At 61.4% G+C, this 115,343-nt stretch carries 80 protein-coding genes (2 of these 80 running past the window's edge); 43 read left to right on the top strand and 37 right to left on the bottom strand.

Going from position 1 to position 115,343, the window contains the following annotated elements; genetic code table 11:
• Positions 1-226, top strand: partial view of an MFS transporter gene (locus tag VGL22_RS07550; protein ID WP_465266296.1) — the 3' portion only. Its footprint begins 908 nt before the window's first position; 226 of the gene's 1,134 nt are visible here — the last part of the coding sequence; its start codon lies beyond the left edge, outside the window; its stop codon occupies positions 224-226.
• Positions 227-279: 53 nt separating this feature from the next.
• Here VGL22_RS07550 and VGL22_RS07545 read toward each other — a convergent pair whose 3' ends face one another.
• A complete protein-coding gene (locus VGL22_RS07545) occupies positions 280-2,202 on the bottom strand; it encodes a CocE/NonD family hydrolase (protein WP_465266295.1) in 1,923 nt (640 codons plus the stop codon).
• 155 nt (positions 2,203-2,357) lie between these two features.
• Here VGL22_RS07545 and VGL22_RS07540 point away from each other — a divergent pair, with 155 nt between their 5' ends.
• A complete protein-coding gene (locus VGL22_RS07540) occupies positions 2,358-2,768 on the top strand; it encodes a GntR family transcriptional regulator (RefSeq protein WP_465266294.1) in 411 nt (136 codons plus the stop codon).
• The gene (locus VGL22_RS07535) at positions 2,765-3,793 is read left to right on the top strand and encodes a DUF5808 domain-containing protein (protein ID WP_465266293.1); all 1,029 of its coding nucleotides are present in this window, start codon (positions 2,765-2,767) and stop codon (positions 3,791-3,793) included. Before VGL22_RS07540 ends, VGL22_RS07535 begins: the two co-directional genes overlap by 4 nt.
• Positions 3,794-3,880: 87 nt before the next feature.
• Here the strand turns inward: VGL22_RS07535 and VGL22_RS07530 are convergent, their stop codons facing one another.
• Entirely contained in the window at positions 3,881-5,839 is a 1,959-nt protein-coding gene (locus VGL22_RS07530; protein WP_465266292.1) for a M61 family metallopeptidase, read from the bottom strand.
• Between the two features lie 199 nt (positions 5,840-6,038).
• Here VGL22_RS07530 and VGL22_RS07525 point away from each other — a divergent pair, with 199 nt between their 5' ends.
• Together VGL22_RS07525 and VGL22_RS07520 are read left to right on the top strand one after the other, a co-directional pair.
• On the top strand, positions 6,039-9,392 hold the full coding sequence (locus VGL22_RS07525) for a TonB-dependent receptor (protein WP_465266291.1): 3,354 nt from the start codon (positions 6,039-6,041) through the stop codon (positions 9,390-9,392).
• Between the two features lie 565 nt (positions 9,393-9,957).
• Positions 9,958-13,746, top strand: coding sequence for a TonB-dependent receptor (locus tag VGL22_RS07520; protein ID WP_465266290.1), 3,789 nt, complete (start codon positions 9,958-9,960; stop codon positions 13,744-13,746).
• Between the two features lie 36 nt (positions 13,747-13,782).
• On the opposite strand, the gene VGL22_RS07515 is transcribed toward VGL22_RS07520, so the two are convergent.
• The 5 genes from VGL22_RS07515 to VGL22_RS07495 all read right to left on the bottom strand — a co-directional run bounded on the left by VGL22_RS07515 (position 13,783) and on the right by VGL22_RS07495 (position 19,712).
• Positions 13,783-14,661 (bottom strand): flagellar motor protein MotB, encoded by an 879-nt coding sequence (locus tag VGL22_RS07515; protein WP_465266289.1) that lies wholly within the window; start codon positions 14,659-14,661, stop codon positions 13,783-13,785.
• Positions 14,662-14,707: 46 nt separating this feature from the next.
• Positions 14,708-15,589 carry a flagellar motor stator protein MotA gene (gene motA, locus VGL22_RS07510; protein WP_465266288.1) on the bottom strand — a complete coding sequence of 294 codons (882 nt, stop codon included), beginning with the start codon at positions 15,587-15,589 and terminating at the stop codon, positions 14,708-14,710.
• Entirely contained in the window at positions 15,574-16,464 is an 891-nt protein-coding gene (locus tag VGL22_RS07505; RefSeq protein ID WP_465266287.1) for a GGDEF domain-containing protein, read from the bottom strand. The genes motA and VGL22_RS07505 overlap by 16 nt, the downstream gene beginning before the upstream one ends.
• 62 nt (positions 16,465-16,526) lie before the next feature.
• On the bottom strand, positions 16,527-18,017 hold the full coding sequence (locus tag VGL22_RS07500) for a sensor histidine kinase (RefSeq protein WP_465266286.1): 1,491 nt from the start codon (positions 18,015-18,017) through the stop codon (positions 16,527-16,529).
• A gap of 45 nt (positions 18,018-18,062) precedes the next feature.
• Positions 18,063-19,712 carry an NAD(P)/FAD-dependent oxidoreductase gene (locus VGL22_RS07495; RefSeq protein ID WP_465266285.1) on the bottom strand — a complete coding sequence of 550 codons (1,650 nt, stop codon included), beginning with the start codon at positions 19,710-19,712 and terminating at the stop codon, positions 18,063-18,065.
• A 387-nt stretch (positions 19,713-20,099) separates the two neighbouring features.
• Here VGL22_RS07495 and VGL22_RS07490 point away from each other — a divergent pair, with 387 nt between their 5' ends.
• The 3 genes from VGL22_RS07490 (at position 20,100) to VGL22_RS07480 (ending at position 25,177) form a co-directional block, all read left to right on the top strand.
• Positions 20,100-20,777 carry a response regulator transcription factor gene (locus VGL22_RS07490; protein WP_465266284.1) on the top strand — a complete coding sequence of 226 codons (678 nt, stop codon included), beginning with the start codon at positions 20,100-20,102 and terminating at the stop codon, positions 20,775-20,777.
• Positions 20,778-21,088: 311 nt separating this feature from the next.
• Entirely contained in the window at positions 21,089-21,655 is a 567-nt protein-coding gene (locus VGL22_RS07485) for an outer membrane beta-barrel protein (RefSeq protein WP_465266283.1), read from the top strand.
• Positions 21,656-22,111: 456 nt separating this feature from the next.
• On the top strand, positions 22,112-25,177 hold the full coding sequence (locus VGL22_RS07480; RefSeq protein ID WP_465266282.1) for a TonB-dependent receptor: 3,066 nt from the start codon (positions 22,112-22,114) through the stop codon (positions 25,175-25,177).
• Positions 25,178-25,292: 115 nt separating this feature from the next.
• Here VGL22_RS07480 and pruA read toward each other — a convergent pair whose 3' ends face one another.
• Positions 25,293-26,912: an L-glutamate gamma-semialdehyde dehydrogenase gene (pruA, locus tag VGL22_RS07475; RefSeq protein ID WP_465266281.1), complete on the bottom strand. Its 1,620-nt coding sequence runs from the start codon at positions 26,910-26,912 to the stop codon at positions 25,293-25,295.
• An 87-nt stretch (positions 26,913-26,999) separates the two neighbouring features.
• A complete protein-coding gene (locus VGL22_RS07470) occupies positions 27,000-27,443 on the bottom strand; it encodes a hypothetical protein (protein ID WP_465266280.1) in 444 nt (147 codons plus the stop codon).
• A gap of 300 nt (positions 27,444-27,743) precedes the next feature.
• Here VGL22_RS07470 and VGL22_RS07465 point away from each other — a divergent pair, with 300 nt between their 5' ends.
• From VGL22_RS07465 to VGL22_RS07430, 8 genes are all read left to right on the top strand, one after another.
• On the top strand, positions 27,744-28,742 hold the full coding sequence (locus VGL22_RS07465; protein ID WP_465266279.1) for a polyprenyl synthetase family protein: 999 nt from the start codon (positions 27,744-27,746) through the stop codon (positions 28,740-28,742).
• Positions 28,739-29,848: an ABC transporter permease gene (locus VGL22_RS07460; protein WP_465266278.1), complete on the top strand. Its 1,110-nt coding sequence runs from the start codon at positions 28,739-28,741 to the stop codon at positions 29,846-29,848. The genes VGL22_RS07465 and VGL22_RS07460 overlap by 4 nt, the downstream gene beginning before the upstream one ends.
• Positions 29,845-30,540: an ABC transporter ATP-binding protein gene (locus tag VGL22_RS07455; protein ID WP_465266277.1), complete on the top strand. Its 696-nt coding sequence runs from the start codon at positions 29,845-29,847 to the stop codon at positions 30,538-30,540. Before VGL22_RS07460 ends, VGL22_RS07455 begins: the two co-directional genes overlap by 4 nt.
• Entirely contained in the window at positions 30,515-31,843 is a 1,329-nt protein-coding gene (locus VGL22_RS07450; RefSeq protein WP_465266276.1) for a hypothetical protein, read from the top strand. Before VGL22_RS07455 ends, VGL22_RS07450 begins: the two co-directional genes overlap by 26 nt.
• Positions 31,840-32,244 (top strand): hypothetical protein, encoded by a 405-nt coding sequence (locus VGL22_RS07445; RefSeq protein ID WP_465266275.1) that lies wholly within the window; start codon positions 31,840-31,842, stop codon positions 32,242-32,244. The genes VGL22_RS07450 and VGL22_RS07445 overlap by 4 nt, the downstream gene beginning before the upstream one ends.
• Positions 32,237-34,129 (top strand): cbb3-type cytochrome c oxidase subunit II, encoded by a 1,893-nt coding sequence (locus tag VGL22_RS07440; protein WP_465266274.1) that lies wholly within the window; start codon positions 32,237-32,239, stop codon positions 34,127-34,129. Before VGL22_RS07445 ends, VGL22_RS07440 begins: the two co-directional genes overlap by 8 nt.
• Positions 34,126-34,704, top strand: a complete 579-nt coding sequence (locus VGL22_RS07435) for a YceI family protein (protein ID WP_465266273.1) — start codon at positions 34,126-34,128, stop codon at positions 34,702-34,704. Before VGL22_RS07440 ends, VGL22_RS07435 begins: the two co-directional genes overlap by 4 nt.
• A 345-nt stretch (positions 34,705-35,049) precedes the next feature.
• The gene (locus VGL22_RS07430) at positions 35,050-37,212 is read left to right on the top strand and encodes a DUF3300 domain-containing protein (RefSeq protein ID WP_465266272.1); all 2,163 of its coding nucleotides are present in this window, start codon (positions 35,050-35,052) and stop codon (positions 37,210-37,212) included.
• On the opposite strand, the gene VGL22_RS07425 is transcribed toward VGL22_RS07430, so the two are convergent.
• Genes VGL22_RS07425 through VGL22_RS07415 form a run of 3 tightly spaced genes read right to left on the bottom strand, consistent with a single transcriptional unit; the run spans position 37,209 to position 42,222 of the window.
• Positions 37,209-38,141, bottom strand: a complete 933-nt coding sequence (locus tag VGL22_RS07425; RefSeq protein WP_465266271.1) for a PfkB family carbohydrate kinase — start codon at positions 38,139-38,141, stop codon at positions 37,209-37,211. The genes VGL22_RS07430 and VGL22_RS07425 overlap by 4 nt on opposite strands.
• Before the next feature lie 2 nt (positions 38,142-38,143).
• Positions 38,144-38,629: a DUF4265 domain-containing protein gene (locus VGL22_RS07420; protein WP_465266270.1), complete on the bottom strand. Its 486-nt coding sequence runs from the start codon at positions 38,627-38,629 to the stop codon at positions 38,144-38,146.
• A 17-nt stretch (positions 38,630-38,646) separates the two neighbouring features.
• Complete coding sequence (locus tag VGL22_RS07415; RefSeq protein WP_465266269.1) at positions 38,647-42,222, bottom strand: glycosyltransferase; 3,576 nt, start codon at positions 42,220-42,222, stop codon at positions 38,647-38,649.
• A gap of 179 nt (positions 42,223-42,401) precedes the next feature.
• On the opposite strand from VGL22_RS07415, the gene VGL22_RS07410 reads away from it, so the two are divergent.
• Positions 42,402-43,760, top strand: a complete 1,359-nt coding sequence (locus tag VGL22_RS07410; protein ID WP_465266268.1) for a glycosyltransferase family 39 protein — start codon at positions 42,402-42,404, stop codon at positions 43,758-43,760.
• A 17-nt stretch (positions 43,761-43,777) separates the two neighbouring features.
• Here the strand turns inward: VGL22_RS07410 and VGL22_RS07405 are convergent, their stop codons facing one another.
• Positions 43,778-44,461 carry a LolA family protein gene (locus tag VGL22_RS07405; RefSeq protein ID WP_465266267.1) on the bottom strand — a complete coding sequence of 228 codons (684 nt, stop codon included), beginning with the start codon at positions 44,459-44,461 and terminating at the stop codon, positions 43,778-43,780.
• 281 nt (positions 44,462-44,742) lie between these two features.
• Positions 44,743-47,454, bottom strand: coding sequence for a glycosyl hydrolase (locus tag VGL22_RS07400; protein WP_465266266.1), 2,712 nt, complete (start codon positions 47,452-47,454; stop codon positions 44,743-44,745).
• Positions 47,455-47,563: 109 nt separating this feature from the next.
• Here VGL22_RS07400 and VGL22_RS07395 point away from each other — a divergent pair, with 109 nt between their 5' ends.
• Positions 47,564-48,103 carry a YybH family protein gene (locus tag VGL22_RS07395; protein WP_465266265.1) on the top strand — a complete coding sequence of 180 codons (540 nt, stop codon included), beginning with the start codon at positions 47,564-47,566 and terminating at the stop codon, positions 48,101-48,103.
• A 268-nt stretch (positions 48,104-48,371) separates the two neighbouring features.
• Complete coding sequence (locus VGL22_RS07390) at positions 48,372-50,738, top strand: PAS domain S-box protein (RefSeq protein WP_465266264.1); 2,367 nt, start codon at positions 48,372-48,374, stop codon at positions 50,736-50,738.
• Positions 50,739-50,993: 255 nt separating this feature from the next.
• Here the strand turns inward: VGL22_RS07390 and VGL22_RS07385 are convergent, their stop codons facing one another.
• Both VGL22_RS07385 and VGL22_RS07380 read right to left on the bottom strand, forming a co-directional pair.
• Entirely contained in the window at positions 50,994-51,542 is a 549-nt protein-coding gene (locus VGL22_RS07385; protein ID WP_465266263.1) for a hypothetical protein, read from the bottom strand.
• Between the two features lie 271 nt (positions 51,543-51,813).
• Complete coding sequence (locus tag VGL22_RS07380) at positions 51,814-52,206, bottom strand: hypothetical protein (protein WP_465266262.1); 393 nt, start codon at positions 52,204-52,206, stop codon at positions 51,814-51,816.
• 468 nt (positions 52,207-52,674) lie between these two features.
• Here VGL22_RS07380 and murC point away from each other — a divergent pair, with 468 nt between their 5' ends.
• Together murC and VGL22_RS07370 are read left to right on the top strand one after the other, a co-directional pair.
• Complete coding sequence (murC, locus tag VGL22_RS07375) at positions 52,675-54,093, top strand: UDP-N-acetylmuramate--L-alanine ligase (protein ID WP_465266261.1); 1,419 nt, start codon at positions 52,675-52,677, stop codon at positions 54,091-54,093.
• Positions 54,094-54,308: 215 nt separating this feature from the next.
• On the top strand, positions 54,309-55,766 hold the full coding sequence (locus VGL22_RS07370) for a glycoside hydrolase family 30 protein (protein ID WP_465266260.1): 1,458 nt from the start codon (positions 54,309-54,311) through the stop codon (positions 55,764-55,766).
• A gap of 150 nt (positions 55,767-55,916) precedes the next feature.
• Here VGL22_RS07370 and VGL22_RS07365 read toward each other — a convergent pair whose 3' ends face one another.
• Positions 55,917-58,601 carry an Ig-like domain-containing protein gene (locus VGL22_RS07365; protein ID WP_465266259.1) on the bottom strand — a complete coding sequence of 895 codons (2,685 nt, stop codon included), beginning with the start codon at positions 58,599-58,601 and terminating at the stop codon, positions 55,917-55,919.
• A gap of 349 nt (positions 58,602-58,950) precedes the next feature.
• On the bottom strand, positions 58,951-60,024 hold the full coding sequence (locus VGL22_RS07360) for a cyanophycinase (RefSeq protein ID WP_465266258.1): 1,074 nt from the start codon (positions 60,022-60,024) through the stop codon (positions 58,951-58,953).
• A 281-nt stretch (positions 60,025-60,305) separates the two neighbouring features.
• On the opposite strand from VGL22_RS07360, the gene VGL22_RS07355 reads away from it, so the two are divergent.
• The 8 genes from VGL22_RS07355 to VGL22_RS07320 all read left to right on the top strand — a co-directional run bounded on the left by VGL22_RS07355 (position 60,306) and on the right by VGL22_RS07320 (position 69,982).
• Positions 60,306-61,517, top strand: coding sequence for a cell division protein FtsQ/DivIB (locus VGL22_RS07355; RefSeq protein WP_465266257.1), 1,212 nt, complete (start codon positions 60,306-60,308; stop codon positions 61,515-61,517).
• A gap of 7 nt (positions 61,518-61,524) precedes the next feature.
• Entirely contained in the window at positions 61,525-62,733 is a 1,209-nt protein-coding gene (gene ftsA / locus VGL22_RS07350; RefSeq protein WP_465266256.1) for a cell division protein FtsA, read from the top strand.
• Between the two features lie 147 nt (positions 62,734-62,880).
• A complete protein-coding gene (ftsZ, locus tag VGL22_RS07345) occupies positions 62,881-64,491 on the top strand; it encodes a cell division protein FtsZ (RefSeq protein WP_465266255.1) in 1,611 nt (536 codons plus the stop codon).
• A gap of 566 nt (positions 64,492-65,057) precedes the next feature.
• Positions 65,058-66,365 (top strand): penicillin-binding transpeptidase domain-containing protein, encoded by a 1,308-nt coding sequence (locus VGL22_RS07340; RefSeq protein WP_465266254.1) that lies wholly within the window; start codon positions 65,058-65,060, stop codon positions 66,363-66,365.
• Positions 66,366-66,628: 263 nt separating this feature from the next.
• Positions 66,629-67,642 carry a VTT domain-containing protein gene (locus VGL22_RS07335; protein ID WP_465266253.1) on the top strand — a complete coding sequence of 338 codons (1,014 nt, stop codon included), beginning with the start codon at positions 66,629-66,631 and terminating at the stop codon, positions 67,640-67,642.
• Between the two features lie 70 nt (positions 67,643-67,712).
• Complete coding sequence (locus tag VGL22_RS07330) at positions 67,713-68,630, top strand: polysaccharide deacetylase family protein (RefSeq protein WP_465266252.1); 918 nt, start codon at positions 67,713-67,715, stop codon at positions 68,628-68,630.
• A 113-nt stretch (positions 68,631-68,743) separates the two neighbouring features.
• Entirely contained in the window at positions 68,744-69,688 is a 945-nt protein-coding gene (locus VGL22_RS07325; RefSeq protein ID WP_465266251.1) for a hypothetical protein, read from the top strand.
• Complete coding sequence (locus VGL22_RS07320) at positions 69,689-69,982, top strand: GNAT family N-acetyltransferase (RefSeq protein WP_465266250.1); 294 nt, start codon at positions 69,689-69,691, stop codon at positions 69,980-69,982. It abuts the gene before it with no gap.
• Positions 69,983-70,215: 233 nt separating this feature from the next.
• On the opposite strand, the gene VGL22_RS07315 is transcribed toward VGL22_RS07320, so the two are convergent.
• The 8 genes from VGL22_RS07315 to ispD form a co-directional block, all read right to left on the bottom strand.
• Positions 70,216-70,524, bottom strand: coding sequence for a Rieske (2Fe-2S) protein (locus VGL22_RS07315; protein ID WP_465266249.1), 309 nt, complete (start codon positions 70,522-70,524; stop codon positions 70,216-70,218).
• Between the two features lie 54 nt (positions 70,525-70,578).
• Positions 70,579-72,312 carry a glutamine--tRNA ligase/YqeY domain fusion protein gene (locus tag VGL22_RS07310; RefSeq protein WP_465266248.1) on the bottom strand — a complete coding sequence of 578 codons (1,734 nt, stop codon included), beginning with the start codon at positions 72,310-72,312 and terminating at the stop codon, positions 70,579-70,581.
• Between the two features lie 141 nt (positions 72,313-72,453).
• Positions 72,454-72,699 carry a hypothetical protein gene (locus tag VGL22_RS07305; RefSeq protein ID WP_465266247.1) on the bottom strand — a complete coding sequence of 82 codons (246 nt, stop codon included), beginning with the start codon at positions 72,697-72,699 and terminating at the stop codon, positions 72,454-72,456.
• Positions 72,700-73,046: 347 nt separating this feature from the next.
• Positions 73,047-74,540, bottom strand: coding sequence for a glutamate--tRNA ligase (gltX, locus tag VGL22_RS07300; RefSeq protein ID WP_465266246.1), 1,494 nt, complete (start codon positions 74,538-74,540; stop codon positions 73,047-73,049).
• Positions 74,541-74,621: 81 nt separating this feature from the next.
• Positions 74,622-74,909, bottom strand: coding sequence for a hypothetical protein (locus tag VGL22_RS07295; RefSeq protein ID WP_465266245.1), 288 nt, complete (start codon positions 74,907-74,909; stop codon positions 74,622-74,624).
• A 191-nt stretch (positions 74,910-75,100) separates the two neighbouring features.
• Positions 75,101-75,409: a hypothetical protein gene (locus VGL22_RS07290; protein ID WP_465266244.1), complete on the bottom strand. Its 309-nt coding sequence runs from the start codon at positions 75,407-75,409 to the stop codon at positions 75,101-75,103.
• Positions 75,410-75,668: 259 nt separating this feature from the next.
• On the bottom strand, positions 75,669-76,286 hold the full coding sequence (gene ispF / locus VGL22_RS07285; protein ID WP_465266243.1) for a 2-C-methyl-D-erythritol 2,4-cyclodiphosphate synthase: 618 nt from the start codon (positions 76,284-76,286) through the stop codon (positions 75,669-75,671).
• A 105-nt stretch (positions 76,287-76,391) separates the two neighbouring features.
• The gene (gene ispD / locus VGL22_RS07280) at positions 76,392-77,108 is read right to left on the bottom strand and encodes a 2-C-methyl-D-erythritol 4-phosphate cytidylyltransferase (RefSeq protein WP_465266242.1); all 717 of its coding nucleotides are present in this window, start codon (positions 77,106-77,108) and stop codon (positions 76,392-76,394) included.
• A 586-nt stretch (positions 77,109-77,694) separates the two neighbouring features.
• Here ispD and tilS point away from each other — a divergent pair.
• The 5 genes from tilS (at position 77,695) to VGL22_RS07255 (ending at position 85,238) form a co-directional block, all read left to right on the top strand.
• Entirely contained in the window at positions 77,695-79,128 is a 1,434-nt protein-coding gene (gene tilS, locus VGL22_RS07275; RefSeq protein WP_465266241.1) for a tRNA lysidine(34) synthetase TilS, read from the top strand.
• 242 nt (positions 79,129-79,370) lie between these two features.
• Positions 79,371-81,287 (top strand): ATP-dependent zinc metalloprotease FtsH, encoded by a 1,917-nt coding sequence (gene ftsH, locus VGL22_RS07270; protein ID WP_465266240.1) that lies wholly within the window; start codon positions 79,371-79,373, stop codon positions 81,285-81,287.
• 337 nt (positions 81,288-81,624) lie between these two features.
• Positions 81,625-82,329, top strand: a complete 705-nt coding sequence (gene pyrH / locus VGL22_RS07265) for a UMP kinase (protein ID WP_465266239.1) — start codon at positions 81,625-81,627, stop codon at positions 82,327-82,329.
• A gap of 68 nt (positions 82,330-82,397) precedes the next feature.
• On the top strand, positions 82,398-83,579 hold the full coding sequence (locus VGL22_RS07260; RefSeq protein ID WP_465266238.1) for an acyltransferase family protein: 1,182 nt from the start codon (positions 82,398-82,400) through the stop codon (positions 83,577-83,579).
• A 237-nt stretch (positions 83,580-83,816) separates the two neighbouring features.
• Positions 83,817-85,238, top strand: a complete 1,422-nt coding sequence (locus VGL22_RS07255; protein WP_465266237.1) for a serine hydrolase domain-containing protein — start codon at positions 83,817-83,819, stop codon at positions 85,236-85,238.
• Positions 85,239-85,513: 275 nt separating this feature from the next.
• On the opposite strand, the gene VGL22_RS07250 is transcribed toward VGL22_RS07255, so the two are convergent.
• The 4 genes from VGL22_RS07250 to VGL22_RS07235 form a co-directional block, all read right to left on the bottom strand.
• Positions 85,514-85,969 carry a hypothetical protein gene (locus VGL22_RS07250; protein ID WP_465266236.1) on the bottom strand — a complete coding sequence of 152 codons (456 nt, stop codon included), beginning with the start codon at positions 85,967-85,969 and terminating at the stop codon, positions 85,514-85,516.
• Positions 85,970-86,050: 81 nt separating this feature from the next.
• Positions 86,051-87,340, bottom strand: coding sequence for a lactonase family protein (locus tag VGL22_RS07245; protein ID WP_465266235.1), 1,290 nt, complete (start codon positions 87,338-87,340; stop codon positions 86,051-86,053).
• 203 nt (positions 87,341-87,543) lie between these two features.
• Positions 87,544-88,785: a lactonase family protein gene (locus VGL22_RS07240; RefSeq protein ID WP_465266234.1), complete on the bottom strand. Its 1,242-nt coding sequence runs from the start codon at positions 88,783-88,785 to the stop codon at positions 87,544-87,546.
• Positions 88,786-88,939: 154 nt separating this feature from the next.
• Positions 88,940-90,310, bottom strand: a complete 1,371-nt coding sequence (locus VGL22_RS07235; RefSeq protein ID WP_465266233.1) for a lactonase family protein — start codon at positions 90,308-90,310, stop codon at positions 88,940-88,942.
• 358 nt (positions 90,311-90,668) lie between these two features.
• Here VGL22_RS07235 and VGL22_RS07230 point away from each other — a divergent pair, with 358 nt between their 5' ends.
• Positions 90,669-91,304, top strand: coding sequence for a YdeI/OmpD-associated family protein (locus VGL22_RS07230; protein ID WP_465266232.1), 636 nt, complete (start codon positions 90,669-90,671; stop codon positions 91,302-91,304).
• A 113-nt stretch (positions 91,305-91,417) separates the two neighbouring features.
• On the opposite strand, the gene VGL22_RS07225 is transcribed toward VGL22_RS07230, so the two are convergent.
• Complete coding sequence (locus VGL22_RS07225; protein WP_465266231.1) at positions 91,418-93,487, bottom strand: M13 family metallopeptidase; 2,070 nt, start codon at positions 93,485-93,487, stop codon at positions 91,418-91,420.
• Between the two features lie 134 nt (positions 93,488-93,621).
• Complete coding sequence (locus VGL22_RS07220) at positions 93,622-95,115, bottom strand: glycoside hydrolase family 140 protein (RefSeq protein ID WP_465266230.1); 1,494 nt, start codon at positions 95,113-95,115, stop codon at positions 93,622-93,624.
• Positions 95,116-95,215: 100 nt separating this feature from the next.
• Here VGL22_RS07220 and VGL22_RS07215 point away from each other — a divergent pair, with 100 nt between their 5' ends.
• Complete coding sequence (locus VGL22_RS07215; protein WP_465266229.1) at positions 95,216-96,532, top strand: metal-dependent hydrolase family protein; 1,317 nt, start codon at positions 95,216-95,218, stop codon at positions 96,530-96,532.
• An 81-nt stretch (positions 96,533-96,613) separates the two neighbouring features.
• On the opposite strand, the gene VGL22_RS07210 is transcribed toward VGL22_RS07215, so the two are convergent.
• Entirely contained in the window at positions 96,614-97,723 is a 1,110-nt protein-coding gene (locus VGL22_RS07210; protein ID WP_465266228.1) for a hypothetical protein, read from the bottom strand.
• 219 nt (positions 97,724-97,942) lie between these two features.
• Between VGL22_RS07210 and guaA the strand changes: the two genes are divergently transcribed.
• Complete coding sequence (gene guaA / locus VGL22_RS07205) at positions 97,943-99,493, top strand: glutamine-hydrolyzing GMP synthase (protein WP_465266300.1); 1,551 nt, start codon at positions 97,943-97,945, stop codon at positions 99,491-99,493.
• Positions 99,494-99,648: 155 nt separating this feature from the next.
• Here the strand turns inward: guaA and VGL22_RS07200 are convergent, their stop codons facing one another.
• From VGL22_RS07200 to VGL22_RS07185, 4 genes are all read right to left on the bottom strand, one after another.
• Entirely contained in the window at positions 99,649-100,224 is a 576-nt protein-coding gene (locus VGL22_RS07200) for a DUF421 domain-containing protein (RefSeq protein ID WP_465266227.1), read from the bottom strand.
• Between the two features lie 44 nt (positions 100,225-100,268).
• Positions 100,269-101,573, bottom strand: coding sequence for a POTRA domain-containing protein (locus tag VGL22_RS07195; RefSeq protein ID WP_465266226.1), 1,305 nt, complete (start codon positions 101,571-101,573; stop codon positions 100,269-100,271).
• 74 nt (positions 101,574-101,647) lie between these two features.
• Entirely contained in the window at positions 101,648-102,832 is a 1,185-nt protein-coding gene (locus VGL22_RS07190) for a hypothetical protein (RefSeq protein WP_465266225.1), read from the bottom strand.
• Between the two features lie 45 nt (positions 102,833-102,877).
• A complete protein-coding gene (locus VGL22_RS07185) occupies positions 102,878-104,623 on the bottom strand; it encodes a hypothetical protein (RefSeq protein ID WP_465266224.1) in 1,746 nt (581 codons plus the stop codon).
• Between the two features lie 243 nt (positions 104,624-104,866).
• Between VGL22_RS07185 and VGL22_RS07180 the strand changes: the two genes are divergently transcribed.
• The 6 genes from VGL22_RS07180 to VGL22_RS07155 form a co-directional block, all read left to right on the top strand.
• Positions 104,867-106,054, top strand: a complete 1,188-nt coding sequence (locus tag VGL22_RS07180) for a thiolase family protein (protein ID WP_465266223.1) — start codon at positions 104,867-104,869, stop codon at positions 106,052-106,054.
• Between the two features lie 889 nt (positions 106,055-106,943).
• On the top strand, positions 106,944-108,212 hold the full coding sequence (locus VGL22_RS07175; protein ID WP_465266222.1) for an efflux RND transporter periplasmic adaptor subunit: 1,269 nt from the start codon (positions 106,944-106,946) through the stop codon (positions 108,210-108,212).
• A 137-nt stretch (positions 108,213-108,349) separates the two neighbouring features.
• Positions 108,350-109,069 carry an ABC transporter ATP-binding protein gene (locus VGL22_RS07170; RefSeq protein WP_465266221.1) on the top strand — a complete coding sequence of 240 codons (720 nt, stop codon included), beginning with the start codon at positions 108,350-108,352 and terminating at the stop codon, positions 109,067-109,069.
• Between the two features lie 168 nt (positions 109,070-109,237).
• Positions 109,238-111,796, top strand: coding sequence for an ABC transporter permease (locus tag VGL22_RS07165; protein WP_465266220.1), 2,559 nt, complete (start codon positions 109,238-109,240; stop codon positions 111,794-111,796).
• A gap of 39 nt (positions 111,797-111,835) precedes the next feature.
• A complete protein-coding gene (locus tag VGL22_RS07160; protein ID WP_465266219.1) occupies positions 111,836-114,298 on the top strand; it encodes an ADOP family duplicated permease in 2,463 nt (820 codons plus the stop codon).
• A 124-nt stretch (positions 114,299-114,422) separates the two neighbouring features.
• Positions 114,423-115,343, top strand: the 5' portion of a protein-coding gene (locus VGL22_RS07155; protein ID WP_465266218.1) for an ABC transporter permease. It continues 1,647 nt past the right edge of the window; only the first 921 of its 2,568 coding nucleotides appear in the window; it begins with the start codon at positions 114,423-114,425; its stop codon lies beyond the right edge, outside the window.

The following is a 115,343-nucleotide window of genomic DNA, read 5'->3' as shown; positions in this document are numbered from 1 at the left end:
TCCGCTGATGCTGGCGCGCTTTTTTACCCGCGCGCGCAATGCGTCCGATTCGCGCTGGGTGCTTTCGATCTGCGGCTTCGGGGGATCGGTGCTGCCGTGGCTTACAGGATGGATCTCTGCCTCTTCCGGCAGCCTGCGCGTGGGTTTGGCGACCGTGCCTGCGGCGCTCGTGTCGATTCTGCTGTTGCTGCCTCTTACGCAAAGGCGAGGGAGAATCGCCTCGTGAATGCGAAGAGGGAAGCCATGGCTCCCCTCTTCGTGCCGGCCGATCGAAGATGCTTAAGATCTCGGCATCACCAGAACCTCGACGCCGCTGGCCGCGTCTTTCTGATGGAAAACCTGCTCCGTCGCTTTCTTGAAGTCCTCCGGCTTTGCGTGCGGAATATCCGTGAACGTCTGCGGATTGCGGTCCGTCAGCGGAAACCACGAGCTCTGCACCTGCACCATGATGCGATGCCCGCGGCGAAAGGTGTGGAACAGGTCTGGCATGGTGAAGTTGATGTCAGTCTGTTCGCCGGGGGTGAGCGGCTCGGGTTTGTCCCAGTGGTCCCGGAACTTGGCGCGGAACGGCTCGCCGCGCAGCAACTCCTGATATGCACCCATCTGCAGGGGAGGCGCATCGGTGACTCGCTTATTGGGGCGTCCTTCGTCGCTGTAGTCATCGGGATATACATCGATGAGTTTGACCACGAAGTCAGAGTCCGTCCCGCTGCTGGCAATCTTGAGCTTCGGTGAGATCGGCCCCGCAATGGTTACGTCTTCGGTGAGCGGATCCGTCTCATATACCAGCACGTCAGGGCGGTAGCTCGCGAAGCGCTGATCGTCGACCATATAGCGCTGCGGAACCGTGTCGGTTGTGTAGCCCACGAATGGCACCGGATGATTTGGATCGCTCACATACTCATCCTCGCCTCTCGCTTCGGCCGGAGGATCGAAGCTCAGCTTACCGCCCGCATGGAAGTAGAGCGTTCTTGCCGTGGCTTCTTTCGGCGGCCATTGCTCGAAGTGCCGCCACACATTGGTGCCAGTCTCGAAGACGACTGCCTTGGGCTGCGCACCCGCACTTCGGCCTTTGAGATAGTGCTCAAAGAAAGGGAACTGCACGTTGGCGCGGAAGTAGTCGCTGGTTTTGGCGTTGAATTGAATGTCGCCCAGGTGGCTGCCATCGTTGCGTGCCCAGCCGCCGTGCACCCAGGGGCCTTCGACCAGTGTGGCTGGGGTGTCTGGATTCATTTTGTGGATGGCGTTGAAAGTGCGGTAGGGCCCGCTCAGGTCCTCCGCGTCATACCAGCCGCCGACCACCAGCACGGCGCACTTCACATTCTTCATGTGGCGGGAAAGATCGCGCGCCTGCCAGTAGCTGTCGTAGGTGTTGTGATTCATCTGGTCGCTGAACAGCCAGTTCGATCCCCGCAGATACTGCGATTCGAGATTCGCGAGGTCACCCGTCTTGAGATAGAACTGGTAGCTATCAGGCGTGCCGAAGTCGAACGGCACGGTCTGCGCGGGCGGCGAGGGGTCTTTCTGTGGGCGGAATAAGACATAAAAGCCAAAGTTCGCCGAGAGCATGAACGCGCCGCCGTGGTACGCATCGTCGCCCATAAAGAGATCGGTCATAGGCGCCTGCGGGCTGGCTGCCAGCAGGGCCGGATGCGAGTCAATGATGGAGGCCGAGGTGTAGAAGCCCGGGTACGAAATGCCCCAGATGCCGACATTGCCATTGTTGCCGGAGACATTCTTGAGGAGGAATTCGATAGTGTCGTAGGTGTCGGAGGAGTCATCCACGTCCTGCGGCGCCTTTTTCTCGTCGATATGCGGACGCATCTCTACGAAGTCGCCTTCACTCATGTAGCGGCCGCGTACGTCTTGGTAAACAAAGATGTAGCCGGCCTTTTCGAACTCGTCCGAAGGACCCAGGTGCGCGGGGAACTTGTCCTCGCCATAGGGCGTGACGCTGTAGGGTGTGCGATCCATCAGAAACGGATAGGGGCCCTGATCGGCAGGGAAGGCTCCCATCTTCGGCACGTAGACGGCGGTAAACAGGCGCTTGCCGTCGCGCATGGGGATGCGGAACTCATATTTGGTGTAGTGCCCCTTGACGAAGTCATCTGTGGACGAGGCGGATTGCTGTGCATGCATTGCGGCAAGTGACAGGGAGACAAATGCGAAGGCGCCGACCCAGCGACGCAGGGCAGTGAACATTTGGCGTGCGACCTCTCTTGAGAGCAAGGGTACTGCACCGCGGCGCGTGGAGCGGGCGCGGTTGCGTCACCTCGAATCATCTTCGCAGCCTGGCTTGGCCAGCCCAAAATGTTATTGACTTCGCAATTTGTACATTGTATGTATACAAATAACAAATGAACGCCGAACACAAATCTGAGACGGACCCCACGCTTAAGATCGATCACAGTTCCACCGTGCCGGTCTACCGCCAAGTGGTCGATAATCTTCGCTCAATGCTGGTGGAGGGTGCGCTTAAGCCGGGGGATACGCTGCCGACGGTGCGCGAACTCGGCCTGGAACTGGGCGTACATTTCAATACCGTCGCGGAGGCGTATCGCCTCCTCGCTTCAGAGGGTTGGCTGGATCTGCGCCGCCGCCGCGGGGCAGTGGTGTTGGAGCGGGCCGCTCCTCGCCAGCAGCCCGAAGCGGAAGCCCGCTTCAATCGCAGCCTCCGCCAACTCATTGCCCAGGTACGCGCCGAAGGACTTTCGGTGCGCGCCATTACTCATGAACTCGAACGACTGACCCGGGAGCTTTCTATATGACGACCTCTATTTCACTGATCGGAGTTGTGGGCTCGGTGGCCGGACTGACGGCGGTTGCCGCCTTCAACTCCTGGACCTCGCGCATCAATCAGTTTTTCTTCTTCTCGCGCACGGTGGACGCGGAGTTCACTGCTGCCGCCGGTGCTCGCGCGATTACGCGCCGCTATCTTCGCGGCATTCAACTCGGGTTTGGGGCTGCGCTTGTCCTCTTCAGTGCTATGGTGCTGTTGACCCCGGCCTCCATCTACTCGAGTTTCATGACCGCGCTGCTGGCGCAGTGCGTTTGCGCGTGCGCCGCATTTGGCAAAGCGCATCGCGAGGCGGGCGAGGAACTTGCCGCGCGCGGTCCCATGCAGGCCGGCTCTCCGGGGCAGGGGACAGCCGTCGCGGTATCTTTGCTCAATCCCGGCGCCTTTACCGGCCCGCGCATGCTCATGTTGGCGCTGGCGCTGGTTGCGACCGCGCTGGCGTGGATTGTGCCGATGGCTATGACGGGCATGCGGTTCAATGCGTTTGGAGATGCACTCAGCGCGAATCACGCGGATTTCCTGAGCGGGCTTGGTCTGGGCATGATCGCCGGAAGCGTTCTGTTGTTTGTGCAACTGCGCTACTTCTCGCGACATCGCTCGCCGATGGCGAGGTTCACGGCCAGAGGGTGCGTTCTACTGGCGTGGCTGGCGGCTGTGAGCACCGCCCTCAGCACATTTTCGGTGCCATTCCACTATGTCATCACTAAGGAACTCCGGATGGCTCTGCTGGGCGTGGTCCTGGCTGTGGCTGTCGGCCGCATGGTGTACGGATGGACGCGAGCCAAGCTGTTTCCGCCGCCGGCCGTGGAACGCAACGGCGATCAGTTCTGGCGGTGGGGCTTGTTCTATTACAACCCCTCGGACCCCACGCTCTTTATTCAGCATCGCTCTGGCCCGGGCTACACGGTCAACTTCGCGAACCGTATGGCGTGGCCGTTGGCGGCGCTGGTGCTGGCTGACTTTGTCTTTCTGATGTTCATCCATCTGCACCGGTAATCGGTAGCATGGGATGCAATTGACACAAAGAGCAGAATGCCCGCGCCATCTTGATCGATGCGCGGGCATTCTGGTTCCGTCGCAAACTTACTTGGCAGAGTCCTCGTTCATCTTCTTCGCCTCGGGTGCTTTTTCCGGCGTGGTCAGCGGCTTGGTGATGTCATCGAGATAGGCGGGGGTCGCATCGGCGCGTTCCAGCACGGGATAGCGCTCGCCGTCGTGGTAATCGATCTCCGCGTTGGAAACGTAGGTGTCCGACTGCACAATCAACTTGATGGGCTCGCTGTTGCCTTTCGCGCCGCGGATCGCTTCCCGCAGCAACTCAGGCGAGAAGATCTGCCCATTGATAGCCATGATCTTCTGTCCCGGCGCCAGCCTCGCCTTGTCTGCCGGACCGTTCCAGCGCACATCGGCAATGGCGCCATCCGCGCTGATGCGGAGTCCGATGGAATACCAGCAGTCCACGCCGGCGCCGCGACGACCGCCGGCTGCCGCCATCATCTTTTCTGACGTGCTGGGTTGATCGTTATAGACCAACTTGTAGCCGCCACGCTCGATACCGGCTAGGTCTGCGCGTGGATTGATTCTGTCCACACGATCGTGCAGGAACGTTGCCCAGTCGTACTTCACCACCTGATTTAAATCGGCGACCAGTTCATCGAAGGTGTAGGTGACGATCTGCGGCCCGGTGTTACCGCCCTTGGCCAGAAAGATCTTCTGGAAATCGTCGAGCGACTTCTTGTTGTCTGTCATCTTGCGGATCAGGGTGTCGGCATCGAGCCAGAGGAGTTCGCCTTCCTGGTAGTAGTCCTGCCCGCGCCGCCAGTTTGACCAAGCAGGATTTCCGCCACGCAGCACGCTGGCGGCAATGGCCGTGTCTTCAGTGGAGCGCCATTCGCGCCCCGGCTTGGAATCGAGATTGGCAGCGCTCATTGCCAGCAGGTCGCGATACTGGGCCTGGGACTTCAGCCCCGAGCGCGCCGCCAGCACATTTCCCAGGTACTGCGTCATGCCCTCATACACCCACAGCAGCGTGCCCTGCTGCGGCGTGGCGAAGTCGGGCTGATACAAACCGACGGGCCTACGGTATTTGCCGTTCCATGAATGGGTGAACTCATGCGACAGAAGGTCGGCCTCGGCCAGTTGATGCGCATCATCGGCGAAGCCCTTTTCGCCCACGCCATTGTCCGAGGACTGGCCGTGCTCAAGGCCTTCTCCGCCGGCCACGTCGCTGAGCGTAAGCAGGAAGTGATAGACGTTGTAATGATGCGAGGCATACTCAGCGTCGGCTTCGCGCACCAGGTTGTTGATCTCCGCCAGCGTGTTGGGCCGCAGGTTCGAGTCCTCCGGCTGGTCTGAAACCACATCGATATAGTGTTTGGGCGAGATGGTGGGCGCCAGCGCGAACTCATGGAAGTACTGGCCCGTGATCACCGGGGAGTCCTCAAGCTGTTCCACATTGGTCACGGCGAACTTCGTGGTGCTCCCCGCTGCAGGCACGGGCCACGGAGAAGCACCCTCGGGCTGCAGCGCCGTCCCCACACCCCAGCCCTGCGGCACTTTCAGCGATGGCTGAATGGGGATGTCGCGCACCGGCACATGCGCTGGGTAGAGCAGCAGCTTTTCCCACTCCAGGACAGCCATCTTGTTGGTCAACCGCGCAGTCACTATGCAGTCAAGGTGGGCATGGAGGGTCGCCGCTCCCTGGGGAACAGTCACGTGGAACTCGTACAGGTCCACGTCATCGCGCCGCCACGCGATGGGCTTGCCGTCAATCGTGAAGACCACCCCCGTGATGTCGCTGACCGGCCCTGTCGGTCTGTGGTTGCCGGGGATCCAGCGCGGAGTGGTCAGGGTCAGCGGACCGGGTGTCACCGGCAGGTCCACTTCCGCGTGGTACATCTTGCGGGGTGCGTCGGTAAGATCTGCGACGACGTGAATGGGCGTTTTTTGCGCGGCGGCGGCGCAAGTTAGAGCGCCGCACACAAAAAAAGCACCAAATAGGGGGCGGAAGCGAGAAGTGTGCATGATGTCAGCGTAATGCATTCAGGAACCTGCGTGTCTGGGGTATTTTCACCATATCTTTATGTGGAACTTATTTGAAGTTGAGCCCCTAAAGGCTGACAATCTTCTTAGCAGCCCTGAAGTACAGCATAAGTGTGATCAACCTGGTTGAACGGGCCGCACGATTGAAAGTCACGTTGGACCCGCCCTGTTTGACCTGAAACATTCTGGAGACCGATAGATGCGATCTTATTCCTTGCCTCGCGCGACAGTCCTGCTGTGTGTCCTGGCGCTTTTCCTTCCCTTCCTGAACGTTCCCGCTCATGCCCAGACGGCGGGCGCCGGCACCATTTCCGGCACCATCACGGACGCGAGCCACGCCGCGGTGTCGGGCGCAACCGTCACGGTTACCAATACGGACACCGGGGCGGCGCACACCTTCACTACCAACGATCAGGGCATCTACGTGGCGCCCTTCCTGCAGCCGGGCCGTTATAAGGTAGATGCCGCTGCTGCCGGATTCGGAAAGGTGAATGCGACCAATCTGACGCTTCAGGTGGGCCAGACTCTGACCATCGATTTGAATCTTACGGTTCAATCGGCGAACACTACCGTTGAGGTCACCAGCGAGACTCCGCTGCTGGATACGCAGCGCACCGAAGTCTCCCAGGTCGTGGATCAGCAGATCATTCAAAATCTGCCGGTCAATGGCCGCAACTGGAGCGACTTCGTTTTGTTGACGCCCAACGTTGTGCCTGACGGGGGCAGCGGGCTGGTTAGCTTCCACGGCATCAGCGGTCTCTATAACCAGAACTACGTCGACGGCGCCAACAACAACCAGATGCTGTTCTCTGAAGCTCGCGGCCGTTCCTCAGGCGCTCCGTTTGTCTACAGCCTCGACGCCATCAAGGAATTCCAGGCAGAGGCGGCTACGTATTCGGCGGAATTTGGCCAGGCCGCCGGCGGACAGGTCAACGCCATCACCAAGAACGGCACCAACAATCTGCATGGCGACCTGTTCTATTATTTGCGCTATCCCAGCCTGAATGCGCTGGACCCGATCGCTAAGTATACCGCACTCAACAATCCCGCCAGTCCCGCCGCTCCCTTCCTTCTCACGCAGCCCACTCACCAGCAGCAGGAGTTCGGCGGCAGCGTGGGCGGACCCATCAAAAAAGACAAGCTCTTCTTCTTTGTCACGTCAGACAATTTCCGCCGCACGGGCAATGCTCTCTATTACGAGACCAACGTTGTGACCCAGACGCCCGCGGGCGTGTTTAACGACACGGCAACGATCTCGCCGACGCAGTGCCCGTCCACGATCAGCAGCGCGCAGTGTAAGTCGGCCATCGACTTTCTTCTCAGCCTGCAGAGCGCTCCCAAGCGATATGCCAAGGAGACGCTGATTTTCCCGCGCGTCGACTATCAATTGAACGAGAAGAACCTTATCTACGCAAACTTCAACTGGGCGGACTTCGACCAGACCTACGGCTACTCGCCCAACCCCACCTTTGCCAACAGTTCGGCCAGCACCAACGCGCCTACCAGCTACCATGAGCGTTTCGCCATTGCGCATTGGACCTCAACCCTGAGCAACACCGCCGTTAACGACCTGCGGTTCCAATGGGGCCGCGACCTTGAAACCGCCGGCGCTAATGCTCCCGGGCCCAGCATCAGCATGGGTGCCGAAACCTACGGCATGCCCAACGCCCTGCCGCGTACCGCGGAGCCGGACGAGCACCGGTACCAGATCACAGATGTCTTCGATAAGGTGATTGGCCGCCATACCGTCAAGTTCGGCGGAGACGTCAATCTCGTCCACGAAATCATGATCAATCTCTTCCAGGGCGGCGGAATTTATAGCTACAACTGCGGCAACGTTACCCAAAACTTCCAGTGCTGGTCTGCGGACGCGTTTGCGGGACAGGCTGGCGACACCGATCCCTTTGCGGGTTCGCATTACAGTTCGTTCACTCAGACTATCGACCAGATCAACCCCGCCAGCAAGGCCGGTGCGGACGATTTCTGGATGAAGATGTACGACGGCTTCGCGGAAGACACCTGGAAGGTGCGCCAGAACCTTACGCTCAATCTGGGCGTCCGATACGATTTCCAGCTGACCCCGGACCCGGAGATGCCCAACACCTCCACTGTGCTTGCTGCGAAGTACAACACCAAAATCAAAAACGTCGCTGACCGCGTGGAGCCCCGCATCGGCTTCTCCTGGAGCCCGTACCGGGACACCATTGTCCGCGGGGGCTACGGTATTTTTACAGGCCTGAATCAGGGCAGCACGTACTACGCCATGCGGGTAGAAAACGGCATTTACCAGATTAACTACAGCTTCAAGGGTTGCAACGCAACCTGCAATGCCGGCAATGCACCTGCGCTGCAGTTCCCCAACGTGCCTTATCAGCCGACCGGCCCCTCAATTGGCGGTGCGCTGCATCCAGACGGCGGAAACGCGCCTGCCGTGACCCCCCTTACGGTCTCGGGCAGTGGGGGTTTCCATGGCCTTTCCCCCGATTTCGTTCCGCCGGTGACGCATGAGTTCACCCTCGGGGTGGAGCAAGCGCTGCCCGGCAAGCTGTCGCTTTCCATCGGCTACGTGGGTTCGCGCGCCTTGCACCTCCCCGTATTCCTTGACGCCAACCTGGTCGGCCAGACCCCCCACGGCGTCCGCAGCTACAACGTGACCGACACCCTGGGTAATACCAGCCAATTGACCGTGCCCTACTACCTCGCCACGGACCGCATCGATCCTACGCTGACTTCGCTCAACACCGGCTTCAGCGTGGCGAATACCTGGTATCATTCCATGGCCGTCACCATTCGCCGCCCGTTTGACCACGGTCTCGAGGTTCTTCTCAATCACACCTGGTCCAAGGCGCTTGACGATGACCAGGTGCAAGGCGCCTTCGGTACCTTCTACGGCGGCAATCCCGTCCTAGATCCAAATAATCTTCACAACGAGTACGGCCGCTCCGATCTGGACGTCCGGAACCGCTTCGTCGGGACCGTTCTTTGGAAGCCGGAAATCATGAAGGATAATCCGTGGATGAAGCACGGCCTTGATGCTTTCACCTTCTCCGGCACGGCCACTGAGAGCACTGGATTCCCGATCGTCGCCAGCATGAACACGCCCGGTGCAGTACTTAGCGGCACCCCGGGCGCGGCTGACGGAAACATCTACGGCGGCGCCATCTCCTCGGGATCGGGCTTTGCCACCACCGGCCGTCCGCCGCAGATTCAGCGCAACAGCCTGCCGGGACCCGGACTCCGCAATATCGACTTCCGCGTCACGCGTGACATCCCTATCCACGAGAAGATCTATCTTCAGTTCATCGGTGAAGCATTCAACGTGCTCAACCACCAGATCATCTCCGGCGTGGCCACCACTTACTCCACCCTGAACTATGCGGGCAAGGGCGGCTGCCCGGCCACCGCCTCGGTTCCCGACGGTTCTCAGTTCGCGGGCTGCATCACCCCGTTCACAACCAACGTGCCCACCAGCGTCTTTGGTGCGGCCACCAGCACCAGCAGCGTGCTCTACGGACCGCGTCAGCTGCAGGTGTCTGGTAAGCTGTTTTTCTAAACTGCAAGCAGGTCGAAACCCAACGGCTGGCGCCCTTAGAGCGCCGGCCGTTGTATTTTGGCTCACCTGACAAGCCGCCCGCACATCCTCATGGCGTCCTTACGGCAAGGATGGTAAAAACTACCTAAACCCTGCGGATGGCTTCGGCTACGGCGGGGAATTTGCCTGTTCCAGGGGTATCGGAGGGTTAGGAGAGCAGGTGGAACTTCCAACCTGGCCCTGTTGTTTGCCCGCCGGTCTCAAGGATCTTTCCAAAAAAATCAATCCACTGCCACGGGCGGGGTTGACAGGCCTGTGGCACATTGTTGTTGAATTGCACGTAAACATCGGTCAAGATATTGGTTACACACCTTGACCAGCCCGTGCCGGTCGGGTTTCACAGCTCGCAATTTTTCTGTCATTCATAATGCAGTAGTGGGCTCTCATCACCTCGAGCGCGGTCGGTAACCAAGAACACAAGTAGATCAAGGCGAGACGGCGTCCCTCTTCTCCGCTTCGCATGCGACGAATATCTCATTGGCTGTGGCAGAAGCCTTGCTGCAGTCGCAGCTTTGGAGGAACAGACGTGAAAAGATCCCTATGGGGATGGGTGCTGCTTTGCATCCTCTCCACTGCTTCCCTTGTCTTCTCCCAGTCAGCGACAACGTCCTTGCGTGGCACGGTGAAAGATCCGTCTGGCGCGCTCGTGCCTGGGGCTGCGGTCACCATCACCAATAACGCCAACGGGCAATCATTGAGTACCAAGTCGGATGCGGCGGGTCAGTACATTTTTGCGCAGATCCCGCCCGCCAAGTACGCCATTAAGGCGACCGCCACAGGTTTCGGTGATCAGACCAAGACGGCTGAGTTGCTGGTAAACCAGCCTGCTACCATCGACTTCGCACTGACGGTTCAATCCGAAGCCGTGACGGTAGACGTTTCCGCCGCTGCTCAGACCCTTAACCTTTCCGACGCCTCGCTCGGCAACTCTGCCGACAACGCTACTATCCAAGGGTTGCCCTCCGAGACGCGTAACGTTCCCGATCTCCTGTCTCTGCAGCCGGGCGTTCTGTTTCTGCCGGCCTCGACTACGACCGCGAACGATCCCCGCAGCGGCGCCGTGAACGGTGCGCGTTCGGACCAAGGCAACGTAACCATCGATGGCATCGACGACAACGATCAGGTGAACGGCTATGCCTTCACTGGCGTGCTGCGCCAGACCCAGGACTCCATCGAGGAGTTCCGTGTCGTCACCGGTAACTCCAATGCCGACTCCGGCCGCTCCTCCGGCGCCCAGGTCAGCATGGTGACCAAATCGGGTACCAATAAGTTCCACGGCGCGGCATACGAATATCACCGCCCCACCTTCACAGTTGCCAACGACTGGCTCGTTAAGCAGTCTCAGATCGCGAACAGCGAACCAAACATTCCCGGCAAACTCATCCGCAACATCTTCGGCGCCGATTTGGGCGCCCCCATCGTCAAGGACAAGCTTTTCTTCTTTGGGAACTGGGAGGCCAGCCGCCAGCGCGAAAATGAGGCTGTCATCCGGACGGTTCCGACGGCCACCTACCAGATGGGGCAGATTCTGTTCCCCAACACGTCGGGAGGCACCACTACTCTGACTGCGGGAGAAATCGCCACCCTGGATGGGGGCTGCAAAGTGTGCAACACGGCTGACTATCCCAATCCCCCCGGTCCCAACCCCAATGCGTTGAATGTATTCAATTCCTTTCCGGCCGCCAATGGAACGGCTGCCGGCGACGGGGGCTACAACCTGGGCTCGTACGCTTTCTCGTCCCACCATCCCATCGATCTGAATACCTATCTTGCCAGAATCGACTGGGTTCCCAGCGACAAGCACCGCATTCTCCTGCGCGGCCAGTTGCAGAAAGACACGGAAGGACTTTCCGAGCAGTTGCCCGGCCAGGGACCCTCCAGCACCAATGTCAACAACAACAAAGGCATCATCGCTGGTGATACCTGGTCCATCAGCCCCACGCTGATCAACGATCTTCGCTATGGCTATATCCGCCAGGGAACCAGTGCAAGCGGAGTGGGAAAGGGCGATTACGTATCATTCCGTTTCATTGACAATCCCACCTCGCAGAGCCGGTCCACCATCAGCAGCGTTCCAGTGAACAACCTCGTCGACAATCTGAGCTGGACAAAAGGAACCCACTCTCTCCAGTTCGGCGTCAACTGGCGTCTCATTCACCAGAACCACTCCACCGACGCAAATTCCTACTCCAGCGCCAGCACCAATCCCTATTGGCTGGCCGGTGATCCGCCGTCACCCCTCGACGGAAAGGGCGACTCCACCGTATCCGGCAGCTTCTCGAACTCCTATCTGATCGCCTTTGCGAATATGGTAGGGACGGTGCCTCAGCGGACCGACCAAGTCAACTACAAGATCACCAGCGCCGCCGCCGGCTCGCTACTGCCCGACGGCACCGCTATCGATCGACACTTTAAAGCCAACGAATACGAGGGGTATGCGCAGGATTCCTGGCGTATGCGCCCCAATCTCACGCTCACGTTCGGGCTTCGCTACTCCTATCTCGAAACTCCCTGGGAGACGCGCGGGCAGGAAATTATTCCTACCGTCGATACCCACGCCTGGTACCTCCAGCGCGAGACGGCGGCCGAGCAGGGGCAGATTTATGAGCCGCCCATCAGCTTCACGCCCGCGGGCCCATACTACAACAAGAAGGGCTATTATCCACCGAACAAAAAGGATTTCGCTCCGCGCTTGGCGATCGCCTATGGTCCTGATTCCAAGACTTCGATTCGCGCCGGATTCGGAGTCTACTACGATCACTTCGGGCAGGCCCTGGTTAACGACGTCGACCAGCACGGCTCCTTCGGCCTAAGTTCCTCGCTCACCCACCCCGCAGGCGGTGTCTACCAGATTGAGGGCAACTGCGTCACTGGATGCAGCCACCCCGGTGCTCCCCGCTTCATCGACCGCAACACCCTGCCAAACACCGTGAACGGCGGCACTATCGACACCACCACCACGTTCCCCTACACCTATCCCCGGGGCGCATTCAGCATTCAATCTGGCCTCGACAGCCAGATCCACACTCCTTACTCAGAAACGTTCGATCTGTCGGTGCAGCGCGAGCTGCCGGGAGGCTTCACCATCGAGGGAGCCTATATCGGCCGCCTTGGCAAACGGCTTCTGCAAAGCCTCGATCTCGCTGAACCGGTCGACTACAAGGATCCCAAGGGCGGCGGCGATTACTTTGCAGCTGGTTCCTTGCTGTCGAAGTATGTCGACCAGAACGGCGGCGTGGGCGGATACGTCTACGATGACAACGGAAATGCTATCGGGAATCAGGTAGAAGTGAAGGCCATTCCCTACTTCGAGAATGTTTTCCCTTTCTTCAAGAACTATGCAGGCCTGAACGAATCGGCCACCCAGGCCATCTACAACCTGGAGTGGGCGCCCTACCGCCCCACCTGGGGAGCCACTACGTCCCTGTCTGACATCGACGCGCCCTTCCTGGGGTATTACAACTTCCCAGCCGACTGGCAGTCGCACTTCTGGCAGGACCAGTTCGCTACCCTCTACGTTTTGTCGAGTGTAGGCTCAAGCTATTACAACGCCGGTCAGTTCACGCTGCGGCACGCCATGAGCCACGGTCTGCAGATGGACTTTAATTACACCTACTCCCACTCCATGGATATGGGATCGGACACGGAACGCGCCACCCTTCGCAATGGTGGTACCTTCTCGTTCATCCTGAACACCTGGAAGCCCTATCTCAACCGTGCGGATTCTGATTTCGATACCCGACACCTGGTTACCGTCGACTGGCTTTACCAACTCCCGTTCGGCCGTGGCAAGGCTCTTGCCGGAAGCGCCAACGGCCTTGTCGATGCGTTTATCGGCGGATGGCAGTGGTCCGGGCTGAACCGCTGGAGCAGTGGCCTGCCGTTCACGTTCTACGAACCCGGCTTTACCACCGACTGGGAAATTGAGAGCTTCGGCGTTCAGACCGCGCCTATCAAGATGCGGAAGCACTTCGACAGCGGTGGGAACGTTCAATTCTTTGACAACCCCGACGCTATCAACAACGGCGTCGCTAACGGCACCCCGATGCGCCTTCCCTATCCTGGGGAAGCCGGCCAACGCAACAACTTCCGTGGCGATGGCTACTTCGATATCGACTCAGGTCTCGCCAAAGCCTGGAGGACAGGCGACTTCGGTTCCCTTCGCTTTGCCTGGGAAGTTTACAACGTGACTAACTCAGTGCGCTGGGACCCTGCCTATATCAATACGGGACTCACCGGCGGCAGCCTGGGTGTGGCAACCAGCGTTCTCACCCTACCCCGTCGTATGCAGTTCGCCCTGCGGTACGACTTCTAACCTCAACGCTGAAGGAAACCAGAGCGCCGGACGGGGTCACCCCTTTCCGGCGCTTTTCTTTTCCGCTTGTTTGCCCGCTCCGGCCACGCTCGCGCTAATGGGTTTCGAGGTCCCCTTCGCCGTAGAAATTTCAGCCGCCTTCACCGCTTCCGTCGCGGTTCCTTTGGTAGGCGCCAGAATTGGGACGGCTCCGCTCTCGTTCTTCACCAAAATCGAAATGCGCCGGTTGGAAGAATCGAATGGATTCGCTTTGACGCGCAGCATCTGGTCCGCATAGCCTCGCACCTGCGTCACCTGGTTGCCGCGCACGCCATCCTGCTGCAGCAGTCTACGTGCCGCATTGGCGCGATCCGCCGAGAGCTCCCAGTTACTGTAGCCGCCCTCACTCGAGTACGGAGCCGCATCCGTATGCCCCTCAATAAGTAGCCCGTTGGGCAATTTCTGCAACTCCCCCGCCAGCAACGCCACCAGTTGTTGTCCTGTGTCGCTCAATTGTGCGCTGCCGCTCTGATAAAAGGTCCCGTTCTTTCCTTCGAGCAGCTCGATCCGCAAGCCCTCCGCCGTGATCGTGATCTCGATCTGCTTGGATAACTTTTCCAGTTCTTTCTTTGCCCTGATCTCCTCTTCAAGCTTTTCCTTGAGAGCCTTCATCTTGTCTTCGGTCTTCAGCGTGGCCGCGACGCCGTTCCCGGCCATCGTTGTTCCGAGCAGGTTTGCGGTGCCTCTTGGGTCGTTGAAGTATCCTGCCACGGCCTTTTTGATCTTGTCACTGGAATTCATCAACCACAGCACGATGAACAGTGCCATCATGGCGGTGACGAAATCCGCATAAGCGACTTTCCACGCGCCACCGTGGTGGCCCCCGTGGTGTCCTTTCTTCTTGATCACGATGATGGGCTGCGCCTTCGTCGACATTCGTGCCTGCTCCTCTCCCGAGTCTGCTGAACTGACCTGAGGGGTCTCAAGCCGCGGCCGGTGTCTCCGCCACCTTCCCCTGGTCCTTGCAGTGCTTTTCCATTGCGTCAAAGGATGGCCGCACGTGCGCGGGAATGGCGCGCCGCCCCATTTCCACTGCGATCATGGGCGCCGACCCTTTCAAAAAGGACAGCAGCAGCACGCGGAGGACATGGAGATAGCTGTTATGTTCGTCCGCCGCTTTGGCCATGTTGGAGCTGAGCGGTCCCGCCACGCCATAGCACAGCAGGATCCCGAGGAACGTGCCGACAAGCGCAGCAGCTACTTTGTGACCGATCTCTTCAGGAGGACCGCCCAGCGCCCCCATGGTGATCACCACACCCAGCACCGCGGCCACAATGCCCAGGCCGGGCAGCGCGTCCGCCGTGGTTGACAGCGCCGCCACCGGCTGCGCCGCACCCTGATGATGCACCTCCATGTCGAGCTCCATCATCTGGTCCATGTCGAATGGTTCCACGCCCCCGGTGATTGCCATGCGCAGCGTGTCGCACACGAAATCGCGCGCGTGATGATCGGCAAGAAACGCCGGATAGTTCTTGAAGATCGAGCTCACCTCGGGCTTCTCCACGTCGTTCTCCACGCTGAGCAGGCCCTCTTTTCGCACCTTGTTCAGGAACTGGTACATCATCTTCAGCGTATTCAGATACTCTTGCTTGCTCAAGCCTTTACCCTTGATGACCCCCAGCACCCCGCCCAGAATGCCCTTCAGAATATGCAGAGGATTGGCAACCAGCAGCGTACCAATGGAGGCGCCGGCGATAATCAGCAACTCCGCCGGCTGAATCAGCACCCCTAGCTGCCCCTTCTCCATCAAAAAGCCGCCAATCACTGCGCCAAACACAACCAGAATGCCTATGATGGCGAACATGAACCCCTCCCCGGAGCTAGCGCTACGTGGTTTCCGCCTGCGTGTACGCTGGCCTCCATGGCCCTTTGCGCACGCTTCAGGAGCTCAGCCAGAGTGTCTCCCGCTTGTGTGATAGCCGTGCCCACACTCACGGTCAGGGAAAGCCGATCGCCCCACCAGCGGAAATCGGCAGTGCGGGCAATTCCTCCCAGAACTCGCGCACGATTGGCCAGCATCTCGCCACAGGGTTCGTGTGCCAGCACTAAAAACTCGCCGTCGCCCCAGCGGCCAATCTCATCACCACCGCGTAGATGATTCGCCAGCGTGCGCTCTACGCTTTCCAGCATCGCTTCACAAGCGCGGGCGCCATGCGACTTGCGCATGGCCTCGGCCTGGTCCACAGTGATCCAGAGAATCCCAAGGGGTGCCCCTTCTTCCTCGAACCGCTCGAACTCGGCGTCGAGATGTTCACGCAGCTCGGCCTGGCTCGCTCTTACTTCGGAGCCTTCGCTTGTTTCGCCGTGGGGCAGGGCATTGGCGTGCTCCGCCAGATGGAAGACCGTCGCAATCCCGATGCGCGCACCCAGCGGATCGCGCAGAATCACGCGGCGCGCAATTGTCGGTATATCGTGCCCCTGCTTGTGTTGCGCGTGCACTAGCCTGCCGCGCCCCAGCGTCGGTCCCTCACACGGCTGACTCCGCTCGAATACCCCGCATGAGCTCAGAGGCTGCAGCGCCTGTGGCAGTTCCCGCCCGATAATTCCCGCATTGGGATGTCCCGTAACGGTCTCCGCCGCACGGTTCCAGAACACCACGCGGCCGGCTTCGTCGAGCAAAGCCAGCCCTTCGGGATACACGTCGAGTGCGGCTTCCACCAGTTCCGCCCGATCTGCCATCGCAGCCTCCCCATTGCTTCATCGGCAGCGGAGACCGCAACTTCATTCAGACAGGATGGGGATTACGCCGTGGTTGCACAGTGTGTGGCGAGTTGGGCGGAGTTTCCGCCGCGCCGGGGAAGGCGCACAATGAAACGAGTATCGCCGGGCTTGGATTCCAGATCGATCCGCCCGTCAAATTTCTGGGTGACGATGCGATGGACGATCTCAAGGCCGAGTCCTGTGCCTGATCCCACCGGCTTAGTGGTGAAGAACGGCTCCCAAATGTGCGGCAGCACGTCTTCGGGAATGCCACTGCCGTGATCGCCGATGCACACCACCAGCCAGTCCGGTTCGGTCCACGTGGCAATCTCGATCTTGCCACTAGCCGGCGACGCATCCGCGGCGTTGTCGATAAGGTTTGTCCACACCTGCGCCAGCGCCGACCCGCGCGTTTCGATCAAAGAAGGTGACGCATCGAATCGCTTTTCCACCTTAATCTGCTTGATGCGCAGCTTGTGTCCCAGAATGGTCAGCGTGCTCTGCAGGCTGTCGTGAATGTCCAATTGGCGGCAAGGCGACTTCTCGTCGTAGGCGAACTTTTTCACCGCGCTCACCAGATCAGATACGCGGCCAAGGCTCTCTTCAATGGTGCATACCTGCGCCATGCTCGAAACCAGGCTGCCCAGCCAGTTCAGCGCATCGGAGAAAGCCTCCGGCTCAAAAAAGGCCTGCGAGCATTTGAGCTCCTCAGGATGAAAACCCATCTCGACCAGCGCCGGGCCGATGGTCCACGCATTCTCCACGCCTGCCGCTTCCAGCCACTGCGACAGCTCTTCCTCTGCATCGGCCTGGTCCACACTCGACAGGGCCGTGACGTGGCAGCTCTGGATGGCATGCCGCAGCAGCGACTGCATGCATTCGATCTGTTCCTGGGTCTTGGGCCGCTCACTCATTCTCAAGCCCAGCTCCTGGAGCCGTCGCAGGTTCTCGCGTAACTGTGCGGCGGAGCGCTTGGCGGCTGCGCCTGGATTATGCAACTCGTGCATCAGGCCGGCGGCCAGTGTGCCCAGCGTCACCAGCTTCTCACGATGTAGCGCCTCCACCTGGTAGGCCTGCATGCGTTCCGTCATGTGACGGACCGCCATTTTACGCACTTCAGGACAGCACGCCAGAAGGCTCCAGAACTGTTGCTCGGTGAAGCGCAACACCACGGAGTCATCAACGGCACGGATGTAAAAGCTGGAAATTTCCTTTCCATGCAGCAGCGGTGTCTCTCCGTAGCCCTCGCCTGGGATCGCGAAGCCCACCGGGGCGAGGGTTCCATCCTGCTCCGGGCGATCGGCGCGAAGCTTGCCCTCAAGCACCACGGAATAGAACAACGGCGATTGCCCTGGCTCGGTGATGGTGGCGCCCTGCGGCGCCGTCACCCGCTGTACTGTATGCATCCCGCAGGCGGAGAAATCTGACGCGGCAAACGGCGGAAACTGCTTCAGCAGCCCCGCGACTTGGTCGAAAGATACCTCTTCGATTCGCACCGGTTTCTTGCCTGCCCGTGTTTCGTTCGCCGGCATGTCGCTTTCCTGAGCCACGAAAACCCCTTGTTCCAGTTCCCGCTCTTAAAATCCGGCGAGGTACTGGTGAATGAACTGTACGGCAATTGATCCTTCGCCAACCGCCGAAGCCACTCGCTTCACCGATCCATAACGTACGTCCCCGGCCACAAACACGCCCGGAACGCTGGTCTCCAGCAGAAACGGATCCCGTTTCTCGCGCCACTCCGACGGCAGCTTGCCTTCCGAGCGCAGATCAGGACCCGCGAGAATAAATCCTTTCTCATCGCGTAGGACCGAAGGCGGCAACCAATCCGTGCGCGGCGCCGCTCCGATAAACACAAACAGCGACTCCGCTTTGACCTCTTCTTCGCCGTTCTGCCCGCGCAGCCGCAACCTCTCCAGATGTTCGTCGCCGAGGGCTTCAACCACCTGCGTGTTCGGCATCAACACAATATTCGATGTGCGACCGATCTCATCGATCAAATATTTCGACATGGTTGCCGCCAGGCCCGGTCCGCGAACCAGCATAATTACCTTGCGCGCGTATTTGGCGAAGTGCAGCGCGGCCTGTCCCGCGGAGTTGGCCCCCCCCACCAGATATACGTCCTGCTCCTTGCAGGTCGGAGCTTCCACCAAGGCCGCGCCATAATAGATTCCGCGCCCCGTAAGCTGCTCGCCGCCCGGCACATGCAGCTTGCGATACTGTACCCCCGGCGCCAGCAGCAGAACGTGGCTCGAAACCTGGCGCCCGTCCGCCATGCAGATAAACCGGTACTGCCCATCAATCTTCAGCCCCGTGGCACGCTGGGTAACAAACTCAGCCTCGAAGGCCTTGGCCTGCAGCAGCGCGCGGCGCCCCATTTCCGCGCCCGTGATGCCCTGCGGGAATCCCAGATAGTTTTTGATCATGGATGTGGTGCCGGCCTGGCCGCCCGGTGCTTCCGACTCGATCACCAGAGTCTTCAACCCTTCGCTGGCCCCGTAGACCGCCGCCGCCAGCCCCGCGGGACCGGCCCCCACTACAATCAAATCGTAGAAGTCCTCACTGGCCTGAACCCTCATGCCCACCCGGGCAGCCAACTCCCCCGGAGGAGGGTTTTTGAGCACTGCGCCATCGGGAAAAAGCACCAGCGGCAGCCCCTCGCCGTCCATCTTGCGGTCGTCGAGGAGCTTTCGACCTTCTTCGCCATCCACATCCAGCCAGCGGTACGGCACATGATTGCAGCTAAGGAATGTGCGCACCTCATGGTCGCGCGGCGACCAGCGATGGCCGAGCACCGTAAGTCCATCAAACCGGGGCCTGTAATCCCCCTTCCAACTCTCCAGCAGGTCGCTCAGCACCGGGTAGAGCTTCTCCTCGGGGGGATCCCACGGCTTGTTGAGGTAGTAGTGGATGCGCGCGCTGTTGATGGCTTGGATCGCAGCCTCGGTGTCGGCATAGGCGGTGAGCAGAACTCGACGTGCGTCGGGATAGAGGTCCCGCGAACGTTCCAGAAACTGCACTCCGGTCATGCCCGGCATGCGCTGATCGCTGATCAACAAGGCCACGGATTCATCGCGCGCCTTCACCTGCGCCAGTGTATCCAGCGCCGTCTGCCCTCCAGCCGCCCGCATGATTCGATAAGTGGACCCGTAGTGGCGACGCAGGTCCTGCACCACAGCCTCAAGCACGTTTACGTCGTCATCTACGGCCAACAGAATCGGTCTCGCCATGCTCCCAGTGTACGGGCCCGCGCAAGCCCCGATTTCCTTGCTTTGCCCCCTTTTCCACTTCTTATCCCTGCCGCTCAGCAGGTTCCGAATGCATTAACACGGTACGCCCCCTTTCGTGGGATTTTACCCTTGGCGAGGTCCGTGGCAGACTGTAAGCTCGTACACGAAATAAGACACTTAGCGGAACTCACATCAAATCGGGAACGTTTGTTTTCAAACGGACCCGACTCAGCTTGTTCCTCGTCGGCAGAAGAAAGTTTTAAAGGGGGCTGCCGATATAGTGCACGTAAAAGCTAGGTTTTCCAAAGCGGCGACGCAACACCGGTTGGCGGGCCAGCGTGCCCGGCATATCCGTATGCGAGGGGTGCGGCGGATGAGGCGTACAGGATGAAAAAGATTATTCTCGCGGATTGTCAGGCGATTTTTCGGGCGGGGACAGCTAAGGTGCTGGCTACAGACGACGACCTGCGGATCATAGCGCAGTGCGCAGATCTGGACCGGTTGCTCCATGCCGTGACCACATTTCCAGGCTCTATCGTGCTGTTTGCTGCCTCGCTGCGGCCAGACATGGTCCAACTCCGCCGCATGCTCGAGGCCGGCGGGAGCAAAGGCATCGTCATCGCTGAAAACTCTGAGGGAGCCCAGGTCTACCTTCAGCAGGGATTTCGCGGCGTCGTTTTCCGTAATGTGACCGGACAATCCCTCATCGAATGCGTGCGCCGCGTATCGAATGGCGACACTTGGATCCCTCCGCAGCTCGTGGTCGCGGAGAACATCGAGGAAGATGTCGTCGGAACCCGGGTCCGCGATCGCCTTACCCCCAAGGAGATGCGCATCGTGGCTCTCATCGTTCAGGGCTGCAAGAATCGGGAAATCGCCATCCGCCTGAAGACCACTGAGCAGGTAATCAAAAATTATCTGCGATCCATCTACGACAAGACCGGCGTCAGTGATCGCCTGGAACTAGCTCTGTTCACCATCCATCATCGCACCCTGGCCGCTGCAGCCGCCGAGGTTGGCAGCAAACTCGAAGCCGAAGAACAAGCTGCGGGCGCCGTCGCCTAAGACATCCTACTCCTCCCTAATCCGATCCTCTCGCCCCCCTCTCTCTGAGGGGCCAGCGTGTGGGTCGGACTCATCGGCCCGGACATCTCCCAGACAAACTCCATCCGTGGCTGGAGAACCTTCCCCATCTGTCGGCCGATGACGCCTGCCCTTGCACCATTAAAACTTTCTGAAACTGCGAGTGTTTTCGCCGCCCTGCTGAAAGCCGGCGACCACCACGCGGTACGCGATTCACCTCCGGGCCACACCGCATGGCCGCGAGGTACCACCCGGTTTTTGCCCTTATCACCAAGGGCTTTTGGAGAGTTCTGATGATGCTGAAACTGACACGCCGAGTGTTTCTCGCCCTGCTGTGCCTTGCGGCCGCCGCGCTTGCGCAGGGGCAGGAGAATCTTGCCGTGGTGCGGGGTTCCGTTTATGATCCGCACCACCGTGCGGTACCCGCCGCACGCGTGCACCTCACTGCAACGGGCACCGGAGTACAGTGTGACGTGGTCGCCTGCGTTCCGCAGATGGATTTGCGCCAGTGGAACGCCGACCGTTATGCCCAGGACAACCGGCGCGTCACCGCCAACACAACCCTCGACTACGGCGTGCGCTATGAGTACATGGCCTCTCTGGTCGACATCGAATACACCAACTCCAACCTCGATCTCTCCAGCAGCGCGCCCAGGTCTTCATCGGCGGTCAGAACGGCTACCCGAAGGGCCTTCTCTACGCGCCGCGCACCAACTTCTCGCGCGGAGTTCTTCAACGCCCTCAACCACACCAACCTCGTCACGCCGAACCGCTTCGTCAACACCTCAAGTTTCGCCACTATCCCTGAGGCTTCGACTCCAGGCCGCGAGATCCAGGTCAGCGCCCGCCTCTCCTTCTAACTTGCGACCAGGCTGAAATCCAGAATAGAGACAAATCAGGCGCTTCCGGTCCGGGCGTGCCTGACGCATTTTCCGCTCTCTCGCGACGCCGGTTCGGATAAGGAGCGTATAAAGGCCGCTCCCCCTTCTGCTGGCCGTACTTTCCTCGCTAAAATGCAGAATCCCACAGCGAAGGGGGGTCGGATATGAGATTTCATAGGACTGATTCTGGAATCGACTCGTTTGCCGCGCTGCGGCTGGATGAAACTCTATTAAGTCCCTTTAACTGGCACAGCCCCGCCATGTTGCGAATGGCAACCCGATTGCAGCGTAACTAGCAGAAGTACCGGTTTCCGCTTTCCCCTAGGCACGCTGTTTCCCCGGCGTTCGTTCTCAAGGGGCCCCCTTTTCCACAGGGAGAGCTCTTGTTCCCCACGCAGGAGACCACAACTCACCACCCACACGTTTGGAGAATGTATGACCACACGGGCACTTCGATTCACCTTGCTGTTCCTTTTAGCACTGACCGTAATCCCCGTGCATCTTCTGGCTCAGGCTACCGCCAGCGGTTCCGTGCAAGGAACCGTAACTGACTCTTCGGACGCCGTCGTGAACGGTGCACAAATCACCGTCACCAGCCTCTCTAATGGGTCCAAGCGTACTGTCAACACCAGTAACGCTGGCAGCTATCGTTTCGACTTGCTTGCTGCCGGGAAATACAAGCTGGAGATCTCTGCCAGCGGTTTCGCGACTGCCGTCTCTAACCTGGAGCTGATGGTCGGTCAGACCGTTACCACCAACGTTGCCTTGAAGCCCGGCGCCGCCTCGCAGACCGTGGAAGTCACCGCTGAAAACGCGCTGATCGACACCACCAAGACCAGCGTCAGTGCGGAGATCACGCCGACAGAAGTGCAGCAGCTTCCCATGGTGGGGCAGGACGCTGCCGATCTCGCCTACCTGGCGCCCGGCGTCAAGATCGCTGACTCCTATGATCCGACCAAGAATCGTTATGCCGTCCTCTCAGTGAATGGCTCCGGCGGACGCAACGTCAACGTCACCGTCAACGGCGTCGACAACAAGGACAACACCGTCGGTGGCATGGTCATGCAGCTTCCCCTCGAGGCCGTCGAGGAATACCACATCAGCACCCAGCGCTTCTCGGCGGAGAACGGGCGCTCCGAAGGCGCCGCCATTAACATCATCACCAAGCGCGGCGGTAACCAGTTCCACGGTTCGGTCACCGGCTTCTTCCGTGATACCGCATTGAACACGGATGAAACCGATCCCGACGGCCATGGCGGTACGACGAAGTCGCATCCCGACTACACCCGCCAGCAGTTCGGCGGTTCCGTCGGCGGCCCCATCAAGAAGGACAAGTTCTTCCTCTTCTTTGCCATCAACCGAGAGCGCGAACACCAGGCCCAGGCAGAAGACACAAGCTCGTACGAGCAACTTGTCGCCGCGCAGCCGTTTTTTGGCAGCATCGACAATCCCTCCGCTACCATCCCGCGTCCCTTCTTCGAGACCCGCTACAACGGGCGCGCCGACTGGATCTTCAACAGCAAACAGAGCGCATACCTAAGCTATTCCTCGCAAGCGAACAACAGCCTCAACGACCAGTCCGATGGCACCGGCGACCTGAACAACGGCAACTTTACTGTCAACCACCTGCAGATCGCCAACTTCACCGTGAACTCACTTCTCAACGACACCACTGTGAACACCTTTACTGCCGGCTTCCAGTATTGGAATAACCTGATCGACAGCAACATCAGCTCGCCGCTGGTCACGTTCCCCAACCCCGCTTCTTTCGGTACCAACACCAACGTTCCCCAGCAGTCCTTCCAGCGCAAGTGGCAGTTCAAGGACGACTTCTCCAAGGTGGTTGGCAAACACACCTTCAAGGGCGGGGTGGACTACATCTGGAATCCCGCCGAAGGTGGATTCTTCGAGTTCAGCTCCACCCTCGAAATCGACTTCTCCCAGAACCCCACCGACATCATCGCCGCCTATCCTGACTCCTTCTCCCACCCCGGCATCGTCTCGGGCATGGCCATCGCCAACGGCGACCCTTCGTTTATCGTCGCCACCAAGCAACTCGGCTTCTACGGGCAGGACGACTGGAAGGTCAACCGCAAGCTCATCCTCAGTCTCGGCCTCCGCTGGGACAAGGACTTCAATATGATCGGCGGCTCGGACATCGCCAAGAGCCGCACCTACCTCGATCTCAAGACCGTCAACAGCCCCATCACCGATCCCTACGTATCCAGCATCGCTAAGGATGACAACCTGGACTTCAGCCCCCGTGTCGGGTTTGCCTATGACCTGACCGGCAAGGGCAATCATGTGCTGCGCGGCGGCTATGGCCTCTACTACGGCAACGTCTTCCAGAACATCCCGCTCTTCATGGAGCAGATGGCCAACCCCACCGTCTTCCAGACCGTGCTCAGCCTCTCCAGCCCCTCTGATCCGGTGCCCGGAACTGGTTTGACCCTGGGCGAATGGCGCTATGGCGTAGACCCCATGCCCACCATCCCGGCTCCCTCCTCGGAATTGGCTCCCCGCAGTGTCGGCCGGCTCATAGATCCGCACTATCGCAATCCCGTCACTGAGGAGTTCAACGCCGGCTATACCTGGGCCATCAATCAGAACGCCGCCATCGAAGCCGAATACGTGCACGTCCTCGGCCTGCACATCAATCGCACCATAAACGTCGACCAGCGCATCCCGATCGGCAATGCCGCGGGCGATTGCTGTACCCGCCCCTTTGACGCGCCCTATGCTGCCTCCTCGATCTCCGATCGGCCGCCGGCCAGCGTCCGTGTCGAAGAAGCCATCGGCCGTGAACACTACGACGGATTCAACTTGAGCTTCAAAGATCAGATGTCGCAACGCTTCCAACTCACCGCCAACTACACCCTGGCGTGGGCCAACGCCTTCGGTGGCGGCAATGGCTTCCGCAACTATCCCAAGCTGGCAACGGCGCCGTTCGCGAGCTGGGAGTGGGGCCCTACGCCTAACGACGAGCGCCACCACATAACCGTCGCCGGCATCGTCGACTTGCCCAAGGGCTTTCAGTTTGCGCCAATTCTACAGTTCGGCACGGCTCGCCCCTACGACCTCACAAACGCCAACAACACCCTCAACACCGGTGGCGGTACGGCCATAGGCGTCGTCGTCCCTAAGTCCGACCTCAAAAACTACTTCGCTTACGCAGGAAACGAAGCCGGCGCACAGAACTGCTTTTACGGCCTCGGCCAGCCGGCTGATTGCACGCTGGTTCCCTATGACTCCATGCGCGGCAACGCGTTCTTCCAGCTCGATACCCGCTTGGCCAAGAGCTTCAAGTTCGGCGAGCGTGCCAACCTGCAGATCATCGCCCAGGCCTTCAACCTGACCAACCACGCCAACTATGGCAATAACTTCGGCCACAGCATCAGCTCGGCGTCCACCTTCGGTCACCCGGTAGGATTCATTGCACCCGCCTCGGTGATCGTTCCCCGCGCCACCTGGGGCGAACTCGGCGCCCGCTTCACGTTCTAACTGCAACCTCGCATCAACCAACAACAAAGGGCAGGCGCCATGCGCCTGCCCTTTGGGCGTGTGTCCTCGTCTTTGTTTCTGTCATTCCCGGAGGGAAACTACTTTTCAGGACCCCTCAGATACCAATCGGACTCGGCTGTCCCGTCACCTTTTCGGCCACGCTCTTGGCCTGTGTGAACAGGAAGAGATAATCCGGGCCGCCCGCCTTTGAGTCCGTACCGCTCATATTGAACCCACCGAATGGATGTGCCCCCACCATCGCCCCGGTGCACTTGCGGTTGAGGTAGAGATTGCCGACGTGGAACTTCCGCCGGGCGATCTCCAGCTTCGCGTGGTCGTCCGAGTAAATTGCGCCGGTCAACCCGTATTCGGTGTTGTTGGCCACCGCGAGGCCCTCTTCAAAGCTGTCCACCTTGATAATCGCCAGCACCGGCCCGAAGATCTCTTCCTGCGCGATGACCGCATTTGGCGCGATGTCCGCGAAAACTGTCGGCTCAATCAAATATCCGCCGTCCGCATTCTCCACCGCCTTTCCGCCGGCGACCAGACGTCCTTCGTTCTTGCCGGTCTCGATGTAGTTCAGAATCGACTCGTACGAGCCCTTGTTGACCACCGGCCCCATCGACGAATTTCCGGACGGATCGCCCACCGTCCACTGAGCTACTTTTTCGCGCACCCGCTCCACAAACATCTCGTACACGGGCGCTTCCACAATCGCTCGTGAACAAGCCGAGCACTTCTGCCCGCTGAATCCGAACGCCGCGCCCACTACGCCGTCCACCGCCGCGTCCAGATCCGCATCCGCGCAGACAAGAATCGAATCCTTGCCGCCCATCTCCAAAATCGTGCGCTTGATCCAGATTTGGCCCGGCTTGGCTCTAGCCGCGCGCTCGTGAATGTCCAGCCCAACAGCCTTCGATCCGGTGAACGCGACGAAGCGCGTCTTGGGATGCTCCACAATGGCGTTGCCGAACGTGGCGCCCGATCCCGGACAGAAGTTCACAACACCGCCCGGCATCCCCACCTCTTCCAATACTTCGAGAAACTTGGCGGCAATCGTCGGCGAATCCGACGACGGCTTCAGTACCACCGTATTGCCCGTCGCGATGGACGCCACCGTCATTCCCGCCATAATAGCGAACGGAAAGTTCCACGGCGGAATCACGGCGCCCACTCCCAGCGGAATATAGAGCAGCTGGTTCTTCTCGCCTGGATATTGAATGGGGGTCGTGGCCGCCGCCAGACGCAACGCTTCGCGAGCGTAGAACTCCAGAAAGTCGATGGTCTCTCCCACATCGGCATCGGCTTCAGCCCAGTTTTTGCCCACTTCGTAGGTCAGCCACGCGCAAAACTCAAACTTGCGGTGCCGGATAATCTCGGCCGCGTTCAGCAGCAGGGAAGTGCGTTCCTCTACGGTGGTCCGCGACCACGTTTCGAATGCCTTCAGTGCCGCCTGCATCGCCTGCTCAGCGTGCTCCGCTCCGGCCTTTTGATGGACACCCACCACCTGGGCCGGCCGAGCCGGATTAATCGATCGGATCTTCTCCGCAGTCTTGAAATGCTCGCCGCCGATCACCAGGTCATATTCGCGGCTCAGCATCCCGCCCACGTGGTCCAGCGCCTCGCGCATGGCGCGACTGTTCTCATGCGACTTAAAATCGGTAAACGGCTCATTGCGGAATTCGCCCTGGGGCGAACGCGGCTGAATTGCAGTAGGAAGCGTGACGGTAGCCATAGCGATTCGATTCTAGTCCAAGCCCCAAAGATGCGTCTCGGCATCCCTCACCGCCAGAATCTCGGTGAAACGTACTGCCGTCCCCCATCACGAACTTGAATACCGATACAACGCAACCAGAACCCCCACGATAATGACCCCGGCAACTTCCGTCACCAGGTTCATATCTACTTGAAATTCGCGGCCGCGCAGATGAAAGCGGGCCGGAGGAATCCCCCCTGGATCCGACAGCGTGCCCCCATAAATCCTCCGCGCGAACAAGGCCGCGAAAAATCCCACCATCGGCATTGCGGCCAAAAGCGCCGCCAGATAAAACCGCTCCGACGCAAAAGGCCCGCGCAGCAGCAGCACAATTTCAACCACCGCCAGCGCCACGGCGGTGCCCGTCTGCCAAACTACGTGAAAGCGCGCATGTCCCAGCCATTGCGGGTGCGTTGCATGGGTCCGGTTCAGATCCATGACCGCGGTTGCCAGTCCCTGGATGCCGCAAAAAACTGCCAGAAGCACTCGTGCAATCGAATGAAGACTCATGTGCCTGATTTGTCTGAGTGTACGCTCGTATCGCGCTGCACATCACCTTGACGCAAAGGACAATTTGATAGCGTGCTTGTCTTCTGGTTGTCAGATTCGCCGTCTAACGGAAGCGGCAACTAGATGGATAAACACTGCCCCAGAGCTGTAGGAATGAATGAATCGTCATGTTATAACATCGGTTGACACCCTTGAAGAATGACGAAATTGTAATCGCTTGCTGAGGGCTCGGCAGCTTACAAACATAGGTAAACAACGTCTCAATCACTACGACCAGCATCCCGCTTGCGGAGAAGAAAGATGCCTTTGCCCCGCAGGGTTATCGATATACGACACTGGAGAGAATCTATTCATACGGAAGTTATACCAGCGTGCAAGCCGGACTCCACCCTGGAGCGTTTGTCGGCTGCGTTTACTGACCGTCTGCCGATCTCGCCGGACCTTGAGCCCACGCTTCGCCGAGCCGTGCGCCATCTCTTGACATATACAGGGAGCATGGTGCGGCCACGCATCGTATACAGTCTCGCCGGTGCCTACGGAATTCACGACGAGGCCGCCACTGACCTGGCCATCGCGCTCGAGTACTTCCACACCGCATCGCTTGTGTTCGACGATTTGCCCTGCATGGACGACGCCAGCATGCGCCGCTGCGCCCCTTGCGTGCACATTGCTTTCGGCGAATCCAGTGCGATTCTCGCCGCGCTCGCCCTCATCAATCGTGCCTATGCGCTCGTGTGGCGCGCCATCGCCTCGTGCGCTGCGGAGTTTCGCGCGCCCGCACTCAATTATCTCGAGCGGCACCTCGGCACACACGGCCTGCTCAACGGGCAGAGTCTCGACCTGAACTACTCCAGGTTGCCGCATACTTTGCACTCCGCGGAGCGCGTCGCGCATGGCAAGACCGTTTCCCTGATTTCGCTCACTCTGGTGCTGCCGGCCATGGCCGGCGGTGCGACACCGCGCGAGTTGCACCTTCTGCACCGCATCAGCACGTTCTGGGGCCTGAGCTACCAGATTGTTGATGATCTCAAGGACGTGCTCGAAACATCTTCGACTTCAGGCAAAACCCCGGCTCGCGACCAGTCGCTGGACCGGCCAAACATGGTGCTCGCAATCGGCGTGGCCGCGGCCGTAAATCGCCTGCAGCGGCTCATAGGCGCCGGCGACCAGAGCCTGGAGATGCTTGTCAGGATTCGGCCCTCCTTGAGTTTCCTCAGCACGTTCCGGGGCACACTGGAGGATGAGTTGACACGCGTCTCTGAGGGAGCGGGCGCGATTCCCATCGACAGGCAAAGATGATATTTCTCCGCCTGATTGTGGTGAATCTCATGCGGCACCGCGTCCGCACGCTCATCAGCATCGCCGGCATAGCCTTCAGTGTTGCTGCCATGCTGACCGTCGTCACCGTCCTTGAGGGCGCCGTAGGCATGTTCTCCAGCATCCTTTCCAGCGGCTCGGAGATGATCGTCTTCGAGCGCAACGTCTCCGATCTGTTCTTCAGTGATGTGCCGCCCAACGCTCAGAAGGACATCGCGCAGTGGCCGATCGTAAGCCACGCTGACCCCGTGCTGTTTGGCGTTGTCTCCAGCGCCGATCACCCCATCATCACCTGCTTCGGAGTCACCTTGCAGGACTCGCGCATTCGCAACGCTTCCTGGGTGTCGGGAGGCGCCTCGCAGTTCGACAGCGGCGGCAATCCCGTTGTGCTCGGCGAACGCGCCGCCGATTTTCTGGGCGCCGCCACCGGCAAAGACGTACCCATCGGCCACGGCGTGTTTCACGTCATTGGCGTCGTCCGCACGCGCAACGGCTTTGAAGACGGTGGCGTATTCATGCCGCTCACGGCTGCGCAGAAGTTCTTCCACAAGGAAGGCTCCTCCGTCATCACCATCAAACTGCGCAACAAAGACGATGCCGCGTCATTCAAGGCGCAGGTCCATCAGCATTACCCCAGCCTGATTGCGCTTGAAGATGCCGAGTTCTCGCGCTCCTATTCGCAATTCAAGATACTCAAAGCGACAGCCTGGGCCGTGGGCGGATGTGGCTTGGCGCTCGGTGGCCTCGGCGTCGCCAACACCATGATCATGTCGGTCTTCACACGCATCCGCGAAATCGCTATCCTGCGCGTGAATGGATTTGCCAACCGGCAAATTGCCGCCACCATCTTCGGAGAGTCCGCCGTCGTCTCTGTAGCCGGTGCGCTTGCGGGGCTGGCGCTGGGCGCCACCGCGCTGTACGGCCTCAAAGCCGTACCCGCTCTGCACGGCTATGTCGACGTCACCATTCATCCTGTGCTGATGCTCGTGGTCGTCGCGCTCGCGCTGCTCACCGGTCTCGCCGGCGCGCTCTATCCAACTGCATACGCCATGCGGATCAAAGCGGTGGAGGCGCTGCGCTTCGAATGAACACGCTCACCTCATCCCCCGCAGACACGGCAATCATCCGCGCTACCGACATCTGGAAGAGCTACGATGAAGGCGCCATCGCCGTGCTTAATGGCGTCAACCTGGAAGCCCGCAAAGGCGAAGCCGTCGCCCTGTGCGGGCCTTCGGGATGCGGCAAGAGCACGCTGCTTCACCTCATCGGCGGCCTCGATCAACCCAACAGAGGATCGGTCTCGGTGAACGGCAGCCCGCTCGATCGCCGCCGCAATATGGTGCACTTCATGCGCCACGAAGTTGGCTTCATCTTCCAATTGCATAACCTGATTCCCGATCTCACCATGGAAGAGAACTGCCTGCTGCCTGCTGTTGCAGCGGGCACCGGCCGCGCCGCAGCAAGCAGCCGTTTGCGGGATCTCGCCGAGCGCACGGGCCTGCAATCCCGCCTCAAGCACCGGATACAGAAGCTCTCCGGTGGAGAACGCCAGCGCACCGCCATCTGCCGCGCGCTCATGAACCGCCCCGGCATTCTGCTCGCCGACGAGCCCACCGGCTCCTTGGATGAGAAGACCAGCGCTGTAGTCTTCAAGCTGCTGCTCGACCTGGCGCATACTGAAGGCGTCACCCTGTTGATGGCCACGCACGACCTTGGTCTCGCCGCCGCCTGCGATCGAAAGCTGGAGATGCACGATGGGCGAATTCGCGCAAACAGCTGAACCCGTTCGCTCCGCCGGCGTCATCGCGTCCGTGCAGCATGCGCTGGGATGGCTCGTCGCCGGCAATGCCCTGGGCGTCATGATCGCCATTCTCCTGCTGCTGCCGCAATTGAACCCATGGCTCGGCGAGTGGACCTACGGCCGCTGGATGATGGTCCACGTGAATACGGCACTTTTCGGCTGGTGCAGCGTGCCCATGCTGGCGCTGTTGTTCAAGGCCTACGGCGCGCACCGCGGCAGCCTTTCTACGTGGTGTCGCCCTGTCGTCTGGCTCTGGTCCGCCTCGCTGCTCGTCGGCTCGTACTCATGGCTGCAGGGTCACTCCAGCGGCAAGCTCTTCCTCGACTGGTCCGGTTACGCGCGCGTTTTCTTCCCATTGGCTCTTTTCGTCCTCTGGATCCTCCTCGTACTCGCATTCTTAAAGAACCGTAACGCGCAGCGGGGAAGCCGTGCCGCGTTGATCGCGCGCCTCGCCGGCCTGCTTGTCCTCCTGCCCGTGCCCTTCGTGCTCTACATGGTGTCCAGCCCCAACCTATATGCCGCGGTGAACCCCGAAACGGGCGGCCCCACCGGCGCCAGCCAGCTTGAATCCACCCTCGGCGTCGTCCTGATTCTGCTCGCTGTTCCTTTCGGCATCGCGCGCCGCTTGTCCGGTCTGCGATCCATTGCCGTGGTCGCGTGGAGCGTGTTTCTGCTCGAGTCCGCGCTCACCGTTTCCCTCGGCCGTGGCGATGTGGGCCATCACGCGCCCTCGCAATATCTCAGCCTGGCGAGCGTGCTGGTGTGGATCGCTCTGGTCCCTGCCTACTACCATTGCTTTGAATGGAATGTCGCCACGCGCCGCTGGCGCCGCGCCTTCCTCGCGTGGTGGGTCGGGCTGGTAGTCACCGGATGGATCATGTTTCTCGCCGGCGTGCTCGATCGAGTTAAATTCACGGATGCTCTAGTCGGACACTCCTTGCTTGCCGTCGCGGGATTCCTCAGCGCCTACGTGATCTTCGTTCTCGTCCAGATTCTCGGCGAGCACGATGCGTGGATTCTCAATCGAACCTGGTCGTTCTACGCCTGGAATCTCGGCGTGCTCGCCTACGTCGTGGTCATCATGTACGCGGGTTGGATTGAAGGAGCAGACCCGGCATTCACCATCGCGCCCGGAACCCCACGCAACGTTCTCTACATCCTTCGCCTGCTCACCGGGATCTCCATGCTGGCGGGCTCCGCTGAGTGGTTCATCGCTTCGCTGTCACTTAACTCCGCAGTATCTCCCGCAACAAACAACGTGCCCAGAGTGGAGGCCGCATGAACCGTTCGCTTCTGCTGATTTACCAATGGGCAACCGGGCTGTCTGACTCGCTCACTGGCATCCTGCTTTACGTAGCCCCTGCGTTCACACTCCGCATGATGGGCGTGCACGCGCCCGCGGATGCCATGCCGTACATCGGCTACATCGGCGCGTTCGTCTTAACGACGGGTCTGGCGTGCCTCTATGGCGCCTATCTGCTGCACGTGCGTGCCTGCCCTGAGCGCATCGAGACAGTATGGCTGCTCACCGCGTTTTCGCGTGCCGCCGTTGCGATTTATATTGCGCAGGCCATCACCGCTGGAACGCTCGAGAACGCATGGATCAGCGTGGCCCTGTTCGATGGCGCCTGTGTGCTGGTGCAGGCAATCGGCCTGAGCCGTAGATGGCTTAAACATGCGTGAAGACGGAGTAAAGTCCGGCTGGCGCGCGGTTGCGCTGATCACCGTCGTTTACGTGTACTTCCTCATCTTCGCGCAGTTCGCGTTTCTCGCGCGCCTCGCAGAGTGTGGCCTCGGCGGCGACGTGCTCAAGCTGATCATGGCCGCTATGGCTTGCGGTGGAATCCTGCTGAGCCTGCTCACCCCCCGCATGCAGGCTGCGCTAAACCCCGCGCTGCGTCTTCGCTTCGGATTGGCCCTGTCAGCAGCCGCCGCACTTCTCACGTTGGCTCCGCTCGTGCTGATCTCGGCCGTCATCATTGCGTTTTTCATAGGCGCCGGCCTGGGAATCACCACCGTCACCCTCGTCACGCACCTGCGCCTCTGGACCGGCGCGCGCAACGGCATTCTGTCAGTAGGTCTCGGCACCGGCCTCGCGTACTTCATCTGCAACATCCCCGCCGTGTTCACGGCGGCTCCCGTGGTCCAGGCGCTATTGGCTGCAGGCTTGTGCGCCATCGCCGTCGCGCTGCCGCTCGCGCCGTACAACGGCTCCGCCCCTCACCCCGACGCCCGTTCTTCCATTCCCTTCGCCATCGCCCTCACGTCCTTCACGGCCCTCATCTGGCTCGATTCGGCAGCGTTCTACATCATCCAGCACACCGCGGTTCTCAAGGCCGGCACTTGGCTCGGTAGCGCGCATCTCTGGACCAACGGCGGCCTGCACCTCCTTGCCGCGATCTCGGCAGCCATGCTGCTGCGACGCGGTCGCACCCTGGCTACATTGGCCCTCGCCTTCGCCGCGCTCGGCTTCGCCTGCCTGCTCCTCCTCCATCCGGCCCTCATACTAAGCGCATCTCTCTTTTACCCCATCGGTGTCTCGCTCTACTCCGTCGCGCTGGTGGCGTATACATCCTTTCTCACCTCTGCAGACTCAACCAATGACCGTGGTAGACAGGCCGGATGGATCTACGCCATCGCCGGCTGGATCGGTTCGGCGCTGGGCATTGGCATGGGGCAGAACCTCGGCCACGTTCCTCCGTCCTTCGTCGCCGCTGCGGGCGTGGTGGTGCTCGCGCCTGTCTGCCTCGCGCTAGTCCGACGGCGTCCGCGTGAAATCGCACTCGTAGTTGCGGCCGCTGCGGGGGCGCTCCTCGTCTATCGCATTCTCCCCGGCGACCAAGCCGCCACGGCGATTACTGCCGCTCAGCGCGGCCGCCAGATCTACATCTCCGAGGGCTGCATCAGTTGCCACTCCCAGTACGTGCGGCCCTATAGCCCCGACGTGCTGATGTGGGGACCCGTGGAGTCGACAGCGGAGATTCATGCCGAAAAACCGCCCCTCATCGGCAATCGCCGCCAAGGACCCGATCTCACTCAGGTGGGCCTGCGCCGCTCCCCGCTCTGGCTCAAGGCGCATCTCGTCAACCCAGCGGAGGTCAGCTTCCGCTCCCCCATGCCCGCCTTTGCATTCCTCTTTCGCGACGGCCGCGGCGATGACCTGGTCGCCTACCTCTCCAGCCTGCACGGGCCCGGCGAGCAGTGGCAGTTACAGAGGGAAGCCGCCTGGGTGCCTTCGTCATCGGCTTCGGCCAGCGCCGCGGACGGAGAGCGCGTGTACCAGCAGCACTGCGCCACCTGTCACGATGAAGACGGCCCAACCCGCCTCCACTGGTTGAACGACTGGCGCAAGCTTCCGCCAACGCTCCCAGAGCTGCGCACTTCCGCGGCAGGCCAGCCGCAGTCCAGACTGGCGCAGATCGCCAAATTCGGCATGCCCGGCACAGACATGCCCGGCCATGAATACCTCAGCGACGGCCACCTCGCCTCCGTCGCCCTCTGGCTCAAATCTTCCGCACCGCAGAACGTTTCTCAACCGCAGGCAATAACCACAGGAGACCACGAATGAGGATCATTGCTAGAACTGCCCTTTTGACGCTCCCGCTCTCGCTGGCTGCCTTCGGCTTCGCGCAACAGCAGACCTTCACCGTAAATCCCGGCTCCAGCAGCATCGGTTTCGCTCTCACCGGCACCGGTCACGAGGTGCACGGCACCTTTCACGTCACCAGCGGCACCATCGACTTCGATCGCAGCTCTTCCAAAATGACCGGCACCATCGTTGTCTCCGCCCTCAGCGGCGACAGCGGCGACAAAAGTCGCGACAAAAGCATGCACGACAAAGTTCTCGAAGCCGACCGCTTCTCCGACGTCGCATTCCAGCCGCGGAGTTTCACTGGCAACTTGGTTCCGACGGGCGACTCTAACATCCAGGTTTCTGGCGTCTTCACCCTGCACGGCTCCCCCCACGACATCACCGTTCCCATGCGGGTGCTTGCCGATGGGCAGAACCTCACCGCGAAGGGAAGCTTCATCGTGCCTTATGTGAAGTGGGGCCTGAAAGACCCCAGCATCTTTGTGCTCAAGGTGGCCAAAGAGGTGCACGTCGACCTGAACCTGGTCGGGACCGTCTCTCCCTCCAAGTGAGGACCAGCCGCAACCCTGCGCGGGGCCGCTCACCGACATCCGGCTGGGAGTTCTGTCCCGCCTGCTACTTGCGGGAACGACACACCGGGCGAAGCAGGAATCTCGGAACGTGGCGAACCCTGCCTGCTTACAGCTTCTGACGCTGCTCGAATCACCCCTGATGATTGCCGCCCCTGCCGCTTTTTCCAGGCCCCCCGCAACTTATCCCTTTGCTCGGGGTCTATGACCTCAATCCCAGTTCCGCCTCCGTAAGGCATCGGCACGCTGGCCGGAAAGATGGGAGATCCGCTGAGTCCAACGGCAACGGCCTGAACGGCAGGCTGCGTGGCCAATCTGTGAGGCGCAATGAACCATAAATTATTCCTGTCGTTTGCCTTGACCGCCGGCCTGCCGATTGTCGCCAGCCCTTCCCTCAACGCCCAGACACCAGTCTCTGAGCCCAGCACATCTGAGCCCAGTCAAATCCAGCCGCTCGACCCCCAGCTCTCCGGCCCGGCCCAGTTCAGCGACGCTCAGTCCAACACCCCGCAGGGCTACCTCGACCCCAACTTCACCTCCCACAGCTCCAAGCCGCACCCCGGTCAATCCGGCACTGCCGCCGCTGCTACCCCTGCTCCGATCCAGCCCAGTCAAACGCCACTGTGGTACAAAAACAACCCGCAGGCCTACGATCACGGCACAAGTAAACCGCGCCATCTGCACGCCCCTGCCAAACCGCTTGCGGTCTACGACGACTCCCAGCCGGTCGCGCAGCCAGCACCCCAGCAGCAGATCGCCCAGGAGGAAGCGCCGGAACAGGTGGAACCGCGGCAGCAGGATCCGCCCGCCTACGACGATCGGCCCACTCGGCAGGTCCAGCCCCTCCCCCGTTATTACGGCCAGCCCGATCAGCAGGCCTACGCACCCCAGCCCCAGCAGAACTACTCCCAGCCACAGGACTACGGCGATACTCAGGGCTACGGCGACCCTCAGGAGGAACCCCAGGACGACTACGGCCCCGCCGCCGGTGACGCCGGCCAAATGGCCCAACAGCCCCTCAGCGCCGAGCAGCTTGAGCAACTCGTAGCCCCGGTTGCCCTCTACCCTGACCAGCTCATCGCGCAGATCCTCACCGCCTCCACCTATCCCGCGCAGATTACCGCCGCCGACCAGTGGGTCCGTTCCATGAACGGTGCTGCGCCCGAACAGATTGCGCAGGGAGCCAGTGCGCAGACTGCCTGGGACCCCAGCATCAAGGCGCTCACCGCGTTTCCGCAGGTCCTCGCGATGCTCGACGGCAACCTGCAGTGGACCGCCGCCCTCGGCAACGCCTACTACAACCAGCCCCAGGACGTTCTTCAGACCATTCAGGTTCTCCGCCAGCGTGCCGAACAGGCCGGCAATCTGCAGTCCACGCCCCAGGCGCAGGTCGTCCAGGAGCCCAACTACATCCAGATCCAGCCCGCCAACCCTCAATACGTTTACCTTCCCAGCTACAATCCCTGGTACGCCTACGGAGCCCCCATCTCGCCCTACCCCTCCTTTGAATTCGGCAACTGGGGCCTCTACACCGGCAGTGGCATCGAGTGGGGCCTGGGCTTTGCGGTCGGTGCTTTCCTGCGCGTGCCCTTCGGCATAGCCGCCTGGGGCTGCGACTGGCTCGGAGGCGCTATCCTCTTCGACCACCACGGCTATTGGACTCACAGCCACGAAATGCATGATTGGGGGTACGCCCACGGCGGCCGACGCTGGGATGGCGGCTACGGCCGTGGCGGCTATGGCGGCCGCGGCTACGCCCACTATGGCAACTACAACCACCAGCCCATGAACATCCACGGCGGCGGCCCCGAAGCCCGCAGCGGCGCCCACTCGTTCTACGGCGGCCGCGGGCAGGAGCAGCGTTACGGGGGCGGAGGCTTCTCGCGTCCCCAGGCTCCCGGCCAACGAGCATTCGGCGGATCGCAACCTTTCCGGCCTTATGGTGGCCAGAATTTCGGAGGCCGTCCACCGGCAACAGGCGCCCCTCAGCGTTTTGGCGGTGGTTCGATGCCCTCCGTTCGTCCTCAGCCTTACGGAGGCCGTCCACCACAGGTTGCCCAGGGGCCGCGTCCGGGCAACTCCTTTCGCGGAGGCTATCCCCGCCCCGGCCAGGGCTATATGGGGCGCCCGGCCCAAATCACCCCTTACCGCTCCCCGCAACAGACCTATAGCCCGCGTGCCTTCGGTGGCGGGTCAGGCGGGTGGGGCGGCGGGCAGGCCTTCAGCCGTGCCCCTCAATCAGGCAGCCACTCCTTCTTCGGTGGTGGCGGCCATAGCGCACCCAGCTTCGGCGGCGGATCGCATTCGTTCGGAGGGGGCGGCAGCCACTCCATCTTTGGTGGCGGCGGTCATTCCTTCGGCGGCGGATCGCATTCGTTCAGCGGTGGCGGCGGAGGCCACTCCTTCGGTGGGGGCGGACATTCCTTCGGCGGTGGTGGCGGACACTCCGGCGGCGGCCACTCATCGGGCGGCGGCGGCCATCGCCGCTAGTGATCAGCAGGGCCGGCGTCACCTTCTCCGGCCCAATGCACTGTCCCCAGCCCCTCGCATGATTGCGTAGCGACCTGAGCCGCGCGCCGCAATGATTCCTCAAAGTCGTCGCTTTCGCCGAAGTAGAAGCAGAAGGCCCCGTGCAGCACATCGCCCGCGCCCAGCGTATCCACAGCCTTTACCGGCTCAATCGCAATCTCGAATTTCCGTCCGTGGTCCAGCCCTAAAATCGGCCGGGCGCCTCGCGTGATGGCCGCATGTGGCACCCCCTGTGCGGCAAACCAAGCCAGCGTAGCTTCGGGATCCGCCGCCTCGCCCGGTACTTTGAACCGCTCGCTGCAAATCGCCAGCGTCAACAGGGAAGCCAGATCGTGGGTTCCGGGCTTCCAGCTTCCGCCATCAAGACACAACACCGTCCCGCCCTCACGCAGCCTGCGCAGCAGCGGCAGAGTCTCTTTCAAATAGAACCCATCTGTCAGAGCGATCGCAGGCGCATCCCCCCAACCCGAATCCCACGCAGTCACCATTGCCGGTACAGCCTGCCCCACCGGCGGATTCACAATCGTCCGCGTCGCAGTGCTCGCATTCACCAGTACAGTTGTCAGCGGAGTTTCGTAGCCGCTCGGCGCCAGGTCCACCAGTTGGATGGCCGACCGATTCAACTCTGCGCGCACCAGGTCAGCCCACAGTCCTGCGCCCACGGTGCTCATCAGTGTGGATTTGCCGCCCAGCAGGGCGTGCGCAATTGCCGCGTTGCACGCCGGTCCACCCGGCGCCACCCGAAACGCCCGCGCAAACACCTTCGCGTCTTCCTGCGGCATCTCGTCGAGCCAGTAGAGAGCATCGACGGTGGTCCGTCCGGAGAACAGCAGACGTCCGCCACCAGCAGAACCGTCGCAACTTTCGGGTCCTTCTCGGTCACGCGCCATGGTCAATCCGCTCTGGAGTCTTCCGCTTCGCCATCGTCCAAGTCTGGAGGCTCTCCCGTCACTTCTTCGTAAGTCGGGTCCGCGTATTCCCAGATCACATCCTGCTGTGCTGTGAGGACTTTTGCCGTCTTGTCCAGGCTGCCGGAGGCAGGCAGGTCAATGCAGATCAATTTAGTGTTCATCCCTTCCCAGGTGCAGCCCATATCCACAATCTGATCCAGGACGTGCTTGCCTGGCTCACTCTTCGAAGTCAAGTCGAGGATCACTCGGACTGTACGATGGCCCGATTTCTCTACGACGCGCCTGAATTCGAGGGTCCCATCGGTAGGTTGAGCTTCAATGACGTCCTGCCAGGAAACACCATAGGCGTAAAAGGGGCTATTTTCGAGGCGATAGAGGTCGCTGCCGAGAGGGGTCGCCCATATTACTTCCACCTCGTCCGGTTCTTTGCCGCGCAATAAAACCTTGACCCTCTCTTCATCAGGCATTTGTCACACTCACTGGTTCACTGCATCTCCGTTAGCGCCTCAGTCTGTTTGCTCATCTTTGCCGTCCGCTCCAGCTTGTCCCAGTTGAACGGCTTCCCATCGATCGCCCGCTTCAAGGTTTTGAACAACACCACGCTGAACAATTGCCGGTAGCTGAATCGCTGCAGCCAGATATGGAACAGCAGCCATCCATCGCCCTTGTTCGCCGGGTGCCGCCGCTCCAGGCTGAACGCCAGCGCCGACGTGAAGAAGTCGATCACCACAAAAGCCAGGAAGTACACCAGTAGCTTCTGAAAGTTCGCCGCAGACACCGACTCCGGATGATAGTGGCGGTCCACAAAGTAGTGGATGATGCCATACACAAACATCAGATCGATAAACGGCGACACCAGCGGCAGCAGCATCTGAAAGATCAAAATATTCGGCAGCGCAAAGAAGCCCATCGCCTTGTTGCGCAGAAACGCCGTGCGATGCTTCCATACCGCCTGCAGCGTCCCAAAAGACCAGCGGAAGCGCTGCCGCATCAGCCCATTCGCATTGATTGGAGCCTCAGTAAACGCCAGCGCGCGGTCCTCATACACCACCTTGAGCCCGTGCTGCAGAAGGCTCATGGTGAGGTCGGCATCCTCCGCCACCGTATCGACCGGATAGCGGCCCGCTTGCTTGACAGCGGCCGTGCGCCACGCGCCGATCGCCCCCGGCACCACGGTCACAACATTGAACAGGTTAAGCGCGCGCCTCTCAAAGTTCTGGCTGGTGATGTACTCCAGGGCCTGCCACCGCGTCCAAAGATTCACGCGGTTGCCCACCTTGGCGTTGCCCGCCACCGCGCCAATCTCCCCATCCTCGAAGTGCGGGATCAGCTTCGAGATCGCGTCTGTCGCAATTAAGGTATCGGCATCAATGCCCACGTAGATCTCTTCATCCACATGGTCCAGCGCGTAATTCAGCGCAGCTGCCTTCCCGCCGTTTGCCTTTTCCAGCACCGTCACATGCCCGGCCTTGATCTCCGCCTCATACGCCTCGCGCGCCACGTCCGCAGTGCCGTCTTTCGACCCGTCATCAATCACAATGACGCGAATATTTTCGTAATCCGAATTCAGTACGGACCGGATCGTCCGCACGATCACCTTTTCTTCGTTATACGAGGGCACCAGCACCGCCACTCGAGGATTGAACCCCGGAGACGCTTGGCCATGTGGCCGCCGCAGCCGATCGATGATCGCCAGAATGCCCACCAGAACCAGCCGCGCGCTCATCAGAATGTCGCCGATAAAGAACACGAACACGATGAAGTTGAAAACGATGGCCAGCACGGAGAACGCCACCGCATCCGGCCACGCACGCACCTGCTGCCAGAAGGTCAACTGCGGCATGACCTCCGCCGTGGTCTTGCCCATCAGCGCGGACACCGGCACAATGTCGTAGCCGTGCGCGCGCAGCGTGTCGATCAGCACCGGCAGAGCCGCGATCGTAACCGACCGGTCCCCGCCTCCATCGTGCAACAGGATGATCGACCCGCGGAACTGCGGCTTGGTCTTCATCCGGTGGAGTTGATCCAGCACCGACTCGGCAATCTGCTGCGGCGTCTTGCGGATACGCTCGTCCCAGTCGTCGGTGTCGATCTTGTTTCCAACCACCGTCAGACCGCCCTGCTGGATGCGCACCACCGGCGCGGCCTGGTCGTCTGTGTCAGGTTCTTCGTCAATGTCATAGGGTGGCCGGAAATAAAGCGGCTGCACTCCGAGCTTCGACGCAAACAGCCGGTTCGTCAGGCTGATCTCGAAATCAAGCTGCCGCGGCGAAATTTCGCTGATGTCCGGATGCGAATAGGTATGATTGCCGATCTCGTGGCCTTCACGCGCCACCCGCTGCATGATCGCGATGTGCTGCTGCGCCTCCTCGCCGATCATCATGAACGTGGCTTTCGCGCCTTTGCCCTTCAGAATGTCCAGAATGCGCGGCGTCCACTTCGCATCGGGTCCGTCGTCAAAACTCAGCGCCACGCGGTTCTGGTGATAGCCATATTGCCGGATCGTGTACGTATTCGGGTACACATCCATGTGCTCGTCAATGATGAGCTTCTTGTGCGGATCGGGCTCATCCGTATCCACCTCTACCGTGCGCTTGCCTACCTTCGGCAGGCCGGTCACGCGGATGATGTCGCCATCGCCTTCGGTGTCCACGTCATGCCCCGGCTGAACTGTCCCCAGCGCTTGTAGCGACCCTGGGTTACTCGCCTTGTCCCACACGTTCCACAGCGAGGAGTCTTCCGATCCCAGCCGCCACAATGCGAACGTCTGGATGCCTAACTGCCGCGCCGCGCGCATTTCATTCAGCACCGTCACCGCGTCCAGAAACCACACCACATGTCGCTCGTGGCTGTCTTCGTCGATGTATTCGAAATGCGGATTCAGTGTGTCGTAATCGATGTTCAGGTCGGCGTCCGCATCGGATGCCCGCTGCCATACATCGCTGACGGACAGGTCCTCGGTATCCACCACCTCCGGCTTCGGCGCCTTGCCACTCACACGGCCGCGCTTATCCACGGGGGCATCAGGCATCGACATCGTCCAGTCGTACCCGTAGTTGCCGATTGCACAGATGATCTTGTCACGCGGAACCACCTTCAGCGTGCGCTCCAGGTTGGCGACGAACCAGTTCTGCGCGGCAATGGCGCCTGGCTGGCTCTCCACCTCGTGCTGGTCGTAATTCATCAGGATAATGCCGTCTGAATTTGCCGCCAGTTGCTGCAGGGTCTTGTCGCTCGTGCCCACCCCGGTGTTCACGTACAGTCTCAGGTTGCGCGCCCGGAACTGCGCGTAAATCTCTTGGATGAACTGGAGATAGGCGGGCATCCGGTCGTCATTCAGGTTTTCGAAATCCAGTGACAGCCCGCGATACACGGGCAGCGCGGTGAAGAACTGCAGGATCTGAGACTCAAGCGCGGCGCGCTTCGCATCATCAGCCAGCATGTCTCCCGTCGCCGGGTCCCACTTCTGCGTGTGCGGATTGAAATTGTTGAGGAGCGGAAAAACCTCCGTGTCGACCTTCGTCTCCTGGATGACGTGCTTGATTTTGTTCACGTCGTCCGGATCGTGCACCACGCTGCCGTCAATGATCTTGTATTCCTGCAGCGTGTTCTCGCCGCTCATCGCCAGCAGTGCCGGATCCTCGCTGTTCACGTGCAGCCACTTGGGAAACAGCAGATCGATCTGGTGCACGTGTTCCTTGAACGACGAGTAGCTGGTTGCGTCATCCGGCACATAAAAAGCCGCGCGCAGTCCCTCGCCCGTGTTCAGCGGAACGTCTGATGGCTTGCGATCGGTCTTGCGCCGCGCCTGCTGCGCTGGCCGCGCGTTCTTCAACAGCGGCGTGCGATCGCGCGGTCCGCGATACGACCGATAATCCAGCGCTTTATAGTTGTGCTTGGCCGTGGGAAGCAGCAACTCCGGCAGAGGCTGTCCGCGCAGGCTGTTGAACACGAATCCTGCCACAACCAATGTGGTCACTACAGCAATGGCGTCAAGTACGCGGCGAAGACGCTTCCATCGCTTGCGTTGCGGATCGTAAAAAATCTGTTTCTCGGGCATGGTCAGCCGGTCTTCTCACGTGCGCGAAAACCTCGTGAAGGGTCTACGCTATACAGTACGAATCGTATATGGAACCCGCCGCCCCCAGTCAATTAACAGCGCGTCGCACTCGACGCCTCGCACTGCCGCTCGTTTCGGCGATCTGCGCCCTGCTGGGCGGCGGAAGTCTCCGCCTTTGGATGCTTCATAAATTCTACGAGGTCAGCGACGACTCAAAGATCTATGGCGGCCTGGCAAAAAATCTCCTGCTCCACGCGCGCTACGCCGTGACCGACGGCAGCGGCGTCCTTCACGACACTCTCATTCGCCTGCCCGGATACCCGCTTTTCCTTGCCGCCTGCTTCCGCATCTTCGGCATGGAGAACTACTTCTCGGCAACCTGCGTACAGATCGCTGCCGACCTCGTCGCATGCATGCTGGTGGCTTGGCTCGCCTGGCGCTCGTCCCGCCGCATGGCTGCCTTCCAAGCAACGCTTTGGCTCGCGTGCCTCTGCCCGTTCACAGCCATCTACTCCGCCGAACCGCTCACCGAATCACTAACCATCTTGTGCATCGCGCTCACCATGTGGGCACTCACACGCTTTCAGGACTGGGGCACCTGGCTGTCGGCACTCGCGTTCACCTTCGCCGTCACCTTCGCGGCGCTCCTCCGGCCCGATGGCGCGCTAGTCGGCGTTGCCTTCGTGGTTCCCTTCGTGCGCGCCCTGCGCGCCCGCCTGCCCCCGCGCGAATGGCACTCCTTCCACGGCGCACCGCTGGATTACAGCATCATCCGCAAGGCAATCGTCTGCCTTCTCCTCGCGCTTGCGCCCTTCGCCGCGTGGACCGTCCGCAATGGGCTGAACTTCCACGTCTTTCAGCCCGTCGCTCCCCGCTATGCCACCGACCCCGGCGAGCCCACCTGGCCCGGCTTCCAGAGCTGGATGAAGACCTGGTGCCTCGACTTTACTTCAACATCGCAGATCTACTGGAACATGCCCGGCTCGCCTCTGGACATCAACCAGATGCCAGGTCGTGCATTCGATAACCCGGGGCAGCGCGAAGAAACCGCCCAACTCTTCTCCGACTACGCCGCCAATGGCGACGAGCTCTCCCTGGCCCTCGACGCACGCTTCGCTCAGCTCGCTGCCGACCGCATCGATATCAATCCCTTCCGCTATTACATCTGGCTTCCCCTTAGCCGCGTTGCTGACATGCTCTTCCGCCCTCGCATCGAGAACCTCCCCATCGACCTCGACTGGTGGGTCTATAGCCACCATTGGGCCGAGACCCGCTTCAGTTGGTTCTACGTCGTCCTCAACGCCTTCTACTTCATGCTCGCAGTCGTGGGCCTCTTTTACCGCCCCCGCCTCTGGCGCTGGATGCTGCTCTATTTCATCCTCCGTTGCGCCCTGCTTGGCACCATTGAAGCCCCTGAGGCCCGTTACACCATCGAGTTCTTCCCCATGATCTTTGTGCTCGCCGGCGTAACCATCTGCCGAATCGTCCCCGAAAAGGAAACGGCTGCGGATCAATTCGCAGCCGTCACCCATCATTGAATTTCGAACCCTGAACCCTATCTCTTCACATACTGCGTCTTCCCGTTCGTAGGGAACGTAAACGCATCGCCCGGCAGACCCTGGTTCACCTTGATATTTGTGTAGGTGCACGTCCTCGATTGACCCTGCCCCTCATCGAAATACTGCTTCAGGCTGATCCCCCGCGTCGTGTCCATCCACACAATCACCTTGGGCAGATTCTTGCGCACGCCGGGATCCTTGGCCACCAATTCAAGCTTGGCCGTCTTCACCCCCGCCACGGTCTCGTCGCCATCGTACTTCATGTCCCATTTGTCCTCGAGCTCCTTGCCGCTCGCGCCAAATCCCAGCTTGAACCAGCTCTCGTACTGGTTCGCCCTCGTCAGCGTCGTTACTTGGTTCAGCGCGCCACCTTCCCACAGCTTCATCTCGCCGCTCGAAAACATGTACGTCTTCGGCACCGGCTTTCCGTCCACCTGCTCGATATGCGCGGCCATCGAAAAGCTCTTGCCTTTGCGCTCGTAGTACACCGCTCCAGTCTGTACTTCCGTCTCCGGGATCGGATCGGTCATCACACTCTCGGCCTTGAACTCAGCGGTTGTTGTGCGGAAATTGGCTGCCGCCGCATCGAGCTTGCGCAGCACGGAATTCAGATCGTCGGCGTGCACCGCGGGCGCTCCCATCCATACCGCCGCCGCCAACACTACCAGAAACTTGGGCATAGCCTTCCCTTCAATTCGCTTTGAAGCATCTATCGTGTCCTGAGGATCAGAATTGGAGCGCCCTGGCATCACGCCAGGCATACTTGCTTCCGCTTCTTGGCACTCATCTTGATCGTTTAAACGCAAAACCAACGAGAAACTCTCGTACCCCGCTCGAAACCCCTGACTGGAGTCTCCCGCCAGGCTGCAGGCAAACGAGTCCAGAAAAGGACCTGATACCCGATTCTATCTGTGTTTGCCCTCGAAAGCCGCCCCCAAAGCAAGCACAACCGCCCGGAAAATCACGGAATCCGCATCAACCGCACCGGCCCCAGCATCCCTGACTTGACCGGCTTGACCCTGTCCTGATCCTGCGGCTCAAAGCGCGTTCCAAACTTTGCCCGCAACTGCGTCAGATCGCGCTTCGGCTGTCCCGCCAGTTCATTGATTGCCGTATTGAAAACATGGACCTCCAGCCGGTTGTCTCCCGGATGCACCAGCCCCGAAATATCCAGCCGGTAGGGCGGATGCCACAACGCCCCCACCCGCTTCCCATTCACATACACGATCGCCGCCTCCCTGATTGGAGGGTTCAGCAGCGCATGCGTTCCATCCGCCCCCTCTGGCCGGTCATCGGGTATCGCGTCACCGTTTCCAAAGTCGAGAAACAATCCGCGCCCACCGGTCCCCGAATACTGAAAGCTCCGTGAGTACACCGCCTCACCGGAAAAGAACCGGTGATCGGGCATCCTTTCCCAGGGAACCAGCGAATCGAGATTGCCGCGATTCACGTGCGGCCCCGCAAACTCAATATCCCATCCGCGGCTCAGGTCCTCCACCGCGACAGGCGGGGCTCCCACGCGCAGCAACCCTTCAGGCGTCGCCGGCCGCGAACTCGGGCTGAGCACAAAGACTCGCGACTCATAGGGCTCAAGGTGCAGCGCCATCCGTTGGGACTCATCGAGCACGACATCCTCACCCGCCGCACCATCGTCGGCACTCCAGCTCTGCACCCGCCGCTTGTCCGACCGGAAGCGCACCATCGCCTCCACCGGCTGATTGCTCGTGTTCGCCACAAAGTAGACATCGTGATCCGGCAACTTCCTGTGGATGAATCCCAGCCCGTCCGTCTTCCCGGTCGCATCCAGATCGGCGGCCAATGCCTGGTGAAGAGCGGCGGGCAGCGCGTCGACTGACGCAACCTGCCTTCCGCGGCACCCTCCGCCCGAGAAGATATGGCCGATCGCTTCTTCCACCTGCGGCGAGTCTTTCTGCTCCTTGAGCCCTGGGGCCAGCCACGGTGTTTCGCCCACTGCGATGATCTGGACCTCGCGACATTGCCCCTGCAGCAGCCGCGCCGTCGCCAGAGGAATCCGCTCCATCGGCGGCAGAATCAACACCGGATACGGCACCGTTCCTAGCTTCTCGATCGTGGCCGCATCGATAAAATCCACGTTGTACCCGGCGTCCAGCACCGCCGCCAGCAACTGCGGAGAAATCCGCTTCTCCATCTCGTCCGTGACCGATACGTGCCCCGGCGTGAACGCAGCCTGCGCATCGTCCTCCGGCAGCAGAATCGCCACGTCGTTCGCGGGCTTCCCCTGCTGCAGCAACCAGCTCACCCGCGTCAGGTAGCGCATCACGTCCGGCATCACCGGAAACCATGGATTGTGCTGATTGAAAACCGCCGCCGCATAGAACGAATACCCCGGCTCCCCTTCCGAAGGCGGCGAATACGGCCATCCATGCCCCACAAACTGGTTTACCCCCAGCAGAAACATCCGGTCCGCCTCTGCCTTCACATCCAGCGGAGTCGCCCGGAACGCCGGCGAGTGCAGCCACGTCCACGTCTCGGCAGACACCACGTTCCTCCCATAAAGATGCGCCGCCGAAGTCGCCCACCGCGTGTAAGAAAATTTCCGCCACTGCATTCCCTCGCCCTCGATCAACTGCGGCACATCCTGGTCGGCCAGCGTCACCGCGGGCTCCCCATACGTCTGCGAGCGGAACCGCGTGTGATGCTTCGCCGCAAACTCCGCCAGCGGCGCCAGGTAGTTCTCGCGGATCAACTCATCCAGCGTCCTGCCCCAGTCATGCCGCACGCTCGCCGCGTCCTCGGTTCCGCCCGCTACCAGCTCCGGCAGATGCGGAAGCAGATCGTATCCGCGCCGCTTCCTGAACTCCTCCGGCAGATTCGCCGTCCAGTCGGCCCCATACACCTCCAGCGAATCCGAGAACAGCGAGTACGGCGGCTGGTCTCCAAAAGCCGCCAGCAGCGGCTCGGCCACATCTTGCAAATGCTCCTCAATAGCCGGGCGGCTGAGGTGATCGAGCACATTCCCTTCCGCCCCAAACGCCGCTCTCTTCACCTGCTGGCCCGTATGGCTGGCGGCAAAAAACAGCGCCGTTCTTGGCCCCACTCCCGTCGGAACCTTTCCCGTGGCCGCATCGATCGGTCGAGCCGTCGCCGGATCGAACTTCCACCCTGCCCCCTTCACCACAAAGGCCGCAACCATCTCCTCTCCCGGTCCTAAGGGCGGAGCCACCACTCGGTTGCCGCTCACCGGCTCTGACGTGACCCGCAAACATCCCGCCGCCAGATCCAGCGTGGTCATCGGCCCTCCGTAAGGCCAACCGCTCCCCAGAGTGATGTCCACCCGCATTCCCAGTTCCCGCGCGGTCCGGTTCGCAAACCCCACCGCATCCAGAAACTCCGGCGACAAGTACTTCAAGTTGCGAATGTCCTTGGCCGCATCATCCACCGCCATCGGGTAGACGGGCTGAATCTCCACCCCGCCAATTCCTGCGCCCCGCATCGTCTCCAGCTCTTTGCGCAGCTCTGGTTTGGTCACCGCCGGCCCAAACCACCACCACCGCATCATCGGCCGTGCCTCATCCGGGGGATGCAGAAACCCCTCGCGCAACCGGTCCGCAGCTCCCTGCGCTCCCGCCCCCTTCGCCAGCCCGACGCAGATCACCAGCGAAACCCACAAAGTACGATTTATCCACCGCATAGCAATTGGCACAAAGTGTAGCTTCCCGCCCCGGCGTACCTTCCGTCCATAACTTGTTTACGATAGGTGAGAGATTCCAAGTGAGGGGCACAACGTGTACAGGAATACGATGAGAATCGTTGCCGTCATCGTGCTGGCGGCGGCAACTTTCGGTCCCCGGCTGGCGCGCGCGCAGATGTTCGAGCCCCAGGCTCCCTCCACCACGCCCAATCCGCTGGCCGACCCCACCATGAACTCCGGTAAGGCCCTGCTCTTCGACCTCGAAGACAAATTCGCCAAAGACGTCCTTGCCCGCGGCGGCGAAGGCTTTGCCTCCTGGTTCGCCGACGACGGCGTCGCCCTCGGCAACGGCGCCGCCCCCCTCGTCGGCAAAGTCGCCATTGAGCGCTCCGCCAACTGGGCGCCGAAAGATTACCAGCTCACCTGGACCCCCACCGACGGCCTCATGGGACCCTCCGGCGATATGGGCTACACCTGGGGCCACTTCGAAGGCCACAGCAAAGACGCTAACGGCAACCCCCTCACCACCACCGGCCGCTACATGACGGTCTGGCGCAGGCAGAAAGACGGCGCCTGGAAAGTGGTCCTCGACGGCGGCGCCAACGAGCCCGCCGCTGCCGGGGACTGCTGCAAGCTCCCCCCTGCCTGAGCCCCACCCCCCCTCGATTGGCCGCACAATCTCCGTGCCCCATCTTGTCGCTTTTGTCGTGGCGACAAGGTGGGAAACCACGAATCCCACTCCCTGGCGGCGAAGCCGCGGTTGGCCCACCGCAGGTGGCGGCAGTTGGTAACGAGGTTTCCAATTACCAGGGTTGTAGTGCATTTAGCGCACGGTGCCTCTTTTGTGTCAGAGTCAATCGCCTCTGATTCTCCGATACTGATGAGAACGCCCTTCGCGGCCGGAACTCGTGGGCAAAATGCAAGGTTTTCAGCACTCGGAGTACATCACACTGTCGCGGTCGGAATTCGACGTCTTCGACCGCAGCCCCGATCCCGCGCTCGATGAACTCACCGAGCTTGCGGCCGTGCTGAGTCTCGCCGACTACGCCTACATCGGCTGGATGGACTTCAGTCGCCTCTGGTTCAAATCTCATTTTGGATTCAATGCGCCCGAGCAGCCCCGCGTCTCCACCGGCTGTAACTGGGTGATCACCACCGGGCAGGCGCTGCTCGTCCTTGACGCTGCTGCGGATCGCCGCTTCCCTCCGGACGGCATTCAGGTGCCCGCCACCGCCAATTGCCGCTCCTATGCCGGCGTGCCGCTTATCAGCCCCGACCAGCAGATCATCGGCACCCTCGCCATCCTGGCACGCAGCCCCAGGCAGTTCAGCCACGAACACATCACGCTTCTCGACGTCCTGGCACGCCAGGTCATCACCCGGCTCGAGCTTTACAACCGCGTCCGCGCCCAGGAACACGCCCAACGTGCCCGCCAGCGCACTGAGCGCGCCCTGGCCGTCGAACGCTGCTTCGTCGCCGCCACCCTCGACTCCATCCCCGCTCTCGTTGCCGTACTCGACACCGCCGGCCGCATCGTGCGCTTCAATCAGCCCTGCGCACAACTCACCGGCTTGAGCATCGTCGACTCCGTGGGCCGCCCATTCGTTGAAGAAGTCCTCGAGCCCGAAGACCGCGACTGGGCCGCCGGCACCCTGCATCATGCCGCCTCTGGACAAGTCTCCGGCCCCCATGAAACCCTCTGGCGCATCTCCGGCGCGCTCACCCGCCGCGTCAGTTGGACCCTCCGCCCCCTCGAAGGCCCCAACGGCGAAATTCAGTACCTCATCGTCAGCGGTCAGGACATCACCGACCAGCGCGAAGCCGAAGAAGCCCTGCTCTCCAGCGAGACCCGTTACCGCGAGGTCGTCGAGAGCTCCCTCGGCTTTGTCTTTACCTGCACCATAGAAGGTCGCCTGACCTCGCTCAACGCCTTCACTGCCGAAACCCTCGGCTACCGCGTTGAAGACCTTACCGGCCGCTCCATCGCCGAATTGCTCGACTCCACCGGCGCCCTCACCTTTCACGAGTGCCTGCAGACCCTTCGCACCAAAGACGAGTGGCAGGGCGCCATTCCCGTCCGCCGCAGCGATGGCGTCTACCGCCGCATCGCCTTCCGCAGCCGCCGCATGGAGCTCCGGGGCGAGCGCCCCTTCATCCTCAACCACGGCGTCGACGTCACCGAGCAGCACGAGGCTGAAGAAGCCCTCCACCTTGCCACCCGCCAGCGCGAACTCATCCTCCAATCCGTCGGGGACGGAATCTACGGCATCGATCTCGACGGACGCCTCACTTTCATCAATGAGGCCGGCGCCCGCGCCCTCGGCTATGAGCCCGGCCAACTCACCGGCCGCGTCATTCACGACCTCATCCACCACAGCCACGCTGACGGCACGCCTTACTCCAAAGTCACCAGCCCCATCCTCCAGGGCATGCGCCGGCAGGAAACCGTGCGCCAGCGCGACGAAGTCTTCTGGCGCGCCGACGGCACCTCCATCCCTGTCGAATACACCGCCAGCCCGCTCATTGAAGATCGCCGCATCTCCGGTATGGTCGTCGCTTTCCAGGACGTCAGCGAACGCCGCCGCCTGGAAAAGATGAAAGACGAATTCATCTCCACCGTCAGCCACGAGCTGCGCACCCCGCTCACATCCCTGCGCGCTTCGCTGGGGCTCATCTCCTCGGGCGCGCTAGAGAAACGCCCCGAAAAGCAGAAGCACATGCTCGAGATGGCGATCTCCAACTGCGACCGCCTCACGCGCCTGGTCAATGACATCCTTGACTTCGATAAAGTCGAGAAGGGCGCCATGCCTCTCCGCCGCGTTCCCGTTGAAGCCGTTGACCTGCTCCGCCGCGCCTCTGACGTAGCCCATGGGCACGCCGCGGACGCCGGCCTACGCTTCCGCATTGAAGCCATCCCCGCTCTGGTGCTTGCCGATGAGGACCGCATCCTTCAGGTCCTCAATGAGCTGGTGTCGAACGCCATAAAATTCTCCCCGCCCAACACCCTCATCACCCTCAGCGCGCAGCCCAGCGGCAAGTCGGACGTCTGCTTCGTCGTCGAAGACCAGGGGCAGGGAATCGCCCCCGAGAAGCTCGAACACATCTTCGACCGCTTCCAGCAGGGCGACGCCTCGGACACCCGGGCCCTGGGCGGCACCGGCCTCGGCCTTGCCCTCTGCCGCAGCATCGTCGAGCAGCACAACGGCCGCGTCTGGGCCGAAAGTACCCCCGGCCGCGGCAGCCGCTTCTCCTTCACCCTGCCCATTGCCACCCCCGCCGGCTAGCGGCTCGTTACGACCGTCCCATGCAGGAAACGGCAGTCTTGCCATTCTGGAGCAACGCGAAGAGCCCGCTTCTACATCTTCCCGCTTCCACGAACGCCGGGTGACCCCATCCTCGCCGCGCCTTTGTTCCTTGCGGCCAGGGTGGGAGACCACGAACCTTAACCAGTCCTTCGCGATCCACCACACCAAACGAAAAAGGCCCATCCGCCGAAGCGGACAGGTCTTTTTCTCCCCAGGTATCTCGATCAGAACAACTTATCGGTGGCCGCCCCCACCGTGAAAGCCACCCCCACCTCCGTGAAAGCCACCGCCACCACCGTGGAAGCCACCGCCACCATGGACAGCCCCGCCACCGAACCCGCCACCGACATGTCCGCCCCCGCTAAAGCGAGGCGCACTGCCCACTCCGCCGCGGTATCCATAACCGCCGCCGTAGCCCGGCCGCGCTCCACCGCGATAGCCGTAGCCGGCGCCGTGGTATCCGTAACCGCCGTGATAGCCGCCATGACCCCAGCCGCCGTGGCCCCAGTAGCCGTGACCGTAGCCCCAGTGGTACCAGGGACCGGCGCCAATAAAGATGCCACCTGTAAACCAGCTAGGCCCGTAGTAGCCATATGGCGCACAAGAGTAGGGGTAGTAAGGGTAGTAGCCCCAGTCGCAGACGGGTGGTCCATACGCCACCGGCCCCGCCACCACCGCCGGCCCAATCCCCACGCCAACCCCGACGGACACCTGCGCGTTCGCCGTCATAGCCATGGGCACCAGCAACGCAATCGCCAATAAGATAAAACGCCAACTCCGCATAAAACCTCCTCGTGCCACCGGCCCCGATTCTCTCAGGACCGCCCGGAAGTCGCAGCCTCCGCTTTCAGCACTGCCGTCCCGGACTCTTACAATCCTTCCCGGCTTACATTCATTCAAACCGCATCCGCCGCCAAAAGTTGCGGCCACCCATGTCACATTGTGAACCGATTTTGCCCCTGTGGGATCACCATTTTCTCGGTGCCACATACAAAACGGCCTCTCCAGTTTTGGAGAGGCCGTCCGTCGCGCAGGTTCTGGGGAAAATTACTGCTTACCTGCGGTCCCGATCTCCTCCGCGACGCCCGCCCCGGTCATCGCCCCGGAAGTGTTCTTGCTCCCGGCCTCGCCCACGGTCCCTGTCACGCCCACGATCCCAGTTCCGGTCGCGGTCCCAATCCCGATCTCGCTGATACACACGATAGCCATAGCCGTTACCGTAGTAGTTCGCTCCCGCATAGGCCCACCGTCCCGGAACCCAGTAGCCACCGGAATAGTAGCCGGCCGTCCATTCATAGCCAGGCCCAGGGCACGGAGGGACGTACGCCGCCGGTCCGCCGCCGACATACACGCCGACGCCAACCTGCGCGTGGGCTGCGGTCGATCCCAGGCCAAGCGTTCCGGCCACCACTGCAGCACCCAACATCCATTTGCCAATCTGTTTCATAACTCCTCCTCCGTGGGCCCGCTCGTTTCTTCACGAAACGACTGTTTTGCGAAACCCGTCCGGCTCCGGGCTCCCTGAGGCTTGGCTCCTGCTTGCCTCAGTGCCCGCCGGTTATGTTCCTCCTAAACGCCACTTAGAACAGGATGTTGCGCTCTTTACCCCAAAATAAATCCCCGCAACTTTTCACTCCGTCGCGCGTCAAACGCCGCCCAAAAACAGCCACCAGGCACCTGGGATCAACGTCCAGAAAACCGCGAATCACCTGCCTCTCTCGCACCCACCACCGACCACCAGACACCCCGGGCCACCTGTTCAGCCGACCACCTGACCACCTGACCACCTGAGCACCTGACCACCTGATCACCTGATCACCTGTCTCCTGACCACCTGTACACTCATCCTCTGCCCCTCGGTCCCTTGTCCCTGCATCTCCGGTGCCGCCCTGTTACCCTGAATCTTCGACCTGCCATGTTCGCCACCTCCCAGCACGCCCACTTCATCGGAATCGGCGGAATCGGCATGAGCGGCATCGCCGAGATCCTTCTCAACCAGAACATGAAGGTCTCCGGCTCTGACCTCCGCCGCTCTCCCGTCACTGACCGCCTCGCCGCCCTCGGCGCCATCATCTACGAGGGCCACGAATCCGCCCACGTCGGAAACGCCACCGTCGTGGTGACCAGCTCGGCCGTCCATTCTGACAACCCTGAGGTCCTCGAAGCCCGCGCCCGCAAAATACCCGTCATCCAGCGCGCCGAAATGCTCGCCGAGCTCATGCGCCTCAAGTACGGCATCGCCATCGCCGGCATGCACGGCAAGACGACGACAACCTCCATGGTCGCCTCCGTCCTCTCCGCCGGCGCGCTCGACCCCACCGTTGTCGTCGGCGGTCGCGTCGATGCCCTTGGCTCCAATGCCCGCCTCGGCACCACCCAGTACCTGGTTGCTGAAGCCGACGAGTCCGACCGCTCCTTCCTCAAGCTCTCGCCCATCCTCGCCGTCGTTACCAACCTTGACCGCGAGCACATGGACACCTACGGCGACATGGACGACGTGGAGCGCGCTTTCCTCGGCTTCATGGACCGCGTGCCCTTCTACGGCGCAATTACCGCCTGCCTCGACAATCCGCAGCTTGCCGCCATTCTCCCCCGTGTCCAACGCCGCGTCTTCACCTATGGAGTGGCCCGCGAAGCCGACTACCGCCTCGAAATCCTCCTGGCGGACGCCGCCTCCGCCCATTCCAACTCTTCTGATCCAGTCCCCTACTCGCATTTCCAGGTCCACACCGCCACCGGTACTCTTGGCCCATTCCAGCTCCACGTTCCCGGCCGACACAACGTCCTCAACGCCACCGCAGCCGTTGCCATTGGCCACCAGCTCGGCGTCACGCCGGAAAAGATCGCCGACGGCCTGCGCAACTTCCGCGGCGTCGACCGCCGCTTTCAGCATCGGGGCACCGCCCGCGGCATCGCCGTGGTCGACGACTACGGTCACCACCCCACGGAGATCCGCGCCACCCTCGCCGCCGCTCGCGACTGCGGCTACAAGCACATTCACGTCGTCTTCCAGCCCCACCGCTACACCCGCACTGCTGACCTGATGGACCAGTTCTCCTCGGCATTCACTGACGCCGACAGCGTCTACGTTCTACCCATCTATGCCGCCAGTGAGCAGCCCATCCCGGGCGTTGATGCAGAGCGCCTGGCCGACCGCATCGCCGGCCCGCGCGTCCAGTACGTGCCTGATTTCCCCACAGCCATTGAAGCCGTGACCTCGCGTGCGCACGAAGGCGACCTCATCCTTACGTTGGGCGCCGGCAGCGTCAGCCAACTCGCCCCCCAAGTCGTCGACAGGCTCGCATCCACTTCCTCCACAAATTCGTCATCTTGAGCGAAGCCAAGGACCCGCTTTCCCCTCGAGCATCTCCGGGCGCCCGGTGCCCCGCGGTCTCCCGCTTCTGGAGACCTGGGAAACCGCTAACCTGCCAACTCGATACGTCGCGAAGCGACCCTGACCCGCTGCTCTCACGCAAACGTTTTACCAGACGCCCGAACGATGTATCATGCCTCCGGCAATCCATCTGCATCCCGCCAGGAGCCGTACGTATGACCCAGCGTTCCCGCCGCACTTTTCTTAAGACTGCCTCTGCCTCCGCCGCCGTCCTCTCCCTCACCGGCTCCCGCCTCTTCGCGCAGCCATCTTCCAGCGTCAAAATCTGGAGCACCTACCGAGACCGCCGCCACATCGCCGCCGACCCGCTCGCCTGGAAACCTGCCGGCCAGATCAATGCCCAGGCCGTCATCCTCAACCCCACCGCCACCCGCCAGGAGATCCTTGGCTTCGGCACCGCCATGACCGACTCCTCCTGCTACGTCCTCAACCAGCTCTCGCAGCCGGACCGCGACGCCATCCTCCACGACATCTTCTCGCCCAGCGAAATGGCGATGAACGTCTGCCGCACCTGCATCGGCGCCTCCGACTACGCCCGCACCCTCTACAGCTTCGACGAGAGCGACACCCCCGACCCCGAACTCAGCAAGTTCTCCATCGATCACGACAAGGAGTACTACCTCCCCATCCTCCGCGAAAGCCGCAAGCACAACCCCGACCTATTCCTGTTCTCATCGCCGTGGAGCCCGCCCAACTGGATGAAGCCCAACAAGTCCATGCTGGGTGGCGCCATGCGCAAGCAAAGCTTCGATCCCTACGCCCGCTACTTCGTCAAGTTCCTTCAGGGCTACAAGGCAGAAGGCGTGCCCATCCAGGCCGTGACCGTCCAGAACGAAAGCGACGCCGAGCAGGAAGGCCGCATGCCCGCCTGCCTCTGGGCCCAGGAGCAGGAGATGGAGTTTGCCGCCAAGTTCCTCGCCCCTGAGATCAAAAAGGCCGGCCTCGACACAAAGGTTTGGATCCTCGACCACAACTACTCGCTCTGGGGCCGCGCTATCGACGAGCTCTCCGACCCGACCGTCTACGAGGCAGTCGACGGCATCGCCTGGCATGGCTATGTCGGCGAAGCCTCTGCCATGGGCCGCGTTCACGACGCCTTCCCGCACAAGAACATGTACTGGACAGAAGGCGGTCCCGACTACACCCAGCCTGACTACCTGACCGACTACACTACCTGGGCCGAGACCTTCAACAGCATCCTCAACAACTGGGCCCGCTCCATCACCGCCTGGAACCTCGCGCTCGACGAAAAAGGCAAGCCCAACATCGGTCCCTTCTCTTGCGGCGGCACCATCACGGTCGAAGGCGGCACCGAGAAGAACGGCAGCCACAAAGTCACCAAGAGCGGTCAGTACTGGGCCTTCGCGCACTACTCGCGCCACATCAAGCGCGGCGCCAAAGTCTTCGCGACAAACGGCGTCGCCCCCAGTGGCACGGGAACGGATGCCAGGAGTGCCGCCGTCACCTGTAGCGGCTACATCAATCCCGACGGCAAGCACGTCCTCGTCATCGCCAACAAAGGCTCCGAGCAGCACACCCAACTCGTCCTCGGCAGCAACGCTCTCGACATCACGCTACCCGCCGAGTCCGTCCATACCCTCGAGTGGTCGTAGAGCACTCGACTCAGTCACGAATGTTTACTTGAATTTGTCATTCTGAGCGAAGCGAAGAACCCACCTTCGCAAAGTGTCGCCAACCCAGATGCTCCACCCTCAGCGCGTGTTTGTTCTTGCGCTCAGGGTGGGACACCGCAGACCCGTCACTCAATTCAACCCATACACATCAATCTCACCCTGCGGATTCGCCACCGTCGTGAGATCGTGCCCCGTCGACACATACACCTTTCCGTTCCCCACAACCGGCGAGGTGAACTTGATCCCGTACCCCGGCCTGTCCCCAAAGTTCAAATTGCTGTCATACAGCTCGCGCGAGAGATTGCTCGCGTCATACGCGCGCAGGGTGGCATTTGTCGGCGCGGTCGAACCCGAATTCTGCAGTGGCTGCCCCGTGTCGATCATCCACAGAACACCGCCTGAAGAGCCATTTGCCGACAGAAACGGCGTGGTCCCCCGCGTGTTCACCTGCACTCCCGGTGTGGTGTAAGGTCCCCACGTCAGCCTATTGCCCGACATCGGAAATTGCCGCACGCCGGACGGAATCCCCGCGACCGTCGGCGTAATCCCCAGATACGCCGCGCCGTTAAACCACGCAGGCGTGCCGAAGATCTCATACGAACTGTGACTGGCCGTGTGTGCGCCGGAAACGTCGGTACACGTCGACGAATACGGTGCGCTCACGTCTCCCTCGAACCACAATGTTTGCGCCGCGCCCGCATCGCCCGCGCTCTCTTTTCCGAGATTGCTGGTGTTTACCACATACAGCCTTCCTGTCTTGCCGCCCGCCACGGCCAGGCTGGTTCCGGGAATCAGCATGATGCCGCCCGCGGCCAAATCTGCATCGTTACAGTTCATGAACGCATAATCCGCGGGTGTGAAATAGTCTTCCAGTTTCAGCGTGGGGCTGAACTTAATCACCGAATCCGCAAAGGCCGTCTTGCCGTCCCATGGCCCGTTCCCCGTGACAACGTAAATGTTCCCGGCGCTATCGGCCGCTGGCCCTCCGCTTCCCATCCATACGCCGCCCGCACTGGCGAACGCTCCCTCGCCATCCAGGTTTGGACTGGCATTGAATACCCCCGTCTGCGCAAGCGTCTGAGCGTTGTAACCCAGCAGCCACCCGCTGTGACAACCGCCAAACCCGATATAGACGGAGTTGTTGGCAACCAGCAATGCCGCGCGCTGCACGCACGAGTGACTCAGAGAAACCACGCCGTTCACCGCATCCGAATTGGTGCCCGGCACCGAAGCATTGATCGTCACCGGCCCGCCGAATTTCTGCGCGCCCGTTGTAATATCCAGTGCGTTCAACCGGAAGCTGATGGTGCCATCCGCTGCCTTTTGTTTCGATACGGCATAGAGGGTATTGCTCGCCCGGTCAATCGCGGGGGTCGATGTCACGCCTTCAAACGGCTGAATGGTTCCGGCCGTAGCGGGCGTCTCGCCCGCTTTCAACAACGAAACCTGCCAGAGCGGCGCGCCATAATTATCCGCATCGAAAGCGTACACGCTGTCATGCTCGGTGGCCACGTACAGCACGTTATGCACGCCACCCTTGATCGTGATGTTCGACATCAGCAGAGGCTCGCCGTAAGCATATCCATCCACCAGGTACGAGAACATTCTTCTGAAATTCGCGGGGCTCACGTTGGAAGCCCCAATCGCGATCTCCTTCTGGTTCCATCCCGTGCGGCTGCTATCCGCATGCCAGGTCGCAATGTCCACAGCAGACGTCGGCGGAACGGCGACGTTGAACTGCGCATTGCCAATCACGCCGTCTTTCTTGGCCGTGATCGTCGTTGCGCCCGCGCTGGAAGCATCTGCCAACCCGGAGCTGCTTACGGTGCCCACTGCCCCATTGGCGATCGTCCAGGCAGCGCTCGATGTTACATCCGCTGTCGAGCCGTCGCTGTAAGTGGCCGTCGCCTTCAACTGTTCCGTCGAACTCATCGGCAGGCTCACAGGGGCAGGACTTACCGCGATTCCCCTGATCGATTTCTGCGCCGTGACATTCAGATTTACCGTGGTGTAACTCGCGCCCCCGCACTTGTCCCACTCCTCCACCACCGTGTGCTGAGCCCCATTAGTCAGAGTGATTTTGGTGTTCAGCGCTGACCCGTTGCTCACATAGGTGAGCTTATTGTTGACATAAACTCCCATCGACGACACGCCGCCTGAGCAACTGGTCGTCGTAGCGGAAGCAGAATAGATCACCGGGGACGTAACCGAACTGCCCGCAGCCGGCGTGGCCACATAGACGCCCGTCTTGTTCACCACGTTGATCCCGACCGGCGTAATCGCTGCACCGCCGCAGTTATCCCACTCTTCAACCGTGGTTTTGTAGAATCCCGGACTGAGTGTCAGCGCAGTATTCAGACTGGCCGCATTTGCCTTGTAGGCCAATTGGCCATTCACATAGATACCGATCGCCGAGATGCCGCCCGCGCAGGTCGTATGCCCCGAAGCGGCATACGTCACCGGCGACGTATACGTGCCGCCATCCTGCGGAGCCGTCACCGTAACTCCCAGCGGCTGCTGCACGGTGATTGGCACAGAGGTATAACTAGCCCCTCCGCAACGATCCCATTCCTCCACCACAGTGTTATAGGAGCCAGGGCTGAGAGAGAGGCTGGTATCCAGGCTGCTGCTATCCACCACATAGGTCAGCTGATTATTGATATAGATGCCCATCGAACCCACGCCCTGCGCGCACGCGCCAGAGGACGCGGTCGCCCGGTATCGCACTGGAGAAGTTACCGACGCGCTGCTCGCCGGACTGGTGACGGAAACCGTGGCGAACGCCGCAGGCGCGGCGAACACAAGAAGACACACGAAACTCGTAAGTGAACCAGCCAGCTGGGATTTCATGGGATGGGCCCCCCGTTGCTGCTTAGATTCGGGCAACCAGCAGAGTGGATGCTTTGGGATATCTCTTCAGCGTTACTTAGGCCCTGGTTACACTCCTGTTACAACGCGGCCAAGAACCCATCCACCTCGATCGTTCCCCCAGCAGGCCGGGTGCCCTATCATCGCCGCGTCTTTGTTTTTGCGGCTTGGGGGACACGCCTACAACCCCGGTAGATCGTTCCCCTACTACTCTGTGATGCCCCCAGATCTCGACCTTAAGATTCGAGAACCACGAGCCCCACTCCCCCTCTGGATCGCCCCTCACCCTGACTGGTCAATACACCGTACCACCCTTCTGCGACGACACGATCTGTCCATCCTTTACATTCAACAGATACTTCGCCGACTCCCCCGTCCACGTCTTGAGGCCGAACGCATGACCCGCCTCAACCTTCTGCACCGAATAGGGCCCAAACGTCAGCGGCTCGTGCAGCGCCGTCACTCTGAACTGCCCGCCGATCAGTATGCCGTGTGCTTTACTGCCATCGATGAAGTAAGCCGCTCCGTGTCCAATTACACGCGCAGCTCCGTCGGGATCCAGCAGGACGGCTGCCCTCTCCTCTACCCCAATGCCGCGCATGCCCTCTCCAGGAGGCGGCTCAGGTTTTCCATCTGGCTCCTCCAGTCGCGCCAGAAATACCAGAAGTCGCCCCATCCGGTCGCGCTTCGCAAAATGCGTATCGGTCACGATGCCCCTCAGCACCGGGATGCTCAGAAACCCCTGCGCCAGTGTGATCCGCGCCCCATACGGATCGCTCATCGCCAGCTTCCCCGTCAGGTTTGGATCATCCGGCTTGTCCCCTTGCGCTGAGTAAGCCCACTCACCCATCACCGCCAGCCCCGCGCTGGTGCCGCCCAGCGGAACCCCGCGCGCGATGTCCTCGTTCAGCGCGTCCTGCACCGGCGACTTCATCCAGAAGTTGATGTAATTCGCCTGGTCGCCTCCAGCAATAAAAACCGCCTCCGCCTTGCGGATCTTCTCCGCCACAAACGGGTCCTCCGCCGCCGCGCGATTGGGAATCACCAGCGTCGCCACCGAATTCAGCTTCGGGCACAGTTTCTGCACATAGGGGTTGTAGTCATCCCCGCCCGTCGCCCGCAGCACCAGGAAATCCCCGCCCCCGGCCCGCTCGCACATCCACGCGAACGCCTCATCCAGATCCGCCCCCCCACCCATCAGCGCGAACCCAGCCCGAGGCTCCCCATGCGCCGCGTCGGCCGTATTCCCCACGCGAAAGTACTTGTACGGATGCTCCGCCTGCCCAAAGCAGGAAACAGAGCAGGGAACCGCTATCGCCAAAAAGGCCGGCGCGAGCCGTGACACCCAGCTACTAAGAATCCGATTCATCCCGCCAGCTTAATGCATTTGTTTCCGCAGTTTTCCTCGCTTTCGCCCAGTTCCACCACCTGCCCCCTCTTTCCCCTTTTCCCTCGTTTGCCTTTTTCCTGGCTTTCACCGTTTACCCCCAGGGTTCCCCCCACTCCACCCCGCCCGGATATCCACTCCTATCCGCCCTATAGTGGACTCTGGCGATTCTCACGACCAGCTCAGGCGTGGCTCAGCGCAATCCCAAAATCGGCTCCCTCCCTTGGGAGGAACAGACGTCCGCAGAGCCCCGCTCTCGGCGCGTGCAGGAAGTCTCGCCCCGCCCCGGGCGCAACCCCTCCGGGCGCAACCTCCCCGGCATGCCCGTCGAAATGGCGGATCCGGAGGACGACGAGGAACTTCCGCGCCGCCGCCGTCAGTTTGAAAAGCCCTCCGGCCCCTGGTACCGGCCCACCACCCGGCTCGGCCGTATCCTGCTCGCCAGCGGAGCCTTGCTCGTCCTCGGGGCCTTTACCACCGGCGTCATCGCTCTCAAGAACCTGCTGGAGCGCGATTCCCGATTCCGCATCGCGGGAACTGAAGACGTGCAGGCCGTCGGCCTTACCCAGGTTCCCCGTGCCGACATCCTCCCCATCTTTGGCGCCGACATTGGCAAAAACATCTTCTTCATCCACCTGAGCGAACGCCGCAAAGAGCTTGAGCAGATCCCCTGGATCAAAAGCGCCACCGTCATGCGTCTCCTGCCCGACCAGGTCCGCGTCTCGGTCGTCGAACGCACCCCCATCGCCTTCGTGCGTGAAGGCCAGCAGATCGAACTCGTCGACGCCGACGGCGTGCTGCTCACCATGTCCCCTGAAGCCATGACGCAGCACCACTACTCGTTCCCGGTGGTCACCGGCATCGATCCGCGTGAGCCCCTCCCCGCGCGCCGCACCCGCATGGCCGTTTACCAGCGGCTCATCGCCGATCTCGATTCCAACGGCCAAAACATCTCCCGGCAGATTTCCGAGATCGATCTCACCGACCCCGAAGACGCCCGTGTCCTCATGCAGGACGATCCCACGCTCTTGCACTTCGGCGACGAGCAGTTCCTCGCCCGCTATCAGCGCTATAAGTCCCATATCGCCGAGTGGCGTCAGCAGTACCCCACCCTTTCAGCACTCGACCTGCGTTATGACAGCCAGGTCGTGCTGGAAAGAGCCTCCGGCGGCAATGCTGCGTCCGCCACAGTCACCGCTGCCGCCTCGTCGGATACTTCATCCACAATCGCCAAGCCGTCTCCAGCCACCCACCCGGAGTCGCTTGCATCGGCTTCGACAACTCCGGCCAAACCTCAGCACTCCGTTAAGCCTGAGCACAAACCACAACCGCATCACGTCGCCAAAACGGCGCCCGCCAAACCCAAAACCGCCGCGCAGCGCGAAAAGGAAAAACGCGAGGCAGCGCACCGCGCCGCCCTGCTTCGTCATCAGCACGCCGCCAACTCCACAGCCGCAATCCACCGGGGCCAATGAGCACACGATGAGCCAGGAACAGGAAAATCTGATCGTAGTGCTCGACGTGGGCAGCGCCCACACCCGCATCCTTGCGGCTGATCTGAACGAGGGCGCTCTGCGTTATCGCGGCCACGCCGCCATGGATTCGGCCGGCATGCGCAAAGGCCTCATCGCCGACCTCGGCCCCGCAGCCCGCGTCGTCAAAGCCGCCACCGAACAATGCGAGCGCGTCGCCCGCGCCAACATCGACGACTGCGTCGTCGGCGTCGGCGGCCCCCACATTCGCGGCCTCAACACCAACGGCGGCTTCGAACTCGGCAGTCGCATGCGCGAGATCACCCGCGAAGACGTCCGCACCGCCGTCGAACGTGCCCGTGCCGTGGAGCGCCCGCCCGATCGCGAGATCCTGCATCTACTCCCACGCCAGTTCATCGTCGACGATCAGCCCGGCATCTTCGACCCCGTCGGTATGGTTGCTGCCCGGCTTGAGGTCGACCTCCACATCGCCACCTGCTCCGGCTCGGCCCTGCAGAGCAGCGTTACCTGCGCCAACCGCGCCGGCCTTCAAGTCTCAGAAGCCGTGCTCGAATCCGTCGCCGCGGCGGAATCCACCCTCTCCGCCGACGAGCGCGAACTGGGCGTCTGCCTTCTCGACATCGGCGCCCACTCCAGCGACCTGGTTGTCTTTTTCGAGGGCGCCGTCGCGCATACCTCGTCTGTTCCTGTCGGCGGCGCCCACTTTACCAATGACCTGGCAGTCGGCCTCCAGATGCCCGTCTCGCACGCTGAGCAGTTAAAGCGCCAGTACGGACACTGCGTTGTAACCGCCGTTCCGCAGAACGCCGAGATCGAAATCGCCAATCCCAGCCCCCAGAAGCTCGCGCTCCGCTATGTCGCTGAGATCCTCGAGCCGCGCGCCCGCGAGTTGATGTATTACGTCAAGGAAAGCCTCCGCAACGGCGGCGTGCTTGACGCCCTCGGCGCCGGCTGCGTGGTCACCGGCGGGGGTGCCATGCTGCCCGGTTTGCTCGACGTCACCGAGAGCCAGCTTCGCGTGCCTGCACGCACCGGCATGCCTGTCCGGCTCTCCAACATGCCCGGCGAACTGGCCCATCCGAGCTTTTCGACAGCCATCGGCATGCTCTTGTACGCACACCGCACGCGCGTTACGCGCGCCGCGGAGAACAACGGTTTGCGCGCCAAACTGCGCGCCATTTTTGCCGCCAGCTTCTAGCTCCTGGCTACTAGCCAGGTGCTCGCTATGAGCTGCAGGTCAGAGATTTAGAACGAGCCAGCGGAAACGCCTGGCGGGAAACAACAAGATGAAGCTAGAAGCTGGAAGCTAGCGGCTAGCAGCTAATCAGGAGGCCGGGGAGATTATATGGAACAGTCAGCACAAGCCGGGGAAATGCGCATTCAGTATCACGATGAAACCCCGCGTGGCGCGCGCATCAAGGTCATCGGTGTCGGTGGCGGCGGCGGCAATGCCGTCAACCGCATGATCCAGGCGAAGATGGAAGGCGTCGAGTTTATCGCCGCCAACACAGACGTCCAAGCGCTCAAGCTCTGCCAGGCCCCCGTCAAGCTCCAGCTCGGCGTCCGCCTCACCTCCGGGCTCGGCGCAGGCGCCAATCCTGATGTGGGCCGCCGCGCCGCCCTTGAGGACTCGGAAAAAATCATCGAAGCCCTCGAAGGCGCCGACATGGTCTTCGTCACCGCCGGTCTCGGCGGCGGCACCGGCACCGGAGCCGCCCCCGTCATCGCCTCCCTCGCCAGCGAGATGGGCATCCTCACCGTCGCCGTCATCACCCAGCCGTTCGTCTTTGAAGGCAAGCGCCGCCTCCAGCAGGCCCAGCGTGGCCTTAAAGAACTGCTTGACTCCGTCGACACCATGATTGTCATTCCAAATGAGAAGCTGCTCGCCGTCGCCAAGGACGCGGGCTTCTTCGAGTCCTTCCGCATCGCCGATGACGTCCTCCGTCAGGGCGTGCAGGGCATCTCTGACATCATCACGATCCCCGGCATCATCAATCGTGACTTCGCCGACGTGAAAACCACCATGGCCGGCATGGGCCACGCCGTCATGGGCACCGCCGTCCGGTCCGGCGAAAACCGCGCCGTCGAAGCCGCCCAGGCCGCCATGGCCTCCCCGCTGCTTGAGGCCGGCGCTATTGACGGAGCCCGCGGCATCCTCATCAATATCACCGGCTCCAGCGCTCTGCGCCTCTCGGAGGTCAACGCCGCTTCCTCCCTTATCCAGGAAGCCGCCCACGAAGACGCCAACATCATCTTCGGCGCAGTCCTCGACGAAAAGATGGGCGACGAGGTCAAGATCACCGTCATCGCCACCGGCTTTCGCGACCAGAGCCCGGAGCGCCGCGCCCGCATGCTCAGCGTCGAAGATACTCCGGTAATCTCGGTTCCGGTCCTCTCCAGCGACAACTGGATGCGCGAGCCCGTGTCAGTACCTGTCATGGCCACCATCCCCGCCCGGCAGCCCGCCTCCCAGCTCGATTCAGTACCCATCGCCGTAGCTCCGCTGCCTGAAGCGGCTCCGGAACCCCCCTCCGTGCCCGAGCCCGAGCCCGTTCAAGCCGCCGCTCCGCCACCCCCCCGTTTCATGAGCGAAGTGGAAGAGCTGGAGCCCTCCGGCCAAGTCTCGACTCCGGCCCAGGCCGCTGTTCCGACCCCAGCCGCAGCCCACCCTGCCGCTCGTTCTGACAATCACCATGCCAGGGTCGAGCAGGACCTGAAAGCCTTCGACGAGCTCTTTGCCGACACTGCCCCCATCGGACCCGCTCGGCCGCGCTTCGCCGAGCTCTCCGAGGAGCCGCCCTTCAAGCCCCTGCCGCGCGACTACGCCACCGACCTCGGCAATGGCGTCCGCCCGGCCCTGCCGACGGAGCAGCCGGTAGCGATGTATGCCGAAAAGCGCGACGACATGGAGCGGGATCTCGACGTCCCCGCCTTCATGCGCCGCATGCAGTTCTAACTGTTTCAGGCTGCGGCGTCTCGTAGCCTGAGAAAACTTTGATCTTCGTCCCGCCAACCTGCCCGTCTAAATGCTCATTGGCAGGCAAACGGGCCGAACTACCCCAGGGACCACCATCAGAACCAAAGGGGTTCACTGATTGGTACCACCGGCTTGGAGAAACTCGCAGCAGGTTACATAATGGTTGTAGCTGCGGTTTTTCTCCTCGTCACGGGCGACGCGGAAAACCTCAGCTCACTCCAAGTACGTAGCTGAAGTGCTCGGCGTCACAAGCTTTCAACCTGTGCTGGAGTGAAATAGCTGTATATTCGAACCAAGCTCTCCAGCCCAAATGTTTCTTTTTTCAGATCGACGGCCACCCAGGGGGACGTGTTTCAGGTTCCGCGAGCGTGCCGCACCAGAGCTCTTCGGTGACTTCATCCCCGGAGAGTTCGAGTTGAGAGGGTACTAAGTCTTTTTGCGGTGAATGTGCGCAAGATCCCGCAAATGGAACGAGCAGTTATGAGTGCGCCTTCCCCACGGCAGACGCACGGCAAGAATCCATTTGTTGAGAGGATGCTGGCTGGATGAGACTGTCCTGCGCATTGTTAACCATCGCCCTCGCGAGCACTGGCGCTGCCTCAGCGGCCGCCCTTGACGCGCCCCATACCCTTCATCACCCCCGCTCGCAGCACCTGGTCGAAAGCCACCACGCGCATCACGCGGCGCGGGCCACGGTGCACGAATCGGCGAAGACCCCAGCCAGAGCAGCCGTCCGGAGGGCGCCCAAAGCCGCATCCGTCCATGCTGGCCACCACACCAGCCGGGTCGGCAACGGCGCGCCCACCATCCGCCGCGCCAGCCTTCACGGCCGCCATCGTTATTACGAGCGCTTCACCGCAAGCTCCTTCGCCGGCTCTGACCAGTTCTCCGGCGACCTCACCACCGGCGAAGACCCCATCGTGCGACAGGCCGCCATCGATGCCCTCGGCGACATGAACGGCACCGCGCTGGTCATTGACCCCTCCAGCGGGCGCATCCTCGCCATGGTCAACCAGAAGCTGGCCCTTTCGCCCGGCGCCGAGCCCTGCTCCACCATTAAGATCACGGTCGCCATGGCCGCTCTCTCTGAAGGCATCGTCACCCGCGACACCATGGTCCAGCTCCCCGGCTTCCGCATGAACATGACCCAGGCGCTGGCCAAGAGCAATAACCTTTACTTCGAGGAACTCGGCCGCGAGCTCGGTTTCGAGCGCGTCAAGCACTACGCCAACGAGTTTGGCCTCGGCGAGCTGGCCGGCTGGCACATCCAGGGCGAACAGCTCGGCACCTATCCTGACCAGCCCATCCCTGCTTCGGAAGGCGGCGTGGGCAAGATGTGCAGCTTCGGGCAGGGCGTCTCCATGACCCCACTCCAGCTTGGCGCTTATGTTGCAGCCCTCGCTAACGGCGGAACCCTCTACTACCTCCAGCACCCCACCACCGCGGCTGAAATCGCAGGCTTCGCGCCCCACGTCAAGCGCACCCTCGACATCGCCCGGTATGTGCCCGAACTTCAGGACGGCATGGCCGGCGCGGTCGAGTACGGCACCGCCCGCCGCCTGCGCACCAGCTTTACGGAACTGCCCGTCTTCGGAAAAACCGGCACCTGCTCCAATAACGGCACCCGCTTCGGCTGGTTCGCTTCCTACTCCGAAGCCCCCCAGGGCAGCCTGGTTACGGTGTTCTTCCTCGAGGGCGGACGCCCCACCTTCGGCCCCCGCGCCGCGGAGCTGACCGGAGCCTTCTACCGCAACCTTTGGGATCACAATTACTTCATCAACAAGCCGGTGCAGGCCACCGCCTCGGCCATCCCGGTGGAATCGACCACCGCCGGCCAGGGCGTCGACCAGTAAAGCCGCTCATCCTCCTCGCAACAGACAGGCCGCCCTCGGGCGGCCGTTCGTTTTCATTCCCCCTCAAGCCAGCGGCGACGTCGCCTCGAAAGGCATACCATCGTAAGCAAGGTCCCAGGCATTTCGCTCCTGGCAGGCACACCACTCGCCTTCTTGCACCGATTTCCACTGCCGGACATCCGATACCCAGACAGCTTCCCCTTGCTCTCTGTCCGAGCGAAAAGCTACTTTAATCCTGCGGCTGCAAACGGAGATTCCCGGCAATGTCCCTACCCACGCACATTCTCCTTACCTATGGGTACCTGCTCTTATTCGCGTGGGTGCTGATCGAGCAGCTTGGTGCGCCGTTCCCGGCCATTCCGGCGCTGCTGGCCGCCGGAGCGCTCTCCGCTGAGGGCCAGCTCAACCTGGTTGAAGCGCTGCTGTTCGGGCTCGCTGCCTGCCTTGTGGCCGACAGCGCCTGGTTTTTTGTCGGCCGCCGCTACGGCAACTACGTACTCAATCTCCTCTGCCGCCTCTCCATGGAGCCCACCCTGTGCGTGCGACGTACCCAGCTCCAGTTCAGCCAGCGCCGCCAGGTCACTCTCCTCATCTCCAAGTTCGTCCCCGGACTCGCCATCCTCAGCCCGCCCGTAGCCGCGCAGGCCGGCATGAGCTACGGGGAATTCGCCATCCTCGACACAGCCGGCTCCCTGCTATGGCTGCTCGCGTTCCTGGTGGGGGGCCGCCTCTTCGGCGACGCCCTCAAGCGCGATCCCAGCCTGTTGGACTGGGTCGGCCGCTTCTCCGGCGCTCTCCTGGTGCTCGGCATCGTGCTCTTCTTCGTGATGCGCCTGGTGCGCCGCCGCATGCTCCTGCGCCAGATGGTGGAGTCCCGCCTCGAGCCCGAAGACCTCTTCACCCAGATGCAGAACGGCGAGGATTTCTGCATTGTCGACCTGCGCCATCCCGTAGAGCAGCTCACTGACCCCTTCGTCTTGCCCGGAGCCCATCGCATTGCCCCTGACGAAGTGATCCACCGCCACGTTGAGATCCCGCGCGACCGCGACGTGGTCCTCTACTGCACCTGCCCCAATGAGGAAACCGCTGCCCGCGCCGCCATGCAGCTCCAAAAGCTGGGCGTCGAACGCGTCCGCCCCCTGCGCGGCGGCTATCAGGCCTGGAAGAAACTCGGCTATCCCATGGAAGCCATTCCCCCCGTTCAGGCCCCCGTCCAGGTCCCCGCCCAGGCTATTGTCCGAATCGACCAGATTGGCCCCATCAGCCAGATCCGTTGAGCCCCCGATTCCAGCGGCCCGCTCATCCGCTACCATGTCCTGAGGCCATCTTCCGGCCGTCGGAGATCACGTGAACACTTTGCGCATGGGGCGCATTCTCTTCGCTTCGGCTGCCGTTCTCGCAGCCTGCATTTCCGCCCATTCCCAACAGATCGCCTTCACTTGGGATGACGTGCCGGCGCACAGCGCCCTCCCGCCCGGTGAGACCCGCGTCGAAATCGGCCGCAAGCTGATCGACGCCATGAAAGCCGAGCACATGACCGGGGTCTACGGCTTTGTGAACGGCGTCGCCACGGAGCGCGAGCCCGCCTCTGAGCCCGTGATGAAGGACTGGCGCGCCGCCGCATTCCCCCTCGGAAACCATGCCTGGTCGCACATGAACCTCAACACCGCCGCGCTGGCCGACTGGGAAGCCGACGTGCTGAAAAACGAGCCCATCCTCGAGAAGTACGCCGCCGGCTCTGACTGGCACTGGCTGCGCTATCCCTTTCTCGCCGAGGGCAACACACCCGAGAAGCGCGACGAAGCCCGCAAGTTTCTGGCCGAACATCACTACCGCATCGCTGCCGTCACCATGAGCTTCGGCGACTACATGTGGAACGAGCCCTACGCCCGCTGCGTGGCGAAAAACGACACCGCCGCCATCGCACAACTCGAAACCACCTATCTTGACGCCGCCTCTCAAGACGCCGGCTTCCGCCGCGCCATGGCCAAAGCCCTCTTCAGCCACGACATTCCCTACGTCCTGCTGATGCACGTGGGAGCCTTCGACGCCCGCATGCTTCCCCGCCTCCTCAAGCTCTATCGCGAGAAGGGCTTCAGCTTTGTCACCCTGGAAGAGGCGGAAAAGGATCCGTTCTACAAAACTTCACTCGACCCCTCGCTTCCCGAACAGCCCGATACTCTCGAAGGGGCATTGCAAGCGAAAGGCCTGCCGCTGCCCCCGCGTCCCAAAATGACGGTAGATGTGAACGGAATTTGCCGGTGAGAGGCGCGGCCGCACCGGTTGTTCGGTTCTTTCCTGGCTTTATTCCGTTCTGGAATCGGCACAGCAACGGCCGGACTGGTAGGCGAGCCTTACGCGGGATTCCGTTCCTTCTCTTGGCCGTGACGATGGCGTCGACGATTTGCCCGCGCGCTCATGCGCAGGCCGCGATGTTGATGGAGGAGCCCTTCGGCCTATTTGGCTTCATGAACCCCACTGGTCACGATGCGGTTTACTTTGAGCGCATTTGTGCTGAAACTCCCGTAAAGCTGCGTCGCTGCGCACCCGGACAACTGGGCGCCGTAATCACCCGCTACCAGGGAATCGCGCCCTACGACTGGATCGCGATGCCCCTGCTTCCTTACCTCTATTCCGTTGAAAACGCCTCAGAAGTTCCCTCGCATGTGGACCAGGCAACGGTAAACGCCTTGCGCGAAAAATACCATGACGCGCATCTGCTCAGCCTGGGCAAAGACGTGCCCCGCGGGGGCAATGTAAAGCGAGGGTGGAGTCAATTTGTGGGCGTGTCGTATGAGCGCCGCATCTACGCCTTCCGTTTTTCAACCGCCGAAGCCCAGGACGACGCATTGATCGCCCGGATGAACGGCGAGGCAAACCTCTCCCGTTTCAACCTGCTTCACAGGAATTGCGCAGACTTCACGGCCGCCATCCTGAACCAATATTTCCCGCAGACATTTCGGCGCAGCATCCTTCCTGACGCGGGAATTACCACCCCCAGGCAAATTTCCTACAAACTGGTGCGCTATGCGCGCAAGCACCCCGAGATCCAACTGGCGCTGTTCGATCTTCCGCAGGTTCCCGGCTATCGCCGAGGAAGCAGAGGGAACAAAAGTATCGCCAAATCGCTCATCGCAAACGGAGCTGTTGTCCCGCTGGCATTCCTCAGTCCGTACGTCGCCGGCGGAGTGGTCCTCGATTATCTGATTTGGGGGCGATATCCGCTCCCTCTCAAGCGCCTTGAAATACTCGGTCCGCAGAACATGGCTCCATTGGGGGGCGAGAAAGTGGAGCGGGATCCTGGTTTGGAGCATCAGCAGTGAATGGACAAAAAGACAGCCGCTGCGAAGAACACCATGAGCCGGATCGAGATCGATCAGGACGGGCAAACCGCCTATCTTCAATTTGAGTTGGATAACTCCGGCTGGATGACCATCTGGCATACCGAAGTGCCTGAGCCTCTGCGCGGGCGCGGCCTCGCCACAGAGCTCGCCAAGGCGGCGTTCGACTACGCCAAGACCAACGACCTCCGGGTAGATGTCATCTGCCCCCTGGCGCTACATTACCTTGAGCAACACCCCGACCTGAAGCCCCTCATCGGAAAGCCCGCGCGCTGACTCTGCCTATCCCCACCGAAACTTCCGTCATCCTGACCCTGAGTGCAACGAAGGGGAAGGACCTGCTTCTGTTCTTGCCTTTCTTGTCTGTCATTCCCGGCGGGGATCTGCTTTTCGCTATGTCGCATTCCAGCCCCGGCATGCTGATTCCTCGCCTGAGCGGCGCGATTTCCATAGATGGCTGAAGCCGCTCTCGCCCGCCCTGTACCGCGAGATCGCAACTGGAGTCTGCCCTACAGCTTCACCCGCAACTCACCGCCCTCTACCTTCGCCTCAAAAACTTCTGCCTTGAGCTCTGGATCGTCCTGCGCTTCCCCCGTGCGCAGATTGAATGCATAACCGTGCCATGGGCACACGACGCACCCGTCTTCGATGCTCCCTTCGCCCAGGGGACCGGCTTCATGCGGACATGTGCCATCCATCACGCTGATAGCGCCGTCGCTATTGGCGACACACAACGCGCGTCCATTTGCCGTGAACTCGCGCACGCTCCCCGGCTGGGGCAACTCCGACTGCGCACAGATGCGGATGAATTCAGCCATGGCCACTCCTCTTTCCTGCGGACAGCCTGGAGTCCGACACCCGGCTTCCCGGCGTTACGCCCCAGCCTTCTTCTCAATCTTGGCCCACGAATCCTTCAGCGGCAGCGTCCGATTAAAAACCAGCTTCTCCGCCGTCGACTCCCGATCCGGCGTGAAATAGCCCACGCGCTCAAACTGGTAAGGCGCGCCCGCCTTCGCCCCCGCCAGCGACGGCTCAAGCTTCGCGTCCGCCACAATCTCCAGCGAGTTGGGATTCAGATTGTCGAACAGATCGCCGCCCTCCGGAAAGTCGAAGGGATCGGGCTTCGAGAACAGCTTGTCATACAGCCGAATCTCGGCCCCCACCGCATGCGCCGCCGACACCCAGTGCATCGTCGACTTCACCTTGCGCCCATCCGGCGAGTTGCCCCCGCGGCTGGCCGGATCATACGTGCAGTGCACCTCGATGATATTTCCCTCCGCGTCCTTCACCACAGACTGCGCCGTGATGAAGTAAGCCGACCGCAGCCGCACTTCCTTCCCCGGCGATAGCCGGTAATACTTGGGCGGAGGCACCTCGCGAAAATCGTCCTGCTCAATGTAGACCTCGCGCGAAAACGGCACCTGCCGCGTGCCGGCCGACGGATCTTCCGGATTGTTCTGCACCTCGACGTACTCGGTCTCGCCTTCCGGACAATTCGTAATCACCAGCTTGAGCGGCCGCAGCACCGCCATCGCCCGCGACGCGCGCCGGTTCAGGTCGTCGCGCTGGAAATGCTCCAGCACTTCAATGTCGGTGATGCCGTTGGTGCGCGTCGCGCCAATGTAGCCGCAGAAAGACCGCAGCGCCTCCGGCGTGAACCCGCGCCTGCGGATCCCGCTCAACGTAGGCATCCGCGGATCGTCCCACCCCGACACGCGCCCCTCCTGCACCAGCTGCAGCAGCTTGCGCTTTGACAGCATCGTGTACGTCAGGTTCAGCCGGTCAAACTCAATCTGCTGCGACGGAAAAATGCCCAGGCTCTCGATAAACCACTTGTAGAGCGGCTGATGATCCGCAAACTCGAGAGTGCACATCGAGTGCGTCACCTGCTCGATCGAATCCGACTGCCCATGCGCATAGTCGTACATCGGATAGATGCACCACTCGTTCCCGGTCCTGTGATGCTCGGCGTGCAGAATCCGGTACATAATCGGATCGCGCAAATTGATATTTGGCGATCCCATGTCGATCTTCGCCCTCAGCACCCGCGCGCCGTCCGGAAACTCGCCCGCCTTCATGCGCTGAAATAGATCAACATTCTCTTCAACAGACCGGTCGCGATACGGCGAGTTCTTCCCCGGCTCCGTCAGCGTCCCGCGATACTGCCTGATCTCGTCCGCGGTCAGATCATCCACATACGCCTTCCCGTCCCGAATCAGCTTGAGCGCCCACTCGTAAAGCTGTCCAAAATAATCCGACGCATAGCACAGCCGCTCCCACTCAAACCCCAGCCAGCGCACGTCCGCCTGGATCGAATCTACGTACTCCTGCTCTTCCTTCTCAGGATTGGTGTCGTCGAAGCGCAGGTTGGTCCTGCCACCCACCTCGTCGGCGAGCCCAAAGTCAAGGCAGATCGCCTTGGCATGCCCGATGTGCAGATATCCATTCGGCTCCGGTGGAAAGCGCGTCTGCACCACGGCCTCGCCATACTTCTTCGTGCGCACGTCCTCAGCAATCATGTCGCGCAGGAAATTGGGGGTAGTGCGGGGTTCTTCGGTCATACGGGCTTCGCGGCTTTCCGTGTTCGACTCTGTGTTAACTGCCATGTATCTATTTTTTCACGGATGGACGCCGGATGCAGTGCGTTTGACGCGGCACTCCTGCCTGGCCATCGACATCAGGACCGCGACTCATTGACGCACCTACGCGGCGATCCATCACGCAGCCCCAGTCCCGCGCCCGTCCGATCAGCGCGAAGCGACAGCGACAGGAGCCGTGCACGGACCATAAATCTTCGACACCTTCTTCACCGAGAACGTCTTCCGCTTCTGCTCGTCCTTCCCCGGCTTGCCGGAAAGACGCACTTTCTCGCTGGGCTTGATCATCGCGATATCACCCGCAAGCAGATAGAGGTTTTTGCCCTGCTCATCGGTGAGTTGGAGAGCGCTGCCGTCCTCCGATACGCACCCCGTGATGTTATGCGGCGCACGCACCAGGAAATAAACTCCAACACCGGCGCCGGCTGCCGCGCCAATAAGAATAGCGAAGATTCCAGCGGCTTGTCCTCCGCTTGGGGCCGGCTCTTGTGCTTCTGCTCTGAAACCGTTAGAGAGGAGGGCAAGGCAAACCAGGGAGACACTGAGGCGGGAAACCAGGTTCTTGAACACCAGGGGCTCATTCCACGTTTAAGTTAGAAATTTGGGTCTGTAGGACCAGATTATGGAACCCTTTCGGGAGTGTCAATCACGCTCGAAAGGCGCCATCCATCCGAACGCCCGGTCCAGTAGGCGGAATCAGGGCCGCCGGCTGACCATTCCTCCGCCTCAACCGACACCTGGATCTACGCGGACTGGCTCCCCAGCGCCCCAAGCTTCGCTTCCGCCCGCCCAATCCGCTCCAGACACACATCCCGCCCCAGCACCGTCATCGTCTCAAACAACGGCGGCGCATTCTTCCGCCCGCACACCGCCACCCGGATCGGCTGAAACATCGGCCCGGCCTTCAACCCCAGCCCAGCCGCCGCATCGCGCATCGCGTGCTCCAGCGAGCCGTGATTCCACTCCGCCACCCCCGCCAGCACTTCCTGGGCAGTTTTCAGCACCCGCAGCGTCATCGCCGCATCCGCCCCCTTTGGCGGAATCAGCTCGGCCGCATCATACGGCGCCAGCTCCTGCACGAAAAAGAAATCCGCCGCCGCCGGAGCCTCGCCCATCAGCTTGATCCGCTCTCGAATCAGCGGCGTCACTTCACGCAGCTTTTCAGGCGCAGCCTGCATGCCGGCTCGCTCAAGAAAAGGCTGCAGCCGCGCGCTCAGGTCATCCACCTCCAGCGCGCGCAAATGCTCGCCGTTTAAATGAACTGCCTTGGGATCGAACGGCGTCTCCTCTGAGAAGTTCACCACCGCGTTCGAGCGGTTCACGCCTTCCAGCGTGAAGAGCTGGACCAGTTGCGCCACGGGCATGAACTCCAGATCGTTCTTCGGCGACCAGCCCAGCAGACACAGGAAGTTGATGAACGCCTCCGGTACAAACCCGGCGTCCCGATAGGTCGTCACACTCACCACCGCCCCATGCTTGCGCTTGCTCAGCTTCGCGCCGTCCGGCGCCACCAGCAGGGGCAGATGCGCAAACTGAGGCGGCGCCGCCCCCAGGCCCTCAAAAATCAGGATGTGCTTGAAGGTGTTGGTCAGGTGGTCCTGCCCGCGAATGATCTGCGTAATCCGCAGGTCGCCGTCATCCACGCACGACGAAAGGTGATACGTCGGGTTCCCGTCCGAGCGCAGCAGCGCAAAATCCTCAATCTCATCGGCGGCCTTGCTCATCGCCCCATACACGCCGTCGTCGAACTGCACCACGCGCCCATCCCCTCGCGGCACCCGGTAACGCAGCGCAAACGGCTCCCCAGCCGCCGCGCGCCGGTCAGACTCTTCCCGCCCCAGCTCCCGCATCCCGGGATTGAACAGCCATGCTCCTTGCGCCGACGACGCTTCGCCCTCGGCGGCGTGCGCGGGCGCAAAGTCCCGGTAAGCCAGCCCCTTGTCGAAGATGGCCCACGCGGCCCGGCGGTGCAGGTCCAGCCGCTCAGACTGCTTGTACTCCTCATCCCAGTTCAGGCCCAGCCAGCGCAGTCCCTCAAAGATCGACTGCACGCTGGCCTCCGTGTTGCGCTCCACGTCCGTATCATCCAGGCGAAAGATTATGGTCCCGTGATTGTGGCGCGCATAAAGCCAGTTGAAGATGAACGTGCGCGCGCTTCCCACGTGCAGAAAACCAGTGGGGCTGGGAGCAAAGCGGACGCGGGGAGTCGTAGCAGGAGAGGCGTTTTCTTCAGGCATCGTCAGAGAGTTTCCTCTTCGATGCTAACGCAGCAGCCATGGTCATGGACCACACCGGCCCGGACCAGGAAACGAAATAGCTCAGGGCTGAATGCGGCGAGGAACAATCTTCGGCTGTTGTGCGGCCTGCGCCGCGGCGACGGGCGGCGGAACCGGCTCAGTCTGGAACATGGGATGGCGCTTCCACTCCGCGAACGCCAGCAGGTAGAGCAGCACCGCGTTGCCGAACGGCATGCAGTTCAGCAATGTGAGCCACGGCGAGAATCCCGCCTTCTTGCAGATAAACCACAGCGGCAGCATCCAGAACATCAGCACAAATGGCACCGCGACGAACACGACGAAATAAAGGTGCTGGAGCAGCAAGCCCATGGCAAATCTCCGCTGTGCAGATAAAAGGGGACAGCGAAATCGTAGCATTGCTTGAGCCGTAGTGAAAGATCTTTGTGTCCGCTCCCCAGCTCTGGGGGCCGCATTGCGATGCGTCGTTACTTTTTCTTTCTGTCATTCCCAACAGGCAATCCGTTGTGCGTGCCTGGCCCGGCACAATCTCCCCCCGCTGCCTACGCCTGCGGCGGATAAGGCGGCGGTACCGGCGGTGCGTACGTCATCTGCGTCACCGGGACGACCTTCCAGTCCGAGAAGGCCAGAATATAAAGCAGGATCAGCGTTCCGAATCCCGGAAACAGCACGATCAGTGACAGCCAGGGCGACAGCCCCGACTTCTTGCAGATGAACCATAGCGGGATAATGACCAGCGCCAGAAAGACGATTCCCAATAGGAACATACCGGCGAAAAGGGCGGGCAGCATGGCCTGGGCGCGCTGAATGTCGGCCTGGGATTGAAAAAGCAGCATCGCGAGAACGGGCATGTAGAGCGGACTCCTGGATGAAATGAAAGCTCGCAGCCAAATTACCGGAGTGCGCCCACCGGCGCAACAGGAAAACCGCGAGGCGGATGACAAAGCACCGGGGCACGAGTGACAAAGTCACAAAGCTACAAGCGCCAAGGGCATCTGAGAGCCCCACCTCTGTCCGTTGCCCCCTCCGTCCCTCCGTCCCTCTTTCCCTTTTTCCCTCCGTCCCTCTTTCCCTCTTTCCCTCTTTCCCTCTTTCCCTTTTTCCCTGTCCTTAAGTAATGTCTTCCGTATCGAAGATCGGCGCAATCGTTCGCTTCTTCGGAACACCATGCACCTGGCTGAGCAGGTCCTCCACCACATCCTCGAGCTGCCGTTGCGATTCAATCACCGCCGACATGCTCCTGAGGTCGTCCTCATCCAGCGCCCGCTCCACCAGCGCCACCGCCTGGCACTGTGCCACGTGGTCCAGGCCCAGCCCCTCGGGCGTCTTGGCCTTGATGCTTATCTGGCTCATCTCAACGCCCAGCAGATCGGCTACCCGCGCCCGCATTTCCCCGGCAATAGGGGCAATCTTCGGCGCCGCCAGAATCAGCGTCGTGTCGATGTTCACAATCTGATAGCCGGCGTGTTCCAGCTCCTCCAGTGCCAGCTTCAAGAAAATGGCGGAATCGGCATCCTTCCAGCGCGGATCACCCGGCGGAAAAAAGCTCCCAATGTCGCCGGCCGCCACGGCGCCCAGCAGGGCATCGGTCACGGCGTGCAGCAGCACGTCCCCATCGGAATGGCCGGCAAGGCCTTCAGGGTGGTCAATCGTCAGTCCCCCGATGCGCAGGGTTACTCCCGCTTCGAAAGCGTGCGAGTCGTAGCCAAATCCGATGCGAGTATTCATGGTCTCCAGTTCAAGATAATGCTAAATTGAGCCAAAATGGAGGTTTTTCACGCACACCGTCTCTGTTCGCGCCCATCGGCGGCCAGGGCAACAGGGATGCGTTCGTCAGCGGGCGCGCTGCTGCTGCAGATAAAATTCCGCCAGTTCCAGATCGCCAGGCTGCGTAATCTTCAGATTAACGGCTGAGCCCGGCACCACCGCAACCGCGTGGCCGGCACGCTCCACCACCGAGGCCTCGTCCGTCCCCACAAACCCATCAGCCATCGCCTCCGCAAACGCGGACTGCAGCAGCTTGAAACGGAACCCCTGCGGCGTCTGCGCCTGCACAATGAACTCCCGCGGAATCGTGCTGGTGATCAGCGCGCCATGGGCGGTCCGTTCCACCTGTTTGATCGTGTCCACCGCCGGCATACCCACAATCGCCGCGCCGTGCAGCGCAACGGCATCAATCGTGCGGTCGATCGTGGCCGCGTCAATCAGCGGCCGCACCGCGTCATGAACCAGAACGATATCGTCCGGAGCAGCCCCGCTGCCCCTCTCGATCGCCGCCAGGGCATGAGCCACGGATTCCTGGCGCGAGTCGCCGCCCTCCACCACCTGCACCCGTCCCTCAAAGCCGTGCTCGGCAATCTGCGCCCGCACGCGCTCCATTTCCGGCTTACGGACAGCCACCACAATCGCGGTAATGCGAGGAACCGAGGCAAAGGCACGCAGGGAGTGGATCAGGATCGGCACTCCCCCAAGAGACAGAAACTGCTTGGGCTGCGGCCCGGCCATACGTGTGCCCAGGCCCGCGGCGGGAAGAATCGCAAAGACTTGCATAACTTCGCGAGTATACAACGGCAGGGAACAAGGGACCGAGAGACCAAGAACACGAGGATGCAGGCATTCGGCACCGTTCAAGGAGGCGTGGCGCTCCGCAACCGAACTCCACAGAGCATAGGTCCGGTGCCCGAAGAGCATAAGCTTTGTAACGGAGCACGACTTCAGTCGTGCCGACCAGGCTGCTCAAAACAAGAGGCTTGGGCTTAGCCCCTCCCCATGCTGAAGAGCACCCGTTGGAGTCTCTCCGTAGCCTGTTTTAAAGTCGTGCCAAAAGGGCTTGGCTTGCTTCGCCCGTGACCGCCATCACTGCCGAATCCAAACCTTGCCTGCACAATAGCAATGCATCTCTGCCTCTGGAGCAGGTGTGCACCTGGCGCGCAAATCCAAAATCTGCGCGCATGTTAATCAGAAAATTAACAATTTCGACAAATATTTTTCCACAGAGGGGCTTGACAAGTTTTAGGCACTTAATCATTAAAATCAATAGCTTAAATTGAGGACTCATCCGGTCCATCTTCTTTAGATCTTCGCTTTTCCAGGCATGTTACCAAAGATAGTTCAAAAGTAACATAAATGAGAGTACTTGCTGCTTGGTACACACACCGGCTTCCATCCCGCGCCAAACCTCCTATCATGCTCTGAGGTGAACGGCGCATCCACACTGTCCCTCGATCTCTCCCAGCTCCGCCCCGGCCTGCGCCTTGCCCTCGGTGTCTCCGGCGGCGCTGACTCCGTCGCCCTGCTCCGCGCTCTCCACTCTGGCGCCGCCGGCCTCGGCCTGGTCCTGCACGTCGCCCATCTGCACCACGGCCTGCGCGGCGCGGAGGCCGACGCCGACCTCGCATTCGTACGCGATCTCGCCACCACCCTCGCCCTGCCATTCCTCACCCGGCACGTCGACGTCGCCGCAGAAGCCGCCAGGTTCCCCGGCAAGCCAGCCGAAACCCTGGAAGAAGCCGCCCGCCGGCTCCGCTATGCCTGGTTCCGCGACCTCATGCGAGAACTGCCCCTCGATGCCGTAGCCACCGCCCACACCCTCGACGACCAGGCCGAAACTGTCCTCGCCAAAATCCTCCGCGGCGCCTGGACCGAAGGCATCGCGGGCATTCACCCCCTGGTGCGGTTCCCCGAAGGCCAGGTGATTCGTCCCCTTCTGCAAACCACCCGCCCGCAGATCGAGGCGTATTTAAAAGACTTAAGCCAGTCCTGGCGCGAAGACTCGTCGAACCGCCACCTCACCTTCACCCGAAATCGGATCAGGCATGAGCTGCTGCCCACACTCGAAGGGTGGAATCCTAAATTAAAGGAGCACCTTGCCCAAATGGCTGAACTGGCCCGCGACGAAGAAAGCTGGTGGCAGGCCGAGGTGGGCCGCGTCGCGCCGGAAATTCTGCTCACCGGCCGCCCGGTGCGCGGCGGTGGCCGGGCCGCGTCCGCGGGCTTGGCTCTCGACGTCTCGAAACTCGCAGCGCTTGACCCCGCCCTGCAGCGCCGCCTCCTCCGCTACGCCATCGATCGTCTCGGCGCCGGCGCGGACTTTCCCGCAACTGAAAAGCTTCGTGACCTGGCGCTTGCCGGGCGCGCCGGGCAAAAATGCGAGCTGGCCGGCGGGTTGCGGGCCGAGCGGAGCCATCGCGAACTCCGGCTCTCGATTGAAGCAGCCCGTGCCCAGCCCACGGCCGCACCGGACATCATCGAGATCGCTCTTCCCGGCGAGGCCGAAGGCTTCGGCCTGCGCGTCAGGATCGAAGCCGCCCAGCAGCCTTCCGCCGGCCCCCCGCCATCCGCCCTTCTGCGCACCTGGAGGGCCGGCGACCGCATCCACCTGCGACACTCCAGCGGGCCGCGCAAGGTAAAGGAAGTCCTGGAACGAATGAAGATCTCCGGCCAGGAGCGGACCCGCTGGCCGGTTCTGGAGCTGAACGGCCGCATCGTCTGGATGCAGGGAGTTGCCGTCGAGCCGGACCCGGCTGTACGGATTACGGTCTCCCCGGTCGAGCCGCCGCCCAGCTCCTGACCGGGAATGCCCCGGAAGTGTTATCGCAGCATGCGGACTCAATCGGCGGGTGTGTACACGTTTGCCAATGCACGGAGTACAATTCCTTATACTGCTCATCCGGGCGGGCAGGTGAACTGTCTCCTTTCGGGCCACGAACATTCTGTGACCTCGGAGAGAGCAAACGCGTCTTAAGTAGAAGAAGTAGGCGGCTGGAGTAGTATTTTGAGCGGATTCTCCCCGCCGCGAAAAGAGGAGTCCTGGTGAATTCAACCGTAAAAACAATCCTGTTCTGGGTCTTTATCCTGGTCTGCCTGATGATGTTGTGGGCAGTGGTGTCAAAGAGCACCAGCATGGGCAAGACCGCCGAGATCGGCTACTCCGATCTGATGGACAAGATCGACGCCGGCCAGGTGCAGGACGTGGTCATCCAGGGCACTGATCTGCATGGCCACCTTAAGGGCGCTAAAGACGAGTTCCACACCCAGATCGCTTCTGGCCTCGTGGACAGCGTCGCCAAGGAACTGCGCACCAACAAGGTGTCCACCACCATTAAAGAGCCGCAGAGCAATCTGCTCCTTCCCATCCTCTTCAACGTAGGCCCGTTCGTGTTGATCGGCGCCATCTGGTTCTTCATGCTGCGGCAGATGCAGAGCGGCGGCAACAAGGCCCTCAGCTTCGGCAAAAGCCGCGCGCGTCTGCTCTCCATGCAGCAGAAAAAGGTCACGTTCAAAGATGTGGCCGGCGTGGATGAAGCCAAGGAAGAGCTGAAGGAGATCATCGAATACCTGCGCGAGCCGCAGAAGTTCCAGAAGCTCGGCGGACGAATCCCCAAGGGTGTCCTGCTCGTCGGACCTCCCGGAACCGGCAAGACCCTGCTGGCCCGTGCCGTGGCCGGCGAGGCCAACGTGCCGTTCTTCTCCATCTCCGGTTCAGACTTTGTCGAGATGTTCGTCGGCGTCGGCGCAAGCCGCGTGCGCGACCTCTTCGAGCAAGGCAAGAAGAATGCCCCCTGCATCATCTTCATCGACGAAATCGACGCGGTCGGCCGCCATCGTGGCGCTGGCCTTGGCGGTGGACACGATGAGCGCGAGCAAACCCTCAACCAGTTGCTCGTCGAGATGGACGGCTTTGAATCCAACGACGGCGTCATCCTGGTCGCCGCCACCAACCGCCCTGACGTGCTCGATCCGGCCCTGCTCCGCCCCGGCCGTTTCGATCGCCGCGTGGTCGTCGGCCTTCCCGATGTGCGCGGCCGCGAGGAAGTGCTCCGCGTCCACGTCAAGAAGGTTCCCCTGTCGGACGATGTGAATCTGAACGTGCTGGCGCGCGGGACACCGGGCTTCAGCGGCGCAGATCTGGCCAACATGGTGAACGAGGCGGCGCTCAACGGCGCTCGGCTCAATCGCAAGCAGGTCACCATGTTCGACTTCGAAACAGCGAAGGATAAAGTCCTCATGGGCGCGGAGCGCAAGTCCATGCTGCTGACCGACGAAGAGAAGCGGGTGACCGCCTATCACGAGGCCGGCCACGCCTTGGTATCGTTCTTGCGCGATCACTCCGACCCCATCCACAAGGTGACGATCATTCCTCGTGGCATGGCTCTCGGCGTCACGGTCTACCTGCCGGACGACCGGCACAACTACACCCGCGACTACCTCGAAACGCGGCTCGCAACAGCTTACGGCGGACGTGTGGCGGAGGAGATCTTCCTCAACCAGATGTCAACCGGCGCGGGCTCCGACATTGAAGTGGCCACCGACCTCGCTCGGCGCATGGTGTGCGAATACGGCATGAGCCGTCTGGGACCCCTGACCTTCGGCAAGAAGGAAGAGCAGATCTTCCTGGGCCGCGAGATCGCGCAGCACCGCGACTTCTCGGAAGAGACGGCGCGGCAAATCGATCTCGAAGTCCGCCGCTACATCGATGAGGCATACCAGTCGGCCTACACGCTGATCGACACCCACAAAGACGCGATGCATCGTCTTTCCGCGGCATTGCTGGAGCGCGAGACCATCGATGCAGAAGAGGTGAGACTGCTGATCGAAGGCAAGGAACTGCCTCCCATGCGCAGCTCATTGGCGGCTCCCGGCGACGGCGGCGGCAGTGGACAGACGGTGCTCAAGCCGGAAACGCGCGGCGGATCGGGCTTCCCCGAAGGCTCGCCCAGTCCCGCGTAAAGTCACCGGAAAGCACTAAAAACCAGCACGGGCCGCTCTTCAGAGCGGCCCGTGCCTGTTGCTGCTCACGAATTCCAGAGCCAGCGATCCCACGAAAATCGAGTGATGTTATTCGGCGGTTAGATTGGAACGACACGCCAATGTCCGAGATATGCGAGTGCCGCAGAGCCGGCTGCATGAGCGCGCTGATCCTGGTCCAAAGAGGAGCCGGAATCGTAGAACTCGGCCGCGCCGAGCACCGCAGGGGGCTCGAAATGACGATTCCTCGTGTCATGCCTCGCTGACTGTAATCACTCATCCGCCGATCATCGCGGCCTCCGGTATACTCGAAAAAGCCATGTATAAACGCATTGTTCTTAAGCTTTCCGGTGAGGCACTGGCGGGTTCGCGAGGGTTCGGGCTGGACGCGGAAAAGGTCGCCGAGACGGCCGCCGAGATTGCCGACGTGCATTCCCTCGGCGTCGAGATCGCTCTGGTAGTTGGTGGCGGAAACATCTTCCGGGGTGTAGCCGAACAGGCCCGCGAAATGGATCGCGTGAGCGCCGACAATATGGGCATGCTCTCCACCATCATCAATGCCATAGCCCTGCAGGATGCCCTCGAGCAGCGCGACGTGCAATGCCGCGTAATGACCGCCGTGTTCATGAACCAGATTGCCGAGCCCTATATCCGCCGGCGCGCCGTGCGGCACCTCGAGAAGGGGCGCGTGGTGGTCTTCGCGGCCGGCATCGGCAATCCGTTCTTCTCCACCGATACCGCCGCAAGCCTGCGTGCCATGGAGATCAAGGCCGACGTGCTGCTGAAAGGCACCAAGGTCGAGGGTGTCTATAATGCCGATCCCAAGTTGGTGGTGGACGCGGTGAAGTACGACGAGATCACCTACATGGACATCCTCAAGCAGGGCCTCAAGGTGATGGACCTGACCGCCGTGAGCCTCTGCAAAGACAACAACCTGCCCATGATCATCTTCAACATGAACCAGCCCGGGAACATCAAGCGCGTGGTCATGGGAGAAAAAGTGGGCTCGCTGGTTACAGCTTAGAAGCAGGGAACACAGGGACAGACGGACATGGGTAACTGGGCTCATGTCAACGATTGCGGGCGGCCCGATTGGGCCGCCCATCCTACGTCAAGAGAGTCAACACCATCCTGCCCGCATCGCCAGCCTCGGCCGCGCCGTCTAAGCAAGTGGTGGAGACACGCAAGCCAGACCGGCTGAACGCGTTGACCGGCCTGCGCAGCTTCGCGGCCGTCAACATCGTCTTCTTCCACTTCTCCAATCCTCAGTGGTTCGGAATCTTCGCGCCCGTGGTGAACGCCGGGTACGCCTCGGTAAGCTACTTCATCCTCCTGTCCGGTTTCGTGCTCGGATATAACTACGGCCAGCGGGCCCGCGCAGACCAACTGGATACGTGGCGGTTTTACAAGGCGCGATTCACCCGCCTTTACCCCATCTATTTGCTCAGTCTGCTGATGGCGTGGCGCATGGTGCCGCAGGAGTACGCCTCTCACTCGCATGCAATGTTCTGGGCCGGCATGGTGCTGAGCCCTTTGCTGACGCAGGGCTGGATTCCCGAAATTGCGACATTTCTGAATACGCCGGCGTGGACCATGTCGGCCGAGTCTTCCTATTACGTGCTGTTTCCCTTTCTGGCGCGGTGGAGGCGACCGGCAACCATGGGGCCGGTTCTGCGGCGGCTCGCCGTGATCTGGTTCTGTGGGCTGATCCCCGGCACGCTGTATGTCATCTTCAACCCTGACGGCATTCCTCATCCGGACCGCTTCTCGACAGGCCAGTGGCTGCAGGTACTGAAGTTTACGCCCCTGCCGCACCTGGCCAGCTTCATCTTCGGCGTGGTTCTGGCGGAACTCGATGAGCTGATTCCGCGCGAAGGACACCTGCGCTTCTGGCTGGGCGTGGGCGGATTCGGGATCACATTCTTTCTGCTGTGGCTGGGCGGCAGAATCCCTTATGCACTCATTCACGACGGACTGCTGATGCCGCTTTTCGGCTGCATCATCCTGGGCCTTTCCGGGCGCAACCCGCTCGCCGCCGCGTTGGGCCTTCGCCCGCTGGTGTTTGTGGGCGAGGCGAGCTATTGCCTCTACCTTCTGCATTTCAACTTCTGGAACCTGATTCACGACACGCACGTGCTTGATCACCTCGGCTTGGCGTGGATGGACCCTTGGATCAGCTACGTGATCCTGATCCTCATGTCGCTTGTGGCGCTCCATTTTGTCGAAAAGCCGGCGCAACGATGGCTGCGCAAGCTGATGACGGCCAACGCGTAAGGGCTGGGAACCGGACAGAGAACAAAGATTGAAAGACGAAGAGCCTGGCTTGGCAGCTGGGCTTTTTTGCTTGAGGGACGACAACGGTGTTGGTGGACTTGTCGTGCCCGTTGTGATCTGAATCACGTAACTATAACAAATATAGGTGGATAGGAACTCTTCCGCTCCGTCTGGCGTAATAGCATGCCATAAGTATGGCGTGAACGCTCGGCGTGACGCGCTGACGGAAGGGGCGAGATGCATTCATCGATTCGTGTTGCTGCGGTGGGGTGTGTGGGGCTGGCGCTGCTGGCTGGTGGTAGGGCGCAAAATGGGTCTTCCAGAACGGTTGCGGCAAATGACGTCGCGGCGAAGGCCGATCAGTATCTGACCGCGTGGGCCGACCAGGGGCGGTTCGCGGGGGCGGTGCTGATTGCTAAAGGCGACAAAGTTCTGCTGCGCAAGGGCTATGGCATGGCCAACTACGAGCTGAACGTGCCGAACACGCCGGAGACCGTGTTCCGTATCGGGTCGATCACAAAGATGTTTACCGCGTACGGCGTTCTGCAGCTTGAGGAGAAGGGCAAGCTCAGTGTGAACGATCCGGTGTCGAAGTATGTGCCGGAGATGCCGGCAGCGTGGAGCGCGATCACGATTCACCACCTGCTGTGCCACAAATCCGGGATTCCGGACTTCACCAAGTCGAACATGTATGACGATCTGGCCGACCCGCAGCGTGTGGAGAAGGCGATCAAGGACTACGCCGACAAACCGCTTGTCAATGAGCCGGGAGCGGCGTTTCGCTACAGCAACTCGGGTTATGCGCTCCTTGGGCTGGTGATCGAGAAGGTGAGCGGAAAGACCTATGAGGAATACATCACCGCGAACATTCTGAAGCCCGCGGGGATGACGCACACGTCCATGGATCATGCCAGCGATCTGGTGCCACATCGCGCGTCCGGTTACAGATGGGACGGGGAGGACGTAATCAACGCTCCCCGGTCCCAGCCGGACTTTTCTCCAGCGGGAGGACTTCAGTCGACGCTGGATGACATGTACCGCTTCGATCGGGCGATGAAGGCGGGCACACTGTTCAGCAAGGCGATCATGGAGAAGGCGGGGAAAGCCTATGGCCACTGGACCGCGCCTCCGCCGTTTCCCCTTGAGGCCGACTACGGGTACGGAACCATGACCGGCAGCGTTTTCGGCCACAAGTACATGGGGCATGGCGGGTGGGTGAACGGATTCGTATCGCAGTTCAATCGCTACACCGAGGATGACCTGGTGGTGATTGAGATGTGGAACTTCGAGACGGCCAACCAGATAGCGGTTACGCGCGATGTGCAGGCGATCCTGTTCGGCGCGCCTTACAAGATGCCGGTGGCGCAGCCCATAGCACACCCAAAGACGGAGACGCTGGCCCGCTACGTGGGGAACTTCCAATTGGGGCCGATGACACTGCAAATTACGCTGCGCAACGGGAAGCTGTATGTGTACACGGCCGGACAGCCGAATCCTTATGGGCTGGTGGCGGTATCGGACACGGAGTTCTACTGCAATGATTCGCCCACGCTGGTGCACTTTGTGGCCGACGAAAAAGGCGGCGTGAACCACGCGCTTCTAAACCTGATGGGTTTGGAGATGACGGCCGTCCGGGTGCCGGAGAAGGCGGGGAATTAGCGGTTTCGTGCTTCAATCCTTGCGCCGGAAAGTAAGCGCAAGGGTTGGCCACGGATGAGTCGCGTTACTATTCGGTGCTGAACGCGAAGAAGCTGTGCGGCTGCAGGGTGAAGGTGAACCGGGTGCGCTGCGGCGCGCGACGAATCGCGAGGGCGCCACCTTGCCCTCCAGCACTTCTCCCGTAGCGGCGTTGCGCAAGTGCTTCTCGCTGCCTTCGATTGACACCGTTATGGTTTCCGGGTTGTCCAGACGACTCGACGACAAAGCTGCCATTGTCATAAGCGGAGGCTGACTCTGGCGGGCGCGTCGATGCAGACAGGGAACACGGCCATGATGTATTGGCGAAGCTGCGCGAGAACGGGTTGCGGCAGCGCGTACAGATCGTTGGCATTCTCCGGGACCGTGAGCACGTACAGTATTCCTTTGGAAAACTTGTCCATCAGCAGAATGGGCGCGCCGCGGCCGCTGGCAGTGCCCCGCACGATGGGCCACGCATCGTTGGTCTGGAACTGAATCTCAGGAATCAGGATCCCGTTCGTATCGCCCAGACTGGCTCCGGCTCCTGCGCCGTAGCCGCCCCACCCATGATCCACGCGAAGGGTGTTGTCGGTGTGGTGAAGTTCGGCAATCGAGTCGATTCCATGGCCTTCAAGAGCCTTGAGCAGGTTTGCGCGACCAAGGCTTAAGTAAAATGTTTGCGCAGAGATTGCACCGGAGAGCGTGCGACACACCAGAGGGGGAAACGACAGATGAGAGCAATGAAAAAGCCCAGCTGCGGCGGCTGGGCTTTTCAGGTGGAACTGTGAATTCCTTTACGGCGTGGTTTGCTGGATCGAATGGTTGCCGTGCGGGATGATGACGATGGAACGCGGCTTGCTTGTCGACGGGTACGGCGTAGCCTGCGTTTGTTCGAGCGCGCCGGTGTTGGGGTTCAGACGGAACCCACTGACCGAGTTCCCGAGGAAGTTGGCCGTGTAGACATAGCGTCCCAGCGCCGGCTCCACCGCAATCGCGGCGGGCTGCGTATCGCTCGCGTTTACTGAACTGCCAGTCACGTTGAGCACAGCCGAGGGGATTCCCGTGGCGAGATCGATGGCGTATGCAGATACGGTCGAATCGAGCGAGTTGGAAACGTAGATATACTTGCCGCGCGGATCGACAACCACAGCGCTGGGCTCGGCGCCGGTCTTGTACGGGCCGCTGATGAGGAAACTCAGCGCAGTATCGTGCGTGATTCCATACCCGATAAGCTGATTCGAGGCGTAGTCGGTTACGTACATGAAGCGGCTGGTGGGATCAATCGCCAGACCGCTCGGCTTGACGCCTGCCTGGAACGGGCTGCCCGCATCCGCGGAGAGTGCGCCGTCAGAGCCGGTGCCGAAGGAAAAGACCCAGCCCGGATGCGCGGAACTGGTAGTCGTGCCGCCCGGGTTATACGATGACTGGTCGTAAACGGTGGCGAAAACGGCGTTGTTGTTGGGCAGTACGGCTACGCCGGTAGGGATCGTTGTGTCGCCGGAGAAGCCCGGAATGACAAGTGATTGCTGCGCGGCGACGGAGCCGATGGCGCCTGACGTCACCGTGTATTCCGTCAAAGTGGCGGTTGTTGTCCCGGACACAACGTAGAGGAACGTGCCGGCGTCATTGATGGCGAGCGCAGTAGGCGGCTCGGCCAGCGTCACGGTGTCCTTGCTGCTCAGTTTTCCGTCGCTGGAAATGGCGAAGTGAACCACTGTGTTGTTGTCAGCATTGGCGACGTAGAGATTGGCTTCGTCCGTGCTCGCGGTCATGGCGACCGGTGCGGTACCGCCCGACTGAAACGGAGTCTTGTCCGTACCTGCCGCAAAGCGGATGGCGCCGGACTGCGAGTCCACCGCAAAGACCTGAATGTCGCCGCTGTTGCTGCCCGCCACATAGATATAGTCGATAGTCACGAGTTGGCAGGCAGAAAGCAGGCTGGCCACCACCACGCCGATGAGAGCGACCAGGGCGAGCTGGCCGAAGTTACCCCGACGACGAACACCCGTCGCCGAAGACCCGGATGTATTACCACGGCGAAGAACTGCTGTCGCCGGAAACCCTGAATGTTTGCTGAACTTCATGCGCTTCCTTCGTCGCGGGCCGTCACAGGTAACCCCAGCGACTTGTCGCCAGAGAACCCAGGGAAAAAGCCCCATGAGAACTGATTTTGGTTTCCCATACGGATTGTAAAAGGTCCGTTATGAGTGTCTCTACAGCGCCGGACCCGTGGTGTCCGGCATGGAATCGTTTTGCCGGGCTCAAAATTCAGCCCGGGTTCCCCGCCCTAGTGGACCGTCACTTTGTGTGGAATGGCCGCAACAGCCGTGGGGTTGGCGTTTGCTGCAGACGGCGAGAATTGTGAGTTCACAAGCGAACCCGTGGTGGAGTCGATCCGGAAGCCGGAAACTGTGTTGGCCAGAAAGTTCGCCGTGTAGAGGTACTGGTTCAAATTGGGATCGATGCCGATGGCCACAGGCTGCGTGTCCGTGGCGAACGTGGCGAACGATGTGAGTGCGCCGCCGCTGCCGATTTCGTATCCCTGGATCGTGGAGTCAACAGCGTTGGCCACGTAGGCCAGTTTGCCGGTGCTGTCGATGACCATGGCGGAAGGTGAGTTACCGCTTGCGAACGGGCTGCCGCCGATCTGCGTGAGTGCCGAGCCCGAGATGGTAAAGCCGAGCACGTCGCCCCGGGAGCTGTCTGTGACATAAACGTAAGCGCCACTGGGGTCGGCAACAATGGCCGAAGGGTGAATGCCGGCGGGCGTAGGTACGCCGCCGTTCAGGGGTGTCAGAGAACTGCTTCCTACGGCGAAACCGAACACGTAGCCCGTGTTGGCGGTGGAGTCATAAGCCGCTACGTAGATGTTGGAACCAGTCGCCGCGATACCCACCGGCGCAATGATATCGGAGGTGGTCGCGCCGGGAATGGTTAGAGGCCAGTAGTGACTGTTGTTGGCGCTGACGAACTGATTTTCGCTATCGAGAGCATCGTTCTTGAGCGGCCATCCGGCGACTGAACCGGTACAAGGCGCTGCTGGGGAGCAGGTAGGTAGCGGCTCGTAGGTATCGGCTACGAACAGGTTCCCCCCGGATACCGCTGTGGCGACCGGGAAGATGCCCGGTGTGTTCACGGTGTTCTGCGGATAGAGCTTACCGTCGCTGCCGATGGCGAACTGGACGATGGTGTTGTCGTCGCGATTCACAACGTAGAGCGTGCTGTTGTCCGGGTTCACGGCTTCTGCCACCGGATTGCGTCCCCCAGATGGAAACGGCGAGGTGGGAATCTGGCGCATGCGGCCCGACTGAGCGTTGACTTCGAACACGTCTATCTGGCCGTACTGATTCGAGCCCGCGGCAAGGGCGCTGGTCACATATACAAAATCCGCTGTGAGGGTGCCGCTGACCTGTTCGCAGGCGGTCAGAACGGAAGCCACTCCGAGGCTTGCGGCGGAGACCAGCAGCAGGCCGCGCCAGCGGCTGAAACCAGTCGCCGGGTTGTGCTGATCCGATTTAGTGAACTTCATGAGCATCTTTCGTCCGCAGTGAAACCGAGTTTGCATTTTGCCGGACGAGCACGCAAAGTGCGCATCCGGCATGCGGGTTCGAATTACAGGACCGCCATCTCAGGTCCCGGTGGGCGGCCCGGCAAGGTCATGCCGGGGCTGAACACGGCAGCGATTAGCTCGTCCGCCCATTGATAAGGCAGTAGGAGGCCGGACCAGGAAGCGCATACGCCTTGTTGGCTTTGCCGGGCAGTTGATTCAGCACGCCGGAGTTCTGATCGATCACGCGTCCAGTCACCGTCGAATCGTTGAAGTTGGCCGTGTAGACGAACTGGCTGGACGAATCCAGGACCAGGCACTGCGGCCCGGCGCCGGAACCGACGGGGCTCGAGAACGATCCACCCGCCATGGGCGTGAGCTGACCGCTGGATTTATCGATAACGTAGCCGGTGATGCCGCTCTGCGCGTTGTTCGGATCAGTGTTGTTGCCGCTGTTCGCAACCCACGTCCAACTACCCTTCGAGAGCACGAACAGGGGGTTGGACTGCGTGGCATCGACAGGAACCGGGCCACCCGTCTGCGCCTGAAGCGCGCCGCCGGTGCCGACGGTGAAGGGCAGGATCTGGCTGGGATAGGTTCCGGGAGTGAATACGCAGTTGGTGCACGAACCGATGGTGACAGGCTCGTTGTCAAGCACATAGACCGTGGTGCCGCCCTGAATCGCGGTGGCCTGCTTGATGTTCAGTGCCTGAGCGCCGTTCTGGCTGATGGTGAGCTGCCCGCTCGCGGACGAGAAGTTGTAGGGGAAAACCACGTCTCCATTGGTCGGATTGCCGGCGAGCGTCAGCACGTAGTTATTGTTCAGGAGGAAATCGATGGGGTCCGGTGGCACCGGGAAGTAGGGCAGCGGTTGTCCCGTGGCGGATGACACCTGCGAGTTCAGGATGAGACTCAGTCGACCGGTGGTGGCGTCAATCTTGAACATCGTGATATCGCCGCAGGTGGTGTAATGGGGGCCCAGAGCGAGCGAGCAGGAATTCGATGTGCCCACGCCGCTGTCAGGAGCGTCATGGTCCAGCACGAACATGAAGTTGCCGGAGGCGTCATCCATGATGCGCAACGGGTTGTTGCCCTGGCTGGAGAAGACCTGAGGCTGTGCGAAGAGGCTGCCGTTTCCACCCACGGTAAAGAGCGTGATGTTGGCGCCCGTGCAAGGACTCGTGCTGGAGGTGCAGTCGGCGCCGCCGCCGGCGTCCATACCCTTGTTCAGTACATAAAGAAAACGGGAACCCTGGAGCAGGACGGCACGCACCGGATTGGCGCCACCGGTGGACACGGGCAGGCCATTGATGGACCGAAGTTGTCCCGTGTTGTGATCAATCTTGAAACCGCTGATGATGCCCTGGCCGTTCTTACCGGCGGTTTGGGTGCCGGTCACATAGAGAAAGCCGACGGTATAACTCTGGACGCAAGACGAAAGGCTGACGACGGCGCCGGTAGCGAGGGCGCTCATCAGTAGGGCCTTGCCGAATTTCCTAAACTTCATGCGATTCCTTCATCCTGGCCGGGCGTACGCCGCCAAGTGGGTGCGTTCCGCAGCAGTGCTGGGTTGGGATGGGTCCCTGCTGAATTGTAAAAGCCAAGGGCAGTCTGTGCCTAGTTTACCGGGTTGGCGTGGCGAAATGCCGGGCAGGGCTGACATTTCCATGGAAACACAGAGCTTTGGGCGCGCGCCAGAACACGGCAAAAGACTAGACTGTAAGGCGCAATCGTGAGTTGGACGAAGAGGGTGGGCGAAGGTCACCGGAAAGATGGCTTGGAAACATGCCGCCCCGGCGAACCTTATCACAAATGGCGTGCCCGCGCACTGTTACACTGCGGTGCAAACGAGGGGGGGCGAGGAAATGGCGGGCGAGAGCATTAATCCGAAGGTGGACGCCTATATCGAAAAGGCGCAGCCGTTTGCGCAGCCGATTCTGGAGCGTTTACGCAGGCTGATGCACAAGGGCTGTCCGGATGTGGAAGAGGCGATTAAGTGGAGCATGCCGTTCTTCGTCTATAGGGGTGCCATCCTCGCCAACATGGCGGCATTCAAGGAACACTGCAGCTTCGGGTTCTGGGGGCAGGAGATTGCGGCTGTTCTGAAGGAGCAGGATGTAGTGCGCGAGGACGGCATGGGCACGCTGGGCCGCATCAACAGCGTGAAGGATCTGCCGGCCGACAAGCGGATGCTGGGCTGGATTAAACAGGCAGCCGGCTTTGTCGATGACGGGACCTACACGAGCCCCATCGCCGCGCGCAACAAGGTGGTGAAGGCGCCCAAAGCCCCGCCCGAGATGCACCCGGAGTTTGCCGCAGCCCTGAAGAAGGAAAAGGGAGCGTCGAAGGTATTCGAGGCGTTCAGTCCGAGCTGCAAGCGCGAGTACATCGAGTGGATCGCCGAGGCCAAGCGCGATGAGACGCGCGACAAGCGCATTGCCCAGGCGGTGGAGTGGATCGCGGAAGGGAAGCAGCGGAACTGGAAGTATCAGAACTGCTGAAAAACAACGAAGGAGTGAAGCGCGCTGGGTGGCGGCGATTCACTCCCTCGTTTCCGGATTCACAACTCACCTGATCAACTGACCACTTGATCAGGTGATCGGCTGTCACTTTCTCACCACACGCGGCAGGCGTTCTCGGGGACCATGGGCTGCCCCTTTTTGCAGCCCCAGGCTTTGCCGAACTCCTCGAAATTCTGCACGCTGCCGTTGGTGCGCCACTTGCCCGGCGAGTGGGGATCGGTCAAAGCAAGCTGGCGCGCGGACTGCTCGGTCTGGTTCGAGCACCAAACCTGCGCAAATCCGATAAAGAAGCGCTGCGCCTCAGTGTAGTCGTCAATCTTGTTGTCTATTGTTTTGCCTTCCTTGGCAAGTGTGTCGAGCAGCGCCAGGTAGGCGATGCGGAGGCCGCCGTTATCGGCAGTGTTCTCGCCCAGGGTGAGCTTGCCGTTCAGGTTTTGCGCGGCAATGCCGTCGTGCGCAGGCGCGGTCTCGAAGCCGTTGTACTCCTTCACCTCGCAGTCGGTGCGCTCGTTGAATTTCTGGCGATCGTCAGCTGTCTGCCACTCGCGGACGTTCCCCTTGCCGTCGTACTTTGAGCCCTGATCATCGAAGCCGTGGGTCATCTCGTGGCCAATCACCACGCCAATACCGCCGAAGTTGACTGCGGGGTCGATGTTGGGATCAAAGAAGGGTGGCTGCAGGATGCCGGCGGGGAAGTTGATGTCGTTGTTCGACGGGCTGTAGTACGCGTTGACGGTGGGTGGAGTCATGCCCCATTCCTTCTCATCGACAGGCTTGCCCAGCTTGTCCAAGTTGTAATTGCGATCGAAGATGTCCGTGCGGCGGGCGTTGCCCATGGCGTCGTCCCGCTTGACGGTGAGCGCCGAGTAATCGCGCCACTTCTCGGGATAACCGATCTTGTTGCGATACAGGGCAAGCTTTGCCTCAGCGGCTTTCTTGGTCTCGTCGCTCATCCAGGGCAGAGTCTTGATGTCGTCGGCCAGAGCCTTGTCGAGGGCGGCGACGAGCTGATCCATGCTGGCTTTTGACTTGGGCGGAAAGTTTTCCTTGACCCAGTCCTGGCCCACGGCTTCGCCGAGTGCGCGGTCCGTCTGCGCGGTGCACTGCTTCCACCGCGGGGTCTGTTCCTTCTGGCCGGCCAGCGTCTTTCCGAAGAACTCAAAATTTTCGTCCCGGAAGCTCTTGGGAAGGTCGGACGCGGTGCTGTGAATCGTGTGCCAGCGGAGGTAGGACTTCCACGCATCGACGGGCCGGGTCGAGACTTGCTCGTTCAAGCCCTTGAAAAAGTCAGGCGTGGCGACGTTGAGCGTCTCAAAGGGACGAACATCGATGTCCTTGAAGTAGACGGAAAAATCGAAGTCCGGAGCGAGCTTTTGGAAATCGGCTACGGTGTAGATGTGGTATCTCTTCTCAGGGTCGCGCAGATCAACCCTGGGCGTGGATACCTTGGCAAGCGCCGTTTCAATCGTTATCACGGCCTCCGCCTCTTTGGCGGCCTGCTCCGGAGAGTCGCCTGCCAGCGTGAACATCTTGGTGACATGGGCGCGGTACTGGTCGCGGATAGTGCTGAAGCGCTTGTTGTCGACCAGATAGTAGTCGCGGTCCGGTAGTGACAGGCCGCCCTGGAAGACGCCGGCGATCTGTTTGGTCGAGTCTTTCTGGTCCTGCTGCACCCCGAAGCGGAAGAGCGGAACGCCGTCGCCCTGCTTTTCTAGCTCGGCAACCACCGTGGCAACGTCTTTGTTGGACTGAACAGCTCCAATGCGATCCAGTGCGGACTTGAGCGGCTCAATGCCCTTCTGGTCAATGACTTCCGTGTTCATGCAGGCGGCGTAGTAGTCGCCGTACTTCTTTTGCAATGGAGTTTTGGGGCTGGTGGATGCGGAGTCGAGCTCCTTCCATAGGAGATAACGGTTGCGCTCCGCCAGCATGCTGAAACTGCCCCAGCGGACCTGGTCGGCGGGAATGGGATTGTTCTTCACCCAGTTGCCACACGCGTACTGATAGAAGTCCGTGCAGGGATCGGCGGTCTTGTCTATCGCTGAGACGTCGAAGCTTTTGGTTTCGGGGGGAGGAGTAGGCTTCTGGTCACTGGTCTGCGCGACGGCCAGCGCGGCTCCTGCGGCAAGCAGAAGTGCGGGCGCAAAAAGAGCAGTCTTCATCGGTAGGGTCCTTTTATGAGTGTGATGGATCAGGCTCTGTGCACGTGCCTTTGGTGAGCCAGTACAGCGCTCAGCATCCTTTGCTGGGCGACGTTGGAAGAAAGGCTACCACTTCAAGGGAGACGGCGGAACCATCACGCGAGACGCGTGAGGCCGGGCGGAGCGTAGTTCCGGCTAATGTCATCGATCACCAGCACCCAGTCTGGACCATAAGGAGGCGACCGGAATTCCGTGCGTTCCGCGGTGAGTGGTGGGCTCCCGGGTGTGGCAACCCCGGTGCGCGGATCGTACCACCATGCGCGGAAATGCGTAGCCCTGAGTCGGGAGAGGTCGATGGTGACCGGCAGATCCATCATGGGGAAATAGATGAAGGCGTAAGAGCCGTCACGGTCCCGCGTAGCCTGAAGGTGCAGGCCGCCGCGGCCCGGATCACCTGCAATCAGTGACTGGTCGGGAATGCGCGCGAAGAAGGGACGGGACTCGATGAGGAACCGCAGAAAAGCCATCTGCCGCGCTGCCGGGCGATAGAGAGCGTCGATCCAGTCACGGTCGGCGTGATTTTCCACGGGATGCCGCCGGTTGGCGAACTGCCACACGGCGTGATGGCCGTATGTGACGCCGCATCCGCCCGCGAATACGGACCGGTACACCTGCTTGCGGACGTCGTGATCGCGGAAGTAGCCGATGGCGGGGTCCCACTGCGGCCATGGATTATAGGGGTGGTCTTCATAGTTCGGCTCGAGGTCGACCGTGGGTTTGGGCGGGCTAAGGGCGTAGTCGTGGGAGATCATGTCCCAGACGGGCACGTCGTGTCCGCCGCCGTGGCCGCTCTGCATCCCGTTGACGGAGAGCCACGGCTCGTTGTGCAGCCAGCGCGATGAGGACGAGCCGCCGCTGGGATGGTAGACGATGGTGGGCCTGGAACCGAGCCCTTCATTGAGGCCGTCGGCCAGCGCTCGCCAAATCGGCGTCCAGTCCTGTGCCGGCTTTGTGTCTTCAGCTTCGGTGCGCGGGGGGCGATCCCCGCCGAGAATCCATAAGACGTTGAAGTGGGCCTTGAGCTTGTTCGCCAAATAGCGGGCGTAACCCTGCGCGACGTCGAGGTTGTCGGTGCGGAAGAGGCGCGGCCCGGCTCCCCACGGTGCAGTGAGCTTGTCGCCCCAGGTGGGGAGGAGTGCGACATACAGCCCTAGACGGCCGGCTTCCTCGACGATCTCGACCACACGATCAAAGAAAGGATCGTTGGGACGGCTGGGATCCTGATCGGCGAAGGGCAGAAGTCTCTCGGTGGTAGTTTGCTTGACTCCGTCGAACTCGGCGAGCACCACCGTTTGAATGACCGTGAAGCCCTGGCGCGCCCGTGTGTGCAGATAGTAGGAGCACTCGTCGCGGGTCGTTTCCTGAATGAGCTGCCAGGCTGTGTCGCCGAGCCAGAAGAACGGCGATCCGTCATCACCGCAGAGGAGATGGCCGTCGGCATGGACAGTGATGCGCGGCAGCGGCCGGTTGCAGGTGGCTGCCGCGGCAGTGACCTGCGACTGGGTGACACTGGGGGTGCCAGCCGCGAAGGCCGCACCAACACGGGTCTTGAGAAAACTGCGTCTGGACGAACCGGGCTCTGGTTGCACGCCGAAATTATAGGAGCTATCCCAGCGGCGGCGGGGGAAGGCGGTTTGTTACACTCGGCGTTACAACTTTCCCAACCCCAAGATGTCTGGAGATGACCGGATGAGCTTCCTGCGCAAATCTTCCGCAGTTCTGTTGCTGAGTGTGTTGGCCGCTGCGGTGTCCACGAGCATGCCGGGTCAGGGTGCGCCCACCGGCAAGCGAACGCTGGTACGCGCGGGGCATGTGCTGGATGTGAAGACCGGCAAGCTGAGCGACGGGCAGACGATTGTGGTGGTCGGCGAGACCATCCAGTCGATCGGGCCCAGCGCGGCGGTGACGCAGCAACCGGGAGACACTGTCATCGACCTGGGCGGAATGACAGTAATGCCGGGGATGATTGACGTGCATACGCACATGACGATGAATCCGGACTTCGACACATATCACGAGTTGACCCAGACGAACGCGAAAGAAGCCATCAATGGGGTGGTGAATGCACGCACGACCCTGCTGGCGGGGTTCACGACGGTGCGAAACGTGGGAGCGAGCGGCTTCACGGATGTTGACCTCCGCGATGCCATCAATGCGGGCCAGGTTCCGGGGCCGCACATGCTGGTGAGCGGGCCGCTGCTGGGCATTACCGGAGGCCACTGCGATGACAACCTGCTGCCGATCGAGTACCACCGGGTGGGCGATGGGGTGGCCGACGGCATTGCCGAAGTGCAGCACAAGGTGCGGCAGAACATCAAGTATGGCGCGGACCTGATCAAGATATGCGCGACCGGCGGCGTGCTGTCCAAGGGGGACGATCCGCAGGCCTCGCAATACACCTTGGAGGAGATGCAGGCGATTGTGGCCGATGCGCACAGGCTTGGCCGTAAAGTGGCGGCGCATGCGCATGGGGCGCAGGGGATCTTGTGGGCCGCGAAGGCCGGCGTGGACTCCATTGAGCACGGCAGCTATATCGATGACGCAGCGATCGCCGAGATGAAAAAAGACGGCACGTACCTGGTGCCGACGCTCTACCTGGAAGACTGGATGCTCGAGAAGGGCAAACTGCCGCCGTTCTATCACCAGAAGATGCTGGACGTGAGCGCAGTGGCCAAAGCGAACATCAAGCGCGCCATGCAGGCCGGGGTGAAGATCGCGCTCGGCACGGATGCGGCGGTGTATCCGCACGGGCTGAATGCGCACGAGCTGGACGTGTATGTGAACCAGCTTGGCATGGCTCCCTTGGCGGCGCTGCAGTCCACCACCATCAACGCGGCAGACCTGATGGGCTTGACGGCGAAGGCGGGCGGGTTGGAGCCGGGCAAGTGGGCGGACATCATTGCGGTCGAAAAGAACCCCGTGGATGATGTGCGGGTGCTGCAGGACGTAAAGTTCGTGATGAAGGCCGGGGTTGTGTACAAGGGGCCGGGCTCCGTACTGAATTAGCGCCGGATCATTCGAGCCACAGGCAATCGTTGTAACCGGGCATGTTTTCAGCCGTGCCGCCCCGCCTCGGCCGACTTCCCCTCACTGCCCGTTCTGCAACTGCTTGAACCCAGCGGGCACCGCGAAATGCGATTCATCCACCGGATCGCTGGAGAAGTTTGACGTGGAAACCTGGGTCTCCATCAGCACTGCGCTGGTCGGCTGCTGTGCCGCCTGCGCATCCTGCCTGGGACCTTCCTCTGCCGAGCTGTCCTTCTTCTTTTTGCCGAATCCGCCAAAGCCGCCCAGCTTGCTGGTGATCATCGAGGCGGCGCTCTGCTTCGCAATATCCGATCCGCCGGGCATGGCGGGTTCGTTGTCGGCGGGCAGCGGTGCCTCTGAGGCGGCCGGTAGCGGCTTGCCGTCGGTCGTGGTCCCCATGCGCATCACCTGCATGATGGGCACTCCCTTCATCTTCTGCATCTCCTTGCCCATATCTGCAAGGGCGCTCGTTGCGCCGGGGTTCTGAGCCAGCATGCGGCTCATCTCCAGCCCCACGCCTGCCATCATCGGTCCCATTTTCTCGGCAAAACGACGGTAGAAATCCGTCACCTGGCTGTACCCTGGCACCTCCGGCACGAGCCACATGTCGTTCGTGACGGCCATGCTTCCCGTCTGTTGGGTTTTCTGATCCGTAGCGATCGCCATCATTGTTAGAACCGCTTCCTTGGCATTCAGACCGCTGATCTGCTTCTCCGCACCGGTGTTGCGCACCTTCACGTCATATCTCATCTTCACGTCATTCTGCCCGGGCGGCGGCGCTTGCCGCTCCGTCGGCGCCTCGGCCTGCTGCTTCTTTGCCTGCTCCACAGCCTTGGCCATCTGGTCTCGCATCTGCTGGAAGGTCACTACGCTGTACGTGTGCTTCAGTGTGTCGATATTCGTGATTGTCTCTTTATCCAAATCGATCATTTCGATACCGTCCTGGGAGACCTTGGCCAAGCGGTTTCCTTTCAGGTAAACGGACGAGGTAATCGGCTCTCCGGCTTTCCGAGCCTGCGAGCTGAAGTGGCCGGCCATTTTCATCATGCGCAGCAGCGAGCCGCCTGTGATCTGGGTGGTCTCCTGATAGGTGTAGTCGGCAAACACCAGAGTGGGGGTAAGGACGGCAGATGCGAGGAAGGCGGACCTCGCCGCTCGAAGAATTGACATACAACCTCCGGTGGGGGACGCCAATGGCGGGACTCTATCTATCGACAAGGGGAACCTTGTCACGTGCGCCGGAGTATAGCCATCCAAAAATTTTCAGTCAAGGTGAATCAGGAAAGATGTATGGAGCCGGGGAATCGCTGGACTGGATGACAGCGCTTTATTCTATTGCGCCCCGACCTGTATCTTTACATCCCGCGGCACGCCCTGCCACACTGGAACGTGGACACCCAAACAATCGTTATCCTCGATTTCGGCTCGCAGTATACGCAGCTCATTGCGCGGCGTATTCGCGAGCTGAACGTTTTCTCGGCCGTGGTGCCGTGCACGGCGCCGATCGCGGAAATCCAGGCGTACAAGCCCCTCGGCGTAATCTTGTCGGGCGGACCATCGTCGGTGTACGACATTGACGCACCGGCCGCTGACCCCAGGCTGCTGGCACTGGATGTGCCGATTCTCGGCATCTGCTACGGACTGCAGTTCATCGTGCATCACCTGGGCGGCAAGGTGCGGTCGGCAGAGAAGCGCGAGTACGGCCATGCCGAGGTGAGGATCGAGGACGGAACGACGCCCTTGTTCGCCGAATTGCCTGCCTCTTTGCAGGTGTGGATGAGCCACGGCGATGAGGCGCTGGAGTTGCCATCTGGCTTCCGCCGCACGGCGGTGACCTCGAATGCGCTGGCGGGCATCGCCAATGAGGAACGGCGGATCTGGGCCGTGCAATTCCATCCCGAGGTGCATCACACGCCGCTGGGTCCGCAACTCATTAAGAATTTCGTCTTCGGCATCTGCGGCGCGAGAGGCGACTGGACTCCGGCGCATTTTGTGGAGACGACAGTGGCGGCCATCCGGGAGAAAGTGGGCACGGGTCACGTGATCTGTGCGCTTTCGGGCGGGGTGGATTCGTCGGTAGCAGCGGTTTTGGTGCATAGGGCCATCGGTAGTCAACTCACCTGCGTTTTTGTGAACAACGGAGTACTGCGCAAGAACGAATTCGAGAAGGTGCAGGAGAATCTGCGGGGCAAGCTGGGGTTGAATCTCGTCGCTGTGGATGCGACCGACCGATTCCTGTCGAAGCTCGCCGGCGTGACCGACCCCGAGAAGAAGCGCAAGATCATCGGCAACGAGTTCATTGCGGTGTTCGACGATGAGGCAAATCGCATCTCGCAAGACCGTGGAGGGGTCGACTGGCTGGTGCAGGGAACTCTTTACCCCGACGTGATTGAGTCAAGCAGCGTGAAGGGTCCGAGCCAGACCATCAAGAGCCATCACAACGTGGGCGGGCTTCCGGAGACGATGAAACTCAAGCTCATTGAGCCGCTCCGTGATCTGTTCAAGGACGAGGTCCGGCGCATCGGCCGCGACATGGGAATGCCCGAAGATATCCTCAATCGGCAGCCGTTCCCGGGACCGGGTCTCGCCGTACGCATCCTGGGCGAGATTACACCCGATCGCGTGGCCCTGTTGCAGGAAGCCGACGAGATCGTGGTGAACGAAATCAAGGCGGCTGGGCTCTACACCAAAATCTGGCAGAGCTTTGCCGTTCTGCTGCCGGTGATGAGCGTGGGCGTGATGGGCGATCAGCGCACCTACGCCTATACGGCGGCGATTCGCGCGGTGCACTCGGAAGACGGCATGACTGCCGACTGGACGCCGCTGCCCTATGAGGTACTGAAGCGAATATCCAGCCGCATCGTGAATGAAGTACGGGGCATTAATCGCGTGGTCTACGACATCACGTCGAAGCCGCCGGGAACGATTGAGTGGGAGTGATTCTCCCGATCACGCCACGGCGATTATCGGCTTGCTGCGCGGCTCATACGTATGACTTGATACATCAGCGATTGACGAAGGGAAGCATGAATTTCGCGTCATCCTGGCCGGCGGGGCTGCTGATAGGCGGAGTCTCCGTTGTGCGGAGGGACTGTTCAGGAGCCTTCTGACAGACGGGCGCGGAGGCCTGCGATTTCGTGCGTGAGCGCGTCGAGTCTTGCGACGAGATCGTCGTGCTGCTTGTCCACTCTTGACGGCTCAAGGGCTTCCACGTAGAAAGTGCCGTTCGGCTCCAGGACGACGCGGCTGGCCTGGTGCAGGTGCTCGAACCCCTGGCGGTGGATCACGTCCATGAGCTCTTCACGGGTCAGGCGTTCGCGCTCCATGGACTTTTTGTCGATCTGGCCGTTACGCACGAGCACGGTGGAGCGGCCCTCAAGCATTCGGTTGAGGCGCGGCGCGGAGTAGAGGATCCGGACCACGATCCAGTTCATCGTGAGCAGTCCCAGCGCGCCGATGATGCCGCCGGTGACTGAGTTATCGTCGCCGATAATGGCGTTCTGGACCGTGTTGGAGAGCGACAGAAGCACGATGAGGTCGAAGGGGTTCAACTGCGCCAGCTCGCGCTTGCCGAAGACGCGAAGCAGGACAATGAGGGTGATGTAGACGCAAACGGGGCGGAGCAGCTTCTCGAGAATGGGAAGCTGCAGGTGGAACATGTGATCGAGCATGGAGTGCACCATGGCACGAGCATACGCGAGGCTCCTGTGGCCGCCTAGATCGCCGGGCCGGAAGTCGCCGATGGCGGTGAGCGCTTCTCCAGGCGGAGGGTGGTGTCGACGGTTTTCGAGTCGTCATTGACGTGCAGAGAGTACTTGATGCTGACTGCCGCGAAGATGCGCTCGAGTTGAGGGTTCACGTCGTGCGTTGCGAAGAAGCCGAGAATTGCCCCTTCATTGAAGACTGCGCCTTCGGGCATCTTCCAGGACTTGAGGATCATGCCGCGAAGGTCGTCGCTGACGTTCTCGATGGTAAGTTTGCCCATGTTGTAAACAGGCCCGGGCTCTGCCGTTACGGCATAGCTGACGGTGGCAGCGGTGCGATCGAGCGCGGCGGTGGGAGTGATCTGGGCCTTCATATAGCCGCGGTTGTGATACTGACGCTTGATGTACTGCCAGTTTTCCGCGATGTGTTCGGCATTGGCGAGGTCTCCTGGGTGCGTATGCGCCTGCTTGTCGAAATCGGCCTGGGACACCAGCATGCTGGGTGCGAGCTGAATGGAAGTGATTTTGTAGAGCGGGCCGGGCGAGACGGCAACCCGAAACGGAATGCGCACCGTGTCCGGCGCAATGGACAGCGTAGCGAGTTGAGCGGCGGTTACCGTTGCATCCAGATAGCCTTTGTTGCGGTAGGCGTCGGTGAGGTCGTGCTGGATCGCGTCGGAGCTTGCCGCCCTATCGTAAGCGGCGCCGGTGAGATGTGCCGTTGCTTTCAATGCGTCAGGATCGAGCGCTCCCCTGTCGGGCTGAATGTCTCCGATGACCACCTGAGGATTGGTGATGGTGAAGTTCATCGCGGTGGCGGTTTTTCCGCCCAGGGCTCCGAAAGGCGTGGTGGTGATGGTCGCCGCGATCCCCTGGTCTTTAAGAATTCCTTCCAGGGCGGCGCGGACGTCGTTGAGCAAATCCCCTTCGGCAGGCACTTTGCCGCGATAGAGGGGCGCGCTCTGGCGCAGCCTGCCATCGAGATCGGGGCCGGATGCGAGAGGCAGATTCTCCAGGCGGACGGAGTAGAGTTGTGCGGCGGGCTTGATGTTGAAGATGAGATCCGAGCCGTCGAACTTGTAGCTCATGCCCTCGAACAGGCCGGAGTTCATGAGCTTTTGTGTGCGAGTGTTCACGTCAGGGCCGGTAAGCGTCATGCCCGGCTGGAGGCCGGTAGCGGCCATGAGTTCCTGGTCAGAGTAGCCGTCGGCTCCCTTGAACTGAATGGTCTTGGGTTTGAACGACTGTGCTGTGCATGGGAGGACTGCCGCAAGGCAGAGGCCTCCCGCCAGAAGGGACCGGGTAATACGGGGCATGGTGCGCCCAGATTACCAAAAACGAGATGGGCGCGGAAGGGCCTGCCCTGCCACGCGCCCGGGATGGGAGAGCATTACTTTCCGGCTAGCTGATAGTTCTTGTAGTCCGAGGCGAACAGGGTGCACCGCTCGGCGTACCCGCCGGCGCCGGATTCGCCGTTGACCACGATTTCAGTGACAGCAAAGGCGCGCACGGGCAGAATGAGCGGCTTGTCGCCCACTGATACCTGGCCGTAGTCGGTGCGTATGTCAGCCTGGTGCACCACGTCGGCGGGCTTGGTTTCCATCTGCGTGACCAGGCGAAGGACCATACCCGTTTCGGGGTCGATGAAGAATTCGCCGTGATAGGGAAGGTCCTTCTGCTTGTAGGTCTTCCAATCCGTGTTTGTCTGGAAATTGCCGGCGGCGTTACCGCCACGATTGCCGGAGATGCCATTAGCGTTGGAGAAGTTCGCGATGCCGGCCTGATCGAGTTCCGGGAAGCAGCAGACGGCGAGGGCCAGGTGTGCCTTTTTCCTTGGAACCTGGTAAGAGAAGACCGCGGCGGGTTTGCCGTTGACTTGTTCCCAGCGAGACCATTTGATGGCGCCTGCATCCGTAGCTTCCTGAAACACCTGTGCCAGGCCGGGGTAAGGCTCCATCATCTGAATCCGCTTGTTAGGTCCCCAGCGGGTCTTGTCCACAGGCAGTCGCTCGACGCCGTGCTCCATGCCGATACTGGTGTCAGTCGACTCGATGTAGCGGACGAAGTTGAACGGGTTCACGGCGCCAAGGGAGGCAGTCGACATGTCTTTCGCGCTGCCTGCCTGGCCGGAGCTTTGTGCGAGCGCCTCAACGTTGTCCTGGAAGCGCAGCGTCGTGCGGGTGGCAGTAAGCGTCGGCAACTGCTGGTACGTCGTCGAGGCGTACGTGGCGGCCTTGGCGAGGAGCGCCTTCTGGGCGGCGTCATCGAGGGCGGCGGTGGTGGGCTGCTCGCTTGCCGGGAGCGGCATCATGGCGCTGCGAGCTTCCAGCACGTACATCTGCTCGGTTGACTGCGCTCCGGGAACATACTCCGACAGCGTATTCATGGTCGGGCGGGTGAGCTGCTCGCTGAGCTGGATCTGCTTGAGGGCGAGGGCCACGTCGGCATCGCTCTTGTTTTCGCGATGAAGGGATTGGAGCATATTCTGCAGGCTGGCGATGGTGAGTTTCTTGGCAGCAGACCAGCCCGGCACAGAGGCACACAACAGGAGCGCAAGACAGATAAGACGTTTCATGGCGCGAATCTCCCGTAAAGATTGGACCGCGCCATTGTAAGGCAGTCAGGGCTTTCCGGGCTGGGGAGATACGATCGCCGTTTGCTTGCCGGCCTGCAGTGCGGAGGACGGAATCGTAACGGAACCGAGACGGCCGGTGTTCTCATCCAGCACCAGGACGCGCATGGAGGTCATGCCGCGCTCCATATCGAGGGTGCGCTGAAAGGGGATGCCATCGCTCAGCGCCTTCTGATAGGTTTCACGCTTGAGGCGCAGATTCAGGGTGAGGCTGTCCACGCGGCCGCGGAAGCCGCCGGCACCCCTCTGCACGAGGAAAATCTCGAGCTTGCCGACCCAGCGGCCGTCTTCCTCATGCATGCCCAGCTGGGAGGCGGCGATGTTCATCTTGATAGCGAGTCCCGCCTCAACGGGAGTCATAGCGGCGCTCACCGCTATTTCTCTCTGTTCTTCTTGGCGATCGACTGCATTCTTGAAGGGCTCAGGGGAGCCTGCTGGCTCGCTGGAGGCTGCGGTCTCGCTGAATTTTAGGGCTACGGGAGAGGCGTCTTCCGATTCGGCGTCGGCGGCCTGATCGGGCGCGGGCGAAGATGGCAGGCTGGTCGCTTTGGGCAAAGGAACGCCCTGCGGGGGTGTGTCTTCAGCGAGCATGCGGGCGGAGGAGCCGAGGCGGTGGTACTGGGTGAACGTGGTTTCGTTGACTGAGAGGATCGGAACCCGCTGCGCGTCTACCTCCGTGTGAGGTCCTTGCTGGCTGGAGATGGCAAGGCTGCGCACGGGGCAGATGAAGGTCTGGTCACCGATCACAACACGCCCGTACTCCACCACGGTGGAGGCGCGGGAGATGGCGTTATCAGGATCGAGTTCGGCCTCCAGCGTGAGGCGGACGACAGCGCCGCTGGAGGGCTCGACGGTCAGCGTGCCGTGATATGCGGGCGTAGCGTCATAAGCCTGGAGACCGTTGGTCTCAACGGGGTTGGTGTTGCCGGTGTGATAGCGCGGCATGTTGCGATTGCGGAAGCTCTCGCGGCCTCCCTGAAGTTCGCTCTCCACGATGCAACAGAAGTGGACCTGGTAGTGCGAGTCGCGCTTGGGTACAGAGTAGCGGAAGACGGCGGCGAGACCTACGCTGGACTGCTCCCAGTGGCTGAACTGGATTTTGCCGCCTGCGAGATCGGCGAGGGTGCGCGCGAGGAGGGTGCCAAATTCGCCGTGCGAGGACAGGCCGATGACTTCTTGGGGCTTATCGGAAACCTGTTGCGGCGAATCGGTGACTTCATTTCCGTCGCGCACTGTGACCGTGCGCGACGAGTTGCCGACCAGGTGGAATCCGGCGCGGATGGGCCACTCGCCCGCGTGCAGAACCTGGGGCGTGTCGTCGTACCGCTGGGTGGCGCGGGTGGCAAAGAAGTTGGGCAGCCGCGGCAGGCTCTCCATGACATAAACGTGGGCGGAGTCAAGGAGCTGTTTCTGGGCGGCGGTGTCGGGCGGCGCGGAGGTGAGGAGTTCGTCCTGGGGAGGATCGAGGACGGAGGACTCGTCGGCCAGGAGTTTGAGCGCGAGCGCGGCGTGGGGCTCAAGAGAGTAATTGGAAGCCAGACGTTCACGGGTCTGCGGCGTGAGGCGCTGGGAGAGTTGGAGATCGCTGAGCTGGCGGGCCAGGTCGGTGTCGCTGCGGTGTTTTGCGGCGGCCTCGGAGAGGGCCTGATCAAGCTGGCTGACGGTAGCGCGATGCGCAGCGAGGGCCGGCAATATTGATAAGATTACGACTCCCAGGATGAGCAGCCTGCGCATCTGACACGCTCCAGTTCTCCGGATTGTGAAGAAAGGCCGAGCCGAGCGGCGAGGAAGCAAACAATACCGAATAGCTACGTTCTGAAGGGTTGTCGATACATGGCGAACCTGCTCCGGGTCCGCACGGACACTTTACACAGGTTGCACGACGACCGGCAAGCGTCGATTGTTGGATGCAGGAGGGCGGCGCGGGTTACGTGCGGAGAGGGATAATAGCGAGCGGAGTTGACCGGAGAGGTGTTTATGAAAGAAGCAGTTATCGTTTCCGCGGTGCGTACGCCGATTGGCAAGTTCCAGGGATCGCTGGCAGGGTTTACGGCGCCGAAGCTGGGCGCGATCGCGGTACGCGAGGCGGTGCGGCGGGCGGGCCTGGAGGCTGCCGCGGTGGAGGAGTGCATCATGGGCTGCGTGCTGCAGGCAGGCGTAGGGCAGAACCCGGCGAGGCAGGCGGCGATTTATGGCGGTCTTCCGGCGGAGTCGGCGGCGCTGACGGTGAACCAGGTGTGCGGATCGGGGTTACGGGCGGTGGCGCTGTGCGCGCAGGCGGTGGCCGCTGGAGACGCCGAAGTGATGGTGGCCGGCGGGATGGAGTCGATGTCGAATGCTCCGTATCTACTGCCGCAGGCGCGGTCGGGATATCGCATGGGGAACGGGACGGTGGTGGACGCGATGGTCAATGACGGCTTGTGGGAGGCGTATCGCGGGTTCCACATGGGCGTGGGCGCGGAGATGATCGCGGAGAAGTACGGGATCGGCCGGGAGGAACAGGACGCGTTTGCGGCGGGATCGCATCAGAAGGCGGCCAGGGCTACAGCGGACGGTCTTTTCCGGGAGCAGATTGTGGCGGTGGAGGTTCCGGCGGCGAAGAAGGGTGAGGCGCCCCGGGTTTTCGACAAGGATGAGGGGATCCGGCCGGAGACGACCGTGGAGATCCTGGCCAAGCTGAAGCCAGCCTTCAAGGAAGGCGGCACGGTGACGGCAGGCAATGCGCCGGGAGTGAGTGACGGAGCGGCGGCGGCGGTGGTGATGAGCGCGGACGCAGCCCGGGCGCGCGGGTTGAAGCCGATGGCGGTGATTCGCGGGCAGGTGACGGCTGGGCGGGAGCCGGAGTGGTTTGGGCTGGCGCCGATTGATGCGGTGCTGAAGCTGATGCCCAAGGTGGGCTGGGAGCTGGACTCGGTGGATCTGTTCGAGCTGAATGAGGCGTTTGCCGTGCAGGCGCTGGCGGTGATTCGGGATCTGGGGCTCGATCCGGCGAAGGTGAACCCGGACGGTGGCGCGGTGGCGCTGGGGCACCCAATCGGGGCCAGCGGGGCGGCGGTGCTGGTGAAGCTGCTGTATGCGATGGAGCGGCTGGGCAAGAAACGCGGAGTGGCAGCACTGTGCCTGGGCGGAGGAAATGCGGTGGCGATGGCGGTGGAGCGGGTGTGAGTCGAGTCCTACTTCACCGCATTGCAGAGGGTCATTTCTGAACCAAGTTCGCATGCCGCACCGGATGGCCGCGAGCAGAGGGCGCCGGGGGGGGAGGGGGGGTGGGTTAATCGATTGGTTAACCCACACTCTCTGAGCATCGAAGCACGAAACCCACGATCGTGGCCGTCTTTCCGTGGCCTCCCCTCTTAAAACTGTGATATAGATCACCAGCGCGAAGAAGGTAAGCTGTTGATGCGTTGAGGGTTGGTCCGAATGCCGGGGCAAAAGGCCAAAAAAAGTGCACTAGGTAATGTTCTGGTAAACAATTGGATTTTGCCGGGTCAGAGGAGGTGGTGCGTGTTTCCGCGGGTGTGTGGGTCCTTTTTTGCACAACTCTCCGTGCCGCGATGGAAGCGGCAGGGGACCAGTATGTGCGGCTTCAGGCGGAGCGTCTGTGCCGGCGGTCACAGGAGGGAGGCAGGGGTACCTTGGGCTTTGCCTGAAAATAGCCAATCCGAGATGTCTTTGGCCAAGTGGATGGGTTGTCTGGGCAGCCAACAACGGCTGTCCGCTACATGGGATGGAGCGGGCGAAAGTTGAGCAAAGTTCCGCATAGGCGGTGATCGTCCCAGAATGTCTTGCCGGGCGATCCCGGCTGAAGCGGTGCCCTTATTACAAACCGTGTCGATGCGGGAGAGTTACGCTTGCGACCGTAGATCCGGTGTGGGACGGGGGCGCTGAAACGGCGGGTGAAGCGCGGGCCGGGAGTGTTCGTTTCCGGACAGTGGGGTTTGGGAGCGGTCAGGGCGGGAAGCGCTTTACGGGGCGGGTGCGGCGGCTAAGTCTCCTGTTTTCAGGAGCGATTCCAGTAAGAATTTTTGGCCCCCCAAATGCAACCTTTGCGGATATGGATATCGCACGCCCTGATCTTAAGCAGAAAAAGAAGCGCCAGATGGTGGTCTGGATTGGCGCTGCGGCCCTGGTTCTTGCGGGTGCAGGTTTTGCAGTTTCGCGGCTGAAGCCGGCGGCGCCGACGGTGGAAGCGTCGGCGATCTGGCCGGACACGGTGAAGCGTGGAGATTTTACGCGCCAGGTGCGCGGTTCGACGGGGACGCTGACTCCGCGGGAAGATTCGATTGAGCTGATTCCGGCGCTGACCGATGCCACGGTGGTGCGGATCCGCGTATTGCCGGGCACGATTGTGAAGCCGGGGACGGTGCTGATGGACCTGGCGGCTCCCGAGGTGCAGCAGAAGCTGCTGGACGCCCAGCTGCAGGTGAAGGCGGCGGAGGCGGATTACCACAGCCTGCAGTCCTCGCTCTCGAGCACGCTGATGGACAAGAAGATGGTGGCGGCGCAGGTGAACGCCGATTACACCTCTGACCAGTTGCAGGCGAAGACCGATGAGCAGCTTGTGAAGCTGGGCGTGATTTCGCCGAATGCGTACGAGAAATCAAAGAACACCGCGGACCAGCTACAGGCGCAGCACAAGCTGAGCCTGCAGCAGCTGGAGACGAACGAGAGAAATGTCGAGGTGCAGCTGGCCTCGGCGCAGACCAAGATCGATCAGGCCAAGGCGCTGCTTGGTCTTTATGAGAAGCAGAACGACGCGCTGGAGGTGAAGGCCACGATTGGCGGCGAGCTCGATCCGCTTCCTGTTCCGCTGGGTGTGGGGATGCACGTGACGGCCGGCCAGTCGGTGGCCGAGGTGGTGCAGCTGGGCAAGCTGAAGGCCGCGCTGCAGATTGCCGAGACCCAGGCGCGCGATATCGCGATCGGTCTGCCGGCTTCCATCGACACGCATAACGGCGTGGTTCCGGGGCACGTAATGCGCATCGATCCCGCGGTATTGAACGGAACGCGCACTGTGGACGTAGTACTGGATGGCGAACTGCCGCCGGGCGCTGTGAAGGGCCTGAGCGTGGACGGAACCATTGATCTGGAGCATTTGCGCGATGTGCTGTATGTGGGCCGGCCGGCGCTGGGCAACGAGAACTCGACGCTGAGCCTGTTCAAGGAAGATCCGGACCATAAGGGCGCGACGCGCGTGCAGGTAAAGGTGGGACGCGCTTCCGTGCAGGTGATTCAGGTGCTGGACGGATTGAAGGAAGGCGACACCGTGATTCTGTCTGACATGTCGCGGTATGACAACGTGGATCGGATCAGGCTGGAGTAAAGGCAGGGACAAGGGAACAGAGAGCAGGGAACAGAGAGCATCGCAGGAAAAAGTGATCAGTGGGCCGCTGGACAGCGAGTTCCGCACTCACTGACGACTGACCACTGACAACTGACCGCTGAACTGTGAGGATGGGAATGGCAAACGACAAGCTGATTGAGATTGAGGACCTGACCAAGGTCTTCTACACCGACGAAGTGGAGACGCATGCGCTCTCCGGGATTCATCTCACCATTTCGCGCGGCGAGTACGTGGCCATGTCGGGCCCGTCCGGTTGCGGGAAGTCAACCCTGCTGTCGATTCTGGGGCTGCTGGATACGCCCACGGGCGGGCGCTACCTGCTGAACAGCAAGCCGGTGGAGAACCTCAGCTTCAGCGAGCGGTCGCGGATTCGCAACCAGGAGATCGGCTTCATCTTTCAGAGCTTCAATCTGATTGGCGACCTCACGGTGGAAGAGAACGTGGAGCTTCCGCTGACGTATCGTGCGGGGATGCCTTCGCCGGAGCGCAAGAAGAGGGTGAAGGAAGCGCTGGAGCGGGTGAACATGGCGCACCGCATGCGGCACTATCCGGCCCAGCTCTCGGGCGGTCAGCAGCAACGTGTGGCGGTGGCGCGCGCGCTTGCCGGGTCGCCATCGATCCTGCTGGCGGACGAGCCGACCGGAAACCTGGACTCGAAGAACGGCGAAGCCGTGATGCATCTGCTGGCAGATCTGCATCGCGAGGGCTCGACCATCTGCATGGTGACGCACGATCCGCGTTTTGCGAAGCACGCCGAGCGCGAAGTGCACCTGTTCGACGGCAAGGTGGTTTCAGAGGACGAGCTGAGGAAGCTCACAGCCGAAGTGGAAGCGTAAAAAACAGGGACCAGGGATCAGGGACCGGAGACCAGGGATGTGCGTGACGCGGCGCGCGCGCACGTCCTGATCGATCTGGCAGGCGCTCCCCGTTGACGGCGATTGGGCCCGTGCTGCTCTACGTGTATGTGGCGTGGACGAACCTTTCCAAAAGGATGGGCGAACAGGATGAACCAGCTGCTCCAGGACCTGCGTTACACGGTGCGCCAGTTGCGCAAGTCGCCGGGGTTTACGGTGACTTCCATCGTCACGCTGGCACTGGGGATTGGGGCGACTACGGCCATTTTCACGCTGGTGCATGCGGTGCTGCTGAAGTCGCTGCCGGTGACCAAGCCGGCCGAGTTGTGGCGGATCGGGAAGAAGATTCATTGCTGCAACTGGGGTGGTTATACGCAGTGGGAAGAGTTCTCACTGTTTAACAACGAGCTGTATCAGCGGTTCAAGGACAATACGCCGGCCTTTGAGGAACTGGCGGCCTTCCAGGGCGGCTCTGTTGCCCTGGGGACGCGGCGGGCGGGTGCGGGGCAGCAGGCGCAGACGCGCAACGGGCAGTATGTTTCCGGCAATTTCTTTTCGACCTTGGGCGTGGGGCCATGGATGGGGCGCGTGCTGCAGCCCTCGGACGACCGTGAGGGCGCGCCGCCGGTGACAGTGATGAGCTATCACGCGTTTGAGGAGAAATACGGCTCGGACCGGTCTGTGGTGGGATCAGTGTTTCAGTTCAACAATGAGCCTTTCACGATTGTGGGCGTGGCGCCTCCGGGATTTTTTGGCGCGGATCTGAAGGGCTGGGGCCTGCCTGATGTGTGGATGCCGCTTTCCGCGGAACTCATTATCGACGGCAAGCGGGCGCGGCTTCCGCAGGCGGATGCGAACTGGCTCGACATTATTGGACGGGTAAAGCCGGGCACTGATCCGCGGGCACTGGAAGCGCAGTTGCGGACCGAACTGCGGCAGTGGCAGATGAGCCACTTTGCGGATTTGACGGTGCAGGACAAGGAATATCTGCCCAAGCAGCAGATGTTTCTTACACCGGGCGGTGCGGGCGTCAACGACGTGCGCGAGCAATATGAGGACGCGCTGCGAATTCTGCTGATTGCGGCGGGGTGCGTGCTGCTGATTGCGTGCGCGAATCTTGCCAATCTTCTGCTGGCGCGGGGGGTGAGGAACCGGCAGCAGACCTCTCTGCGAATTGCGCTGGGGGCCTCGCGGGGCCGGCTGATACGCAAGGCGCTGGTGGAGAGCCTGGCGCTGGGACTGGTGGGCGGCGCGGCCGGGTTGCTGGTTGCGTATCTGGGAACGGCGCTGGTGCTGCGTCTTGCGTTCACAGGGCCGAACAGCTGGGTTCCGATCGACGCGACTCCTTCTTTGCCTGTGCTGCTGTTTGCGCTGGCGGTGTCGCTGGGAACGGGGATGTTGTTTGGCATGGCTCCGGCGTGGACCACGTCGCATGCGGAGCCGGTGGAGGCGCTGCGGGGCGCGAATCGTTCGACGGCGCGGGGGACAAGGTGGTCGCAGAAGGCGCTGGTGGCGGGGCAGGCGGCGGTGTCGCTGGTGCTGATCAGTGCGGCGGTGATGCTGGCGCAGAGCCTGCGCAATCTGGAGCATCAGGATTTCGGGTTTGAGACCGATGGGCGTTACATGATGTCGATCGATGCGTTCCAGGCTGGATACAAGCCGGAGCAATTGGATCTGCTCTACCGGCGCATGTTTGAGCGGCTGCAGCAGATACCGGGGATGAAGGGCGCGGCGGGCGCTACCTATGCGCCGATGAGCGGCGACAGCTGGAACACGGGTATCTGGGTGCAGGGCAAGGGCGAGCATGCCGCGGGTGAGGACTTTGGCGCGACGTGGACGAATGTGACGCCGAACTTCTTTTCGACGCTGGGAAACCGGATGGTGATGGGCAGGGCGATTGATGAGCACGACACGGCGGGCATGCCGATGGTGGCGGTGGTCAACGAGGCGTTTGCGCAGAAATATCTCAAGGGCGAGAACCCCATTGGGAAGCGATTCGGACCGGAGTTGAAATTCGCCGGGGACTGGGAGATTGCAGGGGTGGCGAACGACATGCGCTACCTGAACTACGGATTCAAGGAGCCTGACCGGCCGATGTTCTTTCTCTCCAATGCGCAGCACACGCCCTTTACAAAGCCGGTGGAGATTGAAGGAGAGAAGGGGGCACATTATCTGTCGAACCTGGTGATCTGGGCTCCGGGAAATCCGGAGGGGCTGGAGATGCAGGTAAGGAAGGCGCTCTCAGAGGTGGATGCGAATGTGCCGCTGCTTGATTTTGCGAGTTATCACGAGACGCTGGCGCGGGATTTCGGGCAGCAGGACATGATCGCCGAGTTGACGCTGATTTTTGGAGCGCTGGCGCTGGGTCTTGCAGCCATCGGGCTGTACGGAGTGACGGCCTATTCGGTGGAACAGCGGACCAGCGAGATCGGCATTCGCATGGCGCTGGGCGCGCGGCGGGTCACGGTGCTGGGTATGGTGCTGAGGAGCGCATTCTCACAGGTGGCGATCGGGCTGGCGATCGGGATTCCGGCGGCGATTGCAGCGGGAAGAGGAATCGCGGATCAGCTCTATGCGGTGAAGCCGCACGATCCGGTGATCCTGATGATTGCGGTGGTGGTGCTTGGACTTGCGGCGCTGGTGGCGGCCGCGGTGCCGGCGCGCCGTGCCGTGAATGTGAACCCGACCGAGGCGCTGCGGGCCGATTGATTCCGCAGCTTCTTTTGAACGACGCAAAGGACGATTGCGATGAACCATCTGATCCACGATCTGCGTTATGCGATGCGGCAACTGCGCCGCGCCCCGGGCTTCACGCTGGCGGCGGTGCTGACGCTGGCTTTGGGCATTGCGGCGCTGACCACGGTGTTTACGTGGATCAAGGCGGTCATGTTCGATCCCTACCCGCACGTCAGCGATCCGCGCAGCCTGCGTTTTGTCGATGCCACGGTGCATGGTTCAGAGGGGTATTCGGTATCGTTCGATGCCTACGAATTTTTGCGTGACCGGGACCAGAGTCTCGAGAACCCCGCGGTGTTCACGCTGGCGAGGATGGACCTGGCGTCGCCGGGGGCGCCTCCAGAAGTTGTCACGGCGGGCGTGGTGTCAAGCAACTACTTCCAGTTGCTTGGTCTGACGCCGCAAGTGGGGCGGTTCTTTGCGCGGGAAGCGAATGAGCGCGTCTACGGGATGCACGACGAAGTTGTGCTCAGCGATCGCCAATGGCGCGCCCTCTTCAATGCGGACCCGCACATCATGGGAAAGACGATCACCGTGAACCGCCGTCCGTTCACCGTGATCGGAGTGGCTCCGCGCGATTTTGCGGGGATTTACGGCGGTATGGGTGAACAGCTTTGGGTTGCGCTTTCCGCGCTGCGATCGTTGCAGCCGGATGCCGGCGCCGACCCCATCGGGAGCGAGGGGCTGCAACTTGTTGCGCGTCTGCGACCGGGAGTTCCGCACGGATCCGCCGCGGCTGAGTTGCATGCGCTGGCGCACGCGTTCGCGGAGGAGCAGCAGGCGAAGGGCGCGAACATGGGCGGCTGGGACCTCAACCTGCGCGACTCCGCACACTTCGCACGCGGTTTGTTCGGCGTGGTCGGCGAACAATGGCCGGCGCTTCTGGGCGCGGCGGTGCTTCTACTGATACTGGTCTGCATCAATACGGCTTCCTTGCTCGGGCAGCGCGCGGCACGGCGGCGGCGCGAGATCGCCATCCACGCTTCGCTGGGCGCAACGTCGGGCCGCATTGCAAGACAGTTGTTCATTGAATCCCTGTTGCTGGCTCTCATGGGCGGCGTGGTGGGGTGGGTGGCGAGCATGGTGCTGGCGCGGTCGCTCTATGTGATGCTGCCCAACTTTGGGATGCCCCTTGCCTTCAATCTGAGCCCGGATTGGCGGGCGCTGGTGGTCCTGTCGGGACTGGTGATGCTGGTGGCGCTGGTGTGCGGGATGATGCCCGTTCGGCAGGCGCTGCGCACTTCGCAGAAGGCTGCTCTCCACGAAGGCAGCCAGGGCATTCTTGGTTCGAGCCGCAATCGCTGGGCCAAGATTGCATTGCTGGGAATGCAACTGGGGCTGTGCTTCATCGTGCTAGTTGGTTCGGGGCTGCTGATGCGGACGCTGGTGAACGTGTTGGATCGCGCGCGCGGCTTCGATCGCGAGAACCGCATGACGGCGCAGGTCTCTTTGTCGCGCTCCGGCTATACCAAGGAGAAGGGGCTGGCGTTTCAGGCGGCGCTGCTTGATGAACTGAACCACTCCGCGGTGGTGCGCAGCGCCACGTTGACGAGCCATCTTCCCATGGGCGATTGGGGCTCCGGCAATGCCCGGAGTATTTCCATTCCTGGATATACGCCGGCCAGGAACGAGAGCATGAGCCTGGTCACGGACCTGGAGGGCCCGGACTTCTTCCAGACGATGAGTATTCCCCTCATCGCGGGCCGTGAGTTCTCGACGCAGGATCGCGAGGGAGCGCCGCTGGTCGCGGTGATCAATGAAGACATGGCGCATCGCTACTGGCCGAAGGGGAACGCGCTCGGCAGCAGCGTCATTGTTGGAAAAGACAAACAGGCCTGCCAGATCGTAGGCATCGTGAAGAACTACGCGTATCACAATCCCCAGGACACGGACCCCAACCCGGTGCTTTATCTGCCCGTCCTGCAACACTACGAGAGCACTTTTTTTGTTGCGGTCCACTCCAGAACTACGGCTGCGGCGGCACTGCCCGCATTGAGGCAGGCGGTGGCGAACCTGGATGGAGCGCTGCCACTTGAGAGCGTGCAGACCCTCAGGCAGGTGGGTGAAGTCCTCTACCAGTTCTCGTGGATGCCGGTAGAGATGCTGGGCGTGTTTGCCTTGGCCAGCCTGCTGGTGGCGAGTCTCGGTCTCTACGCCGTGATGGCTTACGCGGTGACGGCGCGCAGCCGGGAGTTTGCGTTGCGGATGGCGGTGGGCGCCACGCGTGCGCAGATTGTGCGGCTGGTGGTGACGGGCGGACTGGAGACGGCGGCGGCCGGACTGGTGATTGGTGGCATGGGGAGCTTTTTTGCGGTGCGGCTGCTGCGGTCGATTCTGTTTGGCGTGGCTCCCTTTGATGCTGTGAGCTTTGCGGGGGCGGCGGCGGTGCTGGTGATTACGGTTCTTGCGGCGGGCATAGTGCCGGCGCGGCGGGCGGCGACGATTCAACCGATGCAGGTGCTGAAGACGGAGTAGCGGTTGCGGGGGCGGCTCAAGAGGTATCACTGGTTGGCGGCTTTACGTCTGCGCGAGAGCCAAATGCCGTGAAGGGCATCGCGGCGGATTGTAGATTGATTCCCCACTAACGATGGAGGCGGGCTTGGCAGCGGAGATGATGAACCAGCTTTTACAGGATGTGCGGTATGCGACGCGGCAACTGCGAAAGTCTCCGGGCTTTGCGATCACCGCGATTGTGACGCTGGCGCTGGGCATTGGCGCGAATACGGCGATCTTCACGCTGGTGCAAGGCATTCTGCTGCGCTCGCTGCCGGTGGCCGATGCGTCGGGGCTGTATCGCATTGGCGACACCGACGATTGCTGTGTGAATGGAGGATTCGTTGGAGAGAACGGCGACTTCGATATTTTCTCGTACGACCTTTACAAGCACTTCAAAGACGCGGCGCCGGAGTTTGAGCAGCTTGCCGCGGTGCAGGCGGGGCAGCCGATGTTCAGCGTGCGGCATGGACATGCGCCGGCACAGGAAGTACATGGGGAGTTTGTATCAGGCAATTTGTTCGCGACGCTGGGGGTGCAGCCGTTTGCGGGCCGCCTGATGAGCGAGGCGGACGATCAGCCCAATGGGGCGCCTGTTGCGGTGCTCAGTTTTCGCGCGTGGGAGACGGATTTCGGCGCTGACGCTTCGATTGTGGGCTCGACGATTTCAATTCAGGCGCATCCGTTCACAGTGATCGGCATTGCGCCGCCAGGCTTTTTCGGTGATCGCGTGACGGATGCTCCGGCGGAGTTCTGGATTCCGCTTTCGAGCGAGGTGCTGGTGCACGGGGAGCAGCAGTCGATTTTGCATCACCCGGATTCCCACTGGCTGTATCCGATAGGCAGGGTGAAGCCGGGCACGAACATTGTCGCACTCCAACTGAAGCTCTCGGGTGTGCTGCGAGCGTGGCTCTATTCGCGTGAGGCGTATACGAGGAACGGCGGGTCGACGCTGATTTCAAAGCAGCATGTGACGGTGGTGCCGGCGGGCGGCGGCATTCAGAACATGCAGCAGGAGACCGGGCGC

This window comes from Occallatibacter sp. (assembly GCF_036502485.1).
Classification (GTDB): domain Bacteria; phylum Acidobacteriota; class Terriglobia; order Terriglobales; family Acidobacteriaceae; genus Telmatobacter.
This window is presented reverse-complemented; position numbering and strand designations above follow the sequence as displayed.

Coding starts and splice junctions, on each gene's coding strand:
- VGL22_RS07545 (WP_465266295.1), bottom strand. CDS start 2,202: ATGTTCACTGCCCTGCGTCGCTGGGTCGGCGCCTTCGCATTTGTCTCC.
- VGL22_RS07465 (WP_465266279.1), top strand. CDS start 27,744: ATGCCTTTGCCCCGCAGGGTTATCGATATACGACACTGGAGAGAATCT.
- VGL22_RS07180 (WP_465266223.1), top strand. CDS start 104,867: ATGAAAGAAGCAGTTATCGTTTCCGCGGTGCGTACGCCGATTGGCAAG.
- VGL22_RS07400 (WP_465266266.1), bottom strand. CDS start 47,454: ATGCGGTGGATAAATCGTACTTTGTGGGTTTCGCTGGTGATCTGCGTC.
- VGL22_RS07185 (WP_465266224.1), bottom strand. CDS start 104,623: ATGCGCAGGCTGCTCATCCTGGGAGTCGTAATCTTATCAATATTGCCG.
- ftsA (WP_465266256.1), top strand. CDS start 61,525: ATGAGCCAGGAACAGGAAAATCTGATCGTAGTGCTCGACGTGGGCAGC.
- VGL22_RS07470 (WP_465266280.1), bottom strand. CDS start 27,443: ATGAGTCTTCATTCGATTGCACGAGTGCTTCTGGCAGTTTTTTGCGGC.
- VGL22_RS07320 (WP_465266250.1), top strand. CDS start 69,689: ATGGACAAAAAGACAGCCGCTGCGAAGAACACCATGAGCCGGATCGAG.
- VGL22_RS07335 (WP_465266253.1), top strand. CDS start 66,629: ATGTCCCTACCCACGCACATTCTCCTTACCTATGGGTACCTGCTCTTA.
- VGL22_RS07165 (WP_465266220.1), top strand. CDS start 109,238: ATGAACCAGCTGCTCCAGGACCTGCGTTACACGGTGCGCCAGTTGCGC.
- motA (WP_465266288.1), bottom strand. CDS start 15,589: ATGTTCGCCATCATAGGCATTCTGGTTGTGTTTGGCGCAGTGATTGGC.
- VGL22_RS07175 (WP_465266222.1), top strand. CDS start 106,944: ATGGATATCGCACGCCCTGATCTTAAGCAGAAAAAGAAGCGCCAGATG.
- VGL22_RS07415 (WP_465266269.1), bottom strand. CDS start 42,222: ATGCCCGAGAAACAGATTTTTTACGATCCGCAACGCAAGCGATGGAAG.
- VGL22_RS07380 (WP_465266262.1), bottom strand. CDS start 52,206: ATGAAACAGATTGGCAAATGGATGTTGGGTGCTGCAGTGGTGGCCGGA.
- VGL22_RS07425 (WP_465266271.1), bottom strand. CDS start 38,141: ATGGCGCGTGACCGAGAAGGACCCGAAAGTTGCGACGGTTCTGCTGGT.
- VGL22_RS07455 (WP_465266277.1), top strand. CDS start 29,845: ATGAACACGCTCACCTCATCCCCCGCAGACACGGCAATCATCCGCGCT.
- VGL22_RS07370 (WP_465266260.1), top strand. CDS start 54,309: ATGACCCAGCGTTCCCGCCGCACTTTTCTTAAGACTGCCTCTGCCTCC.
- VGL22_RS07540 (WP_465266294.1), top strand. CDS start 2,358: ATGAACGCCGAACACAAATCTGAGACGGACCCCACGCTTAAGATCGAT.
- VGL22_RS07430 (WP_465266272.1), top strand. CDS start 35,050: ATGAACCATAAATTATTCCTGTCGTTTGCCTTGACCGCCGGCCTGCCG.
- ispF (WP_465266243.1), bottom strand. CDS start 76,286: ATGAATACTCGCATCGGATTTGGCTACGACTCGCACGCTTTCGAAGCG.
- VGL22_RS07170 (WP_465266221.1), top strand. CDS start 108,350: ATGGCAAACGACAAGCTGATTGAGATTGAGGACCTGACCAAGGTCTTC.
- VGL22_RS07490 (WP_465266284.1), top strand. CDS start 20,100: ATGAAAAAGATTATTCTCGCGGATTGTCAGGCGATTTTTCGGGCGGGG.
- VGL22_RS07225 (WP_465266231.1), bottom strand. CDS start 93,487: ATGAAGACTGCTCTTTTTGCGCCCGCACTTCTGCTTGCCGCAGGAGCC.
- VGL22_RS07435 (WP_465266273.1), top strand. CDS start 34,126: ATGAGGATCATTGCTAGAACTGCCCTTTTGACGCTCCCGCTCTCGCTG.
- VGL22_RS07240 (WP_465266234.1), bottom strand. CDS start 88,785: ATGAAGTTCACTAAATCGGATCAGCACAACCCGGCGACTGGTTTCAGC.
- VGL22_RS07210 (WP_465266228.1), bottom strand. CDS start 97,723: ATGTCAATTCTTCGAGCGGCGAGGTCCGCCTTCCTCGCATCTGCCGTC.
- ftsZ (WP_465266255.1), top strand. CDS start 62,881: ATGGAACAGTCAGCACAAGCCGGGGAAATGCGCATTCAGTATCACGAT.
- VGL22_RS07440 (WP_465266274.1), top strand. CDS start 32,237: ATGCGTGAAGACGGAGTAAAGTCCGGCTGGCGCGCGGTTGCGCTGATC.
- VGL22_RS07485 (WP_465266283.1), top strand. CDS start 21,089: ATGATGCTGAAACTGACACGCCGAGTGTTTCTCGCCCTGCTGTGCCTT.
- VGL22_RS07160 (WP_465266219.1), top strand. CDS start 111,836: ATGAACCATCTGATCCACGATCTGCGTTATGCGATGCGGCAACTGCGC.
- VGL22_RS07295 (WP_465266245.1), bottom strand. CDS start 74,909: ATGGGCTTGCTGCTCCAGCACCTTTATTTCGTCGTGTTCGTCGCGGTG.
- VGL22_RS07530 (WP_465266292.1), bottom strand. CDS start 5,839: ATGCATTACGCTGACATCATGCACACTTCTCGCTTCCGCCCCCTATTT.
- VGL22_RS07290 (WP_465266244.1), bottom strand. CDS start 75,409: ATGCCCGTTCTCGCGATGCTGCTTTTTCAATCCCAGGCCGACATTCAG.
- VGL22_RS07360 (WP_465266258.1), bottom strand. CDS start 60,024: ATGAATCGGATTCTTAGTAGCTGGGTGTCACGGCTCGCGCCGGCCTTT.
- murC (WP_465266261.1), top strand. CDS start 52,675: ATGTTCGCCACCTCCCAGCACGCCCACTTCATCGGAATCGGCGGAATC.
- VGL22_RS07310 (WP_465266248.1), bottom strand. CDS start 72,312: ATGGCAGTTAACACAGAGTCGAACACGGAAAGCCGCGAAGCCCGTATG.
- VGL22_RS07495 (WP_465266285.1), bottom strand. CDS start 19,712: ATGGCGAGACCGATTCTGTTGGCCGTAGATGACGACGTAAACGTGCTT.
- VGL22_RS07195 (WP_465266226.1), bottom strand. CDS start 101,573: ATGCCCCGTATTACCCGGTCCCTTCTGGCGGGAGGCCTCTGCCTTGCG.
- VGL22_RS07245 (WP_465266235.1), bottom strand. CDS start 87,340: ATGAAGTTCAGCAAACATTCAGGGTTTCCGGCGACAGCAGTTCTTCGC.
- gltX (WP_465266246.1), bottom strand. CDS start 74,540: ATGCCTGAAGAAAACGCCTCTCCTGCTACGACTCCCCGCGTCCGCTTT.
- VGL22_RS07410 (WP_465266268.1), top strand. CDS start 42,402: ATGCTTCATAAATTCTACGAGGTCAGCGACGACTCAAAGATCTATGGC.
- VGL22_RS07500 (WP_465266286.1), bottom strand. CDS start 18,017: ATGCCGGCGAACGAAACACGGGCAGGCAAGAAACCGGTGCGAATCGAA.
- VGL22_RS07315 (WP_465266249.1), bottom strand. CDS start 70,524: ATGGCTGAATTCATCCGCATCTGTGCGCAGTCGGAGTTGCCCCAGCCG.
- VGL22_RS07190 (WP_465266225.1), bottom strand. CDS start 102,832: ATGAAACGTCTTATCTGTCTTGCGCTCCTGTTGTGTGCCTCTGTGCCG.
- VGL22_RS07395 (WP_465266265.1), top strand. CDS start 47,564: ATGAGAATCGTTGCCGTCATCGTGCTGGCGGCGGCAACTTTCGGTCCC.
- ispD (WP_465266242.1), bottom strand. CDS start 77,108: ATGCAAGTCTTTGCGATTCTTCCCGCCGCGGGCCTGGGCACACGTATG.
- VGL22_RS07505 (WP_465266287.1), bottom strand. CDS start 16,464: ATGGCAGATCGGGCGGAACTGGTGGAAGCCGCACTCGACGTGTATCCC.
- pyrH (WP_465266239.1), top strand. CDS start 81,625: ATGTATAAACGCATTGTTCTTAAGCTTTCCGGTGAGGCACTGGCGGGT.
- VGL22_RS07515 (WP_465266289.1), bottom strand. CDS start 14,661: ATGTCGACGAAGGCGCAGCCCATCATCGTGATCAAGAAGAAAGGACAC.
- VGL22_RS07445 (WP_465266275.1), top strand. CDS start 31,840: ATGAACCGTTCGCTTCTGCTGATTTACCAATGGGCAACCGGGCTGTCT.
- VGL22_RS07405 (WP_465266267.1), bottom strand. CDS start 44,461: ATGCCCAAGTTTCTGGTAGTGTTGGCGGCGGCGGTATGGATGGGAGCG.
- VGL22_RS07535 (WP_465266293.1), top strand. CDS start 2,765: ATGACGACCTCTATTTCACTGATCGGAGTTGTGGGCTCGGTGGCCGGA.
- VGL22_RS07385 (WP_465266263.1), bottom strand. CDS start 51,542: ATGCGGAGTTGGCGTTTTATCTTATTGGCGATTGCGTTGCTGGTGCCC.
- VGL22_RS07390 (WP_465266264.1), top strand. CDS start 48,372: ATGCAAGGTTTTCAGCACTCGGAGTACATCACACTGTCGCGGTCGGAA.
- VGL22_RS07340 (WP_465266254.1), top strand. CDS start 65,058: ATGAGACTGTCCTGCGCATTGTTAACCATCGCCCTCGCGAGCACTGGC.
- VGL22_RS07480 (WP_465266282.1), top strand. CDS start 22,112: ATGACCACACGGGCACTTCGATTCACCTTGCTGTTCCTTTTAGCACTG.
- VGL22_RS07235 (WP_465266233.1), bottom strand. CDS start 90,310: ATGAAGTTTAGGAAATTCGGCAAGGCCCTACTGATGAGCGCCCTCGCT.
- VGL22_RS07215 (WP_465266229.1), top strand. CDS start 95,216: ATGAGCTTCCTGCGCAAATCTTCCGCAGTTCTGTTGCTGAGTGTGTTG.
- pruA (WP_465266281.1), bottom strand. CDS start 26,912: ATGGCTACCGTCACGCTTCCTACTGCAATTCAGCCGCGTTCGCCCCAG.
- VGL22_RS07460 (WP_465266278.1), top strand. CDS start 28,739: ATGATATTTCTCCGCCTGATTGTGGTGAATCTCATGCGGCACCGCGTC.
- VGL22_RS07255 (WP_465266237.1), top strand. CDS start 83,817: ATGCATTCATCGATTCGTGTTGCTGCGGTGGGGTGTGTGGGGCTGGCG.
- VGL22_RS07200 (WP_465266227.1), bottom strand. CDS start 100,224: ATGCTCGATCACATGTTCCACCTGCAGCTTCCCATTCTCGAGAAGCTG.
- VGL22_RS07450 (WP_465266276.1), top strand. CDS start 30,515: ATGGGCGAATTCGCGCAAACAGCTGAACCCGTTCGCTCCGCCGGCGTC.
- VGL22_RS07420 (WP_465266270.1), bottom strand. CDS start 38,629: ATGCCTGATGAAGAGAGGGTCAAGGTTTTATTGCGCGGCAAAGAACCG.
- VGL22_RS07230 (WP_465266232.1), top strand. CDS start 90,669: ATGGCGGGCGAGAGCATTAATCCGAAGGTGGACGCCTATATCGAAAAG.
- VGL22_RS07525 (WP_465266291.1), top strand. CDS start 6,039: ATGCGATCTTATTCCTTGCCTCGCGCGACAGTCCTGCTGTGTGTCCTG.